The organism is Pedobacter sp. UYP24, from assembly GCF_054057295.1.
The window spans coordinates 173,014-288,356 of the sequence record NZ_JBSRZD010000004.1; the positions used below are offsets into that span (position 1 = coordinate 173,014).

At 38.9% G+C, this 115,343-nt stretch carries 110 protein-coding genes and 3 tRNA genes (2 of these 113 only partly in view); 39 read left to right on the forward strand and 74 right to left on the reverse strand.

What is annotated here, in order from left to right; all coding sequences use genetic code 11:
* Both rho and pssA read left to right on the forward strand, forming a co-directional pair.
* Positions 1-1,434 carry the 3' portion of a transcription termination factor Rho gene (gene rho, locus ACVWYN_RS10415; RefSeq protein ID WP_457288796.1) on the forward strand. 267 nt of this gene lie to the left of the window's left edge, so the window shows 1,434 of its 1,701 coding nt (coding positions 268-1,701); its start codon lies beyond the left edge, outside the window; it ends in the stop codon at positions 1,432-1,434.
* Between the two features lie 3 nt (positions 1,435-1,437).
* Entirely contained in the window at positions 1,438-2,121 is a 684-nt protein-coding gene (gene pssA, locus ACVWYN_RS10420) for a CDP-diacylglycerol--serine O-phosphatidyltransferase (protein WP_457288797.1), read from the forward strand.
* Here pssA and ACVWYN_RS10425 read toward each other — a convergent pair.
* Positions 2,118-2,495, reverse strand: a complete 378-nt coding sequence (locus ACVWYN_RS10425; RefSeq protein WP_457288798.1) for an Hpt domain-containing protein — start codon at positions 2,493-2,495, stop codon at positions 2,118-2,120. The genes pssA and ACVWYN_RS10425 overlap by 4 nt on opposite strands.
* 46 nt (positions 2,496-2,541) lie before the next feature.
* Positions 2,542-3,036 (reverse strand): 2-amino-4-hydroxy-6-hydroxymethyldihydropteridine diphosphokinase, encoded by a 495-nt coding sequence (folK, locus tag ACVWYN_RS10430; RefSeq protein WP_457288799.1) that lies wholly within the window; start codon positions 3,034-3,036, stop codon positions 2,542-2,544.
* Between the two features lie 55 nt (positions 3,037-3,091).
* On the opposite strand from folK, the gene sppA reads away from it, so the two are divergent.
* The 6 genes from sppA (at position 3,092) to ACVWYN_RS10460 (ending at position 9,571) form a co-directional block, all read left to right on the forward strand.
* Positions 3,092-4,864, forward strand: a complete 1,773-nt coding sequence (sppA, locus tag ACVWYN_RS10435) for a signal peptide peptidase SppA (RefSeq protein WP_457288800.1) — start codon at positions 3,092-3,094, stop codon at positions 4,862-4,864.
* A gap of 142 nt (positions 4,865-5,006) precedes the next feature.
* Positions 5,007-5,088, forward strand: a tRNA-Leu gene (locus tag ACVWYN_RS10440).
* Positions 5,089-5,158: 70 nt separating this feature from the next.
* The gene (gene tig / locus ACVWYN_RS10445; RefSeq protein WP_457288801.1) at positions 5,159-6,505 is read left to right on the forward strand and encodes a trigger factor; all 1,347 of its coding nucleotides are present in this window, start codon (positions 5,159-5,161) and stop codon (positions 6,503-6,505) included.
* 166 nt (positions 6,506-6,671) lie between these two features.
* Entirely contained in the window at positions 6,672-7,364 is a 693-nt protein-coding gene (gene clpP / locus ACVWYN_RS10450; protein ID WP_457288802.1) for an ATP-dependent Clp endopeptidase proteolytic subunit ClpP, read from the forward strand.
* A gap of 2 nt (positions 7,365-7,366) precedes the next feature.
* Positions 7,367-8,608, forward strand: coding sequence for an ATP-dependent Clp protease ATP-binding subunit ClpX (gene clpX, locus ACVWYN_RS10455; protein WP_457288803.1), 1,242 nt, complete (start codon positions 7,367-7,369; stop codon positions 8,606-8,608).
* Positions 8,609-8,707: 99 nt separating this feature from the next.
* Positions 8,708-9,571 carry an AMP nucleosidase gene (locus ACVWYN_RS10460; RefSeq protein WP_457288804.1) on the forward strand — a complete coding sequence of 288 codons (864 nt, stop codon included), beginning with the start codon at positions 8,708-8,710 and terminating at the stop codon, positions 9,569-9,571.
* Here ACVWYN_RS10460 and ACVWYN_RS10465 read toward each other — a convergent pair.
* The 17 genes from ACVWYN_RS10465 to ACVWYN_RS10545 all read right to left on the reverse strand — a co-directional run bounded on the left by ACVWYN_RS10465 (position 9,568) and on the right by ACVWYN_RS10545 (position 33,300).
* Positions 9,568-10,068: a SixA phosphatase family protein gene (locus ACVWYN_RS10465; RefSeq protein ID WP_457288805.1), complete on the reverse strand. Its 501-nt coding sequence runs from the start codon at positions 10,066-10,068 to the stop codon at positions 9,568-9,570. The genes ACVWYN_RS10460 and ACVWYN_RS10465 overlap by 4 nt on opposite strands.
* Before the next feature lie 33 nt (positions 10,069-10,101).
* Positions 10,102-11,082, reverse strand: coding sequence for a glycosyltransferase family 9 protein (locus ACVWYN_RS10470; RefSeq protein ID WP_457288806.1), 981 nt, complete (start codon positions 11,080-11,082; stop codon positions 10,102-10,104).
* A 10-nt stretch (positions 11,083-11,092) separates the two neighbouring features.
* Entirely contained in the window at positions 11,093-11,590 is a 498-nt protein-coding gene (gene rfaE2, locus ACVWYN_RS10475) for a D-glycero-beta-D-manno-heptose 1-phosphate adenylyltransferase (RefSeq protein WP_457288807.1), read from the reverse strand.
* Positions 11,591-11,592: 2 nt separating this feature from the next.
* Positions 11,593-12,147 (reverse strand): D-sedoheptulose 7-phosphate isomerase, encoded by a 555-nt coding sequence (locus ACVWYN_RS10480; RefSeq protein WP_457288808.1) that lies wholly within the window; start codon positions 12,145-12,147, stop codon positions 11,593-11,595.
* A 6-nt stretch (positions 12,148-12,153) separates the two neighbouring features.
* Positions 12,154-13,134: a D-glycero-beta-D-manno-heptose-7-phosphate kinase gene (gene rfaE1, locus ACVWYN_RS10485; RefSeq protein ID WP_457288809.1), complete on the reverse strand. Its 981-nt coding sequence runs from the start codon at positions 13,132-13,134 to the stop codon at positions 12,154-12,156.
* A gap of 45 nt (positions 13,135-13,179) precedes the next feature.
* On the reverse strand, positions 13,180-14,865 hold the full coding sequence (locus ACVWYN_RS10490) for a helix-hairpin-helix domain-containing protein (RefSeq protein WP_457288810.1): 1,686 nt from the start codon (positions 14,863-14,865) through the stop codon (positions 13,180-13,182).
* A 64-nt stretch (positions 14,866-14,929) separates the two neighbouring features.
* Entirely contained in the window at positions 14,930-15,319 is a 390-nt protein-coding gene (locus ACVWYN_RS10495; protein WP_457288811.1) for a LiaF transmembrane domain-containing protein, read from the reverse strand.
* A 112-nt stretch (positions 15,320-15,431) separates the two neighbouring features.
* Entirely contained in the window at positions 15,432-16,235 is an 804-nt protein-coding gene (locus ACVWYN_RS10500; RefSeq protein ID WP_457288812.1) for an ABC transporter substrate-binding protein, read from the reverse strand.
* Between the two features lie 67 nt (positions 16,236-16,302).
* Entirely contained in the window at positions 16,303-16,983 is a 681-nt protein-coding gene (locus tag ACVWYN_RS10505) for an ABC transporter ATP-binding protein (RefSeq protein ID WP_457288813.1), read from the reverse strand.
* 20 nt (positions 16,984-17,003) lie between these two features.
* Positions 17,004-19,394: an ABC transporter permease gene (locus ACVWYN_RS10510; protein ID WP_457288814.1), complete on the reverse strand. Its 2,391-nt coding sequence runs from the start codon at positions 19,392-19,394 to the stop codon at positions 17,004-17,006.
* A 23-nt stretch (positions 19,395-19,417) separates the two neighbouring features.
* On the reverse strand, positions 19,418-21,808 hold the full coding sequence (locus ACVWYN_RS10515; RefSeq protein WP_457288815.1) for an ABC transporter permease: 2,391 nt from the start codon (positions 21,806-21,808) through the stop codon (positions 19,418-19,420).
* Between the two features lie 17 nt (positions 21,809-21,825).
* Positions 21,826-24,195: an FtsX-like permease family protein gene (locus ACVWYN_RS10520; RefSeq protein ID WP_457288816.1), complete on the reverse strand. Its 2,370-nt coding sequence runs from the start codon at positions 24,193-24,195 to the stop codon at positions 21,826-21,828.
* Positions 24,196-24,197: 2 nt separating this feature from the next.
* Complete coding sequence (locus tag ACVWYN_RS10525) at positions 24,198-26,579, reverse strand: ABC transporter permease (RefSeq protein WP_457288817.1); 2,382 nt, start codon at positions 26,577-26,579, stop codon at positions 24,198-24,200.
* Positions 26,580-26,581: 2 nt separating this feature from the next.
* Positions 26,582-28,951, reverse strand: coding sequence for an ABC transporter permease (locus ACVWYN_RS10530; RefSeq protein ID WP_457288818.1), 2,370 nt, complete (start codon positions 28,949-28,951; stop codon positions 26,582-26,584).
* A 4-nt stretch (positions 28,952-28,955) separates the two neighbouring features.
* On the reverse strand, positions 28,956-31,328 hold the full coding sequence (locus ACVWYN_RS10535; protein WP_457288819.1) for an ABC transporter permease: 2,373 nt from the start codon (positions 31,326-31,328) through the stop codon (positions 28,956-28,958).
* An 11-nt stretch (positions 31,329-31,339) separates the two neighbouring features.
* Positions 31,340-32,038, reverse strand: a complete 699-nt coding sequence (locus tag ACVWYN_RS10540) for an ABC transporter ATP-binding protein (protein ID WP_457288820.1) — start codon at positions 32,036-32,038, stop codon at positions 31,340-31,342.
* A 17-nt stretch (positions 32,039-32,055) separates the two neighbouring features.
* Entirely contained in the window at positions 32,056-33,300 is a 1,245-nt protein-coding gene (locus ACVWYN_RS10545; protein ID WP_457288821.1) for an efflux RND transporter periplasmic adaptor subunit, read from the reverse strand.
* Positions 33,301-33,697: 397 nt separating this feature from the next.
* On the opposite strand from ACVWYN_RS10545, the gene ACVWYN_RS10550 reads away from it, so the two are divergent.
* From ACVWYN_RS10550 to ACVWYN_RS10570, 5 genes are read left to right on the forward strand one after another with little or no spacing between them, the layout of a single operon-like run.
* Entirely contained in the window at positions 33,698-35,071 is a 1,374-nt protein-coding gene (locus ACVWYN_RS10550; protein ID WP_457288822.1) for a sigma-54-dependent transcriptional regulator, read from the forward strand.
* On the forward strand, positions 35,071-36,432 hold the full coding sequence (locus tag ACVWYN_RS10555) for a sensor histidine kinase (protein WP_457288823.1): 1,362 nt from the start codon (positions 35,071-35,073) through the stop codon (positions 36,430-36,432). Before ACVWYN_RS10550 ends, ACVWYN_RS10555 begins: the two co-directional genes overlap by 1 nt.
* A gap of 55 nt (positions 36,433-36,487) precedes the next feature.
* A complete protein-coding gene (locus ACVWYN_RS10560; RefSeq protein WP_457288824.1) occupies positions 36,488-36,730 on the forward strand; it encodes a DUF6364 family protein in 243 nt (80 codons plus the stop codon).
* Positions 36,720-37,151: a type II toxin-antitoxin system VapC family toxin gene (locus ACVWYN_RS10565; protein WP_457288825.1), complete on the forward strand. Its 432-nt coding sequence runs from the start codon at positions 36,720-36,722 to the stop codon at positions 37,149-37,151. Before ACVWYN_RS10560 ends, ACVWYN_RS10565 begins: the two co-directional genes overlap by 11 nt.
* A gap of 58 nt (positions 37,152-37,209) precedes the next feature.
* Positions 37,210-38,643 carry a S41 family peptidase gene (locus tag ACVWYN_RS10570; RefSeq protein ID WP_457288826.1) on the forward strand — a complete coding sequence of 478 codons (1,434 nt, stop codon included), beginning with the start codon at positions 37,210-37,212 and terminating at the stop codon, positions 38,641-38,643.
* 141 nt (positions 38,644-38,784) lie between these two features.
* Here the strand turns inward: ACVWYN_RS10570 and ACVWYN_RS10575 are convergent, their stop codons facing one another.
* Positions 38,785-39,843 carry a 6-bladed beta-propeller gene (locus ACVWYN_RS10575; protein WP_457288827.1) on the reverse strand — a complete coding sequence of 353 codons (1,059 nt, stop codon included), beginning with the start codon at positions 39,841-39,843 and terminating at the stop codon, positions 38,785-38,787.
* 179 nt (positions 39,844-40,022) lie between these two features.
* Between ACVWYN_RS10575 and ACVWYN_RS10580 the strand changes: the two genes are divergently transcribed.
* Positions 40,023-41,237, forward strand: a complete 1,215-nt coding sequence (locus ACVWYN_RS10580) for a hypothetical protein (protein WP_457288828.1) — start codon at positions 40,023-40,025, stop codon at positions 41,235-41,237.
* A 15-nt stretch (positions 41,238-41,252) separates the two neighbouring features.
* Here the strand turns inward: ACVWYN_RS10580 and ACVWYN_RS10585 are convergent, their stop codons facing one another.
* From ACVWYN_RS10585 to ACVWYN_RS10625, 9 genes are all read right to left on the reverse strand, one after another.
* Positions 41,253-41,882, reverse strand: coding sequence for a hypothetical protein (locus ACVWYN_RS10585; RefSeq protein ID WP_457288829.1), 630 nt, complete (start codon positions 41,880-41,882; stop codon positions 41,253-41,255).
* Positions 41,883-42,021: 139 nt separating this feature from the next.
* The gene (locus tag ACVWYN_RS10590; protein ID WP_457288830.1) at positions 42,022-43,290 is read right to left on the reverse strand and encodes a glucose-1-phosphate adenylyltransferase; all 1,269 of its coding nucleotides are present in this window, start codon (positions 43,288-43,290) and stop codon (positions 42,022-42,024) included.
* A 14-nt stretch (positions 43,291-43,304) separates the two neighbouring features.
* Complete coding sequence (locus ACVWYN_RS10595; protein ID WP_457288831.1) at positions 43,305-44,711, reverse strand: glycogen synthase; 1,407 nt, start codon at positions 44,709-44,711, stop codon at positions 43,305-43,307.
* Between the two features lie 711 nt (positions 44,712-45,422).
* Positions 45,423-46,673: a sulfate adenylyltransferase subunit 1 gene (locus ACVWYN_RS10600; RefSeq protein ID WP_457288832.1), complete on the reverse strand. Its 1,251-nt coding sequence runs from the start codon at positions 46,671-46,673 to the stop codon at positions 45,423-45,425.
* Entirely contained in the window at positions 46,673-47,578 is a 906-nt protein-coding gene (cysD, locus tag ACVWYN_RS10605) for a sulfate adenylyltransferase subunit CysD (RefSeq protein WP_457288833.1), read from the reverse strand. The genes ACVWYN_RS10600 and cysD overlap by 1 nt, the downstream gene beginning before the upstream one ends.
* A 14-nt stretch (positions 47,579-47,592) precedes the next feature.
* Complete coding sequence (locus tag ACVWYN_RS10610) at positions 47,593-48,297, reverse strand: phosphoadenylyl-sulfate reductase (RefSeq protein WP_457288834.1); 705 nt, start codon at positions 48,295-48,297, stop codon at positions 47,593-47,595.
* A gap of 2 nt (positions 48,298-48,299) precedes the next feature.
* Entirely contained in the window at positions 48,300-49,772 is a 1,473-nt protein-coding gene (locus tag ACVWYN_RS10615; RefSeq protein ID WP_457288835.1) for a TSUP family transporter, read from the reverse strand.
* Between the two features lie 5 nt (positions 49,773-49,777).
* Positions 49,778-50,566 (reverse strand): uroporphyrinogen-III C-methyltransferase, encoded by a 789-nt coding sequence (gene cobA, locus ACVWYN_RS10620; RefSeq protein ID WP_457288836.1) that lies wholly within the window; start codon positions 50,564-50,566, stop codon positions 49,778-49,780.
* A gap of 40 nt (positions 50,567-50,606) precedes the next feature.
* On the reverse strand, positions 50,607-52,691 hold the full coding sequence (locus tag ACVWYN_RS10625; protein WP_457288837.1) for a nitrite reductase: 2,085 nt from the start codon (positions 52,689-52,691) through the stop codon (positions 50,607-50,609).
* A 340-nt stretch (positions 52,692-53,031) separates the two neighbouring features.
* On the opposite strand from ACVWYN_RS10625, the gene rpoN reads away from it, so the two are divergent.
* Complete coding sequence (gene rpoN, locus ACVWYN_RS10630) at positions 53,032-54,504, forward strand: RNA polymerase factor sigma-54 (protein WP_457288838.1); 1,473 nt, start codon at positions 53,032-53,034, stop codon at positions 54,502-54,504.
* Between the two features lie 9 nt (positions 54,505-54,513).
* Here rpoN and ACVWYN_RS10635 read toward each other — a convergent pair whose 3' ends face one another.
* The 4 genes from ACVWYN_RS10635 to ACVWYN_RS10650 all read right to left on the reverse strand — a co-directional run bounded on the left by ACVWYN_RS10635 (position 54,514) and on the right by ACVWYN_RS10650 (position 60,152).
* Positions 54,514-55,527, reverse strand: coding sequence for a PorP/SprF family type IX secretion system membrane protein (locus tag ACVWYN_RS10635; RefSeq protein ID WP_457288839.1), 1,014 nt, complete (start codon positions 55,525-55,527; stop codon positions 54,514-54,516).
* Between the two features lies 1 nt (position 55,528).
* Positions 55,529-59,080 (reverse strand): PKD domain-containing protein, encoded by a 3,552-nt coding sequence (locus tag ACVWYN_RS10640; protein ID WP_457288840.1) that lies wholly within the window; start codon positions 59,078-59,080, stop codon positions 55,529-55,531.
* 24 nt (positions 59,081-59,104) lie between these two features.
* Positions 59,105-59,572 carry a response regulator gene (locus ACVWYN_RS10645; RefSeq protein ID WP_457288841.1) on the reverse strand — a complete coding sequence of 156 codons (468 nt, stop codon included), beginning with the start codon at positions 59,570-59,572 and terminating at the stop codon, positions 59,105-59,107.
* Between the two features lie 115 nt (positions 59,573-59,687).
* Positions 59,688-60,152: a response regulator gene (locus tag ACVWYN_RS10650; protein ID WP_457288842.1), complete on the reverse strand. Its 465-nt coding sequence runs from the start codon at positions 60,150-60,152 to the stop codon at positions 59,688-59,690.
* A 117-nt stretch (positions 60,153-60,269) separates the two neighbouring features.
* Here ACVWYN_RS10650 and ACVWYN_RS10655 point away from each other — a divergent pair, with 117 nt between their 5' ends.
* From ACVWYN_RS10655 to ACVWYN_RS10675, 5 genes are read left to right on the forward strand one after another with little or no spacing between them, the layout of a single operon-like run.
* Positions 60,270-62,555: an Rv1355c family protein gene (locus ACVWYN_RS10655; protein ID WP_457288843.1), complete on the forward strand. Its 2,286-nt coding sequence runs from the start codon at positions 60,270-60,272 to the stop codon at positions 62,553-62,555.
* Position 62,556: 1 nt separating this feature from the next.
* Entirely contained in the window at positions 62,557-63,240 is a 684-nt protein-coding gene (locus ACVWYN_RS10660) for a hypothetical protein (protein WP_457288844.1), read from the forward strand.
* Positions 63,241-63,254: 14 nt separating this feature from the next.
* A complete protein-coding gene (locus ACVWYN_RS10665) occupies positions 63,255-65,381 on the forward strand; it encodes a sensor histidine kinase (protein ID WP_457288845.1) in 2,127 nt (708 codons plus the stop codon).
* 11 nt (positions 65,382-65,392) lie between these two features.
* Positions 65,393-66,472: a hybrid sensor histidine kinase/response regulator gene (locus ACVWYN_RS10670; RefSeq protein ID WP_457288846.1), complete on the forward strand. Its 1,080-nt coding sequence runs from the start codon at positions 65,393-65,395 to the stop codon at positions 66,470-66,472.
* Positions 66,462-66,872 (forward strand): response regulator, encoded by a 411-nt coding sequence (locus ACVWYN_RS10675; RefSeq protein ID WP_457288847.1) that lies wholly within the window; start codon positions 66,462-66,464, stop codon positions 66,870-66,872. The genes ACVWYN_RS10670 and ACVWYN_RS10675 overlap by 11 nt, the downstream gene beginning before the upstream one ends.
* Position 66,873: 1 nt before the next feature.
* On the opposite strand, the gene ACVWYN_RS10680 is transcribed toward ACVWYN_RS10675, so the two are convergent.
* On the reverse strand, positions 66,874-67,920 hold the full coding sequence (locus ACVWYN_RS10680; RefSeq protein WP_457288848.1) for a glycoside hydrolase family 43 protein: 1,047 nt from the start codon (positions 67,918-67,920) through the stop codon (positions 66,874-66,876).
* 151 nt (positions 67,921-68,071) lie between these two features.
* Here ACVWYN_RS10680 and ACVWYN_RS10685 point away from each other — a divergent pair, with 151 nt between their 5' ends.
* The 4 genes from ACVWYN_RS10685 (at position 68,072) to ACVWYN_RS10700 (ending at position 71,997) form a co-directional block, all read left to right on the forward strand.
* Positions 68,072-68,491 carry a c-type cytochrome gene (locus tag ACVWYN_RS10685; RefSeq protein ID WP_457288849.1) on the forward strand — a complete coding sequence of 140 codons (420 nt, stop codon included), beginning with the start codon at positions 68,072-68,074 and terminating at the stop codon, positions 68,489-68,491.
* A gap of 152 nt (positions 68,492-68,643) precedes the next feature.
* The gene (locus tag ACVWYN_RS10690; RefSeq protein ID WP_457288850.1) at positions 68,644-69,942 is read left to right on the forward strand and encodes an alpha-L-fucosidase; all 1,299 of its coding nucleotides are present in this window, start codon (positions 68,644-68,646) and stop codon (positions 69,940-69,942) included.
* Positions 69,943-70,378: 436 nt separating this feature from the next.
* On the forward strand, positions 70,379-70,723 hold the full coding sequence (locus ACVWYN_RS10695; RefSeq protein WP_457288851.1) for a helix-turn-helix domain-containing protein: 345 nt from the start codon (positions 70,379-70,381) through the stop codon (positions 70,721-70,723).
* Entirely contained in the window at positions 70,717-71,997 is a 1,281-nt protein-coding gene (locus ACVWYN_RS10700; RefSeq protein ID WP_457288852.1) for a type II toxin-antitoxin system HipA family toxin, read from the forward strand. The genes ACVWYN_RS10695 and ACVWYN_RS10700 overlap by 7 nt, the downstream gene beginning before the upstream one ends.
* Positions 71,998-72,313: 316 nt before the next feature.
* Here the strand turns inward: ACVWYN_RS10700 and ACVWYN_RS10705 are convergent, their stop codons facing one another.
* The 18 genes from ACVWYN_RS10705 to ACVWYN_RS10790 form a co-directional block, all read right to left on the reverse strand.
* Positions 72,314-73,357, reverse strand: a complete 1,044-nt coding sequence (locus ACVWYN_RS10705) for a hypothetical protein (RefSeq protein WP_457288853.1) — start codon at positions 73,355-73,357, stop codon at positions 72,314-72,316.
* Between the two features lie 19 nt (positions 73,358-73,376).
* The gene (locus tag ACVWYN_RS10710) at positions 73,377-73,961 is read right to left on the reverse strand and encodes a hypothetical protein (RefSeq protein ID WP_457288854.1); all 585 of its coding nucleotides are present in this window, start codon (positions 73,959-73,961) and stop codon (positions 73,377-73,379) included.
* Positions 73,962-74,089: 128 nt separating this feature from the next.
* A complete protein-coding gene (locus tag ACVWYN_RS10715) occupies positions 74,090-74,407 on the reverse strand; it encodes an SbcC/MukB-like Walker B domain-containing protein (RefSeq protein ID WP_457288855.1) in 318 nt (105 codons plus the stop codon).
* Positions 74,408-74,623: 216 nt separating this feature from the next.
* Positions 74,624-75,796, reverse strand: coding sequence for an ATP-binding protein (locus tag ACVWYN_RS10720; RefSeq protein WP_457288856.1), 1,173 nt, complete (start codon positions 75,794-75,796; stop codon positions 74,624-74,626).
* Positions 75,797-75,893: 97 nt separating this feature from the next.
* Entirely contained in the window at positions 75,894-76,988 is a 1,095-nt protein-coding gene (locus tag ACVWYN_RS10725) for a sensor histidine kinase (protein WP_457288857.1), read from the reverse strand.
* A gap of 104 nt (positions 76,989-77,092) precedes the next feature.
* Positions 77,093-77,338, reverse strand: a complete 246-nt coding sequence (locus ACVWYN_RS10730) for a DUF2630 family protein (protein WP_457288858.1) — start codon at positions 77,336-77,338, stop codon at positions 77,093-77,095.
* Positions 77,339-77,414: 76 nt separating this feature from the next.
* Positions 77,415-77,708, reverse strand: coding sequence for a hypothetical protein (locus ACVWYN_RS10735; protein ID WP_457288859.1), 294 nt, complete (start codon positions 77,706-77,708; stop codon positions 77,415-77,417).
* A 170-nt stretch (positions 77,709-77,878) separates the two neighbouring features.
* Positions 77,879-78,055, reverse strand: a complete 177-nt coding sequence (locus ACVWYN_RS10740; RefSeq protein WP_457288860.1) for a hypothetical protein — start codon at positions 78,053-78,055, stop codon at positions 77,879-77,881.
* A gap of 62 nt (positions 78,056-78,117) precedes the next feature.
* The gene (locus ACVWYN_RS10745; RefSeq protein ID WP_457288861.1) at positions 78,118-78,762 is read right to left on the reverse strand and encodes a hypothetical protein; all 645 of its coding nucleotides are present in this window, start codon (positions 78,760-78,762) and stop codon (positions 78,118-78,120) included.
* Entirely contained in the window at positions 78,737-79,297 is a 561-nt protein-coding gene (locus ACVWYN_RS10750; RefSeq protein WP_457288862.1) for a hypothetical protein, read from the reverse strand. Before ACVWYN_RS10750 ends, ACVWYN_RS10745 begins: the two co-directional genes overlap by 26 nt.
* A gap of 129 nt (positions 79,298-79,426) precedes the next feature.
* Positions 79,427-79,894, reverse strand: a complete 468-nt coding sequence (locus ACVWYN_RS10755) for a hypothetical protein (protein WP_457288863.1) — start codon at positions 79,892-79,894, stop codon at positions 79,427-79,429.
* A 57-nt stretch (positions 79,895-79,951) separates the two neighbouring features.
* Positions 79,952-80,293: a hypothetical protein gene (locus tag ACVWYN_RS10760; protein ID WP_457288864.1), complete on the reverse strand. Its 342-nt coding sequence runs from the start codon at positions 80,291-80,293 to the stop codon at positions 79,952-79,954.
* Positions 80,294-80,323: 30 nt separating this feature from the next.
* Positions 80,324-80,836, reverse strand: coding sequence for a hypothetical protein (locus ACVWYN_RS10765; protein ID WP_457288865.1), 513 nt, complete (start codon positions 80,834-80,836; stop codon positions 80,324-80,326).
* Between the two features lie 65 nt (positions 80,837-80,901).
* Positions 80,902-81,144, reverse strand: a complete 243-nt coding sequence (locus ACVWYN_RS10770) for an immunity protein Tsi6 family protein (protein ID WP_457288915.1) — start codon at positions 81,142-81,144, stop codon at positions 80,902-80,904.
* Positions 81,145-81,805: 661 nt separating this feature from the next.
* The gene (locus ACVWYN_RS10775; RefSeq protein ID WP_457288866.1) at positions 81,806-82,114 is read right to left on the reverse strand and encodes a hypothetical protein; all 309 of its coding nucleotides are present in this window, start codon (positions 82,112-82,114) and stop codon (positions 81,806-81,808) included.
* 10 nt (positions 82,115-82,124) lie between these two features.
* Positions 82,125-82,388, reverse strand: coding sequence for a hypothetical protein (locus tag ACVWYN_RS10780; RefSeq protein ID WP_457288867.1), 264 nt, complete (start codon positions 82,386-82,388; stop codon positions 82,125-82,127).
* A 277-nt stretch (positions 82,389-82,665) separates the two neighbouring features.
* Entirely contained in the window at positions 82,666-83,928 is a 1,263-nt protein-coding gene (locus tag ACVWYN_RS10785) for a hypothetical protein (RefSeq protein ID WP_457288868.1), read from the reverse strand.
* A gap of 146 nt (positions 83,929-84,074) precedes the next feature.
* Positions 84,075-84,677 (reverse strand): hypothetical protein, encoded by a 603-nt coding sequence (locus tag ACVWYN_RS10790; RefSeq protein ID WP_457288869.1) that lies wholly within the window; start codon positions 84,675-84,677, stop codon positions 84,075-84,077.
* A gap of 421 nt (positions 84,678-85,098) precedes the next feature.
* Here ACVWYN_RS10790 and ACVWYN_RS10795 point away from each other — a divergent pair, with 421 nt between their 5' ends.
* Positions 85,099-85,641 (forward strand): hypothetical protein, encoded by a 543-nt coding sequence (locus ACVWYN_RS10795; protein WP_457288870.1) that lies wholly within the window; start codon positions 85,099-85,101, stop codon positions 85,639-85,641.
* On the opposite strand, the gene ACVWYN_RS10800 is transcribed toward ACVWYN_RS10795, so the two are convergent.
* From ACVWYN_RS10800 to ACVWYN_RS10815, 4 genes are all read right to left on the reverse strand, one after another.
* The gene (locus tag ACVWYN_RS10800) at positions 85,610-86,227 is read right to left on the reverse strand and encodes a hypothetical protein (RefSeq protein WP_457288871.1); all 618 of its coding nucleotides are present in this window, start codon (positions 86,225-86,227) and stop codon (positions 85,610-85,612) included. The genes ACVWYN_RS10795 and ACVWYN_RS10800 overlap by 32 nt on opposite strands.
* Positions 86,228-86,238: 11 nt before the next feature.
* The gene (locus ACVWYN_RS10805; protein WP_457288872.1) at positions 86,239-86,901 is read right to left on the reverse strand and encodes a hypothetical protein; all 663 of its coding nucleotides are present in this window, start codon (positions 86,899-86,901) and stop codon (positions 86,239-86,241) included.
* Positions 86,873-87,754 (reverse strand): hypothetical protein, encoded by an 882-nt coding sequence (locus ACVWYN_RS10810; RefSeq protein ID WP_457288873.1) that lies wholly within the window; start codon positions 87,752-87,754, stop codon positions 86,873-86,875. The genes ACVWYN_RS10805 and ACVWYN_RS10810 overlap by 29 nt, the downstream gene beginning before the upstream one ends.
* Before the next feature lie 124 nt (positions 87,755-87,878).
* Positions 87,879-88,253: a hypothetical protein gene (locus tag ACVWYN_RS10815; protein ID WP_457288874.1), complete on the reverse strand. Its 375-nt coding sequence runs from the start codon at positions 88,251-88,253 to the stop codon at positions 87,879-87,881.
* A gap of 403 nt (positions 88,254-88,656) precedes the next feature.
* Here ACVWYN_RS10815 and ACVWYN_RS10820 point away from each other — a divergent pair, with 403 nt between their 5' ends.
* Entirely contained in the window at positions 88,657-89,397 is a 741-nt protein-coding gene (locus ACVWYN_RS10820) for a hypothetical protein (RefSeq protein ID WP_457288875.1), read from the forward strand.
* A 20-nt stretch (positions 89,398-89,417) separates the two neighbouring features.
* On the forward strand, positions 89,418-89,933 hold the full coding sequence (locus ACVWYN_RS10825; protein ID WP_457132151.1) for a hypothetical protein: 516 nt from the start codon (positions 89,418-89,420) through the stop codon (positions 89,931-89,933).
* Positions 89,934-90,045: 112 nt separating this feature from the next.
* Here ACVWYN_RS10825 and ACVWYN_RS10830 read toward each other — a convergent pair whose 3' ends face one another.
* The 5 genes from ACVWYN_RS10830 to ACVWYN_RS10850 all read right to left on the reverse strand — a co-directional run bounded on the left by ACVWYN_RS10830 (position 90,046) and on the right by ACVWYN_RS10850 (position 94,678).
* Positions 90,046-90,492 carry a hypothetical protein gene (locus tag ACVWYN_RS10830; protein WP_457288876.1) on the reverse strand — a complete coding sequence of 149 codons (447 nt, stop codon included), beginning with the start codon at positions 90,490-90,492 and terminating at the stop codon, positions 90,046-90,048.
* A 4-nt stretch (positions 90,493-90,496) separates the two neighbouring features.
* Positions 90,497-90,886 (reverse strand): hypothetical protein, encoded by a 390-nt coding sequence (locus tag ACVWYN_RS10835; RefSeq protein WP_457288877.1) that lies wholly within the window; start codon positions 90,884-90,886, stop codon positions 90,497-90,499.
* A 246-nt stretch (positions 90,887-91,132) separates the two neighbouring features.
* Positions 91,133-92,041: a hypothetical protein gene (locus ACVWYN_RS10840; RefSeq protein ID WP_457288878.1), complete on the reverse strand. Its 909-nt coding sequence runs from the start codon at positions 92,039-92,041 to the stop codon at positions 91,133-91,135.
* Between the two features lie 155 nt (positions 92,042-92,196).
* The gene (locus tag ACVWYN_RS10845; RefSeq protein WP_457288879.1) at positions 92,197-93,516 is read right to left on the reverse strand and encodes a hypothetical protein; all 1,320 of its coding nucleotides are present in this window, start codon (positions 93,514-93,516) and stop codon (positions 92,197-92,199) included.
* 34 nt (positions 93,517-93,550) lie between these two features.
* Entirely contained in the window at positions 93,551-94,678 is a 1,128-nt protein-coding gene (locus ACVWYN_RS10850) for a hypothetical protein (protein WP_457288880.1), read from the reverse strand.
* 200 nt (positions 94,679-94,878) lie between these two features.
* Between ACVWYN_RS10850 and ACVWYN_RS10855 the strand changes: the two genes are divergently transcribed.
* Positions 94,879-95,250 (forward strand): hypothetical protein, encoded by a 372-nt coding sequence (locus ACVWYN_RS10855; protein WP_457288881.1) that lies wholly within the window; start codon positions 94,879-94,881, stop codon positions 95,248-95,250.
* 15 nt (positions 95,251-95,265) lie between these two features.
* Positions 95,266-95,805 carry a hypothetical protein gene (locus tag ACVWYN_RS10860; protein WP_457288882.1) on the forward strand — a complete coding sequence of 180 codons (540 nt, stop codon included), beginning with the start codon at positions 95,266-95,268 and terminating at the stop codon, positions 95,803-95,805.
* A gap of 99 nt (positions 95,806-95,904) precedes the next feature.
* Here the strand turns inward: ACVWYN_RS10860 and ACVWYN_RS10865 are convergent, their stop codons facing one another.
* Positions 95,905-96,510, reverse strand: a complete 606-nt coding sequence (locus tag ACVWYN_RS10865) for a hypothetical protein (RefSeq protein WP_457288883.1) — start codon at positions 96,508-96,510, stop codon at positions 95,905-95,907.
* A gap of 558 nt (positions 96,511-97,068) precedes the next feature.
* Positions 97,069-97,710 (reverse strand): hypothetical protein, encoded by a 642-nt coding sequence (locus ACVWYN_RS10870; protein ID WP_457288884.1) that lies wholly within the window; start codon positions 97,708-97,710, stop codon positions 97,069-97,071.
* 266 nt (positions 97,711-97,976) lie between these two features.
* Between ACVWYN_RS10870 and ACVWYN_RS10875 the strand changes: the two genes are divergently transcribed.
* Positions 97,977-98,783 (forward strand): hypothetical protein, encoded by an 807-nt coding sequence (locus ACVWYN_RS10875; protein WP_457288885.1) that lies wholly within the window; start codon positions 97,977-97,979, stop codon positions 98,781-98,783.
* A gap of 3 nt (positions 98,784-98,786) precedes the next feature.
* On the opposite strand, the gene ACVWYN_RS10880 is transcribed toward ACVWYN_RS10875, so the two are convergent.
* The 3 genes from ACVWYN_RS10880 to ACVWYN_RS10890 form a co-directional block, all read right to left on the reverse strand.
* Entirely contained in the window at positions 98,787-99,896 is a 1,110-nt protein-coding gene (locus tag ACVWYN_RS10880; protein WP_457288886.1) for a DUF2931 family protein, read from the reverse strand.
* Positions 99,897-99,930: 34 nt separating this feature from the next.
* Positions 99,931-100,494, reverse strand: coding sequence for a hypothetical protein (locus tag ACVWYN_RS10885; RefSeq protein ID WP_457288887.1), 564 nt, complete (start codon positions 100,492-100,494; stop codon positions 99,931-99,933).
* 152 nt (positions 100,495-100,646) lie between these two features.
* A complete protein-coding gene (locus tag ACVWYN_RS10890; protein ID WP_457288888.1) occupies positions 100,647-101,288 on the reverse strand; it encodes a hypothetical protein in 642 nt (213 codons plus the stop codon).
* A 208-nt stretch (positions 101,289-101,496) separates the two neighbouring features.
* Here ACVWYN_RS10890 and ACVWYN_RS10895 point away from each other — a divergent pair, with 208 nt between their 5' ends.
* Together ACVWYN_RS10895 and ACVWYN_RS10900 are read left to right on the forward strand one after the other, a co-directional pair.
* Positions 101,497-102,441: a DUF2931 family protein gene (locus ACVWYN_RS10895; protein ID WP_457288889.1), complete on the forward strand. Its 945-nt coding sequence runs from the start codon at positions 101,497-101,499 to the stop codon at positions 102,439-102,441.
* Positions 102,442-102,832: 391 nt separating this feature from the next.
* Complete coding sequence (locus ACVWYN_RS10900; protein ID WP_457288890.1) at positions 102,833-103,435, forward strand: hypothetical protein; 603 nt, start codon at positions 102,833-102,835, stop codon at positions 103,433-103,435.
* Between the two features lie 89 nt (positions 103,436-103,524).
* On the opposite strand, the gene istB is transcribed toward ACVWYN_RS10900, so the two are convergent.
* The 6 genes from istB to ACVWYN_RS10930 form a co-directional block, all read right to left on the reverse strand.
* On the reverse strand, positions 103,525-104,277 hold the full coding sequence (istB, locus tag ACVWYN_RS10905; protein WP_457288891.1) for an IS21-like element helper ATPase IstB: 753 nt from the start codon (positions 104,275-104,277) through the stop codon (positions 103,525-103,527).
* Positions 104,278-104,325: 48 nt separating this feature from the next.
* A complete protein-coding gene (locus ACVWYN_RS10910; RefSeq protein ID WP_457288892.1) occupies positions 104,326-105,033 on the reverse strand; it encodes a Mu transposase domain-containing protein in 708 nt (235 codons plus the stop codon).
* A complete protein-coding gene (istA, locus tag ACVWYN_RS10915; protein ID WP_457288893.1) occupies positions 105,030-105,875 on the reverse strand; it encodes an IS21 family transposase in 846 nt (281 codons plus the stop codon). The genes ACVWYN_RS10910 and istA overlap by 4 nt, the downstream gene beginning before the upstream one ends.
* Before the next feature lie 131 nt (positions 105,876-106,006).
* Positions 106,007-106,222, reverse strand: coding sequence for a hypothetical protein (locus tag ACVWYN_RS10920; RefSeq protein ID WP_457288894.1), 216 nt, complete (start codon positions 106,220-106,222; stop codon positions 106,007-106,009).
* Between the two features lie 182 nt (positions 106,223-106,404).
* Positions 106,405-106,478: transfer RNA gene (locus ACVWYN_RS10925), tRNA-Ile, on the reverse strand.
* A gap of 74 nt (positions 106,479-106,552) precedes the next feature.
* A tRNA-Ile gene (locus ACVWYN_RS10930) sits at positions 106,553-106,661 on the reverse strand.
* Between the two features lie 52 nt (positions 106,662-106,713).
* Here ACVWYN_RS10930 and ACVWYN_RS10935 point away from each other — a divergent pair.
* Positions 106,714-107,364: an HAD family hydrolase gene (locus ACVWYN_RS10935; RefSeq protein WP_457288895.1), complete on the forward strand. Its 651-nt coding sequence runs from the start codon at positions 106,714-106,716 to the stop codon at positions 107,362-107,364.
* A gap of 16 nt (positions 107,365-107,380) precedes the next feature.
* Here ACVWYN_RS10935 and ACVWYN_RS10940 read toward each other — a convergent pair whose 3' ends face one another.
* Positions 107,381-108,565 carry a proline dehydrogenase family protein gene (locus tag ACVWYN_RS10940; protein WP_457288896.1) on the reverse strand — a complete coding sequence of 395 codons (1,185 nt, stop codon included), beginning with the start codon at positions 108,563-108,565 and terminating at the stop codon, positions 107,381-107,383.
* Positions 108,566-108,652: 87 nt separating this feature from the next.
* Between ACVWYN_RS10940 and ACVWYN_RS10945 the strand changes: the two genes are divergently transcribed.
* The 6 genes from ACVWYN_RS10945 (at position 108,653) to aroC (ending at position 114,643) form a co-directional block, all read left to right on the forward strand.
* Positions 108,653-108,859, forward strand: a complete 207-nt coding sequence (locus ACVWYN_RS10945) for an RNA-binding S4 domain-containing protein (RefSeq protein WP_457288897.1) — start codon at positions 108,653-108,655, stop codon at positions 108,857-108,859.
* Complete coding sequence (gene aroB / locus ACVWYN_RS10950) at positions 108,859-109,932, forward strand: 3-dehydroquinate synthase (protein WP_457288898.1); 1,074 nt, start codon at positions 108,859-108,861, stop codon at positions 109,930-109,932. Before ACVWYN_RS10945 ends, aroB begins: the two co-directional genes overlap by 1 nt.
* A gap of 306 nt (positions 109,933-110,238) precedes the next feature.
* Positions 110,239-111,072: a prephenate dehydratase gene (locus ACVWYN_RS10955; RefSeq protein WP_457288899.1), complete on the forward strand. Its 834-nt coding sequence runs from the start codon at positions 110,239-110,241 to the stop codon at positions 111,070-111,072.
* 47 nt (positions 111,073-111,119) lie between these two features.
* Positions 111,120-112,262: a chorismate mutase gene (locus tag ACVWYN_RS10960; protein WP_457288900.1), complete on the forward strand. Its 1,143-nt coding sequence runs from the start codon at positions 111,120-111,122 to the stop codon at positions 112,260-112,262.
* A 22-nt stretch (positions 112,263-112,284) separates the two neighbouring features.
* The gene (locus ACVWYN_RS10965) at positions 112,285-113,550 is read left to right on the forward strand and encodes a 3-phosphoshikimate 1-carboxyvinyltransferase (protein WP_457288901.1); all 1,266 of its coding nucleotides are present in this window, start codon (positions 112,285-112,287) and stop codon (positions 113,548-113,550) included.
* 1 nt (position 113,551) lies between these two features.
* A complete protein-coding gene (gene aroC, locus ACVWYN_RS10970; RefSeq protein WP_457288902.1) occupies positions 113,552-114,643 on the forward strand; it encodes a chorismate synthase in 1,092 nt (363 codons plus the stop codon).
* 17 nt (positions 114,644-114,660) lie between these two features.
* Here aroC and ACVWYN_RS10975 read toward each other — a convergent pair whose 3' ends face one another.
* Positions 114,661-115,343 carry the final stretch of an alpha-ketoacid dehydrogenase subunit alpha/beta gene (locus tag ACVWYN_RS10975; RefSeq protein ID WP_457288903.1) on the reverse strand. The gene runs 1,741 nt beyond the window's last position, so 683 of the gene's 2,424 nt are visible here — the last part of the coding sequence; the start codon falls outside the window, past its right edge — the gene reads right to left on this strand; it ends in the stop codon at positions 114,661-114,663.

A 115,343-nucleotide genomic window follows, 5' to 3' on the forward strand; every position in this document is an offset into this window, starting at 1 on the left:
ACGCCAGGTACTACGAAACCTTTTAACAGGGCTTCTCTATTTGATGCAGCCCCTGCTTTTGAAGACAGGAACTCTGCTTTTGCAGAAGCGCAGCCTGAAACTGTTGTTGCACCTGTAGCTACTACAGAATTGGTAGAGGCTCCTGCTGCGACAGAAACTGAAACCGTTACTGAGACTGAAACGATTGCCATTCCAGCAGTCACAACTGCGTTTGATCATAAAAAGAACCGGGTACCAAGAGACGATAATCGTCCTCAAAAAGGAAATGTTAGTAATGTTCCTCAAAAGCAAAGTGAGAATAGTTACTCTAATCTTGATTTTGATAATACCATCACAAACGAGGGTGTTTTGGAAATTATGCCTGACGGATATGGGTTTTTAAGATCTGCAGACTACAATTACCTTTCATCTCCTGATGATATTTATGTATCTCAGTCGCAAATTAAATTATTCGGTTTAAAGACTGGTGATACTGTAAAGGGAAGTATACGCCCACCCAAAGAAGGAGAGAAATACTTCCCATTGGTAAGGGTAGAAACCATTAACGGCAGGTTGCCTGCTGATGTGCGAGATAGGGTTCCATTTGACTATCTTACTCCTCTTTTTCCAACTGAGCGCTTAAATCTTTTTACCGAGACCAACAACTACTCAACCCGTATTATAGATTTATTCACTCCAATTGGTAAAGGACAACGTGGTTTGATTGTTGCCCAGCCTAAAACCGGTAAAACCAATTTACTAAAAGAGGTTGCCAATGCAATTGCAAAAAACCATCCTGAAGTATATTTAATCATATTATTGATTGACGAGCGCCCAGAAGAGGTTACAGATATGGCAAGAAGTGTTAGGGCAGAAGTTATTGCCTCTACATTTGATGAGCCGGCAGAAAGACACGTTAAAATTGCTAATATAGTTTTAGAAAAAGCAAAACGCCTTGTTGAATGTGGACATGATGTGGTTATTTTATTAGACTCCATTACCAGGCTGGCTAGGGCTTATAATACAACAGCTCCTGCATCAGGCAAGATCCTGTCTGGTGGTGTGGATGCGAATGCTTTACACAAACCGAAACGTTTCTTTGGTGCCGCCCGTAACATTGAAAAGGGTGGCTCATTGACAATTTTAGCTACTGCATTAACAGATACAGGTTCTAAAATGGATGAAGTAATCTTTGAAGAATTTAAGGGCACAGGTAATATGGAGCTTCAGTTGGATCGTAAATTATCTAACAAACGCATCTTCCCTGCTATAGACATCACTGCATCAAGCACAAGAAGGGATGATCTGTTGCACGACAGAGATACTTTACAGCGCGTATGGATTCTGCGTAATCACCTTGCAGATATGAATTCTCAGGAAGCCATGGAATTTGTACAGTCACAGATTAAAGGAACTAAATCTAACGAGGAGTTCTTAATTTCAATGAATAGCTAATACATGATAAAAAAGCATATTCCAAATGCAATAACTTGTGCAAATCTGTTTTCAGGGTGTATAGGAATTGTTTATGCTTTTAACGGATCACTGGAAATAGCAGCATATTTCGTGCTGCTTTCCGGTATATTCGACTTTTTTGACGGTTTGGCTGCCAGAGCTCTGAATGTAAAATCAACAATTGGTAAAGAACTGGATTCATTGGCAGATATGGTCAGTTTTGGTTTCCTGCCCGGAGCAGTAATGTTCAAACTATTACAGACGAGTGACTACCCAAGCGAATACTTGCCCTATTTAGGCTTTATAATAACTGTATTCTCTGCACTCAGGCTAGCTAAATTTAATGTGGACACCAGACAAACTGAAGAGTTTATTGGTCTAAATACGCCCATGAATACCCTACTTATTGTATCCTTACCTTTTATTAATAGGGATTACCCTGAAATTATCAATTCTACACTTTTCTTGCTGGGACTTATTGCATTATTAAGTTGGTTGCTAGTTAGTGAAATTAGGATTTTCTCGCTAAAGTTGAGTAACTTGGGCTGGAAGGAAAACCAGTTTAAATACCTTTTTCTAATCCTATCTGTTTTCCTGGCCGTTGTATTGAAGTTTGTAGCAGTACCATTTATATTAATACTCTACATCGCATTTTCAATTGTACACTTCAGGAAAATAAAAATTTAAAGTAGCTTTTGCAAATCGGCCTTTGCCCTATCTAACTGTTGATATAGGATTCCAATAAAGAGATTTACTTCATTAAAATCCGTTACGAGTTGTTTCACATTCATTTTCTCACGGGCATTTTGTTCCATTTCCTGCATGTGCTCTTTTGCATCTTCTCTACCAACATATGTAAAGGTTGGTTTGATCTTATGAGCACTTGCAGCTACTTTATCCCACTCTTCAGCCACTATTGCCTTTTCAAGTTCCGCCATGTATAATGGCGTTTGAGACTTAAAAAGATCTATCATTTCAATAATGAACTCGGGACTATCACCAGACATCTCTCTAAGATAAGAAAGATCGAGTGGTTCATCATTTTTGCTTACGTTAATCATTTAAACAAACTTAGATAAAAATGTTTTCAAATACAATCCAGCGCACTTATTTAAATTTTGAAATAACCAAGTTATCTGAGATCTCTGAAAGCATTGTTGCAACTGATTTTTTTGAAATAGGGTGTATTAATTTTGGTGCAATTTCTGCTAAAGGTCCCAATACAAATCTTCGATTTGCCATTTCTGGATGAGGTATCCTTAACCGATCATTGTCAATAATCAGATCGTCGTAAAAAATGATATCAATGTCAATTAACCTAGACCCCCACTTCTCCAGCCTGATCCTTCCCAAATGTTCTTCAATTGCTAATGCTTGCTCTAAAACCGAAAACGGTGGTAAAAATGTATTTAAACCAACCGCCAGATTAAGGAATGATGGTTGTTCAGTATTTCCCCAAGCAGCAGTTTCATAATATGATGAAATGGCAAATACTTTTCCAATCTGAAGTTCAACTTCCCGAGTAGCTTCTCTGAGCAGCGTCATCCTATCCCCCAGATTGCTTCCTAGTAACAAATAAACATTTCCTTTATCCAATATCATATAAAAGCCTATTGCTAATTCTTTACATTTACAAAAATAATTATTTAACCTTCCAATGAGAGATTTTTTTAAGTATGTCTTTGCTACAGTTTTAGGCTTCATCATTTCAACATTTTTACTGTTTCTGCTTTGCATAGGTGTATTAGCGATTCTAATATCTTCTATAGAGAGTGACAAAACAGTTACTGTAAGTGACAATACGGTTCTATATATGAATCTGGATCAGGCAATTTTGGAACGTACACCTGACAATACCTTTTCTAATTTGGCAATTTTAGGTGGTACAGGTGAAAAAAACATTGGATTTAATGATTTGATAAACGCGCTCAAGTTTGCTAAAACAGACGACCATATTAAATGCATATACATAAATGTTAGTTCTCCTAATGCGGGTTTTGCAACTATGAAAGAAATTAGGGATGCACTAATTGATTTTAAAACAAGCGGAAAGAAGGTTATAGCCTATAGCGAAGTTTATACTCAAGGCGCTTATTACCTGGCTTCTGCTGCTGATAAAATTTACCTTAACCCGGAGGGGGCTCTGGAATTTAAGGGATTGAGTTCAAAAGTAATGTTCTTTAAAGGTGCACTAGATAAATTGGGTATAGAGGCTCAGATTATTAGAGTTGGAAATTACAAAAGTGCAGTAGAACCATTTTTTACGGATAAGATGAGTGACAAGAACCGAGAACAGGTAACAGCGTATCTTGGCGGCCTTTACGAAACATTTCTACAAGGAATTTCAAAAAGCAGAAATATCAGTATCAAAGATTTACACCAGTTGGTAGATGACTACAAAATACAGCAGCCTAAGGATGCCTTAAAATATAAGTTGGTGGACGGTCTTAAATACAAGGACGAGATTCTAAATGATTTAAAAGGACTCAGCAACAAAAAAAAGATAAATAACCTGACTACCGTTACCATTAATGAATACGCTAAGAATGTTGCGAATGAAAAAGGAAAAAGTTCTAAAAATAAAATTGCAGTGATTTATGCAAATGGCGATATTATGGGAGGTGAAGGTTCTGATGACCAGATTGGATCAGAGCGCATCTCCAGGGCGATTAGAAAGGCACGGACAGATTCAAATGTAAAAGCTATTGTATTGAGGGTAAATTCTCCGGGAGGTAGTGCACTGGCTTCTGATGTAATTTGGAGAGAGATTATGCTTTCTAAAAAGGTTAAGCCAGTAATTGCTTCTTTTGGTGATGTAGCTGCTTCAGGTGGGTACTATATTGGTTGCGCAGCGGATTCGATATTTGTACAGCCGAACACCATCACAGGCTCAATCGGAGTGTTTGGTGTGATACCAAATTTCCAGAAACTATACAATGATAAATTAGGAATCACTTTCGATGGTGTTAAGACAGGCAAGTATGCTGATATTATGAGTACAGACAGGCCATTAACTGCTGGTGAGCGTTTGATTATACAAAAAGATGTAAACAGAGTTTATGAAGGATTTATAACCCGAGTGGCAGATGGTCGTAAAAAATCAAAACCCTATATTGACAGTATAGCTGGTGGCCGTGTTTGGGTAGGTAGTGATGCGGTAAGGATTGGATTGGCAGATAGAACCGGAAACTTTGAGGATGCTATAATTGCTGCTGCGAAGAAAGCAAAATTAGAAGACTACAAGATTGTAGAGCTTCCTGAAATTATGGATCCTTTTAAATCTTTTATTGAAAACACTACCGACAAAATAAAAATGCATTATGCTAAACAAGAATTAGGAGTGCATTTTTACCTATATGAGCAAATAAAATCGGCAGTTGCTAAATCTGGTGTGCAGACAAGAATGCCTTTTGAGATCAAAGTTGAGTAGCTGTTTGTTGGCTTTTTAAATTTAACTAAAAAAAGATTAACTGGAATACAGCAGGTTAACAATCCGGCTTAAAAATAATTTGAAATGAGTTTTGTCATTTAAAAACATTGGTTATCTTTGCAGTCTTAAATAATTCCTAACTGCGGATGTGGCGTAATTGGTAGCCGCACCAGACTTAGGATCTGGCGCTTCACGGCGTGGGGGTTCGAGTCCCTTCATCCGCACACAAAAATTCCCCCGAAACACGGGGGAATTTTTATATAAAGTAGATTATTAAAATATTGATTCAGAACAATGAATATTACACAGGAAAAAATTAATGACTTAAATGCGCTTGTAAAAATTAAAATAGCCCCTGAAGACTATACTGAAAAGGTAGAAAAAACTATACGAGAACAAGCAAAAAAAGCAAACTTACCTGGCTTTCGTAAGGGAATGGTTCCTGCAGCACACATTAAAAAAATGTATGGCAGAAGCATTCTTGTTGAGGAGATCAACACTTTACTTAGCGAAACATTAAATAAGCACTTAACTGATAATAAGGTTGAAATTCTTGGGCAACCTTTACCGGTAATGGATAATTCTAAAGAATTTAAATGGGATAATACTGACGAATTTGAATTTGATTATGAACTTGGTCTTGCTCCTTCTATCGAAGTTAACATTACCTCAAAAGATATATTTACCGAATATAAGGTGAAGGCAGATGAGGAAACACTTGCATCAAGAATCAAAAATATCCGCAGAAGCTATGGCAAAATGACAAACCCTGAAGTTTCGGCAGATGACGATGTACTTTATGCCGATTTAGCACAACTTTCGCCTGATGGTTCAGTTTTTGAAGGTGGCATTACCTCAACTGGGTCTATTCGTTTAGATCAGGTGAAAGACAAAAAGATATCAAAATCTTTAGTCGGTTTGAAAAAGGATGACATTATTGAATTGGATGTTCAAAAGGCTTTCGATAAAAATGAGGTTACCATTGCAAAGCTTTTAAATATCGCTGAAGAAGATACAAAAGATTTGCAATCAAAATTCCAGGTTACCATTAAAAATGTTAATCGTTTGGAAGAGTCTGATTTAAACCAAGAGTTCTTTGATAAATTATTTGGTGAAGGAACGGTTACTGACGAAGCTGGCTTTACAGAAAAGATTACTGAAGAGGTAGAAAGTATGTTTCAACAAGATGCAGATCGCAAATTGCAAAATGACATATATACTAAGCTGATTGAAGGCATTAAGATTGAGTTGCCTGATGAGTTTTTACGAAAGTGGTTAAAAACTACAAACGAAAAACTTACTGATATTGAGCTAGCCGAAGGATATGATGATTTTGCAAAAAACTTGAAATGGACTTTAATAGAAAATAAGTTAATCCAAGACAATAACATCCAAATTAATTATGAAGATGTTTTCCAGACAGCTAAGCAACGTCTGGATGCGCAATTCAGAATGTATAGCCCTACCCCTATGCCTGAAGATCAGTTGGCGCAATATACAGCGACTTTCTTAAAAGAGAAAGACAATGCAACCCGCATTTTTGATGAAGTAAAAGCTTTAAAAGTTTTTGAGTTCATTAAATCAGCAGCTACATTGGACCAAAAAGACATACCTTATAACAAGTTTATAGAAATGAAATAACCGCTTGAAAAACAGCATAATTTATTGAAATAACGGTAAGGCGGCTTTTTTAAGGCCGCCTTATTTATATAGAATAAACAAATTTTACAATACCACAATAAATCACCAAATTAGTTTAATTAAATTGGTGATTATTGTAACTATAACAATTAGATAATTTATTATTATGAATATAGATAAAGACGAATTCAGAAAATACGCAGTTAAACATCACCGCATTAATGGTTTGAATGTTGATCGCTACATTGGAGCTACCAACAACTCACCAAAAAGCATGACACCATATATTATTGAGGAACGCCAGTTAAATGTTGCTCAGATGGACGTGTTCTCAAGATTAATGATGGACAGAATAATTTTCCTTGGCGACGCTATTTATGATGGAAATGCAAATATCATTCAGGCTCAATTGTTATTCCTTCAGTCTACTGATAACAACAGGGACATTCAGATCTATATCAACTCTCCAGGGGGTTCAGTATACGCTGGCTTAGGTATTTATGATACTATGCAATATATCGGCCCTGATGTAGCTACAATCTGTACTGGTATGGCAGCATCTATGGGCGCAGTATTGTTAGTTGCGGGTACCAAAGGAAAGCGCGCTGCATTACCACATTCCAGGGTGATGATCCACCAACCTTCTGGTGGTGCTCAAGGTGTTGCGTCTGATATGGAAATCAACCTTAGAGAAATGCTTAAATTAAAGAAAGAGCTTTATGATATCATTTCTAATCATTCTGGCCAGAGCTACGAATGGGTTGAGAAAGCATCGGATCGTGATTACTGGATGAAAGCTGATGAAGCGAAGGAATTTGGTATGATTGATGAAGTATTGAGTGCTGGTAAGAAAGATTAATAATGGCTAAACAAAATAAAGAATCCCGTTGCTCTTTTTGCGGTTCAGGCAAGCAAGATACTTTGATGCTTATTGAGGGGCTTGATGCATACATTTGTGATAAATGTGTAACACAGGCAAATCAGTTACTGGTACAAGAACTTGGTAACAAAAAATCAAAGGGTCTGGATACTTCTGTTACACTTTTAAAACCACATGAGATCAAAGCACATATAGATCAGTATGTGATTGGTCAGGATGATGCAAAAAAAGTTTTGTCCGTAGCTGTGTACAACCATTATAAAAGGTTAAGTCAAAAGGTGGATAAAGACGACGAGGTGGAGATTGAAAAGTCAAACATCATGCTGGTTGGTGAAACAGGTACTGGAAAAACTTTACTTGCCAAAACTATCGCCAAGATATTGCACGTTCCTTTCTGTATTTGTGACGCTACTGTATTAACAGAAGCAGGTTATGTTGGTGAGGATGTAGAAAGCATTTTAACCCGATTACTACAAGCCGCTGATTATGATGTGGCTTCTGCAGAACGCGGCATAGTTTACATTGATGAGGTAGATAAAGTTGCGCGTAAAAGCGACAATCCATCTATTACCAGGGATGTATCCGGTGAAGGAGTTCAACAGGCGTTATTAAAGATCCTAGAAGGTACTGTAGTAAATGTGCCGCCTCAGGGTGGACGTAAACATCCTGATCAGAAAATGATACCTGTAAACACGAATAATATCTTGTTTATATGCGGTGGAGCTTTTGATGGCATTGAACGTAAAATAGCAAACAGACTCCGTACGCAAGCCGTGGGTTACAAAGTGAAAAAAGATGATGTAGATCTTGACCTTAAGAATTTGTACAAGTACATTACTCCCCAGGATTTGAAGTCATTTGGTCTGATACCTGAACTAATTGGAAGGGTACCTGTATTAACACACCTTAATCCTTTAGATAAAGACGCTTTAAGAAATATTCTTACAGAACCTAAAAACTCGCTTTTCAAACAGTATGTTAAGCTTTTTGAATATGAAAACGTAGAACTTGTGTTTGAAGATGAAGTACTTGATTTCATAGTAGATAAAGCGATGGAATATAAGCTTGGGGCAAGGGGACTAAGATCAATTTGCGAAGCAATTATGCTGGACGCGATGTTTGATATCCCTTCGGATCCGAGTATAAAGGAACTGCACATCTCGCTCGATTACGCAGTGGAGAAATTTGAGAAAGCCGATTTTAAAAAACTGAAAGCTGCTTAAAAGATTTGATCCCCGGTTGTTGACCGGGGATTTTTTTTAACCTTTCCTTTTTAAAAGAATGGCCAATAAACAACAGAATATTAATTAAATTACAAATATATGAACGAAGAAAAAGACGTCAAAAAAGATGAAGAAATTGTAGCAAAAGCAAAAAAGGTAAAAGAAGTTAATTCTGCCATTAAACCCGGATTGAAATCTAAAGCAGACATTGTTAAGAATTGGTTACCAAGATATACAGGCCGACCACTGGATCAGTTTGGCGAATATATTTTGCTAACTAATTTTAGTAAGTATTTACAAATGTTCTCGGAGTGGAATGACAATGCCCCAATAATGGGTCTGGATAAACCGATGCAAAGTGTAACTGCCAATGGCATTACCATTATTAACTTTGGAATGGGCAGTCCGCTTGCAGCAACTATGATGGATCTTCTAACTGCCATTACTCCTAAAGCAGTTTTGTTTTTAGGGAAATGCGGTGGCTTAAAGAAAAAAAACCAATTGGGCGATCTGATCTTGCCTATTGCAGCAATAAGAGGTGAAGGAACATCTAACGACTACCTGCCGGCTGAAGTACCGGCCCTGCCCTCTTTTGCATTACAGAAAGCAATTTCTACAACCATCCGCGATCATTCCCGAGATTACTGGACAGGAACATGTTATACCACAAATCGCAGGGTTTGGGAGCATGACAAGAATTTTAAAAAATACCTGAAAAGCTTAAGGGCTATGGCAGTGGATATGGAAACCGCTACAATATTTACTACTGGATTTGCTAACAAGATTCCAACAGGAGCATTATTATTGGTATCAGATCAACCGATGATTCCTGAAGGAGTAAAAACAGCAGAAAGTGATAGCACAGTAACCAATACCTATGTAGAAACGCATTTGAAGATTGGAATTGATTCTTTGAAACAGTTAATCAATAACGGACTAACTGTAAAGCACCTACAGTTTTAATCCTCATCGGGGCTCTTCGGATAGTCGAAGTCTATCAAAGTCCCTGTACCATTTCCAATTTCCTGCCAATCGTTTGCGGGAAATTCCAGTAAAACAACACCACAAGTTGGTATATTATGGATATTCGCATTACTCAGGTAATTAGCAAAATCTGTAAACCCTGGGTTGTGGCCAAACATGACCACACTTTGATAAGCATTATCAAAATCATTTACAACCCGAAGAAGATTGGGTACATCAGCTTCGTAGATTGCATCGTTTTGCATGATTGGATGAATTGATCTGTGCCATACTTCCTCAAAATGATGGGCCGTAGTAATTGCTCGATGAGCAGGACTGCTTACAATTAATTGAGGAACCAGTCCCTTTTGCAGAATTCTTGTCGCCATTTCCGGAGCATCCCTATGCCCCCGAGGGTTTAGTGGCCTGTCAAAATCCTGAAGATGGGCATTGCCCCATTCAGATTTACCATGCCTGATTAAAAGAAGATGCTTCATCGAAATAAAGAATTAAGAATTAAGAATTAAGAATTAAGAATTTATAAAATCAACAATTGGAGTTGATGAAATGTTTTTCATACAATTAAAATGACCAAGGGGACACTTTTCCAATCCAAATTTAGAACATGGTCTGCATTCCAATTCTATTTCAGCCATAAAGGAATTGGAGATCTGATATGGATATACACCCAGTAAATCAGCCGTAGTACCTCCCCAAATAGAAGCAAGTGGCTTATCAAAAGCCTCAGATATGTGTGTAAGCCCAGTATCAAAACCAATTACTTTGCTGGCTTTGGAAACCAGAAATACAGATTGATCAAGATTAATTTTACCGCATGTATCGTAAACCTTTTCTCCAACTGCCTGCTTAATCAACCCCGCATTATCTGCCACGTCTTTACCGCCCAGTAATACTATTGGCGCCTGAATACCTTTACAAATCTCTATGATCTGCTTATTGGGCATTCGCTTGGTAAAATGAGTTGCACCGATAATAAACGCTACATAACCATGCTGGTGCGAAACAGGTAGTAGTTGACCCAGCTTATATTCTTTTGACATGAAATAATCAATTGGACGATTATCATTTTCTACGCCAAGGAAAGTCACCGTATCCAGATACCGGTCAACCAAATGCTTTGGAGATATAAACCGTTTAGATTTAAATTTAAGCGCCAGCCATTTATTGATGCGGTCTTTTTTATATGTGGATGAGGGTATACGAAGTATCGACTTAATAATGAATGTGCGTGGGTTATTGTGCAGGTCAATGATCAGATCAAATTCTTCTGCTTTAATTTCTGTAATGGTATCTCTTAATTTAGGCTGTAGTAAGTGAAGCCTGGTGAGGTAAGGATTATGATCGTAAATATATTTGAACTCTTTTTTAGTCAGGAAGTGAATCTCCGCATCAGGAAATTTTTGCTTCAGGCACCTTACTACAGGTGTTGTATAGATGATATCACCCATTGAACTGAACCTGATGACAAGAATTTTTGAAGGTGTTTTCAATATGCGCCCCTTAGCTTTTTCTAATTTTCTCTATAATGGTGGTGGATGAGTAACCAGGCAAAAAGCCTAGTACTTTAACCTCACCACCTTTTTCTAAAACCTCCTTAGCGCCAACAATTGTTTCAATGTTGTAGTCACCGCCTTTCACCAATACATCAGGTTCTACGAGCTCAATGAGTTCAGCCGGTGTTTCGTCGTCAAATAGTACCACGGCATCTATAAAAAACATTGATGCCAAGAGCTGCGACCTGCTAAACTCGTCATTAATAGGGCGGCTCTCCCCTTTCAATTCTTTAACGGAGCGATCTGTATTCAAACCTACAACCAATACGTCTCCATAACTTGCAGCTTCGCCGAGATAAGAAATATGGCCCGGATGAATAATATCAAAACAGCCGTTTGTGAAAACTACTTTCCTGCCTTTATCTTTCCATTCTTTCTTCAACCGCACTAAACCTTCCTTAGAAAGTATTTTTTGAGATAATTCGTATCCGGGGTTCTTTTTCATGATCAGAACAATTGGTCCACAGCTTTACAAAAAATATGACCTATTAAGATGTGCATTTCTTGAATGCTCGCCGTATTGGTTTCCGGAATAACAATATTCAAATCACAAAGCTCATTCATTAAGCCTCCATCTCTCCCAGAAAGTCCAATGGTTTTACAGCCGATGGCTTTGGCAGCATGAAGCGCATTGATTATATTCGGACTACTGCCACTGGTTGATATGGCGATAAATAGGTCTTGAGGCTGCGCAAATGCTTCCAATTGCCTTGCAAACACCCTATCAAAGCCATAATCATTACTGATGGCTGTTAATGCAGAAGTATCAACTGTCAATGCAATAGCTGGTAGTGCTTTTCTCTCTTTAACAAACCTACCAGTCAGCTCTGCGGCAATATGCTGGGCATCGGCGGCGCTTCCCCCGTTTCCGGCAAGCAATACCTTGGCACCCGATGCTACAACGGCCGTAAGAATTTCACAACCCTGTTCTATCTGCGGAACAAGCGTTGCGATAACCTTTTCCAGTGTATGTTGATGAAATTTAAGTTCGTCTAATACCATAAGGCATTAATTATTTTTTAAAGATGAAATAATTTCGGCAGTAGTAGTGGTAGCACTTCCTACATGCTTGATCACTATTGCAGCTGCATAATTGGAAATAACCGCTGCCTCTTGCATAGTAAAACCTAGGGATAAACAGTATGCGATTGTGGCAATAACTGTATCTCCTGCGCCAGTAACATCAAATACTTCGGTAGCTACGACAGGGAAAACTCGACAATCCTCTTTTGTGATAATGGCTATTCCTGCCTCTGATAAGGTAACGATCAGATAGCTTGCATTTGTAGCATCCAATATAATATGAGCAGCCCTTATTAAATCGGCTTCATCGCTAATTCGTTCTGTTTTGGAAGCTTCTAAAAGTTCCTTTCTATTTGGCTTAATTAAATAAGCACCGCTGTATTTGGAATAATCCAATCCCTTTGGATCAACAATAATTCGCTTATTTAATTGCTTACCCAAACCAATGATCTTGAGCGACAAGCTTTGAGTTAGCAGTCCTTTATTGTAATCTGAAAGCACAACAATATCGCATTTACCAATTTCTACAGTGAGTAGCTCAAAGAATGTTTCTTCTAGTGCTACAGAAATATCGTGAATATGCTCCCTATCTATCCTTACAATCTGATGAGTACCTGCAATAATTCGTGTTTTCACGGTTGTTACCCTATCCTCATCTTTAACTATAAGAGAAGTATTGATGTCCTTCTCTATTAAGGCTTTTATGATTTCTGATCCTAAAAGATCATTTCCAATAACACCCGCTAAAGTAACTTTTGCGCCAAGGGCGATGAGGTTACTGGCAACATTTGCTGCACCGCCAATTATTTTAGATTCCCTTTTAACATGTACAATTGGTACCGGTGCTTCAGGCGAAAGCCTATCGGCCGATCCAAAAATATAATGATCCAGCATGATGTCTCCAATCACCAAAACATTTGGAGCAGGATTATTCTGCACATGATCATAGAGTTTTTCGGCCAGCATATTCAGGTATTAAACATCAAATGTAGGTATAATGACTTTTATATATTACAATTTAGCCAATCTATCCTTAAAGAAAGTGGTAATCTCATTTAATGAAAATGCATTTAAACACTGTTTTGCTTGCAATCCGCCTTTCCTGGCTGTCAGTATTCCATACAGCATGTCATTGAAACCTTCTGTCCTGTGCGCATCGGGATTTATGGAAAGTAACACGCCTTTTTCCAGCGCATAGCGATGCCATCTCCAATCCAGGTCAAGTCGCAGTGGATTGGCGTTAATTTCTATCACCACCCCATTTGCAGCACAGGCATCTATTACTTTCTTAAAATCAACCGGGTAGCCCGTTCTGCTAAGCAATAGCCTGCCCGTCGGGTGACCTAATATGGTGGTATATGGGTTTTCGATAGCAGTGATTAATCTGCTGGTCGCCTTCTCTTCCGTCATTTTCAAAATGCTATGTACAGACGCTACCACAAAGTCAAATGTTTTGAGAATCTCATCAGGATAATCCAGTGCGCCATCATATAAAATATCGCTCTCAATTCCTTTAAATATCTTGAAAGGAGCCATTTTGGCATTCAGTTCATCAATTTCCTTGTGTTGCGCATAAATACGTTGTTCATTAAGGCCGTTTGCATAAAAGGCCGACTTAGAGTGGTCGCACATTCCCAGATATTCCAGTTGTAAATGATCCCTGCAATACAAAGCCATTTCCTCTAGGGTATTTACCCCATCACTCCAGGTAGAGTGATTGTGCAAAGTGCCTTTTAAATCACTGTATTCCACAAGGGTCGGCAGGCTACCGTTTTTTGCAAGTTCAACCTCTCCAAGCCCTTCGCGCAGTTCAGGCACTACAAAGGCTAGTCCTGCTTTGGCATAAATTGCTTCTTCATTTTCATAAGACCCCTCGCCAGCCTTAGCAAGCACCTGGTTCACATGATCTGTATTTCCAGTCAGCTTAAACCAGTTAATGTAGAAATCATTACGTGTTACTAAGTATAGTTTAATCTTAAGGCCAAAAGGCGTTAAAGCTATCAGTACATTATCGTTGAAAGATTCAAAAACCAGTGGTTCAAAACTTTCTATTGCAGCTAAAATAACACCAGGATCTTCAGCTCCCAAAACAAGATCAATCTCTTCAATTATTTCCAGACAACGCCTATAGTCGCCCGCAATACCCAGCAAAGGTTCGCCTGGAAATTGATTTAGCCATACTGACAAATCTTCAAAAAGATTGTTAACCAAGGGCTCTGCTTGTGCATAAAGAAATTTACCATGAGCAGCCATCTTAAACTCAATCACTTTTCGAATCTCCTCCTGGGTCTTCAAACCAAAACCTTTTGCTTCTATCAGTCGGTTTTCGTTGCAGGCATAATAGAGTTCACCAACGCTTTCAATGTTCAGATCCTTCCAAATCACATAGATCTTTTTGGGGCCAATCCCCTTAATACCCAGCATTTCTACTATACCTTCTGGCGTATCATTCAGGATTTGCTGAAGTTCTTCCATAGTCCCAGTTTGCAGAAGCTCCCAAACTTTTGCGGATATACTCTTGCCTAAGCCATCAATTTGTGCAATTTCTTCTAGAGATTTTTCACGTATAGGAAAAGGTAGCTTATCTACCTTAAATGCAGCATTGGCTACCGACTTAATTTTAAATGGATTGTGGTTGTGCAGTTCCATTAACTGCGCCAATAATCTAAGGGTACGTGCGATGGCTTTATTTTCCATAGGTTGCTAAAATAACAAAAAAGGCAATCATTTCTGACTGCCTTCATGTATATGATAGGGTTACTTATTTTCCTTCGCTGTGCATGCCCTCAAAATTGAACTTATGTTTTCTGTGACTGTAGTCGCATTCGCCAAATGTGTGTTTAGGTTTAAGGATAACATAAAGTCCTAAGCCGATGAACAGTAATGGTAAACCAACATGACCGAATGTCAAAGGGATAACGCTCTTCATCAAAAAGACTGAACCAACTAACACCATAGCTATCCATCCACCTGGTTTAAAGTTCCTGTTATAACCAATTAACAGACCCATTGCAATTAAAAATGTTTTCCAGCTCAATAACCAGAACGGCACGAATAATCCCAGATTTTTAGCGATGAATATTACGCCGATTCCTACTAGTAAAACACCTATGTTAAAATTGCGGTTTGTTTTTTTGTTTAGAGTTTCCATGACTTTTTTTCTTCAAAACTATGGACTAAACGCGTGTATGCCAACGCTTAAATGGTGTAAATACGATACTTGTCGGTAAACGGCGAATATTTGTCGGCCAAATTCTTACGGCTTAAATCACCGAGATTTCTTTCTGAAATTCGAAGAAGTATTGCACTGCCTTTACCAGTCTGCTGCCGTACCATGAAAACATCTCTCCATCAACCAGGATAACCTTACTTTGCGGAAGGTGTTCTTGTATCTCACTCAGATGCTGTTGCTTAAAAGGATAAGGTTCTGAAGATAAGAATATCAGGTCTGGCTTAAGCAAGGTCAACTCTTTTAAGGGCAATTCGGGGTACCTACTTTGTCTAATCACATTAGTTAAGCCATTAATGGTTAAAAGGTGATCTATAAATGTGTCCCTTCCAGCAAATAAATAAGGATCTTTCCAAATCAGGTATGCAGCAGTTTTGTTAATTCCATACTGAACTGCAAGAGTTTGTAAATCTGTAAAGCCTGCATTGATTAAATGATTTAAATAGGAAGCCTCCGGTTCCTTGTCTACCAAAGTACCTATTTTAGCAATCATATCCATCGCAGCATCCAGATTATTGATATCACTCATCCATACAGGAAATTCCTGCATCAATTCTTCTATATCGCTCTGCTGATTCTCTTCCTTATTGCCGATAATCAGATCGGGCTGCAAACCTCTGATCAGTTCAATGTTGAGTTTTTTAGTCCCACCCACTTTTACACAGCTTACAAACTTCTCTATTGGATGGATGCAGAACTTTGTTAGCCCAACAATCTCTTTATCCACTCCCAGCTCAAACAAAAGTTCTGTCTGTGAAGGAATAAGGGAGACTATTCTTTTTGGTGGGTAATTGACGGAAACTATCCGGCCTAATTGATCCGTAAAACTGCGTTGCATGATGCAAAGATACAACTGCGGATCTCAAATTCTATTCGTATTTCAATGAGTTTTATTCGCCCTTTTATTATGCTACAAGTATATCTTCTTTAATTACCCCATCCAGTAAATGCAAAATCCTGCTGCCATACCCTGCGTTAACTTCAGAGTGAGTAACCTGAATAATCGTAATCCCCTCCTCTTCATTCAGTTTCTTAAAAAGCTCCATGATTTGCAGCGCCTGCGCCGACTGTAAATTACCTGTCGGCTCATCAGCCAGTATTATAGACGGTTGCGCGGCGAGTGCCCTCGCAATGCCTACCAATTGTTGCTGACCGCCAGATAACTGATTAGGAAAAAGATCTTTCTTACCCACCATATTGAAACGATCCAGCATATCCGCAACACGACTTTTACGCTCTGCTCCCGCTATTTTTTTATACATCAGGGGTGCTTCAATATTTTCGGCTACGGTCATCTCGTCAATCAAGTGATATGCCTGAAACACAAAACCAATGTGATTTCTGTACAATTCAATGCGCTTCCTTTCATTCAAAGTGGTGACATCCTCCCCTAAAAACTCATACTTTCCATAAGTAGGTTCTTCCAGCATACCAATTATATTCAGCAAAGTAGATTTACCGGCACCTGAAGGGCCCATTATCGAAACAAATTCTCCTTGATTAATTGTAGTGCTTACATGGCGAAGCACGTAGCTTTTCACCCCTTTATTGGAATAATATTTCTCAATTTCTTTTAATTCTATCATCTTATTCTTGTTAGAAGTTTCTATTCGTATTTTAAAGCATCTATTGGATTCGTTTTGGCTGCCCGGTACGACCGCAGACTTACAGTGATCAATGTGATTACTACGGAAAGGCTCATGGCTAATAAAAATGGCCAAACGTTTAATGGAGCACGGTATTCAAAACTGGTAAGCCATTTTGAGACAAATATGTAAGTGATTGGCCATGCAACTAAGTTGGCGATCAGTACCATCCATAAAAAAGACTTATTAAGCATACTAACTAATTCGGCTGTTGTTGCACCTAATACCTTTCTAATTGCAATCTCACGCGTTCTTTGCGTGGCCACGAAGGAGATTAGTCCAAACAATCCAATAAAGGAAATGAAGATAACCACGCCAGAAAACACCTTAAACAAAACGCCCATTACCTTTTCAGTTTCGTAATAGTTATCGATACGCTCATTCATAAAACTTGATCCATAAACATAATCCGGATACAGTTTATTCCACTCCCTTTCAATCATTTTCATAGTATTCATCATCTGAGCAGACTCCATTTTCACAGCTAGCTGACTGTAACTGGATTTTGAGGAGAAGATCGCGATTGGTGAGATTTTATCCCGCAGAGAGGAGTTATTAAAATCCTTAACAACACCTACTACTGAACCAGCATGCCCATTTAAGCTCATTGTTTTACCAATGGCGTCTTGCGGCTTCAGTACATTTAGTTTTTTTAAGAATGTTTCATTAACTACGTATTCCTTTGTTGTGTCACTCCTGGATAGCTGCCCTCCTGCAATAATTGATAATCCAAATGTTTTGAAATAGTCTTCATCGGCCGCCTTTATATTTACTTGAAAATCTGCATCCTTACTGCCATTATAACTAAAACTAGTTTCATTATTATTAGATGCAGACGGTGCGGTAAAGCAGTAGCTTGCGCTTTTGATGCTGTTATTTTTTAATAGAATATCTTTAAAAGTATTAAATTTCAGCAGACTGATACTGTCAGACGGCATATCTATTAGAGCGATACTCGTGCTGTCAAAACCAAGAGACTTACCACGCACATAACTCATTTGGTTCATTACTACCAAGGTTCCAATAATCAAAATAGCAGTTATAGAAAACTGCACGATCACCAGCGATTTCCTCAGCCCAACCCCACCTGCGTTTGCAGAACTGATCTTGTTTTTAATGGCTAACGCCGGACTAAATCCAGACATTACCATAGCAGGATATAGTCCTGCCAGGAAGCTTACAACTACAATCAGCACTGCCATAAATATGTAGATCTCTGAATGCCCAAAAAGGCTAAAAGTAATCCCTTCACCAAAAAGTGATTCCATTCCAGGTATAGAAAGCTCTGTAATTACACATGCCAATAGTAAAGCTACAATTGTGATCAAAGCAGTTTCACTTAAAAATTGCAATATCAATTGTTTCCTCATACTGCCCATTACTTTACGTACACCAACCTCTTTAGATCTACTGATGGCCTGTGCCGTAGCAAGGTTAATAAAGTTAATACAAGCGGTAAGCAACAAAAAAACACCAATTACTAAAAGTCCGATGATCTCTGACCTGGGCATAATCTTACCAGCAAAATTCCCAAACCTGCCGTCGTAATGGATTTCTTTTAAAGCCTGAAAGTTATGACTCTCTTTTCCGGGACCGTCTCCTTTGTAATATTTTTTAACAAATGCAGCCATGGGTCCACTTAAATTTGCTACATTAATTCCTTCTTTAAGTTTAACGTAGCATTCTTGTCTCGATGATACACTACCCCAGGAACCCACTGGATCATCGAGATCACTCTTGTAAGACATTACAAGTTTAAACGGAAAACTGCTATTCTGTGGCATATCTTCAAATACACCTGTAACCCTAAAATCATCTTTATTGTTAAAACGTAGACTTTTCCCAATCGCATCTTGCCACTTACCAAAATAAACTTCAGCAGTTTTTCTAGATAGCGTAATTGTAAAGGGCTCATTTAAGACCTTATCTGGTATTCCTGCAAGCCATTTGATATTAAAGATCTCGAAAAGCTCAGGCTCAGCATAAAACACAGTCTCACTTTTCTTTACCGCTGCTTTCGTACCATCACCCAGATACCTAACAATCCCACCGCTTTGGCGCAGGCCAGCTACCTTTTCAAACTGTGCAAAATCTTGTCTCACAGCAGGAATTAGTGGTTTTGGTACACCCTGAGAAAAAAAATCGCCATCTATATACTTCCAGGAAGATACCACCCGGTAAATACGATCGCCATTGTCATAACCTATGTCGTACCCAAACTGGAAATTTAAAAATATAAAAATCAGGAGGCAGCCAGCGAGGCCTATCGACAATCCAAGTATATTGATCAACGTATAACCCTTGTATTTCCATAGGTTTCTTAACGCTATTTTAAGGTTCAGTTTAAACATATGCTGTTATTTATAATTATACATTATTCGTATTTTAATGCGTTAACTGCGTTACTTGTAGCAGCTTTGTAAGATCTCAAACTCACGGTTATCAGTGTAATAAACATGGATATTACCATAGCCAATACAAACGGCCAGGCCGTCAGTTCCATTCGATAAGCAAAACCTGCCAGCCATTTGGAAACAAAGAGATAGGCAAGCGGCCATGCCAAAAGATTGGCAATAAATACCATTTGCAGGAAGGAGTTGTTCAGCATGCTGATCAGTTGATAAGTTGTGGCTCCCAATATTTTACGAATAGCAACTTCCCGGGTTCTTTGAGCTGCAACAAAAGAGATCAACCCGAACAGACCGATAAAGGATATGAAAATGATTATGCCGGCGAAAACCTTAAAAAGCGTTCCTACAATCCTTTCACCTTGATAATAACTATTGATTTCATCATCAACAAAACTCATTTCATAAACACCATTTTTAAAGGTCGAGTTCCATAATTTCTGTACTTCCTTCATTCCTGAACTCAGTTGTTCCGGATCCATCTTCAATGCTGCCGAATAGTAATCCTGTTTTCCCTGGAAGATGGCAATGCCTGAAATTTCCTCCTTTAGCGATTTATCATTATAGTCTTTAACCACTCCAACAACAGGCACCAGATTTCCGGATGCATCTAGTATCTTACCGAGAGCGTCCTGCGGATTAGTGATGTGCATTTTCTTTAAAAACGTTTCATTCACAATACATCCATTGGCAGTATCGCTTCGTTTAAACACTTTCCCGGCTATGATTTTTAAGTCAAATACTTTAAAGAAATCAGCATCAGCTCTGGATGTCCTCACCTCAAAATCGTGGTTCTTGACATGATTAAACGTGAAATCTGTAGAATTCACATCTTCTGATAACGGTGAAGTCTGACAATAACTTAGTCCCAATACTCCTGGTAATTGCAACACCCTTTCTTTAAAAACAGACAATTTGGTTCTCGACAAACTATCATTAAAAATGCTAATCATAGCAACTGCGTTGGTATTAAAACCCAATGGCTTTTTGCGCACATACTCCATTTGGCTCCTAATTACCAATGTTCCTATAATTAAAATGATAGTAATTGAAAACTGAACTACCACAAGTACCTTTCTCAAACTTAAACCATTGTTATTCAAACTCACCTTATTGTTAATGGCTAGCACAGGGTTAAATCCAGAGATAATAAGGGCTGGATAAAAACCAGCGAGAAAAGAAACAAGCAAAACCAAAACACCCATAAACAGGAATATCACTGGCTGATTAAAAAGGCTTAAACTCACCTCACCTTTTAATAAGTTGTTCATAAAGGGCAACACCAGCTCGGTTAGCACACAAGCAACGATCAAAGCAATGATAATCAGTGCAAAAGTTTCTGTTAGGAACTGCAAAATTAACTGACTGCGCTCACCTCCAATTACCTTTCTAACACCAACTTCTTTAGAACGGTTTACTGCCTGTGCGGTGCTGAGATTGATAAAGTTGATACAAGCAGTCAGTATCAGGAATACTCCTATAATACCCAATCCGTAAATCTCCCTTTTAGCAATCGTGCTTTCAGCAAAATTGTCGTAAAGCTCACTAAAGTGAATTGCTCTCAGTGGTTGAAAAGCATTAACCTGATTGCCGGACACATGGTTTTCACGGTAATGCCTTTGGTTAAACGCGGCTAGTGACCTATCCAGATCAGCTACTTTTAGTCCGGATTTTAGAAGAACATAGCAAGCCGAGCTGGAATTAACAGCGTCCCAGTTTACCTGATTCTTATTTAAAAAATTCTGATAGCTCATCACTATTTGGAGCGGGAAACTGCTGTTTTTAGGCTGGTCCTGAAAAATACCCGTTACTTTAAAAATTTTACTGGTTCCAGATGTAATACTTCTTCCCAACGCCTTTTCCGGACTTCCAAAAAATTGAATGGCCTTGGCTTCAGACAGTGCAACAGTATTCGGCTCCTTTAAAGCAACTCCTGTTTTACCGTAGCTCCATTTAACATTGATGATATCGAAGAAATCAGGCTCAGCATAAAAAATCTTTTCCTTGTTTTTAAAGATCTCCTTGCCGGCATCGTCATTTATGTGAATAATAGCACCTCGTTTTGCGATGGCACCTACCTTTTCCAGTCCGGCAAATTCTACTCTTGCAGCTGCCGAAAATGGAGCCGGAACTCCTGCTGAGTAATCGTCAAATGCATTGTACTTCCAATTTGTAACTACCCTGAATATTCTGTCCTCATTTTTAAACCCCTCATCAAAACTCAACTGATACTTTATAAAAATAAAAATGAGGATACAGCTTGCCATTCCAATAGACAAACCAGATATATTGATCAATGTATATCCCTTGTATTTCCAAAGGTTTCGCAAAGCGATTTTGAGGTTCAGTTTAAACATCTTGTTTCTATTTTGGACTATTCATATTTTAAGGCTGCTACTGGATTGGCTTTAACTGCCCTTGATGCCTGCAAACTCACTGTAATAATGGTCAGGACGATGGTTAAGGCCCCGCTTACCAGAAAGGGCAGTACGGGAATAGCTACACGATAGGCAAAAGTAGCCAACCAGCTTTTTGTAATCACATAAGCTACAGGCCAGGAGATCAGGTTGGCTAAAACAACCATTATCAAAAAAGAGCGGTTAATCAATTTAAAGATTTGTAAATCACTAGCACCTAAAATTTTACGCATTGCCATTTCCTTGATTCTTCCATTAGTGATATATTTCGCAAAAGCAAATAAACCTAAAATAGCGATGAAAATGGTGAGGATCGCCGCAGCAAAAAATACAGATTGCAACTGTTCTTGTTTTTTGAAAAGTTGACCGTATCGTTCATCAAGGAATTCATAACGAAAATCTTCTCCATCCATAGAATTAATCTGAGACCATTGAGATTTTAAAGCGGCCAATGCATCGGCCATTTTATTCTCTTCAACTTTAAGCATAATTTGTATTTTAAAACTTCCACATGGGTCCTTAATTGTATAAATAGTGGGTTGGACTGCACTCTCAAAACCTTGTGTTTTAAAATCTTTAATTATACCAACTATTTTATAATCTATATTGCAGCCCCTAATCGTTTGTCCTAAAGGATTTTTAAAACCATATTTGGCAGCAGCACTCTCGTTGATTACGGCAGAGTTCGCTGTGTCTGTTTTATGTTCGTGTGAGAAAAACCGCCCTTCTTTTAACCTAATTGCTAAAGTTTCGAAATAGTCAAAATCTACATTGACAAAATCAATATTGGCTTTTACACCATTGGCGGTGTAATTATTCAATCCATTTTCACCCCCAGGTATGAAAGTGGCCACAGTAACCGATTTTATACCTGGGATTTTGAGAACCCTATTTCTTATCGGCTCGAATTTTAAAGGGTTGTTAAAAATTGAAATATTTTTAATGTGAACCACCTGATTTGCAGTAAACCCTAAATCTTCGCTCCGCATATATTTCAATTGAGAATTGATGATTAATACGCCAATAATGAAAACAACAGCACTACTAAATTGAAAAACAAGCAAGCTGTTACGTAACCAATAACTCTTTTTGCTTGTAGAAAAATTACCTTTTAAAACCAATGCTGGGTTAAAACCAGATAAAACCATTGCTGGGTAAAGACCGGAAATAACCGTGATGACACCTAAAACTAGCGGCAACTGCCAAAACAAGTCGTTATTGATATGCCAGATAGATAGGTGAACCTGAAACAGATTATTAAAGTTCGGCAATACCAGTTCTGCGAAAATTAATCCCAAAATAGTAGCAGCAAAACACTGCATAAAAATCTCGACCAGAAACTGAGTCATTAGTTGGAAACGATAAGCGCCCATTACCTTTTTGACACCAACTTCCTTGCCGCGTTTGGTTGCCTGGGCAATACTCAAATTGGTAAAATTGATACAGGCAATTACCAAAATCAAAATCCCCAATACCGAAAGTGCGATTAGTATTTTATAAGGTGAATCGTTACCGGCCTTTGGCCTCAAATGTTGATTCGACAGTGGGTCTAAAAATGTAGAAATACCTTTTATTTCATCAATTTTATTGTTCGTTTTACTTTTTACTAATTCTGATCTGTATAAATTCGTGATTTTATGTTCAAGATCTACCACATTCGTTTCAGGTTTTACCTGTAGGTAAATGGAATAATCGTTCATGTCATAATTATCTCCAATACCTAATTCATTGCCGATAGAAACACCATCGAAGGTAAAGTCCGAATGCATATTATTTTTTATCGAACCAGCAATTGTTCCGGTTATCCCAGAGTTGCTCGCGCCAAAGCCAACCATTTCAGGTTTATTATCCATTTTATTAGGAAAGAGAACATTCATGTTTTCCTCATTCAAATAGGAAAGCCGTTCTATGTCCCCACTCGGTTTCTGTAATCCGCCTTTGGGTTTAATGTTAAGTATCTTTGCTGCATTATAATCTGCCTGAAGAATATTTTTTGCAAAAATGGTATTTTTGCCGTTCCTTATAACCGATTCAAAAGCACTGCCTTTTATAATTCCAGCCAATTCAACTTCTGGGAGATTTTGTTTGATGGCTTTTGCAAATGGAGCAGCCGTATAATTGGTTTTAAATTCTGGATAAACTATTCCAACCACATATATGTTCTCATAGTTGGGGTTATCCTTATCAAAACTGGTCTCGTAAGTCACATACATCATTACCAAAATAAAAGAAGCCAGGGCTATGGCTAGTCCACCAACATTTATTGCGGTAATCCAGCGGTTCTTCCAAAGGTTCCGCAAAGCGATTTTGAGGTTCAGTTTAAACATGGCTATTCGTATTTTAAGGCATCAACAGGATTAGTTTTGGCAACTTTTATCGTCTGAAAACTCACGGTCAACATTGCAATCACCACAGATAATAGCAGGGCCACTATAAATGGCCAGGCAGTTATATCTGTCTTAAAATCATACTTACCGAGCCATTTCGTCAAAATGATAAAAGCAATGGGGATGGCGATTATATTGGAAACGATCACTAGCTTGATAAAATCTCTATTCAATAAAATTAGAATACTCTTAAGGTCAGCACCCAAAACTTTGCGTATGCTGATCTCTTTGCTTCTCTGTTCAGCCATATATAAAGCCAGCCCTAGCAGCCCCAGACAGGAAATGAAAATTGCAAAGCCCCCAAAAACATTAGATAGCACACTTAGTAATCGCTCATTTTTTAATTTTTCCTCCATTCCCGCAGTTATAAAACTGATCTGGGCTGGGAAAGCCGGATTAAGTTCCTGAGAGATTTTCGCTATGGCCTGAACCGACGAACTTAGCGATCGATTTGGATTTAATCGAAGTAAAAGTATCGCGCTCGATTTTATGTTATAATAAAAAATCATTGGTTCAACAGCTTTTCCCGGTTGTTCATTAAAGTAATCGCCTATTACGCCCACAATTTTTAAAGGTTGGTTCTCGCCCCAATGTATTGTTGTGCCTACAGGATTCTTCAGGTTCATTAGCTTCACTGCGGTTTCATTCAATAGAACAGAAGTATTTGTATCGGCGGGAAATTTTGAAGAGAAGTCCCTGCCTTCCAATATTTTAGCACCAATTGTTTTCGCATAGTCAAATCCCGTGCTCCGATAATTAATAATAGAACGATCATCTGCTGCTTTGCCCGGCCAGCTGATATCTCCAGTAATTGAGCCTCCATCAGTGAAATTTCCTGCAAATTCTGAGGCAGAGGTAATCACACCATCCTTCATCAGATTGCTTTTAAAAAGCTCCAGTTTTGAGGAGCCCTTTAACTCGCCTTCCAAATCTAGTTGTACCATATTATTCTGATCGAAACCCATTGGCTTATTTTTAAGGTATTGAATTTGCCGGTACACCACTATTGCCGAAATGATCATACAAATAGAAAGACTGAACTGAAGGATGACAAGCAATCTTCTGATACTAAGGGAACCAGAGCTACCTTTAAAACCCTTCAAAACTTTTATTGGTATGAATGACGACAAATAGAATGCGGGATAACTACCCGCCAATAAGCCTGTAAATAAGGAAAGGCACAGCAATAAACTCCAGAATAAATAAGAGCTGTAATCAATCAGAATATTTATGCTCAGTAGATTATTAAAATATGGAAGGGACGTCTCCAATAAAGCAAAGGCAATGAGCATCGCAAAAGCAGAAAGCAGAACTGACTCTAAAATAAACTGCCCCATTAAGGAACCTCTTCCAGAACCCAAAGCCTTCCTCACACCAACTTCTCTGGCACGCTTTTCAGATCTGGCAGTAGATAAATTCATATAGTTGATACAGGCAATAAGCAATACGCACAAAGCCAGAAACCCAAACAGTTTTACCTGGTCTATTCTGCCTCCAACAAGCTTCCCGTTCTTAAACTCATCATACAAATGGGTTTTAGAAATTGGGAACAAAAAGGGCTCATACACGTAAGATTTTACACTGGGATCCTTCGCGACTATGAAATTCTTCAGCTTTGTATTAATATCATTAAGCGCAACACGAGCGTTCAATTCAAAAATGGTCTGGCAATCTATACTTCCCCATCCTGCATCATCCATACCTGGATTAACCTGGTTGAAAAAACTCCAGGGTTGTAACACCTCAAACTGGATACTTTGATTCTTAGGCAAATCTGCTATTACACCTGAAACCTTTAACTCTTTAAGGTTATCCCATTTGAGCGTTTGCCCAATCACATTTTCAGTTCCAAATAATTTATTTGCGGTAGAAGCCGTCAAAATCACTGATCCGGGTTCATTGAGCGCAGTAGCAGGATTGCCGTATAAAAAGTTATAGCTCAATATCTGTATGAAGGATTTATCTACATAAGCAGATATTAATTTAAACTTGCTTTCATTGTGACTGAAAAGTTTAGCCCCATGATACATTGATATGCGCGCTGCATTTTTCACACCAGGAATTTCTCGAAGCACTGCATCAGCTAGCTTATATGGTACTGCGCCAGTTGTCGCCAATTCTCCATTAAATTTTAGCTTTAACTTTGCAAAGTAAATGTTCTCCAGATTTTTATACTGCTTATCGTAACTCCATTCGTAGTTTACATATAGCATGAGCATGAGACAACAAGCCAAGCCAATAGCCAGTCCGCCAACATTGATCAAAGTAAATCCTTTGTTCTTCCAAAGGTTCCGCAGTGCGATTTTGAGGTTCAGTTTAAACATGGCTATTCGTATTTTAAGGCATCAACAGGATTAGCTTTCGCCACTTTTATAGATTGGATACTAACCGTTAAAATGGCTATGAGTACAGAAAGACTGATGGCGACAATAAAAGGCAGCGCAGAAATTGATATGCGATATTGGTACGCAGAAAGCCATTTGTTAATGGCAATATATGCCAGCGGGAATGCGATCAGATTTGCAATAGCAACCAGCTTTATAAAGTCTTTATTTAAAAGCGTAAGGATATTTGCAGTACTAGCACCTAATACTTTTCTGATGCTGATTTCTTTTTTCCGCTGTTCTGCCATAAAAAGGGCTAAGCCAAGCAAGCCTAAACAAGAAATGAAAATAGCGAAGCCACCAAACCAGTTTGAAAGCGTGCCCAATAGCTTTTCGTTTTGAAATTTAAGTTCGAAGGAGTCGTCAACAAACTTCTTATTCACCGGATAATCAGGTTCCAATTGCTTAACCAACTCATCCAATTTTTCAAGAGAAGAACTGATGTTTTGATCTGGGTTTAGGCGAACAATGATTACCGATGGACCATCCCTGTAACTCGGATAAAAAAACATTGGTGCAACTGGCTGATAAGCACTTTCTACCACAAAATCCTTAACAACACCAACATTAGTAACCTTGGTATCACCCCAAGTAATTATAGCACCAATAGGATTCTTCAATCGCATCATTTTCACCGCAGCCTCGTTTAGCATAATGCTTAAACTGTCATTATGAAACTTATTGGAAAACTCCCTTCCACTAATCAACTCCGTTCCAATAGTCTTAATGAAATCGGTTCCTATACCCCTATGGTTAAACAGTATCGATTCTCCAGGGTTTTTGCCTTCCCAGGATACGCCTGTTGTATTGTTACCATCCTCCGTGATGTCTTTACTAAAGAAAGTCACATCGGAAGCTGCGCCTGATTTTATCATTTCTGCTTTGAGCAAAGCTTGCTTGCTTTCATTGCGCATTTTACCCTGAATTTCTATTTGAACCAGATTCGATTTATCATACCCTATTGGTCTGTTTTGTACATATTTTAGTTGTTGATAAATAACTGAGGTGCACACAATTAAACATGCCGCGAAAACAAACTGAACAACCACTAAAACCTTTCTTACAGATATGGACGAGTCAGATTTGATTTTCAGACCTTTTAGCACAGCTATGGGCTCAAAAGAAGACAGATATAAGGCAGGATAACTTCCGGCTATCAATCCCGTAAAAATCATCAAACCGATCAATATACCCCAGAACTTAAAGCTGGCATAATCAAATTGTAAATCAATACTTAACAGATCGTTAAAGTAAGGCAAACTAACTTCCACCAAAATGAAGGCAACAACAGCAGCCACAAAAGTGATAAATATAGATTCAATGAAAAACTGCCCGATTAGCGATTTACGTGTTGAACCCATTGCTTTACGAATCCCCACCTCTCTAGCCCTGCGCTCAGAACGTGCTGTTGATAAGTTCATAAAGTTCACGCAGGCAATCAGCAGGATACAGAAGGCAAGCAACAGAAATATCTTAAGCTGATCTATCTTACCACCAACAGACTTACCCTTTTCAAAATCACCAAATAAGTGCCATTTAACTAGCGGGTGCAAAAGCGCCTCCGCAGTGTTCTCTTTCTGGTTTCTTTTATAAATACCTTTCATTGAGGCGTTAGATTCAGCAAAAAAGCTATTGTCTTTCAACTGAACAATGGTAAGGCACATGTTATTACCCCAATTGTTGCCTCGTGCCCAGGGTTCTCTTTGTTCAAACAATGCCCAAGGCATCAGGTAGTCAAACTGGATGCTGCTATTGGCCGGTACATCCTCAATTACGGCCTCAACCTTTAGCACATCTTGATTATCAAGCTTTACGGTTTTATTTATTGGATCGTCGTTCCCAAACAGTTTACGGGCAAAAGATTCGGTCAGAACTATGGTATTTACATCTTTCAGTACCTGGTCGGAATTGCCTTTTATGAATTTATAGTCCAGTATTTTGGTAAAGAACTTATCTGCAAAAACTGCTTTGCCTTTCAATTTCTTATCCCCGTCACTAATTAGCTTCGCATTCGGATAGGTGGAATGGGATGCATATTTAACACCTGGTTCTTTTGCGGCGACCTCCTCTGCCATCGCATTTGGTGTCCAGGCCCAGCTAAATGTTTTACCGTTAGCCACAGAGTTTTGATACACAACATAAGTCTTATCATTATCAGTAAATTGCTTATCATAACTCCATTCGTAAGCTACATACAAAAGCAGGATCATACAGCTGGCTAAGCCAATGGCCAATCCACCAACGTTAATGAGGGTAAATCCTTTGTTTTTCCAAAGGTTCCGCAGGGCGATTTTAAAATTCAGTTTAAACATACTCTTATTCGTATTTTAAGGCATCAACAGGATTGGATATAGCGGCTTTATAAGCCTGAAAGCTAACGGTAAGAAAGGCAATCGCTCCCGTTCCAAATATTGCCGTCATAATAATCCACCAGGAAATTGTAGTACGGAACTCGAAATGGCCCAGCCAATTGTTCATCATGTAATAAGCAGTAGGCACACCAATTATCACAGCCACCAATATCATTTTCATAAAAGAAACAGAAAGCAGTTGCATAATGCTAGCTACTGAAGCGCCCAATACCTTCCGTACACCAAATTCTTTGGTACGCTGTTCTGCGCTGTAAGCTGCCAGACCAAATAATCCCAAGCAGGATATAAATATCGCTAGTCCGCCAAATAGATTTGATAAAATACCCAAAACTCTCTCTCCTTGTAGTTTGGTAGCGTATAAATCATTAACAAACTTCAGATCAACGGGATAGGATGGATTTATTCGCTTGGTCACTTCCGTGATCAGTTCAACATTTTTTGTCAGACTGTTATCCGGATTTAAACGCATGGTAATCTGACCACTCCATCCTTTATTAAAGGCAACTACCATAGGCTTATCCGTAAAGTATGGCGAGCCCCAGATGAAGTCTTTGAATACCCCCACTACATTGAAATCATTGCCATGGTACTTTACTTTTGTACCAATGGGATTTTTAAGGCCCATTAACTTCACAGCTGTGCTGCTCAGCATCAGCGAAGCGGAATCTGAAGCGAAGGATTTGGAGAAATCGCGACCGGCAACTAACTGAATCCCATTTGTTTTGGTGAAATCATAGGTAGTGGCAATCTGATTAAAAATAACCTGCTTATCTGCCTCACTCATTCCAGGCCATTCGAAATTCCAGAAACTGGAGCCTGCATTTGACAGGCTTCCGGACGACTGGCACATGGCCGTAACTGCGCCAGATTTCAAAAGTTCTGATTTAAAAGTGTCAAACTTCCTTCCCAGTTCGCCATCCTGCGGCATTTCGGCCAAAAGGTTAATGTCATACCCTACTGGCCTGTCTCTGATAAACTTAACCTGTTTATAAATTACCAGCGTAGCGATGATTAGGATAATGGCAAAACTAAACTGTCCAATAACCAATATTTGCCTTAAGCTAACAGGAATGGCGTTTGTCCTTGCCGTCTTTCTTTTTAGCGTTTGTATCGGATTAAAAGAAGAAAGATATAAGGCAGGATAACTGCCAGCTAACAATCCAGTTAGCAAAATCACACTGGTAATGCCGATTAAATAGCTGGCACTATAATAATGTACACTTAGTTTGATATTGAGTAGGTTATTAAACGTTGGAAGTAAAATCTCGACCAGTATAACGGCAACTAACACACCAATAAATGTTAGTAAGATAGATTCTATAAGGAACTGGGCTATTAACGAAGCTCTGCTTGCACCAATTGTTTTTTTAATACCTACTTCTTTGGCCCTTCTTTCAGATTTGGTTGTCGCCATGTTCATGAAGTTAATACATGCAATCAACAGTATCCCAAAGGCCAAGCCGATAAATAGATAGATCCGCTCAATGTCGCCACCTACACTTTTTCCGTTTTCAAATTTCCCAAACAGGTGCCTGTCAGAAAGTTTATAGATAAATGTTTCCTCCGTTGAATTGGAATAATTCCTTTTTATCATTCCTTTAATCTTTGTATTGATCAGGGGAATGTTTGCTTGGTCATTCAAACGCACTAAAGTATGCCAGTTGTAATTGCCCCAATCGGGTCTTTTCACCCAATCAGCAATCGATTCAAATAAAGACCATGGCATTAAAAAATCAAATGTATTTGAGGTATTTGCCGATAAGTCCTTAATGATACCAGTAACCTTTAAATCTGTATCGTTGTTGTACCTTACAGATTTGTTGAGCGCATCACCATCTTTAAACAAGAGCTTTGCCATTCGTTCTGTTAGAACAACAGACTTTGGTGAACTTAAAGCGGTTTCTGGATTGCCTGCTATAAACTCATAGCCATATATTTTAAGCAGATCAGGATCTGCAAAAGTAGATTCTTTCTTAAAACTATTTTCTCCGTTTGCAATCAACTGCTGGCCATTATTACTAATGCGGCTGATCAATTCAACATCAGGTATTTCTTGTTTTATCACCTGTGCAATTACATTGCTAGTCAGATCAACAGTACCCTGAACGTTGCCTTTAGCATCTTCAAAATTGGTCATTACCTGATATACATGCTCTGAGCCTTTAAATTGCTTATCAAAACTCCATTCATAGGAGACATACAGCAATAATAATAGACAAGATGTTAGGCCAATAGCTAATCCTACAACATTAATTATTGATGAAGTCTTATGTTTCCAGAGGTTTCGCAGTGCGATTTTGAGGTTCAGTTTAAACATGCTATTTCGTATTAAATCAGTTCTTCAGTTCTTCCTTTATTCACTTTTTCAGAGATGACATGTCCATCCTTCAGGTTAATGATCCTGTTAGAAAAACTTGCGTCATGTGATGAGTGGGTAACCATTACTATTGTGGTACCGGTCTCGTTCAATTCGCAAAGCAACTCCATTACTTCATTACCATGAGAACTGTCCAGGTTACCTGTAGGCTCATCCGCCAATACGAGCTTAGGCTTGGTAACCAGTGCTCTGGCAACAGCTACTCGCTGCTGCTGACCGCCAGATAACTGCTGAGGGAAGTGACCGCTCCTATTCACGATATTCATTCGTTCAATGATCTCGTTAACCAGTCTCTTGCGCTCGGCAGAAGGCACCTTGTTATAAATCAGCGGTAGCTCAATGTTCTCAAATACTGTTAATTCATCAATAAGGTTGAAGTTTTGGAATACAAAGCCCATGTTCTGCTTCCTGAAATTTGCGCGTTGCCTGTCATTAAGCCCCAGTAATTCAGTTTCTAAAAACTTATAAGTGCCGCTTTCAGGTTTATCCAAAAGGCCCATCACATTTAGCAAAGTAGATTTCCCGCAGCCCGAAGGGCCCATTATGGACACAAACTCTCCTTGTTTAACATGCATGTTGATACCGTTTAGCGCTGTAGTCTCTATTTCCTCTGTTTTGTAGACTTTCTGCAGATTCTCAATTCTTATCATTGTTATATTTTTTTAGCCTAGTTGTTAACTTCAATTATATCGTACTGGGTAAACTGATCGTATGACGAAGTGATCACCTCCTCACCTTTCTGTAACCCTTCTAAAATTTCATAGTACAGGTAGTTTTTTCTACCAATTTTTACATTGCGTTTGGTTGCTTTGCCGTTCTTCAGGACAAATACCCAGGAGCCTCCGGTGCTTTGGAAAAACTGACCCTGACTAACCAGCAATGATTTGCTATTGTCTGATAGTGTTAGCTTAACCTGCATGGATAAACCCCTCCTCAGTTCATCCGGAGATTTACCTTCAAAGGTCAGCTCTATTTGAAACTGTCCGGCAGTAACCTCAGGTATTACCTTTTTAACACTTAACTTATAGGTCTTTCCGTTAAACTCGCAATTGGCAGACTGTCCTTCTTTAACCCTATTGATATAATACTCGTCCACACCCGCCTGGAGCTTATATCCCTGCAATACGTCAATTTTACCCAGCATTTCATTTGCACTATAAGATTTACCAATGATGGGATCATAAGATGATAATCGGCCCGCAACCGGTGCCTTTATGGTCATGTTTTCTATGTTCTGCCTAATGGTTTCCATGCTTTCATTCATCCTGCCTATAGAAAAATCAATCTGCTGTAATTGCATCATTCTACTTTGATTCTCCTGTCTTACTGCTTGCTTCAGGATCTTTTTCCTGTCCTGGTAATATTCATAATCCTGACTGGAAGCACTAAATTCCTGCAGTGTAATTACTTTTTTTGAATACAAGGTGCTGTCCACTTTATATTTCCTTGTTGCGGTTCTTAAGCTATTCTCAATCTCCATCATATCCTGACTCATAATCCGTTGATTTTGCTCCAAATCCAGTCGCAGTTTACGCAACTGATTGATCTGCTCGGTGATGCTGGTCTCGCTGGAAGTATAGCTGGATAAGGCATTGGGATTGGCAACCCTCAATAACGGAGTACCTTTAACCACACTCGCACCATTCTCTGTAAATATCTCTGCAACAGTACCCCCTTCCGGAGAACTGATGATAACTGAAGTAAGTGGAACCACACTTGCGTTTAGCAATACCACATCTTCAAAATCTCCATAAGCCACTTTACTCACTGTGATCTTATCAGCATCAGCTTTATAAACTTTATTTAAAGACAACTTGTACCCGTAGCCTACAAGCGCTACAAACAGCACACTACCAATAATAATCAGTATTGTTTTTTTATTAAATCTCTTACGTTCAATTTTCTTGTCCATCAATTGTATCAATTACATTCTGGCCTATGCCAACCTTATGCCAACACAAAAAACAATTTTAAAACACTGTAAATCAATGACATAAATTGAATAATAAATTTTAACCGTTCATAATCGGACAGTTCATGTACATCACCGAACACTTTTATTATTTTTGGTCATTGTATTTGTCATTGCAGACCTTATTTGTCATTGCAGACCTTAATTTGTCATTGCAGACCTTATTTGTCATTGCGAGGAACGAAGCAATCCATTTATACAGATTGCTTCGTTCCTCGCAATGACAAATGCAATGCGCAATGACAAATACAATGCACAATAACGAATCCAACGTGCAATGACAGCGAACGTGTTATATTGTTTACCAATATATTGATAATAGCAAAAGAACATTTATATGATAGATGCAACTGTATTGGTTATTGATGACGATGAGGACATACTACTGAGCGCCAAATTGTTTCTAAAACAGCATTTTCAACAGGTGCTTACTTGTAATTCGCCCAAAGAGATTAATGTATTGTTAAGTCATAACGATATCGATATCATCCTGCTGGACATGAACTACCAAAAAGGTGTTAGCGACGGTCGGGAAGGTATTTATTGGCTTAATCACATCTTGTCTATCGACAAGGATTATGTGGTGATCCTGATGACCGCTTATGGCAACGTCGAACTGGCCGTGCAGGCGATTAAAAAAGGAGCTACAGATTTTATTTTGAAGCCCTGGGAAAATGAGAAATTATTCGCTACACTTTCTTCGGCATCTAAACTACGTCAGTCCAATAAAAAAGTAAAGAAGCTGGAAAAGATCCATTCCTCTTTGCAAAAAGACATCAACAGGCAGTTCGAAAACATCATTGGAACTTCTGAGCCTATCAAGCACTTGCAAAATGTAATTGTTAAGGTTGGCCCTACTGATGCCAACGTGCTTATCCTTGGAGAAAACGGCACAGGCAAGCAAGTATTTGCTTACGAGCTTCATAAGCTTTCCCCAAGGAGAAACCAAATATTTATGCACGTAGACCTGGGCTCTTTAAATGAGAACTTGTTTGAAAGTGAACTATTCGGCTACGCTAGAGGTGCATTTACAGATGCAAAGGAAGACAAGCCAGGCAGGTTTGAAATCGCCGAAGGCGGAACTATTTTCCTGGACGAGATTGGCAATCTTTCAATGGGTTTACAATCCAAGCTACTCAGCGTGATCCAAAACAGGACCATAAACCGGCTGGGCGAAAGCAAGGAACGCAAGATCAACGTACGCCTCATTACAGCTACCAATATGCCGTTGAATGAGATGGTTTCCAAAGGAACATTCAGGCAGGATTTACTCTTCCGCATCAACACAGTCGAACTGGTATTGCCCAATCTGGCGCAGCGCGAAGAAGACATTATCTTATTGGCCGATCATTTCTTAAACACCTTCAGTAACAAATACCATAAAAACTTCCTGTCCATCAACAATAAGGCAAAAGATATCTTGCTCAACTATTACTGGCCCGGCAATATCAGGGAACTACAGCATGTAATAGAAAGGGCAGTAATCATGTCAGATGGCACGGAGATTACCCCGGGCGACCTGCAATTGAGTCCGCAGAAATTCGGGAGTGGTTCCCCGGTGCCGCAAGACAATATGGGACTGGAAGAAATGGAGAAAATGATGGTGCAAAAGGCAATTGACAAGCACAAAGGAAATATATCCAGGGCCGCTACCGAACTCGGATTAACACGTGCAGCATTGTATAGACGTATTGAAAAATTTGACCTGTAATGTTCTATAACCGCTTCACCTACCGCTTATTGTTTAGGCTGCTGGTCATCAATCTGCTGGCCATCTTGCTCTATTACCTGATAAAACACACCAACCTCCCCTTTACCACAGCAGGTGTAACAGTTATACTTTTAGGCGCACTAATCAGCCTTTACAACTACATTAACCAAATCAGGGAAGACATCAAACGCTTTATCCTTGCAGTTAAAACGAGAGACAGCACACTAAACTTTAGAAACAAAGTAACCAGCGGCAGCTTTCCAGAGTTGTACGAGTCGTTCAACGACATCATTCAGGTCCACAAAGACATACAATTGGAAAAGGACTCCATGTTCCTGCTCATCAAAACTATACTGGAACAGGTACCCGTTGGGGTGATTGTGATTAAGGAAGGTGGGGCTATAGAAGCTGAGGCGAAAGAAATTGTACTCATAAACCAGGCGGCAGTAGGTGTCTTAAATGTACCTGCCTATAAATATTGGCATCGCCTGGTAAAGCACCTCCCTCAGTTTGCCAGCGAGATTGCTTCCATAAGGCAGGGTGGCAAGAAATTTATAGAAATAAAAATACAAGACAAACTGATCCAGCTTTCTACCGAGATCATCCCCCTCAATCTCTACCAAACCAATTACACCATTATTTCCTTCCAGAACATTAAGGACGAGATAGAACAAAAAGAATCTGAAGCATGGAACCGCCTTATCGGCGTTATCTCTCATGAAATCCTAAATTCTATTACCCCAATCAGCTCGTTATCAGATACGGTGAACAGCATGATCAGCGATAAGACCACACTGACTATGGAAGATCTGGACGACCTTAAGCCTGCAATACAAACCATCAAACGAAGATCGGAAGGATTGCTCGACTTTGTTAAAGACTACAGACTAATTGCCGAATTACCTACTCCTGTTTTAGAATATCATACCATAGGTGAACTGCTTGTCCACATTAAAACCCTTATGCAACCATTTGCACAGGGCAAGAACATTTCCCTTCAGGTAGATCAAACCTCTTCTAAGATCAGCATACCAATAGATTTAAAATTAGTAGAGCAGGCGCTGATTAACCTGGTAACGAATAGCATTTATGCGCTTGAAGATATAGAAAACCCCGCCATAGGGATTAGTTACCGTTTAGAAAACAACAAATTGCATATTGAAGTGACGGATAATGGTAAAGGCATTGAACCGGAGCTTTTAGAAAAGATCTTTGTACCCTTCTTTACCACCAGAAAAAATGGCTCAGGTATTGGCTTAACCATTACAAGAAACATTATGAAAATGCACCATGGTAGTTTGGAGGTTACCTCTGTACCATTTGATCAAACAACATTCGCACTGGTGTTTAAGTATAACTAAGCTAAATCTCCAATATTTTATGCGCATAATAAATATTCGTGCGTATATTTACATCATGAAAACAAGATTAAACCTAACAATAGACGACGCCGTATTGGCACAAGTTAAGTCTTATACAGGAAGCAAAAAGATCAGCATTTCAGAATTAGTTGAACGGTATTTCAAAACCCTTTCCAAACCGGTGAAACGAAAGAATATCCTTGAGATGGTGGACGATCTTAAGTCTCCGAAAATAGACTTGGAGATGGATTTGAAAAAGGCATTTCACGAAGATCAGGCAGGAAAATATGGGTTATAAAGTTTTGTTAGATGCGAATCTATTGCTCGATTTTCTGCTCAAACGAAATAACTTCCTTAATGCAAGAAGCATAATCGCTTCAATAATTGAGGGAAAAATAAGTGGATTCGTAACCCCTTCAATTGTTCATATTGTAGGATATTGGCTCACAAAGGCCTATGGTAGTCAGAAAGCAAAAGATTTACTACTAAACTTGCTAACTGAGATTGAGGTTATAGATACTTCACACGAGATGACAATTATTGCTTTAAATTCGAAAATTAAAGACATCGAAGATGCATTGCAGTACTATGCTGCTTTATCCAATCAATTGGATTATTTAATATCTAGCGACAAGGATTTCCAAAAGGCGGCAATACCATCTTTGCCTGTAATATCTCCAGAATATTTCCTTTCAACTATAATGAATAGCCATTCTTAAGATCTTCGGTATTTTTAATACCTTAGCCGACGCGACCAAATCTCTCATCTAACACGTTATGACACGCATCTTAATCCTTCTAGCAGTTTACCTGCTACCCATGTCCGTTTTCAGCCAGACTACATCTTGCGACTGTCCTGCTAATCTTGCTGAGACCATCAAAAAAACGGAACTGAACTACGCTGGTTATCCAACTAAGGTCAATTCTAAAATAAAATCTACATATAATGCTTTGGTGAAAAGCCTCACCGAAAAAGCTACGCAGGAGACCAATACTAAAAAATGCTTTTACCTGATTAAAGAGTATGTCCGCTTTTTTAAAGACAAACACTTTTCTTTAACCTACCTGAACCCTGAAGATCCAGATCAGGAAACCATTGATCCAAATGCGGTAGTCAAAGAACTCAGCACTGGAAAACTTAATCCTTTGGAAGGAATCTGGACCAACCCCGACAGCACCTTATCGCTTGCCATAAGAGAATTTCCTGACCACACATTTAAAGCAATCATTATCAATGCGAAAGATGAAAAGCTAACCCCAGGGTTGGTCTACTTCACGCTAACCCCAAACGCCAGAGGATATTTGCTTAAACAATATAACGTATTCAATAGCGTGGATTTTTATGCTCAAAAGAAAGGGAATTTATTACAGCTATGGAACTTCGCCTTGTTTGGTAAAGTATCTGGAAATGAAATTACTGCTGCAGAGCGAAAGGAACTTGCTAACTGGAAAAACAACAACAACGGACTCGAATTTAAGCTCCTGGATAGTGAAACAAGCTATATTAAAATCCCAACATTTTTTAATAACGACAACAAAATTGAAAAACTGGTAAACACCAATGACCGTACTATCAGATCAAGTAAATACCTCATCATTGATTTAAGAGGTAATGGCGGAGGCAACTCCGGCTGGAGCTTTTTGCTTCCATACGTCATGACCAATCCCATTAAACAAGATGATCCCTTGCTAAGGGTATCAGCCGATAACATAAAAATTAAGCAGGGCGAATTGGAATATGTTGTAAAAAACCCATTGCCAAAAGAAATGGAGAAATATTATCCCCAAGCCTATTTAAGCAAGTTAAAGCACATATATAATGATCTGCCGGTTACTAAGCAAACGTTTTACTCCATTCCCGGACTAACCATTCCACTGGATAGCACGTTAACGAGTCCAGTTCGCATAGCATTGATTACTGATGGCCTTTGCGGAAGTTCTACAGAATACTTCTTCCATTTAATGGGACAAAGCTCAAAAACTACGCGCTATGGCATCAACACCGTGGGTATGATGGATTTTGAAGGCCCAGCGGCTACAACCCCTCTTCCATCTAAACAATTGATCCTGATGGTGCCTGTATCCAAAATGAGTTGGACAGATAAGAATCCGATCGATCAGCTAGGCTTCAGTCCTGATGTAAAGCTTACTATACCGCATAACGAATGGGTTGATTATATTAGAAAAGATCTCAAAAAGAAGGTTAAATAATCACTGCCAACGACCTACTTTAGAAATATGAAAACTTATCTTTCATTGGAGGTATAGTCAGCTTTTAAAAAAGGCATCTTCCATCATCCACCCCGTCATGATAAAATAGGTAGTTAGTGCAAAGCATGTGATGCAAACCGCCTAGAACTTCTTAAACTTGAAATAAAGCAATACCGGATTACTATTAACTGTCAATTTTTCCTTGATGTTATCAGGTAAATTAGGGTTGTTTGATTGGTGAATTAGATAAGCAAAGTTATCACCATCAGTTCCTATCACCGGTGCTGTTAATTCTAAACTGGCAGCATTATCTAATTTCAGATAAGTGTGTTCTACTACTTTTTGGGTGTGCTTAGAATAAAGTAGTTTTTTCCAGCCCTTTTCTGTTCTGTAGGAGAAATATATAAAATCATCTGTAATGTACAGATGGTCTGTACAAATTATCAATTTACTTGTTTCCATTTCCAACAGAAACTGTCCAAGGTTGGTAAACTTATTTTTTGCCATGAAATTATCCGTAACCTTATAGGCATCGGGAGCATCAAATTCGTAAACAGGTTGTGCGCCTTTTTTAGTCACATTGTATATTTTGTTCTCCAAAAGTGGGATGTAGTATACAGAGTCCTTATAAACCTCTAGAATATGCTGCCTTAAATAATTCATTCCAGCAATAGGATCTGGAATCTTTAAATAAGAATTTATGTATTTAAAATCTTTGTCGAATACCCCTAACCTGTCATTATTACTTCTGGTCCGAATACGCTCGAAAACGTAAAATTCACTGTTAGAAACAAACCTAAACCCAGTAAATTTGAAATCGTTCAACCTCACCTCTTTGATAAACTTTCCTTTTAAATCATAGCTGAATACCTTTGTCACTTTCTTATCTAAAACCTCCAAAACCTTCGTCGTCTTATTAAGAAAAACGTCCGACATATCGAGTATTTTTCCTGCACCAGACCCCATGAGTCTCAATTTCCTCTTTGGCTTCCCATTCAAATCAAACATCAATATTTCTCCCCTCTCCTTTTGTGGTACAATAATCAGACTGTCAATCAGGAAAACTTTCTCAAAGTCATTGATGTGATAACCATTATCGCTGGAAAGAATTTTGACCGATATATGCTCAGCGACTTGTTTCAGTTCGACTGGAACACTCTTCCCCGGATCGAACTTAATCTTTTGTACGTTTACTGTCATTTGAGGTTGTTCACCCTGGCATGATAATAATATGATTGCTATCAGAAGAAGTAAGTTTATTTTTCTCAGCATAAAGCCCGTCGAATTATTGTAAGTAAGTTAAGGAATTATTGTGCCTTACATACATATCAAGATTTAGCTTCGTAAAAAACCTTATCTTAATACCATAAATCAAACGCATGAGCAGACTCGTATTTACCTTTTTAACCGCTCTCCTCTCAATAACAACACTAAACGTAATTGCAAGGCAAGATATTTCGTTAAATGAAGTGGTTAAAATAAACCTAACAATCACTCCTGGAGGGACGTCTTCTGCTGATGACTTTAAAAATTACGAAGTCACATTAGAAAACAATAAATGGAACAGCTATAAATTAAAAAATTCCTTACCCAAAACCTTCATTAAGGAAATAGATCAAAACGAGCTAAATAGGCTTCTACATATCTTAAATACAAAAGATACAAGCATTGAACTCTCAAAGTTCAATTTACAACCTGAAGAAATGGAGGTTGCATTCGACAGTCTAAATAAAACCGACTATTTGAAGTATACTAAAATTAGACCTTATCAAAAAAAGCTATTTTTAGAGACATTCAACGATAAAAAACAAGCTGAAAGGATACTTCGGCAAATACTAGTTCCTTTTGATATGGATGACAAGACAGCATACAAAATTACTATTGAAACGAAATCTGGAAAACAAAAAGTCATTTCTTCTGATTCATTTGCTAATATCTACAACCTACCATGGAGCACAGATGACAAGAAATTATACGATCCGGAGATCAGCAGGATATTTGCTTCATTAACCGGAGACATCCATTTTGACCAGCAATATAAAGGATTTCTATATCAGCGATTATTTCTAAATCTCTTTTGGAAAGAATTTAGGACGTCATTCTCCTGGGCAAATTTAAAAGAAGATTATCCCTCAGCAACTAACAGCTTGGGTAGCACACTTCAGATAAACTATTGTTTCAAAAATGAGACCGGATATGGAATACAGTTTTCTTCCTCATTGTTACCAAAAAATATCGTGATAAAGGGTGGCTTTGTAAGGCCAGACACCATATTGATGAAAATGAAACTATTGGAGCAAAGACTGGTTAGTCTCCAGCAACAAAAACACTACATTTTTAAATTCTTAAAACGTAACCCAGATTTGCAATTCGAGGCAATTGTTAATGAATTTACCGACAATTCAGAGATTGGGCCTATGAACTTGAAGATACTCAAGACCAAATACAAAAAGCTTCTTCCATATACCTATGACCAATTAACTCTCCTCATTTTACACAATAGCGCTATAGCGGATCAAGGGAAATATGCAGAAAAATGGATATTATTGCCAGACGATACGGTAATTGTGATCCCAGATGAGAGAAGTGTTTGATATTCAACATTATAATCATTTAAACTTTAGTGCATAAAGAACTGCGTTATTAGCCGTTATTTCCTTAAAAGCGTCAACCATTTGCTTTTCGTCTTCAAATAGATAAAATATATAAGCATCTGCAAGATACTCTTTATGCAACATCACATAAAAACCAAAATTGTAAGTTTGTGCCCAATCAGCGCCTAAAGGGCCACTACTCATAGTTCCTACATCAGCACCTGCGCTAGTTTTAATGCTTTCAGGTTTGAAGTATTGTATAGAAACTTTTTGCGGACTGATCTTGCCGCCTGAGATCCTACTGTACATCATCGGCGTCAATATCCTATGTATTATATTAGGATTGAGTACCGTATCACCTTCCTTCTTTTGTCTATTTTCATACATTGTAAATATCTCTTTTGAAATTGGACGAACGGCATAGCGAATCTCCACGTTCTTTGCGTTCAATTTAATCGCATAGTCATACCCCACCTTTTCTGTTTTAATAACTGGAATTTCAGTAGCTCCCTCGGGTTTAACAAAGGTCATCTTTGCTTCATCCAGCTTTTTTTGAAACTCGGCTGGCAATGCATTGTTCACCGATTGTGCTATTGAAAATTGATAAAAAAGGCAAAGCATTGTGTAACTTAATAGCTTCTTCATAAAGGGCTTATATTTAATTTCATTAAAAGAGTCTATTTGACGAAAATTAAAAAGGCATTATAAAAAGGATCCCGGATAACGGCTTAACCATTACCCGGGTTCTTTTAAACTAAATCCTTTTAGGTGTAGATAATAATTTTTAAACTACTGTTCCGTCAGGAATAACTGCACCCTTTTTTACGACAACAATTCCATCTTTCACAGTATACAAGTCAAAATCCCCATCTTTCAAATGATCTCCACCAATAATGGTTACATCATTACCAATGCGACTGTTCTTATCTACAATAGCGTTAGTGATCTTACACCTTTCGCCGATTCCTATCATCGGTGTTCCTGCATCTAGATCCTCTTTAATCTCTTCCAGCGTCTGGTATTTATCACTTCCCATAATATAGCAGCTCTGAATATGCGTACCTATACCAATGCGAGACCTAACTCCAATTACCGCATGTTTAATGCTCTCAGCCTGTAAAATACAGCCCTCGGCAATAATTGTCTTATCTAAAGTAGTACCCAATATCTTAGACGGCGGCAACATACGTGCCCTGGTAAATATACTATGGTGATGATCAAACAAGTTGAACTTTGGAATATCGTCAGTTAAGCCCAAATTTGCCTCAAAGAAAGAAGATATATTACCAATATCTGTCCAATAGCCCTCGTATTGAAAGCTCAATACATCGTATGTTCTAAGCATTCTCGGAATAATCTCCTTACCAAAATCCTTTTCTTCTGCATTCTCAGCGAAGATTTTGATCAATAATTCCCTATTAAAGATATAAATACCCATAGAGGCCAGGTAATCCCGACCTTCTGCATGCATTTCCGGACCAGTATCTGATGTCCAGTCCTCTAAACCAGTTTTAGGTTTTTCAATAAACGAGGTGATAATATTCTGCTCGTTAGCTTTTAAAATACCAAACTCAGGAGCATCCTTTGCATTAACCGGTATGGTAGCAAGTGTAACCTGAACACCGCTTTGTATATGCGCATTAACCATATCATTAAAATCCATCTGGTACAACTGATCTCCAGACAAGATCAGCACATACTCAAATTCATGGTTCAATAAATGGTGCATTGTTTGCCTAACCGCATCTGCCGTTCCCTGAAACCAGGTTGGGTTATCAGGAGTTTGCTCTGCAGCCAGAATATCTACAAAGGCCGAGCTAAAATGACTAAAATGGTAAGTGTTTTTAATGTGCTTGTTTAGCGATGCCGAGTTAAACTGGGTCAATACAAACATACGATGTATGCCGGAATTAAGACAATTTGAAATTGGAATATCTACAAGACGGTACTTTCCTCCTATTGGAACCGCTGGTTTTGATCTTGTTTGTGTAAGTGGGGCTAACCTGGAGCCCTGGCCACCGCCAAGGATTACACCTAAAACTTTTTCAGTCATACTTTATTTGTCGTTTATACTTGGTACAGATTAATATATTCTTGCGCAGCTTTATCCCAGGAATGATCGATGTGCATCATAAACTTACGGATTTCTTTTATTTTTTTCTTGTCTTTGTACAATTCCATTGCACGTCCAATTGCATGTCCAACATCCCATGCACTTGTTTGATCGTGACAAACACCAAATCCGCCGTCTCCTATGTCAACAACGGTATCTTTTAACCCCCCAATCCTTCTCACAATCGGTATTGTTCCATAGCGTAATGCATACATTTGGTTAAGTCCGCAAGGCTCAACCCTGCTTGGCATCAATAAAAAGTCTGCACCAGCATAAATTTGGTGCGATAACTGTTCATTGTAGCCTATGTACGCATTATAATTCCCTGGAAAGGCATCCTTTAGCTGTGACAACCTTGCTTCAACCTGTGGATCTCCAGAGCCAAGTACCAGTACATTTATTTCTCCATTGTGCTGCCACAAAGCATTATAAAAAATCTCCGGTAAAAGGTCCGCCCCCTTCTCGCCCACCAGTCTGCCTATAAAAGTAAACAGGGGCTTGCTTGCATCCAGGTTAAAAACACTACATAACGCCTCTTTGTTTGCTTTTTTTCCATTATCAACGGTTCTTACCGCAAATTGCTTCTGCAACATTGCATCAGCTGCCGGATTCCAAACTTCATTGTCTATTCCATTTAGGATTCCCACTGATTTGCCTCTTTCTCTCGCAAACAACTCTTCTAGTCCGTTGGCATGGTAACTGATCTCTTCCAAATAACTGGGCGATACAGTGGTAACCCTCCAGCAGCACTTAATTGCCGAAGCCAATGGATTTATAGCACCCTTCCAGTCTAGCTGTCCGGCTTTCCAAAGATCAAATGGGGGAAGATAATTCAGTTTATCCCAACCAAATTGCCCCTGGTATTGTGCATTGTGGATGGTTAATATGGTAGGCACCTGATTTAGGTGTCTGTATTTATAGCAATGCGCAGTCATAAATGGCACCAGTCCTGTATGATGGTCGTGGCAATGGATCACGTCGGGCTTATGCTCCCATTGTGCCATCCAATCCAGCACACCAATTTGGAAAGCCAGGAAACGCTCTGTATCATCTTCATACCCATACACGTTTGGCCTGTCTGTGAAGCCTGCAATATGTACCAGGTACAAATCGAAACCTAGTTTATTAGTTTTCTCTCTAAATATCCTGACAGAGAAATGCTGGAAACCTAACTTCCCCCAACCATCATAAACGGATTCAAATTCATTCTCTCTAAAGAATTTAGTTTCATAGGCAGGCATAACCACTTTGGCCACATGACCCAGTTTATTCTGATATTTCGGTAAAGCACCAACAACATCTCCTAGTCCGCCTACTTTAGCAATGGGGTAACATTCTGCACTTAAATGTATTATTTCCATAATTGATATTCTTCGCTTTTGTAACTCCGCGAAATTTCACTCAAATTAAGTATTACTGGATACAATGCAAACAAAAAGACAAGAAATAGTAAAAGTCGGAACAAACTCCTATTGATAACTGATAAACAACTAGTAAACACCTAATAAATAACTGTATTAAATTATCGTTCCGTTATGGTTGCAATATCCTTGAAATATCTAATTAGTTATTGAAACGATATTCCAAGGATATCTCAAGGATATTGCAAGGATATTCCAACCTCGTTTTTTATATGTCTTTTATTAGTTGTTTATAGGTTGTTATTGGGACTAAATCCCGTATTCGACCCAAACGCGACCTTAACCACTCTTGATGTTATAAAATGGAATTATAAAGAGGAAATTTTTGACAATAGCGTTCCACTAATCGGTATATCCAACCCGATTACGACATAAACTAGAAACTTAATGTAAATTTACTTTAGCCTAGAATATAGGTGGTGGCTTTTAAAGCGCTGAGGGTACTGAGAGATCTTTTATGGAGCACGTTTTCAAACTTCATGTAAGTTTGCTCATTTTTATTTTAAATGCAAAAAAATCAATTGCTACTAAGAAAGACCTAGGAAGTTTTGCCCTTTTTCAGGGCAAAAGATTCCAGTCTTGATTAGTTAATTGATTTTTTTAAAATTATAACCCAGAAGTTATAACAACGATGTAAATATCAGTAACGCTTTAATCGGCAACAGCCCTAAACATCAGCGCTGCTACAGTTAAATTAGTTCTGCTGTCAATTAATATGGCTGCACCATTGGCTTTATTTTCCGTGTAGAAATCAAACGCCAACTGATCGGCGGTTTTTAAAATAACCCTGCCTATGTCGTTCAGTTTAAAATCATGCGCATCTTGTTTCTCCAAAGTATTGATATCCACTTTGTAAACAATCTCGCGAATCTTACATTTTGTTACCTTGCTATTGTGCTGCAATAAATACGTGATGCTCTCATCAAGTGGTTTCGCATCCATCCAGCAAAGATCAGCCTCTATCAGCTGTGAGCTTTGTGGCAGGTGATCAGAATTAACCAACACATCGCCCCGGCTAATGTCAATGTTGTCTTTTAAATGAAGCGTTACCGACTGACCAGCATAAGCAACCTGAGGTTGCTGATCGAAGATTTCAATACGCTCTATTACGGAGCTGCTGCCAGAAGGCAATACCGTTACCTTATCGTTTACGTTAAATGCACCACTAAGCACGCGACCAGCATAACCACGATAGTCATGAAGCTCATCAGTTTGTGGCCTTACCACCCATTGCACCGGCATACGGGCAAGGTTATAAGAAGGGCCAACTTCCACATCTACTGTCTCCAGGAAATGCAGTAAGCTTCTTCCCTGGTACCAGGTCATGTTTTCAGACTCATTCACTACATTATCGCCTTTAAGTGCGCTAACCGGAATAAAAGTTACCTCACGTAAACCTAAATCAATAGCCAGGGTTTTGTATTTGTCGACAATAGTATTATAAACCTCTTCACTGTAACCTACCATGTCCATTTTGTTTAAACACACCACAACATGTTCAATACCAAGCAATGAAACCAAGTATGAGTGCCTAATGGTTTGCTCCACTACACCATTACGGGCGTCGATTAAGATAATAGCCAGCTTTGCAGTAGAAGCTCCTGTAACCATATTTCTGGTATACTGGATATGACCTGGGGTATCGGCTATGATAAACTTACGGTTCTCGGTTTGGAAGTACTTGTAAGCCACATCTATCGTGATGCCCTGCTCCCGTTCTGCCCTTAGTCCGTCTGTTAAAATAGCCAAATCAATAGAACCATCATCGTTTTTCCTGTTGGATTGTTGCAAAGCTTCCAGCTGATCTGCCAGGATGGAATCTGTATCGTATAACAACCTGCCTATCAATGTGCTTTTGCCATCATCAACACTACCGGCTGTAAAAAATTTTAATATATTCATTAGAAATATCCTCCCTTTTTGCGGTCTTCCATTGCAGCTTCCGATACTTTATCGTCCATGCGGGCACCACGTTCACTAATTTTTGATGCACTAATTTCTGAGATGATGTCATCCAGCAGATAGGCATCCGATTCAACCGCAGCGGTACAACTCATATCGCCTACCGTACGGAACCTTACTTTTTTATGTTCTACCACATCATCAGCATCCATGTTTAAGAATGGAGAAGCAGCCATCAACTGTCCGTTTCTGGTAATTACGTCCCTGTTGTGGGCAAAATAAATAGAAGGCAACGAAATGTTTTCTCTCTTTATGTAGTTCCAAACATCAAGCTCTGTCCAGTTACTAATTGGAAATACCCTAACGTTCTCTCCTTTATGGATTTTGCCGTTATAGATATTCCAAAGCTCCGGGCGCTGGCGCTTAGGATCCCACTGACCGAACTCGTCTCTTACAGAAAAGATACGCTCCTTGGCTCTTGCTTTTTCTTCGTCTCTGCGGGCACCACCAATACAGGCATCAAAGCCGTGCAGGGCAATGGTATCTAGCAAAGTAACCGTTTGCAAAGAATTTCTACTTGCATTTTTGCCCTTTTGCTCTACTACTTTACCCTGGTCTATAGATTCCTGTACGCTACCAACAATCAGTTTCTCGCCAATGCGTTCCACCATCTCATCGCGGTAGGTAATGGTCTCTTCGAAATTGTGACCCGTATCTATGTGTACCAGTGGAAAAGGAAACTTACCTGGTCTGAACGCCTTTTCGGCCAGTCTTACCAATGTAATAGAATCCTTACCGCCCGAAAACAGCAATGCCGGTTTTTCAAATTGCCCAGCCACCTCACGTAAAATGTGGATGGCCTCAGCTTCTAACTCGTCTAAATAATCTAAATTATACTTACTCATTTGTTTTGTTGCAATTACGTTGTGGCATGTAAGCCGCATTCCTTTTTAGACTGATCTTCCCACCACCATCTTCCTGCCCTAAAGTCTTCTCCTTCTCTAACTGCCCTTGTACATGGCGCACAGCCAATACTTGGGAAACCCTTATCATGTAATGTATTGTATACGATGTTGTTTTCTTTGATGTAGGCCTTAACATCATCCAGCGACCAGTAAAATATAGGATGATACTTTAAGATCTGGTTAGCCTCGTCCCATTCCAGGTTACTCATGTCGTGCCTGTTAACTGATTGTTCAGACCTGATGCCGGTTACCCACAAATGGTTACCTGTAATAGCACGTTTTAAGGGCTCCAACTTACGGATATAGCAGCATTGCTTACGGTTATCTACCGATTCGTAAAAGCTGTTAGGTCCTTTAGCGGTAACCAAATCTTCCAGTAAATCTGCATTTGGATGATAGGCTACTATCGGTTTTTTATAGATCTCCAGTGTTCGGCTCCATACATAATAGGTTTCTGGAAACAAGCGACCAGTCTCTAAAGTAAATACCTTAATGGGAATATCATTGGCAAAGATCATATGGGTAATTACCTGATCTTCCCAGCCAAAGCTAGTCGAGAAAACAATCTTACCGGCATGTTCATTAGCGAAGTACTTTAAGGCATCTACAGGATCCAAATCCTTAATGCGTTCTGCTATAGCTTCTATTTGCTCCTTCATGTTTATACCAATTTGAGGATAAAGTTAATAATGCTGCGTAGACTTACCAAAATTACAATTACACCAACAGATAGCATAATGGCTTTTGCAGAGATCTTGTTGGAAACCCTTGCCGCTATAGGTGATGCTAAAGCACTTCCAATAACCAAACCGCCCACTGCTTCCCAGTGCTTACCGTTCAGCATCGTGATGAATGTTAATGAACTCATTAAAGCAATAAAGAACCTGGTAATCTTTACGGTACCTAAGGAGAAGCGTGGGCTTCTGCCACCGGCGATAAGGGTGGACAATACAATAGAGCCCCAGCCACCACCACCTACGGCGTCTATAAATCCGCCAAATGCGCCCAATAAAGAGATCTTTTTGATCTTACTTTTTTTGGCGGAGCCTTTTGCTTTTATTTTTAATGCCTTTGATAAAATTACACCACCCAAAATAAGGGTGTATAAGGATACAAATGGCTTTGTATAGTTGCTGTAATGTTCTAATGATGATAGCAGGTAAGCGCCTGCAACTGCACCCAAAATGCCTGGTATCAGTAACAGCTTAAATAGCTTCCAGTTGATATTACCAAAACGGTAGTGCATCCAACCGGCAATGCCATTGCTCAGGATTTCTGAAAGATGGACCCCCATACTGGCCGATGCGGGTGGTATTCCCATGGCTATAGAAAAAGAGGTAGAGGTTACACCATATGACATCCCTATTGCCCCATCAATCATAGAAAAGATGAACCCACCGATAAGGAACCAGTAAAACAATGTATTTATGTTAGCAACGAAAGTCTGAAACTCTGGTTCTTTATGCCAAAAAACTGTTACAGCAATGGCAAATGAAAACACAATGGCCAGCCATATTAACCATTTAAGATTTGGTCTTGAAATCTCTTTATCGTCTTTTTGCTCAACTAGCGATGAAGTCACTTCATTTAAACGCTTTACTTTGGAGGTAAAATCGCCGTTCAGTGTATTTCTTAATGCCTGCATGTGCTGCAAGGTGTCGTTGAGTTCGTCTGGCAGATTGTCGTTCAGCACTTCTTTTAGTCGCTTGGCAATGGTTGGCGACTTACCATTTGTGGAGATGGCTATCTTCAGATCGCCTTTTTTTACAACTGATCCCAAATAGAAATCGCACAAATCTGGCTTATCAGCAAAGTTGGCCAATAGGTTACGGTTACTAGCTACCGCTCTGATCTCTTCGTTTAACGCTGCGTTATTGGTAGCGGCAACAATTAGGTCTGCACCATCTAAATCTGAAGGTTCAAAAGCTTTTTGAATGACATTAACACCTTCATAAGCATCAGCCAGTTCCTGCAGTTCCTGCAAAATATCAATACCCACCACCTTTATTCTTGCCTGCGGACTGTTATTAAGCATAGCAGTTAACTTTTCCAAGCCTATAGGGCCTGCACCAACAAGCACAGTTTGAATGGTATTCAGCTTAATAAAAACAGGAAATAACTGGTTGCCCTCCATAAAAACTACAACTCTTCTTTTAAGGCCGCGTAAAAATCACGGATTGGCTGGTAAGACGGATGAAGGGAAACTACTTGTCCGAATATCAATATTGCCGGTGCCTGTATGCCTTTTTCTGAAACTACCTCTACAATCGTATCTACTACACCAATGGCAAGTTTCTCATTCGCTGTAGAGCCGCTTTGAATAGCTGCCACAGGCAATAAGCCTTTCCCTTCGTTTTGGAATAACTTTACAATCTCTGCAAGCTTTCCAAGACCCATTAACACCACTACGGTAGCTTTAGACCTGGCTGCTTCATAAAGATCATTAGAAATCTTACCTGAAGAAGTAGTGCCTGTTACTACCCAAAAGCTTTCGCTTAAGCCGCGATGTGTTACAGGTATTTGCTGTAAACCTGGTACTGAAATAGAACTTGACAAGCCTGGTACAACTGCAACAGGGATGCTATATCCTGCAGCGAAATCCAGTTCTTCATATCCCCTGCCGAACACAAAAGGATCACCACCTTTTAACCGGACAACGTGACCAAAGTTAAGGGCGTAATCTATCATCAGTTTATTGATGGCATCCTGTCCGAATGAGTGCTCTCCTGATCTTTTGCCTACGTAAACTTTAATGGCGTCTGGATTGGCATAATCCAGCACACCTTCATTGACTAATGCATCGTACAAAACAACATCGGCAGTTTTTAATGCATTTGCACCCTTCATAGTAATCAAATCAGGATCACCAGGGCCAGCACCTACCAAAGTAATTCTTGGCTCTTTCTTATTTATATTTTGAGTAATCATTATTTTGTTCTCTTCTTTTGTACTGAAATTTGACCGTTTACTATAATGATTTCAATGTTTTAATCTGTGCAATAAAGTCTTTTACCTGCGCCAAATAGCTTGTCGCAAAAGCTTCAGTAGGCTCATTCTTATTGATTTGAAGAACCAACTCATTGAAGGTACCTTGTATGCTGATCTCTCCTGTTTCGATGTAATTAATATCAAACTCTCTAATTACTCCAATTTGAGTACTGCTGCTTACGCCTTTATCTAATAACATGGCTTTAGCACTGCTCACAAAAACAGCATAAGCATGGTAGATGGCATCAGACCAGGCTCCGGCTTTGTAAGAAGCTTCCGCCCATTCCAGTTTCTCAAAACCTTCTAACAGTAAAGTAGCTACAAGATCAATAACAACACCAGCACATTCCCCTACACCAATTGCGGTAACAAAAGTTTCTTCATGGCCCCAATCAACATATTCCTCATCTTTTAGGTTGGTTAAATCAGCCAAAGGCTTTAACAATTGGTAAAAATAATCTTTACCCTGTCTGTCATAATAGGCATGGAAGCTTTCTTTTTCTTCGGCAATGCCTGCGTAATCATTTAATAACGTTCTAAGGACATCAAGGGCACGTTTAGAAGGTGCTTTAATAACACGGTCCGCTACGCGGCCTTCTCCGTTACCAACAGTACCACCGCCAAGCATTACTTGTACAGCGGGAACCACTTTTCCATTTGCTTTTACAGAACTACCATGAAAACCGATATGTGCCAATCCATGCTGTCCGCATGAATTCATACATCCGCTGATCTTAATTTTTAAATCTTTATCGTAGATCAATTCAGGATATTCCTCGTAAATCACGTCTTCTAAAGCAACAGAGAGTGACATGCTGTTGGAAATACCTAAGTTACAAGTATCTGTACCCGGACAAGTGGTTACATCTGCAATGCTATCAAAACCCGGTATTGCAAAGCCAAGTGGTTTCAATGCAGCATATAGGGATGGCAAAGCATCCTCTCTAACAAACTTTAATAATAAGCCCTGGTTTTGAGTGATCCTGATCTCATCAGCTACGAAAGGACTAATGGCAGCAACCAACTCCCTTGCCAGTTCTGTTTTGATATCTCCTTTTGATACTTTGATGTAAACACCAAAGAAACCTTCTTGCTTTTGAGGAACTACATTAGTTGCTCTCCAGTGTTTGTAATCTGATGAATTGACAACCTCATCCAGCACTTCATAACTGAATGCTTCTGGTAGTTGAGGCTGTGGAACAGTATTTCTATCTATTTTAAATGACTTGGATTTATTGGCAATGCGCTCCTCTTCTACTAGTCGCAATACCTCGTCTAATCCTAGCTTTTGAACCAGGTATTTCAAACGCGCTTTGTTCCTATTGGTTCTTTCGCCATAGCGGTCGAACACCCTTAACAAAGATTCTGCATACGGGATGATCTGATCTTCGTGAAGGAAATCAAATATCGGCGCTGCCAGAAAAGGTTGTGCGCCCAATCCGCCGGCCATCATAACTTTAAAGCCACGCTCGCCCTGCTCATTAATTTTTGGAATAAAACCAAGATCGTGAATATAGCTATAGGCCGTATCGCGTTCATCAGAAGAGAAAGAGAATTTTATCTTTCTGCCCATTTCCTGACATATTGGGTTTCTAAGGAAATAGGTAAAAAATGCATGAGCATAAGGAGAAACATCAAATACTTCATTTGGATTGATACCAGAATCAGGAGATGAGGTAACGTTTCTTACGGTATTACCACAAGCTTCTCTTAGCGTAATATCATCACGCTCCAATTCTTCCCAAAGCTGAGGAGTACGGTCTAAACTTACATAGTGAATCTGGATATCTTGTCGGGTAGTTAAGTGTAAGTTACCACTTGCATATTCATCAGAAACATCAGCAATGCGTAACAGTTGTTTAAAGGTAACTTTACCAAAAGGAAGTTTTATACGTACCATTTGTACGCCAGGCTGCCGCTGACCGTAAACGCCACGTGCCAGTCTGAGACTTCTGAATTTCTCTTCATGGATTAAACCTTCGCGAAATTGCCTGATCTTCTTTTCAAGATCGATGATATCTTTTTCGACAATAGGATTCTCTAACTCTGTTCTAAAGCTTTGCATCTAAGTTTGGTCTTGTTTAAAAAGCGGCTATAGTCTGGCGACTTAAGCTACTAAAGTTTTATTGTTAACAGTTTATGGTATCAGTTGCACATACATGACGTATGGTTGGCTGTTTTACTATCAATAACTGGTTTCTGAAAGCAAATATATAAAGTATATAGGTTTGGTAGTACATTTAATTTCAAAATTTATTGATAAATGTTTTTTACTAGACATTTTATAGCGACTATTATATGCCTTTGAATTTCTAGTTTATAGATAAAATAAAGCCTTCTTACATTTATGTAACTGAAAATACTTATTTTTGAAACGGGTATCTTTTATTCCTCTTAACCATCTTATGCTTAAACAACATTTACAACAGAAATTATTACAAAAACTTTCCCCTCAGCAGATACAGTTTATTAAGTTGCTGCAAGTACCAACTGTTGCCCTTGATACGCGTATTAAAGAAGAATTAGAAGAAAACCCAGCGCTGGAAGACCCAAGCTTAATGATAGCTGAAGAGCCAAAGAGCGAGTATGATGATTTAAATGATAAATCGGAAGAATACGATCCAAGCACCAAGGAAGAGAATAATGATGAGTTCAATGTAGATGATTATTTACAGGACGACAATACGAACGATTATAGTACATCTTATAACAACAATGACGACGATGAGGAAAAGAAGGAAACTCCTATAGCTATTGAGAGTACTTTCTTTGAAAGCTTGCAAGAACAACTGGACCTGGTTCCTTTGTCTAACCATGATTTCATTATCGGTAAACAGATTATTGGAAGTTTGGATGACGATGGTTACCTACGCAGGCCCATTACTTCTATGATTGATGATCTTGCATTTTCTCAGAATGTAATGGTGGAAGAAGAAGATGTTTTGGAGATGCTTAAGGTAATCCAAAGCTTTGACCCTCCAGGCATTGCCGCAAGGGATTTACAAGAATGCCTTACGCTACAACTTAAACGCAAAGACCTAACTAATCTTGTAATCCTAAAAGCAATAGAGATTGTTGAGCACCACTTGGATGAGTTTACGCGCAAGCATTACGATAAGCTGGAAAAGGCGCTTGGCCTGAATAGTGAAGACTTGAAAGAGATTATTGCTGAAATATTAAGGCTAAATCCTAAACCTGGTGATTCCAATCAGGTTACTACAAAGCAATTGCAGATTATTCCTGATTTTCATGTGTCTAATAATGACGGGGTATTGATACTAACCCTGAATTCTAAGAATGCTCCTGAATTAAGGGTGAGTCGCTCTTACATTGATATGTTTGATCATTACGATAAGGCAGCTCAAAAGGATAAGAAAATGAAAGAGGCCGTTCAGTTTGTTAAGCAAAAATTGGATTCGGCGAAATGGTTTATTGATGCCATTAAGCAACGTCAGCAGACATTGCTTAAAACCATGAACGCTATTATGCTATATCAATACGAATATCTGCTAACAGGTGATGAGCGTAAGATGCGCCCAATGATCCTGAAGGATATTGCAGATAAAATTGATATGGATATCTCTACGGTATCCAGAGTTGCGAATTCAAAATATGTACAAACTGAATTTGGTACATTTCTACTTAAATCTTTTTTCTCTGAGGCAATCCAAACCGAAAGCGGTGAAGAGGTATCTAATAAAGAAGTAAAGAAAATACTGGAAGATTGTATCGGCAATGAAGATAAGCGTAAGCCATTGGCTGATGAGAAGCTGACAGACATATTAAAAGAGCGGGGTTATAACATTGCGAGACGTACCGTTGCTAAGTACAGGGAGCAAATGAATATCCCGGTAGCCCGTTTGCGCAAAGAGCTTTAATTAAAGCCTTTACCACATTCTCATATTGCTCATTACATGGTATACATTATTCAGTTGTATACCAAGAACAATTTCATGACTGCCATTACTTACAGTATTTAACTGTGAAGTGATAAAATCATAAGAGTAGGTAATATTAAAAGTTTTATTGATGTTGATGCCTGCAAGCGCAGAAAAGGAATCATTTTTTCTATAACTGCCTCCCAACCAAAACCTATCTTTAAACGCAGCTTTTAAGTTGGCGTCAATTGACAAGGGTGTTGGGCTAACCCTTTTAACCATTATCGATGGGGTTAAAGCAATGTCTTCAGCCACGAAGAAACGGTATCCTGTAGTTACAAACAGATGGGGCACTTCCTTACCGGCAGTGTAGTTTGGATCGCTGGTAAAGCTTAATCTTTGGGGAAGAATTTGTTGAACAGATGCACCTGCAAAGAAATTGGCACCATATAGCCAAACGCCTAGACCCAGGTCTGGCTTAATCTGACTAACAATGGTATTCTGTATGGCTGGATCATTCTGAACTTCAAATTCCAAAGCGTTCACGTCCAGTCCTATTCTGGATAATCCTGCTGATATCCCTACCGAGAAGTTCAATGAATTGTTAACCTGTAAATGATACGCATAAGTTAAACTGGCATCCAGTCTGGAAAGCGGACCAACATCATCCAATACTGCTACCACGCCTATTCCATGGTGTGAGGGTGATGAAGTATAATTCTGCATGTAATTTCTGCTCATCGGGTCCTCCCCTTTTTCGGGCATTGATAATGCATTTCTCCATAGGTATTGATCGCCCAGTGCAAGATTGGCAGAAAAGAATGTGGTTTGAGGGGCATCTTTAATACCTGCCCATTGTTTACGGTAACCGAATTTTAAATCTGTATAGTTTTCCATCCCACTTAATGCAGGATTAAGCAGGTAGTTGTTGAAGATATACTGCGTATACTGTGGCCGTTGCTGGGCGCAAAGATCTACAGAAAGTAGTAGAAAAAATGAAACTATATATGCCCGTGCTTTCAATTTATCTGATAATGGTTAGCGAACCTGTAACATTTTTTGTACCTATATTTGGATTGATAATATAGTAATAAGTTCCGACAGGTAAAGGCTCATTCTTATATATTCCGTCAAAGGGCTTTTTATATCCCGTACTGGAGAAAATTTTATTGCCGTATCTGTTAAAAATATCTACACTGACATTTGGGTAAGAATCTATGTACTTAATGCCCCAGGTATCGTTTATACCATCGCCATTGGGACTAAATGCATTAGAGGGCTCTACCACCCTAAGAATTTTTAACAAAATCTTATGTGAAACAAAACAGCCCTGATTAGTGGTTACAGTTAATGTGTACTCTCTGTCATCATCACCCTGCATAATGGGATTTAAGATGTCATCTTTACTGAGACCGATTGAAGGCGACCATTTATAGGTTAACCCATTACCTGTAGCAGATGCAGTTACTTGTTTTTGTCCGCCGATGAGAATAAAAATTTCATTTGCCACAGTTAAAGTAGGCGAAGGATATACAGTGACAGTTTGTGTGATACTTTCATCACATGAGTTTGAAGCTGCATAGGTATAAGTGATGGTATGTATTCCAAGTCCTGCAATAAGTGGATCAAACAGGCCCGATGCATTAACTCCTATACCGGAAAAGCTACCTGAACCAGCAACCCCTAAGGTCTCTTTTGCTTGTTGTGTGAGTTGCACACTTCCCGCAGTTAGACAAGCTGGAGGTATGGCACCAAAAATAAGCATTGGAGAGGGCTTAACTGTAATAACTTGTTTTGTTTCCTGGAAGCATTCTGTGCCTGAAAAGGCGATCATGCGTATGGTAAAGGTCTTATTTAAAGGAGTGGTAAAAGCAGGGTATTTAAACCTGTATTCTTTATCAGCAATTGGATCATCATCCACTATCGATTGCACTGTAGGGTTGTTTATATCATCCATATAGAAAACCAACTTGGTCACTTTACCAATATTTACTTTGGAGGTATTTTTGAGCACAATGTCTTTGTTACTGCACAGATTAGTAGGATCAGCAACAGTAAAAGCAGCGACCACATCAGAGCCATTTAATGTAAAGTCTTTGGTGGTTGTAACACTACAACCATTCGCATTTGTAGCCGTAAGCGAAACACTGTAATTACCTGCCGCTGTGTATTTGTGTGACCCATCTGTAGCTGTAGACGAGTTATTAACCGGGGTTGAACTCGGATCGTTAAAACTCCATAAGTAGGTTAGTCCGCCAGTACCACCATCAGCATCAACTGTTAAATTCTTAAACACTGCCGAAGGATCTTTGATACAGGCATCAGGAAGTTCAAAATCTACTATAGGAAGTTTGTTAATGATCACCTCTTTTGTAATGGGTAAACTTTTACAGCCTTCGGCAGATTCTGCAATGAGCGTGACTTTGAATGTCCCTATAGTTGTGAATTTATGGTTGGGGTTTTGCAATATGGAAGTTGTACCATCTCCAAAATCCCAATTCCATTTAATAATGCTTCCTGCTTCAATTGTGCTTTGATCTGTAAACAACAAATCTGTGTTGATACAACCGGTTGCGTTTACAAGAAATTTAGGTGTCATCTTGGGTTTAACGATAATATCCTCCATGATAACATCAGACATACAACCATCTTCCAGTCCGGCAGAGAATTTCACTGTAAATGGTCCCGATTTAGTATAAATATGTTTTGGGTTTTGTTCAGTAGAGGTAACGCCGTCGCCAAAGTCCCAAAACCACCTATCTACCGCCTTATTGGCAATATGAGAATCGCTGTTATTGTCTGTAAAAATGATTTCAGTATCAGGACATGGGGTTGGATCAACCATCATCTTTGCAGTGGGAATAGGCGTAACTTCAAATGTGAAGTTATAAGGCACATCACTACCTAGACAATTGCCTTGAGTAGGCTTTACCGCAGTGACAACCATGGTATGCGAACCAAGTTCTGGAAAAGTCTTTTGGATATCGTAGACATAGACATAATTAGGCCCATCTGACGTTTGGATCACGGTAGGCTCAGGAGTGTATTCCACATCTCCCCCTTCATCTAGATTCCATTTGATGGAATTTGCCTTAAAAGCGAGTACAATTTTGAAGTTGGACTTCTGACCGATACAGGCATTTGGCGCATCAATATTGGTAACCGTATTGCTAATCAGGAGATAGTTGTTAGCAGCAAGGTTGGTGCCTGCGGAGTAGGCATAGGACTCAAAACTACCAAAGCCATAAGCAATGGCATTAAAACCATCAATAGCAGTTAAGGTAGAGCTGATGTCGGTTATTTCAATTTGGCGGTAGGAATACTCTTCGTTTAGCGGCATGGTGATCCAGCTACTCCCATCCAATGGTTGTTTTCCGTTAATCCTGAAACTGTTGCGCGCAGCTGTTTTCATAAACACGTTGATGAACCTGCTTTCTATAAACTGAAGGGTAGAAGAGAAAAGTGTTACGGACTTGATGTTAAACTCAATTGGGTTAAGCAATACCATTTCAGGATCACCCTCCAGACTAGATGCCAATGCACTTGTGCATGCCTGCGATAAAGAATATTGTGCAACACTGATATTTTTATTGGAAGATATAAACGAAGGTTGATTAAGAATTTGCTCGTTTGCGATTTTGGGGTAATAATCACCCTTTTTAAGTACCGCAACAGTATTTCCATTTACCCTTACTTCAGTATCATCTTCTTTCGCTACAACCCTAAACATATAGGTCCGATCTTTAAAGGGGACCATTCCATAATTTTTACCCCAGCTTGATGGAGGATAAAGCTGCTGAAATAATGGATCTCTGGACAATTGCCCGTTACCGACACCCGGGCAGCCTATTGCTACAGCAGTAGAGCCAGAAAATGCAGCAAATCTTTTGGCACAAGCATCTTCAGAAGCAGGGTCCACCTCTACAAAAGTACCAGTAAGGTCTTCTACCCCATCACCCAAGTATTCGTAAACGTCTCCTGCACTTGGCAAAGTGACATTTAAGGTCTGACTACTATTCGCTTTGTGTATAATCAGTTTGGTATTTGGCTGTACGGCAGTTAGTACCAGGAAATTCTTATTAGTACCTATCCGATTTAAAGTTTGCGTGAAATTCATCGAATAATATTCCTGACCCAGCGATTCATTAGGTAATATTAATGATGCTGCGGAGCGCTGTCCGGCAAAAATGTGCGCATATACGGCCACCTTGGGGTCTCCTTGCTTTACCTGAACGTGAATGCCTCTGTTAATTAGCAACATTCCTCCTTCGGCCTCATTGATGTACGCATCAGATCTAGGAACGATATAACCCATAACAACATTTGGAAGAACAACAGTATCTTTCGGAAAGCCATTGCCACAAGAGATGGTAATGCGAGATGTAACCTTTGCTGTCACATAGATCTTAATACTCGCATCTTTAAATGGGTTTCCAGTTGATCCATCACCAGCAGGATCATGGGTTGGAAATACGGCCCAGAAATCTGTACCCTCGTTTGATATACTTTGCGCTTTCAGTATATTGAAAAATGCATAGGTAAATATCAATAAGAAAACAAGCACACATTTCTTCATAATCCTATTAATATACGAGAAACGTTAGTTAGGAGGATCTTGCCTTAAGAGATATTCTAATTGTTTATTGGCTAAAAGTAAGCGTTCTGTAAGTTCACGATTTTCCTTTCTCAAGGCATAAATTTCATAAGCTTTCTCAATATTGATCCTCAAATCTTCATCCAGCCATGGCTTTTGAATGTATTTATAAACTTGTCCCTTGTTAATAGCATCTATTACTGCATTTATATCGGCGTAGCCGGTGAGAAGAATGCGAATTGGTTCAGGAAAATCAGGAATAATAGATTCAAGGAATTCTATACCGGTGGTAACTGGCATCCGTTGATCAGTTATGATTACCTGTATGTTTTCAGTTTCCAGTATTTTGCGTCCCTCGACGGCAGATTCAGCAACAAATACGTTAAACAATCGCCTAAATCCAGCCTTAAAAGAATTAAGGTTGTGAACTTCGTCATCTACGTATAAAACATTTATTGATGCGTCAGAACTCATAGGGGTAAGAATATTTTTTGTTAAATGTATTGGTTTTATAATTTCAAATGAACTTTCTTAGTGTAAATAGTTATTAAAAAGTAAGTTCACGAATAATTTTGACAAAAGGATTGTTTTAGGAGATTAATTTTTGCCTGAACATAAACTCCAATTGTTGATTTACAATAGTTAGTTGTTCTTGCAGCCTTTTATTTTCTCTACGTAATGCAAACAATTCGAAAGCTTTTTCAAGGCTCAATTTTAGTTCATCGTCCTGCCAGGGTTTGTTAATATACATATAAACCTGCCCTTTATTTATGGCATCGATTACTGCGTTTATATCTGCATAACCGGTAAGAAGGATCCTTACAGGATCAGGATAAACTGCAATAATTGATTGAAAAAATTCGACCCCAGTCATGACAGGCATTCGCTGATCTGAAACAATAATATGAAACGTTTCAGTTTGTAAAATGACCATTGCCTCCTGAGCAGATTCTGCTGTAAAAACGTTGAATGATCTTCTAAAAGCAGCTCTAAACGCAACAAGATTATGTACCTCATCATCAACATATAAGATGTTAATAGTCTGCTTATCCATAGAAAAAATATTATGCAAAATTGGCTTAATCCCTACGATTACACTAATTTATCTGGTAAATATAGTTATTTTTGTAGTAAATGAATGAAACCCCATAGCTAAAAAAACAACTTACAAATGTTGATACTTGAAAATCAGACACCGGCAGATCACGTTTCTGTAGAACCCTTATTCTTTAGAATTTACTTGGCTGACGATAAAAATAAACTTGAAGAATTATTAAAAGAAAAACCTCATATTAAGATTCACGATCAGCTTTCTACACAGCTGGATGACCTAATAAAATCCAAGCATCCTAAGAGAAAACCTGAGCCGCAGGAACTGGAAATACTTAAGGCAAAACACATTGGCAACTTGTCTATGCAAGATTACGGGGTGTGGGTCTACTTTCCATGGTCTGACCGCCTTGTTCATATTCTTGATGAAGAAGAATATATTGAGGTAAGAACCAACAGAAATATTTACAAGATTACTCGTGAAGAGCGCGACCTTTTAGGTAAGCAAAAGATCGGCGTGGTTGGTCTTTCAGTAGGCCAATCGGCCGCAGTTACTATTGCAATGGAAAGGGGATTCGGAGAGATCAGGCTTGCAGATTTCGACTTGCTCGAGCTGACGAACATTAACCGCATCAGAACAGGGATTCAAAACCTAGGCTTACCAAAAGTTGTTATCGTCGCTCGGGAGATCAAAGAAATAGATCCTTTTTTAAAGGTAGTATGCTTCGGAGACGGGTTAACAGAAGAAAACATGGACAGATTCTTCTGTGAAGGCGGCAATCTGAATCTGATAATCGATGAATGTGATGGAATTGATATTAAGATATTATTAAGACATAAAGCAAAGTCACTTCATATCCCAGTGGTAATGGATATGAACGACCGTGGCACTTTGGATGTGGAACGATTCGATCTTGAACCAGAACGCCCGATTTTACACGGTATGATCGATCATTTGGATCACGCTAGAGCTAAGGATATGAAAACCAATGAGGAGAAGATCCCCTATATGCTGGCAATTATTGGAGTAGAGACCTTATCAAACAGACTTCAGGCATCAATGTGCGAAGTTGGGCAAACCATTACCACATGGCCTCAGCTGGCGTCAGGTGTTGCATTAGGGGGTGCTCTATGTGCTGACGTTTCCAGGAGAATTATTCTGGATCAATACCATGAATCGGGCCGGTATTGGGTAGATATGGAAGAACTGGTAGGTGATAAAGCCCCTAAAATTGATAGCACAAACTATGCTGTTGAAGAACTGAATGCTGAAGAGTTAACGGAAGAAGAAATGAAAGCTGCCGTATTTGATATCAGCCTGGATAGTATAACACTCGAACCATCCCAGATTGAACAATTGGTTTCTGCTGCTGTTATGGCTCCTTCGGCAGGAAACAACCAGCCTTGGATTTGGTATGCGTACCACGGAAAGCTTTACCTTTTCCATGATGAACAAAAATCTATTTCCTGGGGAGATTTTGACCAAGTAACTTCGAATATTTCATTTGGTGCCGCCATAGAAAACCTGAAATTAGAATCAGGAAAATTAGGATTAAGTGTTAAACCCGCTTTATTTCCTAATCAGAACAACAAAAGGTTAGTGGCTGCTTTTAGCTTTACCATTACCGATCAGGCCTACATGCCTGATCTTGTTCCAGGCATGTCTCTCAGATTAACCAACAGAAAAAAGGGAAACGGACAAAAAATACCCGAAAATATATTGACGGAGCTTATTGAGAGTGTGAGCTCTGTTGAGTCTGCAAACCTCCTTATTTGTGAAGATGAGGATCAGATCAAAAAAATAGCTGATATTGTCTCAGCAGTTGAAAGAATTCGCTTTCTATATCCTCAGGGGCACCACGACTTTTATACTAAGGAGCTCCGCTGGACCGAAAAAGATGTGCTTGAAACTAAAACAGGTCTTGATGTTCGGAGCATGGAGCTTTCTGAAGCAGATAAGGCAGGATTGATTGTGGCCAAGAATCCAGAGGTTATTAAATTACTAAACCAATGGGGTGGCGGTGCGGCTTTTGAAAAATTATCTAAAGGTTCAATAGTGACTTCTGCAGGAATTGGATTAATTACTATGCCGGCTTATAATGCAGCTGACTTTGTTATCGGCGGACAAGCTGTACAGAATGTATGGTTAAATGCTAACCTAAAGGGAATTGCTTTCCACCCCATTTCAGCTCCGCTCTTTTTGTTTGCCAGGTTAAACCATAGCAATGGTGATGGTTTAGCCAAAGAAATGTCAGAAGAATTAACCAAATTACAGAATGAATTGTATGAGGTATTTCCGATATTGAAAGAAAGACAGGGCATTTTTATATTCCGACTATCTTATGCTGATGAGGCGTCAGTAAGATCTTATAGAAAACCACTTGAAGATATCCTAAAGTTTAATTAGCATGAGGATAACATTTAGGGCTTTTAAAGCCACCCGCGACCCTGATACCTGTGAAAAATATCTCAGAGGTCATATAAGTGTGCTCGAAGATTATGGCATAACCAATATTACATCCAATAACAATCTGTGGATGTTTATGGATTGTGTCTATGGAGTAGTTGCAGAAGATGAGAATGGTGAATTGGTTGGAGGCATTAGGGTGCAGATTGCTGACGGAATAAATCAGTTGCCGGTAGAAAAAGCTGTGGGGTACATGGATCCTTCGCTTTACGAGATCGTAAAGCAATATATACCGGAGGGTGTTGGGGAATTGTGTGGCCTATGGAATGCTAAGACTGTAGCAGGTATGGGAATCAGCATCTTGTTAACACGCGCAGGAATTTCTATTACCAACCAGATAACCTGTAAAACATTACTTGGCATTTGTGCTGGTTACACATTAAAAATGTTTAGCAAAGTTGGTTTTGTTGTAGATAACTCACTAGGTAAAGGAGGGGAATTTGTTTATCCAAATGAAAACTATATTGCATGGGTATTGGGTATTTTAAATGCCAAGGCTCTTGAAACTGCTGAGGTATACGACCGTGAGCGCATGCTTAGTCTGAGAAATAACCCGGTACAAGTTTTTACTGAACCCTCAAAAGATGGTACTGTTGATATTAATTATAACCTATTAATTCCATAAAGCCCTATAATAGCATGAAAATAAAAAAATGGGTCTTATTGATAGTAGTTTTTATAGGTTATTTATCAAATGCATCTGCTAATGAGATTATATTAACGCGAAATAGTCCGCGCATTAGTATTGGTGCAGACTTATATTATTACATTGACAAAACAAAGCAGCTTACTATCCATCAAATTGAGAAAGATACCCGCTTTTTGAAAAGCAGCAGCCCAGTGCCCAACTTTGGGGTAATTAATGATGCAGTTTGGCTTAGGTTTACCCTAATTAACAATAGTGAAGACACTCATTTGAACCTGCAGATAGACCAGCCAGTGCTTGATCACATAGCATTGTATACTAAGCTTAAAAACAATACCTATGCTGTTACTACACTTGGAGAAGCCTATCCTTTCCATAGAAGACTTTACGATAAAGACCCCTCTTTTATTTTTAAGCTTATAATCCCAATAGGGAGCAGAGTCACTTATTTTGTAAAGGTTCAAAGCAGTGATAACATTCAGCTACCCATCTTTGTAGGAAATGAGAAAGTAATATTAGAATCGTCACAAAATAAGTTTCTCATATCAGGACTTTATATAGGGATTATGCTTTCCATGCTGCTTTATAACATATTTATCTATTTCTCAGTAAGGGATAAGAGTTATCTGTATTATGTAGCTTATATCGTAGCTGTAATTCTAATACAGGTTAGTATACAAGGATTTACGTTTCAATTCTTATGGCCTAATTACAACATACTTGCGCTATATAGCCCATTTACTTTTACAATATTGGTCGGTATAACAGGGCTGCAATTTGAAAGAATATTTTTAAAGACAAAAGAATGGATGCCAAAGACCGATAGGTTTTCTATTTTTTTTATTTTACTTTATTTATCAGGATTTGTACTGGCACTCTTTGGTCAGTTTGCTCTTTCTTTCAGACTAATAGAAGTGGCAGCTTCAGCAACCTCCATATTTATGTTTTATATGGCTGTTACTATTAGTAGGAAAGGTTATCGTCCGGCTACGTTCTTTTTAGTGGCTTGGTCAGTGTTCCTTGTGGGTATTATCATATATACCATGAAAGATTTTGGCATACTCCCATATAATAACTTCACTTATTACACGATGCCTTTTGGCTCAGCATTAGAGGTAACATTGCTATCTTTCGCACTTGCTGATAAAATTAATATATTTAAAAAGGAGAAAGAACAATCCCAGGCTGAAGCACTAGAAGCGATTACAGAGAATGAGCGATTGGTGCGTGAACAAAACGTTGTCTTGGAAATTAAAGTGAAAGAGCGGACGGAAGAGTTGGAACTGGCGCTTACTGATTTAAAAGAAGCACAAAGTCAGCTGGTTGATTCAGAGAAGATGGCAGGTTTAGGCCAGCTTACAGCAGGTATCGCTCATGAAATTAATAACCCCATCAACTTTGTTACTTCCAATATTAAACCACTTGAATTGGATATTCTTGATCTGGATACAGTAATCAACATGTACGAGAAGCTTGATTTAACTCAGGATATGGAACCTCAGATTACTAAGATCGAATCGTTTAAGAAGCAGATCGATATTGTATTTGTAAGAGAAGAAATCAAATCGCTATTGTCTGGTATTGGTGAGGGGGCCAGAAGGACCGCAGAAATCATCCGTAGCCTTAAGAACTTTAGCAGGCTTGATGAGAATGACACCAAGCCAGTTGACCTGAATGAAGGCCTTACCTCTACACTTGTGCTGGTTAAGAGCACCTTTCCAGACCACATGAAAGTAATTAAGGAATTTGGCGAACTACCAAATGTAGAGTGCTTACCTGGTAAAATAAACCAGGTTTTCATGAACCTGATTACCAATGCCGTCCATGCTATAAAGTCTAAGGATACCAAAGACCAGGAAGGTGTGCTGACCATTAAGACATGGCAGGATGGTGATTATGTAAAAGTGAGCATCAAGGACTCAGGAACAGGCATGCCTGAAGAAGTTAAACAACGCATTTTCGAACCCTTTTACACCACTAAAGATGTTGGTGAAGGCACCGGACTTGGGTTGTCAATAGTATTTAGGATTATAGAAAACCATCACGGAAATATAGATGTAGTAACAAAAATAAATCAAGGAACAGAATTTATTATTACATTGCCTATTAACTCAAAATAAACACCTTTAATATGGACGCAGCAACGGTACGGGTTCTATATATTGACGATGAAGAGTACAATCTGCATGCCTTTAAAGCTGGCTTTAGGCGTCAGTATGAAATTTATACAGCCAACTCAGCATCTGAAGGTCTGAAGATTTTAGAAAACGTACATATTCATGTAATCATTGCCGATCAAAAAATGCCTCAGACAACGGGTGTTGAATTCTTTAAAAATATTGCTCATACTTTTCCTGATCCCATCAGGATTCTACTAACTGGGTATACTGATATTGAATCTCTGGCAGATGCAATTAACCATGGGGATATTTATCGTTACATTACCAAACCATGGAATGACCTTGAACTGCACAATTCTATTAAAAACGCTTACGATGTTTATAGATCAAAGGTAGAGCTCAAAAATAAGATAGCAGAATTGGAAAAGACAAATGATGAGTTAAACCGCTTCATTTATAGTATCTCTCATGAGCTTAGGGCTCCGCTGGTATCTGCGATGGGGATTGTTAATCTGGTTAAAATGGAGGGTCTATTTGAATCTAGTGGAGAATATTGGTCTTTAATTGAAACCTGTTCTAACAAATTGGATTACTATGTTCAAAAAACCCTTCAGTATTATAAAAACAACAAATCAGTTTCTGAGCAGACAGAAATAGATTTTAAGGCTTTGATACCAGAGTTGATTGATGTTTATTCCTATGCAGATAAACAAACATGTTTTCATACTGAAATTAAACAGGAAATACCATTTTATGGCGATGTTTTCAGGATTGAAGTGATCCTCGGCAACCTTATTTCCAATGCCATCAAATACCAAAAGGAAGACGAACAAAATAAAAAAGTAGAAATACAGGTACATGTTTCAGCCGCAGAAGCCAAAATAACGATAAGTGACAATGGAATGGGCATATTAAACGAACACTTGGAAAAGATATTTACCCAATTCTTTAAGATTAAGACTAACCATGGTAGTGGACTGGGATTATTTATTGTAAAAGAAGCCTTGAATAAAATTAATGGAAAGATATCGGTAAGTTCCAACAGCATAGACGGAACAACATTTAAAATTACTATTCCCAATGTTAAATAGGCAGAGAAAAGTATTGTTAATTGACGACAATGAAGTTGATTTAAAGATCAATTCCAAGATCATCACCATTTCGAAACTGTTTGAAGAAATAGTAACCTGCCAATCAAGTGAAGAGGCACTTGCTTACTTGGCCAAATCTTCTAAAAATCCTGATGACTTACCTGATTTCATTTTATTGGATATTCAAATGCCTGAAATGGATGGATTTGAATTTCTGGAGCATTTTAAGAAATTCCCAAAAGTGATCAAGGAGAAATGCCTCATAGCTATGCTATCTTCAACACTAGACTTTGGCGATATTAAAAAAGCCGAAGCCAATCCCCATGTAATCAAACTTTTAAAGAAACCCTTGTTCCTTAAAGAATTGGATGAGTTACTTAAAAAGCACCTGATCAGCTAAATTACTTAGGCGTAACCAAAACTTCTTTTGTACTTAATGGAATACCAAAATTAGGAGATCCATCTTTATTCCAGGTAAAGCGCTGTGCCCTTGGCGATCTAAAGCCACCACAACCTTCGCCTGGCTTGTCATTTGCATGATATAAGATCCAATCTTCCTTTCCATTAACCGACTTAAAAAATGAATTATGCCCCGGTGCATAAACGCCATTTTCTATGGATTTTGCAAATACTGGCTTGTCTCCCTTTTTCCATGCTTTTGGATCAAGCACATCACCTTTCCCATTAAAAGTTAGCATTCCCAGTGTATATGAATCTGTCCAGCAACCACTGGCAGAATAGAGGAGGAAAATCTTTGACTTGTTCATTAATATTTGAGGGCCCTCATTTACGCTAACATTAGGAGGACTATAAGATCCTTCCTTTTCCCAAGTATAAGTAGGCGTAGATAACAATTGTCTGTCGCCAGATATCGTCCAGGGGTTAGACATTTTAGCGATATAGATATTTTGCTCGGCGTTTATATCTGCTTCCCAACCAGACCAAAGCATATACAATTGCTTTTTATATTCAAATACAGTTCCATCTATTGCCCATCTATCTGTCTTATCAGCTACTTTACCTTTGAATTCCCAGTTTCCCTTCATTGGATCTGGAGAAGTATTTTCTACCACATACATCCTGTGGTGATCATTATTCCCATCATCCGCAGCAAAATACATATACCACTTATCATTAAGAAAATGAAGCTCAGGAGCCCAAATCTCTTTAGAGTAACTGGTATTGGCTGGTGGTCTCCAAATTACTTTTCGCTCTGCTGTTTTAAGGTTTACCAGGTTCTTGGTTTTCCAAATTTCCAATTTATTTACTGAAGTATTGGTATAATAATAGTACCCATCTTTATAAATATTCCATGGATCTGCGCCTGAAGGCAGCAACGGATTACTAAATGTTTTAGGGGTAGGTTCCTGAAATACCTTAGATTTTAATCCCGCACTGAATATAAATAGCACTGCCAAAACCATCAAGAATGGATAAATACGTTTCATAAATTGAATTGATTCCTTAAAGTACCTAAAATATCTTGAATTATCAGCTAAATGGCATCCTATTTTGAATTCTTCTAAATATCAATTAGTTATTGCGAGGAACAACCATTCTGTCCAACAATATTTATATTTATATAAATAACTACTGGACATGAGTTACAAAAAAACCTTTACTCTATCAATATTAGCTTTTACAGTACTCTTGTTAAGTGCGTTTATGCCCAGACAAGATGGCGCACAGCAAGCTCAAGAACACAAATTTAAAAATCTGAAAATACTTCCAAAGAACATCAGTAAAGATGATCTGGATAAGGTGATGGATGGCTTTAAGCTGGGATTGGGTGTTAAATGTAATCATTGCCATACTCCTATGAAAGACAATCCTAAAAAAATGGATTTTGCCAGTGATGAGAAGAAAGAAAAAGAGATTGCAAGAGGAATGATGCGTATGACCGCGAAGATCAATAAAAAATATTTCCATAACATGAAAACAGAGGATGGTAAATTAATTGCCATCTCTTGCATAAGCTGCCACAACGGTAAGACTGAACCTGCAGGTATTAAGATGTAGGACTTGAAAAAGTACAATAATTGTAATCGCTATCTGGAATAAACGGGAATCGCCAATATTGTTTACATAATAGATAAAAGGAGATAAGTTAAGGTATTAGCAAATCGCTAATTTTACTAGAATCAAATATAGTAACCCTTATATAGACTTTTATGAAACGTAATGTTTTGGCCCTTTCCTTGTTGCTTTTTATATTTAAAGCAAATGCCCAACAATCTTCTGGCTATGTTCCCTCTGCTTCCAACCTGAAGGCAAGAGAGAAATTTATGGATATGAAATATGGATTATTTATCCATTGGGGAATATATAGTATTCTGGGAGATGGAGAGTGGGTAATGCATACCAAAAACATCCCTTACCACAACTATAAAAGACTGGCTGATTTCTTTAATCCACAGGGATTTAATGCCAAAGACTGGGTAGCTATGGCAAAAAATGCCGGCATGAAATATATTACAGTCACCTCAAGGCATCATGATGGTTTTAGTATGTTTAAAACAAAAGCTTCAACTTACAATATTGTAGATGCTACGCCATATAAGAGAGACCCCCTGAAAGAGCTAGCAGAGGAATGTGTTAAAGGAGGAATTGAACTTAGATTTTATTATTCTCTATTGGATTGGGGTAGAGAAGATTATGCATTTGGCAGTAAAATAGTTAACGGTAAACCTCAAAATGGAGATTGGGATAGCTACATTAACTTTATGAAGACTCAGCTAACAGAACTGATCACCAATTATCCAAGTATTAAAGGCATTTGGTTTGATGGCGACTGGGAACGTAAAGATGTAGACTGGCATTATGATGAGATTTATGCATTAATCCATAAATTAAATCCTGAAATCATGATTGGTAACAATCATCATGTATCACCAAAACCGGGCGAGGATTTTCAGTTGTTTGAAAAGGATCTGCCAGGTAACAATACTGCAGGATTTAGTGCTGAAGCTAAAATAGGAACCATTCCATTGGAGACTTGCGAAACTATGAACGGAAGCTGGGGTTTCAGTATTAACGATCGTAACTATAAATCTGTGAAACAACTGGTACATTATCTAGTCAATGCAGCAGGTAGAAATGCCAACTTTCTTTTAAATGTTGGTCCAATGCCAAATGGAAAAATTCAACCTGAGTTTATTGACACCCTTCAAAAGATGGGAGCATGGATGAAGATAAATGGCGAAAGCATATATAGTACGAGAGGGAATGTTACAGCCCCGCAACCTTGGGGAGTTGTTACAGCTAAAGAAAAAGTATGGTATGCGCACATTCTTAATTTACCAGAAAACAAAACAGTGACAGTACCTGTGGGAATGAAAAAAGTAAAGGCCGTAACCTTACTGGATGGAAACAGAAAACTAAAGTACAAGCAGGATAAGAATGGATTGACCATAAATCTTGAACTTACATCAGTAGATGGATTAGATACAGTGGTAAAGCTAACCTTCTAAACTGGTGCATCTACATAGGTTGGAACATGGTTGAAACATAGTTGAAACATAGTTGGTACATCCCTGAATGTAGCAACTATGTGCCAACTATGTTTCAATGTTGTCTTATGCAACCAGTATCAGTTACCAAATCAAGGCAAATTTAATAGTGTTGATGTATCTTCAGATAGCGAAATACATTAGTGTGCAGATCCATTTAAACTATTAAAGACTCGATCGTAACATAAAAGATTATGAGCCTTCTACTCTAACCAACTGAGCTATAGGCCCTGTAGTTGTTTATGATCTACATTAGTAATGTTAAATATGTATGAAAATTCATTCATAATAATGGATTAATTCTATTAATGAATGAATTTTCATACATTATTGTATTTAATAAATTTTTCATAAATTTGAATGACATTTCATACTTAAACTACAAAAAACACTAATTATGAGTGATATTTCATACATGAAGGCCAATAGCGACATTTCAATATTGAAACAGATTGGTGAGTTTATCAAAGAAAAGCGAGTTGAACAAAACATCAACCAGGATTCGCTGGCCCGCGATGCAGTCATCAGCCGATCTACATTGAGTCTGATAGAACGAGGTGAAAGTATCTCTTTGCTCAATTTAATCAAAATCTTGCGGATGCTGGATGTACTATACGTATTGGACAGATTTACATTAGAACCGAAAATCAGTCCTATGCTGCTGGCAAAAGAAGAACAGAAAAAACGTAAACGGGCATTCCCGACGAAAGAAAACCCAGAAGCAGAAGAATTAGGATGGTAAGAACTGCATATATTAAGTTATGGGGAGAACTGGTAGGTGCAGTTGCCTGGGATGAAAAGCAACAAATAGCATCTTTCGAATATGACACGAAATTCCTGCAATCTCAATTGGCAATTGCCCCGATTAAAATGCCATTAGTGAAAAGGATCTTTTCTTTCCCGGAGCTTAGGGGCAATTCGACTTTCAAAGGTTTACCAGGGCTATTGGCCGATGTGCTGCCCGACAGATATGGAACTGACCTGATCAATATTTGGTTAGCACAGAACGGAAGACCTGAAGGATCATTGAATCCGGTGGAATTGCTGTGTTTCATTGGAGCAAGAGGTATGGGTGCCTTAGAATTCGAGCCATCAATCGCGCCATCAACAAAACCGCATAAACTGGAAATCTCCAGTTTAATAGAAATTACACAAAGATTGTTGAACAATAAAGAAACTTTCCGAATACACACCGATGATGATATGCGGGACGTATTGCTGGAAGTATTGAAAATGGGAACTTCTGCTGGCGGGGCCCGACCAAAAGCAATCATTGCCTACAATGAAAAAACCGGAGAAATAAGATCAGGCCAAACATTGGCTAAAGGCTTTGAACACTGGTTACTGAAGTTTGACGGCGTGAATGACACACAATTTGGCGCAAGTCATGGCTATGGAAGAGTAGAGATGGCTTATTACGGGATGGCAACCTTAGCCGGAATAGATATGATGGAGTCGAGGCTTATCGAAGAAGAAGGCCGTGCCCACTTTATGACAAAGCGCTTCGACAGAATCGGCGGCAACAAAAAATTGCACACACAGACTTTATGTGCAATAGTCCACTACGACTTTAATCAGATACTGAGCTATAGCTATGAGCAATTGTTTCAGACCATGCGTCAGTTAAAACTAACCTATGCAGCAGCTGAACAGATGTTCCGTAGAATGGTATTCAATGTACTGGCAAAAAACTGTGACGATCACACCAAAAACTTTGCATTCCTGATGCATCCCGACGGCAAATGGACTTTAGCGCCGGCGTATGACATCTGCTACGCTTACCGGCCAGATAGTGATTGGGTAAGCCAGCACAACCTGAGCATAAATGGGAAGCGGGCAAACATAACTAAGGAAGATCTTCTGGAAATCGCCAAACAGAACTCAATTAGTAAACCCGAACAGATAATCGATGAGGTTCAAACCTCAATAAAGAACTGGCCTCAGTATGCAGCTCAATACAAAGTAGAGGAAAAACTGGCAGCAGCAATTGATAAGACATTGATTAAAAGTTTATAGGATATCATATTAATGAAAGTCCTCGAAGAGGCAAGACACAAAAAAAGCCTAATCAACTAAGATTAAGCTTTTTAAGCAGTGGGCCATGATGGGCTCGAACCATCGACCAAAAGATTATGAGTGGTCGAGTTAGTTCGGAATATCTTGAGCAAAAACTTCGTTTTTGGCTTGCTTAGGGCTAATTTACGACTATATTTTTGTTCTTGCAAATAATTCCATGACGGAATGGTGACGGTTTTTCGTTAAATTCATCAACAAATGCTGCTATTATTTTTTTAGCGAGTAAAAGTCGTTTGTTCTAAACAAAAATGTTTGACTACTTATCGCCACTTGCTCTTAGTTCCGCGTCAATTAACGGCTGGTGCCATGCCCACAATTCTTCAAGGGTTTGGAAATTTTGAGGAACTGGGTTATTGCTGCGAAAAGCTTCGTCTATTGTCAATGCCTGATAGTGGTTGAAATAGCTCTCACAGGTTCGGCGCGGATTAGCTGCGAGTGATGATCCAAAATAAGAGTTACTAATATCATAATGATGACTATTAATAAAACCACTCCAGCGTTTCCGCAATTCGATTTCAGCAACAATATCAATGATCTCAAACTGCTCCATCACTCTTTCATCTGGAGAACCCCAAGCGTCGTTCAACAACTTCATTGCTTCACTATCTGAGGGAGGAGCTCCATAACCAAATACAGTCATACGAATTGACCTGTTATCTTTTGGTAGTGTGTATTTAAGAGAGTCCCATGCATCAATGATAAATTCATTATCATTATAATTCTTTTCATGAACTGGATATAACAAAGGCACGGGCTCAAACATACCGCCATCTTCGCGACATTGATATCCAATCGGCCCGGAACGTTTATCTTCCTTACTATACCCTAATGCAACCGTGCCATGCAGAAAGGACATAAACGGCAGATTTTTGGTAAACTTTCGGGCACGGCAAAACGCCTGGTATAAAAAGGGGTCCCAGTTAAACGTAGCGATATGATCCTTTGAACGTAAAGACAGCATTAAATAATCATAGATGGTTGGCTCATCCGGCAATTGCATACTACCAAAGTAATATTGGATACGTTCCTGTATTTCTTCCAACAATGGAGAACCTTGATCACTCGCATATAAATTAGCATAAAGTGTTTCAAAATTTTCGTTTCTTAATTCCACCGGAATCTCTGCGACAATATCTTGCAGACCTACAACCTCAATAAGATTTTTCATACAGGGTAAGATCTTCCCGTTACGTTCCACATTTCTTTGTGTTGCAGCGATACTTGCGCCAGCGCCAAGAATGACGATGTGCCTGCCACCCATCACCTGGTTAATTCCTTGTTCTATTGTTAATCCCGGCATAGTTTAATTTTTATATCGCTCAGACATTTCCTTCAGTTAAAATATCCAGTTGCCGCGTTTCTGGGTCTGCTATGAGATAAATTTCGTTGGGCCTGATCGTGCTGTCTATCTTTTCTTCGGGTTTATCTTGCTGGCAATCCTGATATAATACTTCAAGCAGGTGGAATATGCTCTCTAGCATGTCACTCATTTCTTCACTTTTTACTTTTTCGCTGACTAGTACGTTGACCAATAACTTTGTATGCAACCGCGCTTTTAAGGATATGGACAATGATTGGTCATACGTTTTTGATAGTTTATCCGGAGAAGAGGTTGCGGCGATTAATTTAGTTTTAGATTCACGACGATTAATGATATATTCCTTCAGTCGCGATTTTACCAATTTATAAATATCCTTGCTCGCCTCTTCAAAAAAAGATTTAAAAAACAGATTGGTGACAGCGACAACAAAAGTTGTTGGGATAATCCATTCATTGGCAGCCCATAGTTCAGTTTCCGTCCGAACACCTTTTATGACCATATCATTGGTACTAAGGTCAATGATCTCGTTTGCGTCAATATCGTCAATGTCATTCGGCCAACTAATTGTTATTGCTTCCTCCATGCTATAATTATTCAAATGATTTATTTTTCATATTAAAACAAAGTCAACGCCAGGATTGGTACAGCGTTTTTTTGAAGGCACCCCGTTTCCGCCAGCCACGCCTGTACCTTGGTGGCAAGCCCGGTGACTTATATTCCCGCTACTGAAATTTTACTTTTTCCATTGGCCAGTTTACGTACTTTAATTTGGGTTGGTATGCGCTCTGTCATTTCCTGAACGTGGGATATTACTCCTACTTTTCGACCCTGATTGTGTAATTGCTCTAACGCGTCCATAGCGATATTTAAAGTTACAGGATCAAGTGAACCAAAACCCTCATCTATAAATAAGGATTCAACTTTTATCCGGTTGGAAGACAGTGACGCGAGTCCTAATGCCAGCGCCAGTGATACAAGAAAAGATTCGCCACCAGACAAGGAAAAAACGGTTCGGATTTCATCACCCATATCCCTGTCTAGCCTACTTCGTTTTCCACGTCATTTCACTGCCATGTATGAGCATATGATCGTGTTGTACGTTTTGGCGGTGCCGGTAGAAGATGTGCCAGCGGCAATGATATGTTGGGGTTCGGCTACTGGCATGGTAAGAGTTGGTTTAGCAGAAGATTCAAACTAAATAGAAAAGAAATCTAATTTAGGCTTAATTTTTTGTAAGTCAGAAAGTTAATAATCAGACGAAATATCCTTTGGCAGTATAAACCAAAATGTAGCGCCTTTTCCTACCCCGGTATCGACACCGATTTCACCGCCGTGTTTGCGGATGATCTCCGCTGAAATGTATAAGCCAAGACCTAAACCGGAACCTTGATTGCGATTCTCATCGACACAATAATACCTGTCAAATAAATAGGGCACAAATTCAGCAGAAATGCCTTGACCTTTGTCAATAACAGAAACCTTAACTTTATCGGTTAAATCCTCAACATCAATGGTTATTAAATTTGAATCAGGCGCGTACTTCACTGCGTTGTTGACCAAATTAACCAGCACCTGATCAATCCGGTGCTTATCGGCGAATATTTCTAAAGAAAGGTCACCGGTATGTATAATCTCATGCCTGCCATTTAAACGTACGTGGTTGCAACAGCATTCAATAAGTTCCTTTAAAGACAATCTTTTTTTGTTTAAGTTTAATTGTCCTTCACCTATCCTGGTAGAGTTTAATAAGTCTTCCACCAAATGGTTTAGTTTTTCAACATATCGCTCCGCATCACGTGCAAGTTCCATCACTTTATCATTGACCAAAGTGTCTTTTTTTATAATTCTGTTAAACAATTGCACTACCGCTTTCAAAGCGGTTAACGGAGTTTTTAATTCATGGCTAGCGACATTAATAAATTCATCCTTATGTAATCTGATTTCGCGTTTAGTGGTAATGTTTTCAATAATGGTAAAACCTAAGGTCTCATTATTATCCTCGAATAATATTGAATTTACATTACACCAGATCAGCGTTCCGTCTTTTTTTCGCAAACAGGTTTCGAGATTGAATGATGGTGATGCTCTTTTCCAGAGATTCTCCTGTAAAGATTTCCAATGCTGATGGTGTTCTTCAGGGGAATAATCAAGTATCCTGGTACCAATGAGCTCTTCTTTTCGGTCATAACCTAATAAAGATAATAGTGCCGGATTAACTTCCAGAATTCTCAGGTCGGGAGCAATAATTTTATTGCCCAGGCGCGATGACTCAAATACGGTATGGAAGCGAACTTGAGAAACCTGATACGCTGACTGTTCGTCACTTTTAACAGCAGCTGAACGTTGTGAGCTTTTTAATTTTAGATTTTCCTCTTTTAAAGATAGGATTTCTTTTTTGAGACTTTCAATAGTTTCCATAGGATTATACGAGTATATTCCTTGGACTCCGCAACTACAAGAAATTAGGGAAGGGGACGATTGCTCATTTATATAAGCAATAAAACAAGACTTTGTTTTAAAATATACTATGAGATTGTAGTGCTGGTAAGTAAACTTGAAATTCAGAACCTTTCCCCAAATCACTTTTCAGCAATATTTTGCCACCGGAATTTGTTACGATCTCATTTACCAGATACAAACCGATACCCGAGCCTTCGACCGTTTGTCCAATACGGCTATATTTTGAAAATACCTCTTTGTGTTTGCCTTCATCTATTCCAATGCCATTATCCTTGACGGTTATCACGACATATTTTTTTTCCTTTTTTGTTTTTATCAAAATCTTGGGAACCGTATCAGGAGAATGAAACTTAATGGCATTATTTACCAGGTTATATATTATATTTCGCAATTTTCTTCTTGAGTATAATAGTTGGGATATCTTGATATCGGTTTTGATTACTGCCCCGGATTCCATAATGGTTCCAGCCAGCGTAAGACGTACATCTTCAAGGATATCTTCAAAATCCAGGAGCTCTTCTTCTACTTTATATTTATGACTGAGCTTGCCGGCATCGGTTAATTCTGTTATGATGACCTGCATCTTTTTAATGGAGCTTTCTAAAATTCCGAAAAACATCAAAAATGCTTTAGACTTATCAGTAGAAATCTTTTTTAGTTGCTTAATGGTTAATAGCAAACTGGTTAGTGGCCCTTTTATATCATGGGAAATGGTATCTAATAACGTTTCATGATCGGCAATGAGCATCTCCTGATTAACTAAATCTTTAATCCGTGCTGTTATGTCCACAAATGTTATAATTACGCCATTCGTTTTTTTACTTTTTATAACAACATAGGGTATGATGTTCATCTGATACCACCTTAAATCCGTTGTTTGAATTTCCTTTTCAAGGATTTCATTGCAATTAATGACCTGCTCTATATTTTCTACAATGGTAGGAAAGCGAAAATTGTCTTGAATGTCCTCGATATTTTTGCCAACATCCTCAGGCTTTAAAGAAAATTCCTTCATTGCCGGAGGCGTAAATTTTCGTAAAATCAGGTTTCTGTCGACAAATAATTGCGGAATTATTGTATTTCTGAAATAATTCTCCAACTCATCGTTTAATTTGATGAGTTTTTTCATTTTCTTTTCCTGATCGGGCATGCTATATGTCTAATTACCTACAAAAAAGGATTTATGATATTTTGTATAGACTGCTAAGTTAAACTATATTTTACCACAGGCAAAAACCATAAATAATTTACTTCTTATTCTTTATAATGCTTAATAGTATCACTCGAACGCATTTGAGCCCTGTTCGGGTCGTCTCCAACCTCACGAAATGCACGCCGCTGACGAAGCAGATCCCAGTATTGGTCAAGTTCAGATTTGACAGTATGAAGATCCTTAACATCCTGATCAGTTAAATCTGTTTTACCATATAAAAATTCTTCTTTTTCAGTAAGTTGTTTAATATGTGTGAGGACTGAGTAGTCTTCTTTATTCTCGTTCATGACGGTATATATTAGTAAAATGTTTTAAGTACAAGTCGTACTATATTTAGTTTTAGTTATAAATAGAGACTACATCCTAACTGCATTTCACTTGCAGAAAATCAACAAGATGCTGTTCAAGTAGGTCGGTATTATATTCCGTATCGTCACCATTATTTGTTAACTCAATTTCATTGTCATTAACGACGATAGTAAATACTGTCCCCTCTATAATTTCCGGGAAGGAAATATTAATCACGTCATAAACGTGCGCAAATTCTATACTCAGGCTCGAGTTCAGTTTGGAATTGATCTCATTGGTGAAATCATTTTTTAAAATATGGTAAAGTTCCTCAGGACTTAGAGGATGTACATTTTTAATAGTTATCATCGTTATAAATTAATTTTAAAGAAAGAATATGAGTAAAAGGCATTAAGCCTATTTCAAAATGAGCCGGATAAGTGGGTGAAGAGTCTTAAGCGATTCGCTAATTGATAGGAGTTACTTTATATAACAATTAATAGACGATTTGTTTTACCGATATTTTTTTATAAAAAAATTCAAAATTCTGATAAGGGTTTAACTCGAAAGCTGCTGTTATCTGTGTACGCAATAACACCGGCATCCGACACGAACTTAATGCGCCAGCCCAGTTGTTTTATAGTTTCAAATGCAATAACCAGGCGCTGCTTTTTGGTCAGGCCTTCGAGTGATAGCGTATGTACAGGTTCTTCCATGTATTAATTATTAAATACTTGATTTAAAATAATTGTGATATCTAACTCATGCTGCTATGTAGTTAGATCATACGGTCAAGGTCTTCATTTTCAGCGGACTGAGTCCAGTTTTTTAACTGCGTGCGAATCAAAATACAAAAGAAGGCATACATAAACAAGGGAACCATTAACCAAAACCAGCGGCCATAAGTTTGGCCCCTTATTGTAGCGTTAGCAGATAGTACCCTTTTACCATTAATATTCAATCCATAAATTTTGATGCTGGACGATTCCTGTGGCCAGTCAATATTGGGTTGTATCAAATATTCAGTTGGTTTTTGTAGGTTTGGCTCTTCAACCGTCATGATCCAAAATGAGGCTTGATCGCCCTTCTTAAAGTCGTTCTCATCAAACTGCCAGTTTTCAAATACGCTGGCATCCTCTAACTCGAAATTACGTTTATAACCCGCGATTTGAAGATGATAGTAAGTGCTTCGTCCGCTATACTTACCGCCGACACTGCCCCCTTTACTACCTATTTTAATATCCGTTATTATACCACTGATCGGTTTAGTTGAAAGTTGCCTGCGCAACTGATCGTCACTCCAAACAAATAAGGTTAATATTATAACCACTGCACCAATACTTTGGGCATACATCCGGGGATAAGACATCGGGACTAGAAAGAACAGTACTTTATCCTTAAACGTGTAGTTGATCTCTGTCATTAGTTTTGCTATTGATTATGGTGACTACTTCTTTTTTATCTGCCATACTAAAAGGCGCTGAAAGTAACCGTACCGACTGTCCGTCCTTTAGCTGTATACTTACAAAATCGCCCCACCACTTATCTACTTTATATTCTGCACAGGTAATATCGCTGTAAGGAATAAACTTTAGCCTTTCTTTTAAAAAGAACATATTAAATATAGGCTTATATTTAGCGTGGGCACTTTCCGCAAAGGGCATATAGTAAACGCCTGTTTCCTCCAGCTTTAACCGTAATATCTTGCGGGCATTTATCAGATAGAGCATACCTGAAATGATCATGACCAGGAAAATTATTACCAATATAATTTCAGGAAATCTGAAAAATCCCTGTACAAAAAACACAATACCTGCTGTTACGGAATGATCTATAAGCATTACGCCGTAAATGGGAGACAACCCTATCAAAAGCAGAAGTATCCCGGTAATGATCGCTCTTACGGTCGGAAAATAATAGGCTTTGGTCATGGTAAGCTTAACAACAAAATAGCGCAAATGTTATGGGGTTTTAGAGTCGGTTAAAACATTGCCTATGAATAAGGTGATGGTTATAATTACACGAATAACTATCCTTGCGACGATAATAGGCGATATGGTACAATGATTATCACAGGCAAAGCTTTCTTATTGGTCATCAGTTTCCTTTCCTAGCAACGAATAAGCCAGTGCCTTATACAACTTTACGAGTTCCATTATTTCATTTGGACTTTTATTTAATCCGTCTAAATGAATTTTCCGGTTCCCGCCAGGCGATTCAAACCAAAGGAACCAGGTTGGCTTGATCGAGCCCAGCGGTATTAATTTTTCATTGCTGATTGTTTGCCATGGATGAAATTCATCATCACTGGTTTGAATGCCTTTAGTACTGATGATCAGTTGTGGTTTATTAAGTTCCAGCAGGTTCCTGTATTCTGCATAAACCAAGCCTGATCCTATTATTATGCTTACGATCGCCAAAATATATTTCGGGATACTGCCGCCCTGAATTAATGAAGCAATGCCGCCAATTGCCACCATAAACATGGCTATAAGCCAAACGATCTTCCATTTGGATAACTTGATAATGGTTTCAAGCGGAATCGATTGATTCATTATTCTACGTGTAATAATTTTGTATTTAAACCTTTTTTTAAAAGATATTGGACGGTGTTATAAAGCGCAAATATCCGCTGTAATTCTTTCGATCTCGTCGTCGCTATACCCATAACGAAAATCCTGATTTTTGTTCAAGGGTAAAGATGGCAGCACGATCCTGTCATAATGGATTTTGCGATCATCAGTTTTGCAAACCATTACACCATCCGAAAGATCCAGATGATGGGTAGAAAAGAAAAGCAAATATTCATCCCCGTTTTTTGAAATCAAAATTCTAAAACCTGACGAGCTTTCCACTTCTTCAGGAAGGAATTTAAAAACGTAGCCATTATGTTCGAGTTTTGATCTTGCCAGGCGTTCAAATGCTGTTAAGTAATCTTGTTTTATTTTATTCATAGTAGACTTCATTATAGATAGGAAAATTTCTTAAGCTACGTTGATTCTGAATCTGTCCGTTAATTGCCTTTTCGTTAACTGATCAGTATACGTTATCACAAGATAACCGTCTTCTGCAACTTCCGCCCAGCTTATTACTCCTTTATTGAAATTTACGTGAACCGGCTTTCCGCTTGTTGTATTGAATAATACAATTTCATCGGTGTAAACCACTATCAAAGTTTCGTTAAAGAAGGAGTTGCCAATAAACTTAACGGTTGATAAGTCTTTGTACGGTTGGCTAACCTTTTTTAAAGTTATAGTATCGATCAGGAACCCACCGGACTCAGCAGGGATATAAACAAATTTCCCGTCAATTGAGTCTATGGTAACCCTATCTAATTGTTCGTTAAGCCTGTTCCAATCATCAAAATAAGTAGCGTTTGCTATTTGGCCATTAATTAGCAAATTGGCCGTGTGCAGCATTCGTCCGTTAGTAGGCTCATCCCAACCGGTAAGTTCTATAACTATATTGTGTAATGTGGATTTTAATACTGTGCTCATTATTTTTTTTGGGGGGGGCTTATTGTTAATTAAGCAACTGTGCCGTTATGGTATAGAACAGCCGATCACTCTTCAGAGAACCTTTCAAAATCACCATAAAGGTTGATCAACATGGTTCGATATGGCTCATCATCTTCATCAAAGTTTTTAATGGCAATTACTCCAAAGGTAACCGGCTCAACCTCATCTTCTGTTGGTTTTCTATTTTCATCTACCACTATTGATTTTACATAGCGTAATTGCGTTAAAATAGATTTATAAAGCGATATTTCGGGCAGTTGCTTAATATAGTCTTCCGTTAAACTTATTGCGTTTTATAATATATCAATATATTCATTGTTTGACTCTTTAAAATTGTACATGCAGATTTGCTTCAAGAATTTAATTAGTATGTTGTGATCATAATTTAGTAGCCCTGTCCTTAGCCGGTTTATCCCAAAGCCTAACAATTGAAATTTGATAATTAAAAATAGAGGGACGTTATTTCTTCATTATTTTTATCAGCCCATAGCGAAAATTTCCTATCACCTAAATAAGCGAAGTAAATATTCAACCCATATTTCAAGCTATCTGTATCTTGTATCAATTGGATGTGCTGGTTGTTTTTAAAGTATTTTATTGTCAATGGCATCGCTAACTCACAGTAATTAATTGTAATTATTCCGCTGTATTCGTTGTCTGGCATATTGGGGTCTTTAAAATCAGCTTCACATTTTTTTAAAATCAGCTCCGCTTGCTGTATTTTATTATTTAACCCCCAAAATCTAATACCTATATCATCAATAACGTATAAACTAATTCCCTTTTGTAATTTAACCTGGCGGTATTTCCGGCCGATTTCGTGTAAAAAATCTTCTACAGGAAGCGTTTGCCAACTTATTTCAACATCATTATAAGTTGTGTTTGTGTTAGTAAGATCAAGATATTCATACGATCAAAATGGACAGTCAAAGCAGGTTTTAAGATTTATTATTCTGTAGGCAATTTGTAGTACTCTGATGCTGCCCCAAATAAGTCTTCCAATTTACGTGCGTACAATTCAGTTTCTGAGTTGAAATTTTTCGAGATCATTCCCCCTAAATTATACCGCTCATCCGTTTCGTCTTCATCGAGCTCTTTTTTTTCTACTATTATTGTCTTTTTTATGTCCTGTAACTGATCGAAAATACTTTTATATATTCCTATTTGTGGAAACCTAACAATTAAACTACCCGTCTCAGTTAACATGTATTCCATCAGATCCCGATACTCTTTTTTTGTTTTTACCTCTTTATACATAACGGTTTTTTTATTGATCATACATCACGTAATCGTGCTTTGTTAAAACATATATCAGTTTCAAATCGTTTCGGTCATCCAAAAAAATAAATGCATCTTCATCCTGAAAAACCATATAAGTATAGCAGATGACCCAAGCATCTGTCACCAATTTGCTATCCAGAAATTGGAAATTTAGCTCTTCCCGCGGAGCGTCCACCGAAATATGCTTGATCCTGTTTTTTTCAAGTATTGCACGTGCTACCTGGAGTGCTTGTTCGCTACTGTGTACCATAGTTATAATTACTTAATCTCTCTTTCTGTGGGCATGAATAAATTGTAAGTTAATGTAAAAGCATTACGTAGTCTATATCATCCGATGTGCCATATCATATGGATTGTAAAGACTTTCTCTTAGCCCACTATCATCAATCCCCCTTATTTAACAAAGCAGCTGATTCAAAGCTTCAGTAACCATCGTAACATTATGATTTAGCTTTAATGTGCGCTGCCATAACTTTTATTTTCGGTATTTTGGCCAGTAGCGTAATGGAAGCAAGATAACGTTTCTTTTAAGGATGTTTGATAATTAATAACGCACTTACTGCTGTTACCGTGCTGCTCATCGCTTGGTTATGGCCGTTCTTCCAAAGCATGGTGCTGCGCTCATCAGATCCATCCAGCAAGCTATATGCTAAGTACGTATCCTTTCCGCTTAGGGCGATAAATACATTGCTCTTCAAATCTAGCGGGGCATGCGTTAACGAAATTGGCCGGCCGTTTTTCCAATATTTTGCTACTGTGTTTGTTGATGCCAAGGTATCTTGCGCACCTGCTACGTAAATATCCTTCCCGCTAACTGCTATAGCGTGCGCACTTGATACAATTATATCATCCACTTGCCCGGGTTGGCCTTTAGCCCTGTTAACTAACCTAACAGGGATGCCATTTTTCCAATATGCAGCCAGACCGGATTCTGTGCCGGCTATGTAAACGTTGTCGCCATCCACAAAAACAGCGTTCGCCTCAGAGTAATCTGAGCCATGATTTAAATTTTTATCTATTTTCAGGTTTATTTGTTTACCATTCATCCAACAACGCGCTTCTCTTAAATGGTTCGGCCCTAATTCTTCGTAACCAACGGCAAATACATTTGTATTCGTTACCGCTATAGCCGTAGCCTTGGCCGGGTTTGAGCCATTGGTTAATACTACGGGAACACCATTTTTCCAATATTTTGCTACGGCATTTTTCAAGTCGTCTGACCCGGGCGAGGCCTTTCGCCCGTTACATTCATAGCCTGCTATATAAATATCTTTACCCGAAATTGCAATCGCAGAAGCATCTGCATTCACCGCACCATCCGTTATCTTTACAAATGTTTTATTTTTCCAATAACCCGCTATAGTACCACTTCTCGGGAGATTAACGCTGCCCGGTGTTACAACCACTGTATTTGGAGAAGTGCTGTTATTAGCAGCAGAGTCTTTATTATTTGTTTGATAGCCGGAAACATAAACGTCATTAACAGATATGGCTATTCCAGATGCATGTGAAAAGTTGTCTGGATTAGTAAGATGAACAGCTTTCCCGTTTTTCCAGTAAGTCGCCGTATTGTTTTCATCACCTGCAACATATACATCAGCATCTTTGGTGAAAATTTGAGGATCGTCTTGCTTAGGTTGCTGCCCTTCGCAAGCGGAGAAAAGCAGTACACAGAAAAAGATGGAAACAAGTATCGGGTAATTTATCATCTGCTTTTTCCAAAAGCAGTTCTCAGAAACATTTAACCTGCTTCTAGCGCGTATTATTTTATTCAATGTTGCTATCGTCATCAGGTGCTGTGGTTATTTTGATATATATCACTAACGTTTGCCAATGAAGCTCCTTTATTACTCTTTCTGTGATAGATACTGTTGCCTTTTCTTTTACTAACTCAAAAATGTAGGGTTGTTTGCTGTTGTGTACCATAATAGGAAGGTTAGTTGCTAAAAGCAACACCCATATCGCTTAAAATATGAGGTGCCAAAAACCCACCCACTAACCCGCCAATAATGCAGAACGCCGAAATGGTAAACAAGGGAATGGCGGCAATAATATAGTAAACAGGTCGGCTTTCCCGCACTTGGATGAAGTACTGGGTATAATTTAAATTCTTGGCAGGAAAATGTTTTGAAAACAATTTTTCGAACAAAGACGCGCTGGTTCCTTCAATAACCTTCAGCTTGTAGGTGCCGCTATCAGCCGAAAAACGGTTCATCTCCATACGCGCGGTATCCATTCCATTTAAATGGGGACTAAAAAAAGATTTCGGTAAGGCCACTTCTTCTCCCGAAGGTTCTCTGGTCAGCTCCAATTTGAACTTATCTACAGGCGTACGCTGGAATAGTTGCCCTTTTTGCCAAATAGCATACACACCAGGCTTAATAATCTTAAATACAGTTTCCTTTTGCGTAAATGAAAATTCTGCTAAAACCTCCCCGCTAAAAACACCTTTAAGCAGGCGTATAGTTTTAACCAAAACAAATATCCCTATAGGTACCAGGCAAAAAAAAGCGATCCTAAACAAAATTAAACTCATCATTATTGTTTTTAAGCCGACAAGGGCATGTACCCGCTGGTAACTATGCCGGCTGCATTTGTAAAATTAATAAACACCCAACTGTAAATAGATCTGGTAAATAAGAAGATAGCAATAATATCCTTCATACTACTAATAACAATTCAAAACCGTTTTGTTTAAGTCGGGTTGTAGTTAAGTACATGTCTACCTACCAAAAATCCGAATTAATATCAGTAGATGAAGCCGTAGCTAAAGGCCGCAGTATGCTTTTGCTTCCCCGGATACTGATGATAGCCGGATTGTTTTTCTTTCTGTTCCCGATCGCATTACTAATTATGGCATTAATGGATGGCCCCGCATTTACAAAAAATAGCTGGCTTATATCAGGCGGTTGATTCGGGTTTATCGCGGCAGGTTTAATTCGGGTAGTTAATTATCAAATATGGAACAAGAAACTAAAAATTATTACCTTCCACCGTGGCGGTCAATCACCATCGGGGTGATCTTAATGATCATTGGTTTGGGTATTACCTTCGGGGGGATTGATTTAGACAGCTCTCTGTGGGAAAATTTACAAAGGGTATTCATTAGCTTTGAAGGGGTATTTGAATTTTTCACTTCTATACTTTTCCTTTTATTTAAAGCCGGCTTTATAGCGGGTGGTTACTTATACCTGAAATATGCTGACGGCGTGGAACGTGCAAAGCTGGATAATGAAGGATTTTACTATCGCGAAATTCCCAAAGGAAGTAAATACAGTAAAGTTGCTATGGATACAGGCCCATTAACGTTCAGGCCTTATTCGGCTATCAGAGATATAACTTACAAAAAAAGTTTTTGGATGGGCGGGCAACTGTTTTTAACCCTGGAGTCGGGTATAGTTCCATTAGTTGCATTGGGTGTGCTAAATGACCAGGAAAAGTTGGAAATTATAGATCTTATAAAAATGCAGATCAGAACAAACCCGATAAAACTGCAGCCATAACCGCCAACAGTATCGCAAAAGAAATAACAAAGCCCTTGGTAAAAAACCAAAAGCGATGTGCTGCTGCGCCTGAATTGGCGAGTTGTTCTTTAAAAACTTTTACCTGTACTTCATTCTCGGCCATTTCCTTTTGCACTACCGCTTTGTTTTTAAACTTTACGTTATCCTGCGATGTGACCGGATAAACGATCCACAACTTGCTGCCTGAACGCAGGTAAATCAAATTAACGCCGGTAAATAACCACTTAAACTGGTATTGGTCTACATCTATGCGTTTATCATCAATGATCAGCCCGTTATCCCAAACGAGCCTCTTACGGCCGTAAGCGAAATACATTAATGTGCCCAATATAATAACCGGCCCGGTCATCATCGCTTTGGGTTGGCTAAAAAATTTGATAATGGCCTCAGCAGGTATAGATAAATGAGGTGTGGCGCTATACGCCGCGAAATGGCAAACAAAGATTAGTATGAAAAGCCAAAACACCAGGCTCAGGGCCAAAAAACCAGTACGCAGGTTGCCACATTTTAAATGTACAACCGGGTTGCTTTCGCCGGGGATGTAAGTAGATTTAAGATAGTTCAATTGATCACTGTTTATCTTTTTTCAAACCAATCTAAAGACATTAAACTGACCCAAGCTTTACCAGATTGCTCCGAACGCTTTAAAGCAATCAGTTGCGTTCTAATCTGAACATTGTGTCCATTGCATATCAAAAAGTAAGTGATCCCAGTTTGCTTATTTAACCAAATCCGATAAGCGTAATTATCATCCGGTTTAGGTTTAACCATATTACCCTTTTCGTCCAGATCATAATCCCCGTCCTGCGCACCAACCTTTTGGAAGATGGGTTTACCGTAGTGCTTTTCTAATTGGCTGATCAGAGCATTCGTTTGTGGCTTAGTGTAAACATTCAGTTCATAAAAAGCGAGGCTGTCGCTGCTCTCATAATAATGAAACAACACGTAATTTCTGTCTTTACCGGTTTGGCCGGAAAAATCTTCCCCGCCAAAGTGCATGGCTTTAGGATCACTGGTTTTAAAAACTTCCAGTCCAAACAGCGTTTTATCCAAAGAATCCTTCGTTTCCCGTTTAACGCCTTGGGAAGTCATCATACCTAATGTGTTTTCCGTTAACAGTAGTTTGGAAAGATCAATTGGCCCAGTGTTTTTAATAATGGCCTTTTGCGGGCTTTGGCCGCAGGCTGTTATCAATAGAAGCAATGTTAGGCTAATCAACGTATTTTTTAGTAATCCCATTGTTATTTGCTGGTTTAAATAAGTTTAAAATTTCTGCGGGTGAAGGATCTATTTTCCGGAACATGCCCAAATCGTGTTTTGTAAAACTGGATGATAGATCTGTTTCTCGGTTTTTGCCGGTTTCCAATATATGCTTCTGACAGTTTATTAATGACCGATCGTTTGGATTGTAGCTGATCGTTCTATCGGTTACTTGCCGGTCTTCTATATTAAGGTAGGTTTTAATAACAGCGACATTAGCCCCTTTATACAAGATTTTTTTACTAAAGCGGATCAATTCCCCATCAACTGCGCTGACCGCAATAGGCTTGTGGCTTTTATTATACCGGTAAGTACAAACCCATGTATCCACCATGTCTGCTTGACTACGTTGCGTCACAACTTTAGCTTTTAGTATATGTTTATCAAGTTGCGGAGTATATCCTAATAAAGGAAGCGCGTCTTCGATCGGATAGTCGCCGATCCCATCCTCCAATAAACCCAATAAGGCTATTACGGAATGTTTGGATGCGACTACCTCTTTAAATCTGGTGTAATAAGTTGGATAGAGGCTATAGCTATCGTGTTTGTTGATCAACACAATATGCTCTTTGTCTTTAAAATCAATCCGTAAACTATCAGGGGTTAACTGGGTGGAAAGTTTTGGTCGCGAATAAAAGTAAAGGCCGTCATTTCCAGCCTGTATACTGTAAGCAGTTCCCACGGCAACTATTCCGCCCCGAACTGTGTAGGCAGAAAGAAGACTGCCGGATTTATTACGGCAATAAAGCAACTTGGTGGTGTCGCGCGACGAGCCGTCGTTGGTAATTTTGGTAATAACCATGCCATAATAAGTATCTTTAGTTTGGGCCACGCTTACGCTGTTTAGGCAGATTAGGAGGAATAAACTATAGCAGGTTTTGATCATGGTTGTCATTATAACCATCTTTACACTTATTAGTTTTACCGCACCGCTTCAAACAAATAACCCTTGTATTTCAGATCTGCGTTCTTGCTGCCTCTACCGCGCCCCTGATGACATCTAAGCAGCGTATCTTTTCGCTTTCAGACAGCATCAGAATGATCCGGTGCGTTTCTGATAAGGTCTGAATAGTAACGACCCCATTCGTGAAAAATTCCTGTTTCATGTTCATGTCCTTAATATCATGGTAGTTTATGCTGCGATAAGTGTCAGAAAATAACACCCCGCCGCGTACGCCGCCACTCAGATAGCGCAGGCTCGAGCGGCCGATTTCTAACTGTATCTTTTTATAAAAGTCCTTCCGTATCCAATAATAAGCGAAAACCGCGAGTGCGATCGCTCCGACTAAGGCCCCAACATTAACTCCGCCGTTTGGCTCCAATGCTGCCAAAAGTCTGCGGGCCGCTCCTTGTATAAATTCACGACAATAGATAGGAGCTCATAAAACGCTAAGGCGAATAACAACCCGAAAAATAAATAGCGCCATAAAGCGATGTAAACAACAGTCGTACCGTCAGCTCTTTTTTCGATCAAATCACTCATAGGGTATGACGGTGTAGTTTGTGAAGTTGAATAGCCATAACAGATGGTACTGCGCATTGTTCATAAAAGCCGCGTGTGAAATTTTAAATAAAAGAGCTGCTGATATTAGCGGTCTTTTCCCTAGCGAGGTGGCCGCCCGGTATCGGCTGTTTAGTTTGTACGTCGTACAAACCTTCCAAACTATAATACCTTTCATTGGTTATAGAAATACTTATAACAAATGATCGACCTTAAAAATCTATTACTTAACGATGCGTAAAGCAATTTTGTTCTTAATAAGCCTGGCCGTGCTAAACGCTTGCACCAGCAACGGTAAGCATTCGGGCAGTAATAAGGATACCACCGCCGTGCTCGCCAGTGTTCCAGCCCCGGACAAAGCAGCCGATACAGTAAGCAGACCATGCGAAGCCGGGCAAACACTGGTATACGAAGAGCCTGATGTTTTTAGCACCTACACAGAGGATAAGATGCGCGGATCCGGGATTGTCTCCTTCCAATTCGAAATAAATGACCGGCTTGATATTTTCTATCCCGATCTGTCAACCTTTGGCTTCCTGTTATATAATGAGGACGGAAGTTATTATACTATGGATATGCCAAAAAAATTACTGGCCCGCCGTGTGGTGCCTCAAGCTGATTTCGCTCAGTTTGACTTTGATGCGGAGGCTATTGATACCGATAAAGATTACTTGATTATATACGCTAATAAAAAAAAACTGATGGTAAAAAAAGCTGGTATCAAGTATACTTATCAAAAATGGGACGATTATGTTCGCTCCCAAACCATCGAGCTAAAAGACTGCAATTTACTGAACGGGTCAGCGCAGTATAAGGATATGGCATTTGATGTTACCCAAGTGGATGGCGACCGAATCAAGATAAAATCTAATAAAGACTGCGATGGGCCAGACGGTAAATTCACGCCAGCGGAGGGATGGGTGACGTGGAAGAAAGATGGAAACTTGCTGATTGATTTCGGCACCTGCGATTAAATAAATGATAAATGCACACAATGCGAAAAAGATCAGTTAAAATTTATGCGGCAATTGCATTGCTATCTTTAATTTATAGTTGTAACCCAAAAGCAGGCTTGGTTATACAACCCATCGATGAAGAGTTTAATCATGAATATATCACCGGTAAAGGGTTGAATACAAAATTTTTCAGCACGAACGATGTGATGCAGTACTATCAGATATCAAACTATGATGATTTAGCAGATAATGAGCTGCTAACAAAGTTGGACAGCTTTGCAACGTCCAGTTTTTCAACACGCAGTATAGATCATATCCAAAATCTTACTTATCTGTTTTATGAAAAAAAGATGTTTGTCAATTACAGGGATCATTTGTATGAGTCCGCCAGAGAGGAAGAAAACAGGCATCTTATAGATTATAACGACGAGTTATTAGCCACTATAATCTTTGAACGGATAAAGGAAGACCCGAAAAAAATGTCGGTAAGGAAACTGCTATACACTAAGAATGGGCTTAAGCTGAAGACAACCGATACCATCATCGTGCGGTAATTTAAGTCTTCGGGTTAATTAAAAACAGAATGCTCTATCGAAAGTTGAGACCCTTTATTGACAATTTCGATCTTATTTTTGTTAGGCTGTTAAGGCGCTAATCTATTGCCTCCTATGCTGTTGTTAGTGGGTCACCGAGCCAAATGCCATAGAGCATTAGTGCAGAACCTAAGAACCAGATCACCGTAGCAAACTGCTTTAACCGGATTTGATGATCAATGAAGAATTTAATTGGTTGCCTGCCCACATTGGCGGCATTATTTTTTTGATGAAAGTTTATTATTGCATCTACCATATAAAAAGAGAACTGGTTGGCAAAGTTGATCATAGAAATGACGATTAGTGACATCATAGCCGAAATTAATCGCTCACTAGTAACGTACTTCATGGGAATATGCAGCAACTTGACCACCAAGCCCAATCCCAAGAATAAAATGATGATCACGGGTATTAAGGCCGGAAAAGCTTTCAGCAGGAACGGACGTTCATATTTCTTTGACGCGAAAAACAATAAATATCCGTTTAAGCAGATCAATATCAACAAGATTAAATACCTCATTTACTTAGTTTTGCTGTTTAAAGACCACCGCCTTTTTCATTTTTCCATCCCAATAAACCGCGCTGATCTGCAAGGGGTACTCCGGCCCATTTAAATTTTTCAGGAGCATCCAAGATCCTTTGTTGTCCTTTAATCTACCGCCTCCCTTAACAAAACTCAATTGCAGGTTACCTTGGTTATCAGGCTCATTAGCTTGAGGTGAAAAAACCTGATCGCCAAATTTTGAATGAATAGTTACTTTACTGGCAAGCAGATAGCCATCTGCTAATTGCAAGGTCGTTTTGTTGCCATATACGGAAGCTTGGTATTTAATGAGGTCATAGGCTTTCTGCGCACTTGCCGGATTTAGGTAGCCAAGCGTAAACAAAAAGGTAACTAAGGTAAAAGTCTTCATGCTGAATGTATTGTCAAATTTACGGTCTGCCCGCTGATGCACAACAAGCCGGCACAACTAAAGTTGTAAGGAAATGGAGAAAGGGGTGTTTTAACGGTCGATTACCGATTGTGGGCAGCTGACCCTAAGGATTAAACACGTCGGAAATCCTTCGGAAGGATTCAAATGCCTGCGTCTTTCTGGGGTTGTCGCGGCAAATGGCATAGCCGGATGTGGTCGTTTTTCTTTATTTTTTAATCCTATGATTTAGCGCGTGGCCGCGTTAAAGCGTCCTTTATAAACCCGGATCAATCTTTCCAGCCGGCCTTTACTGATATCGAAATCGCTGATATCAATATTGACGAGTCCACCCGGATGCTGAAAGCTCAAGGTATATTTTACGCCTCTTTTACCCTGGTCTGTCCTTGTCACCTGCTCGTTAAAGATCAGGTCCCAATTTAGGAAACCGGTCTGCGCTGTGGTAATTCCCTGATTATGAAACACCAGTTCGGGATCTTTTTTAAACATCCTTTTAAGTGCTATGAAAATCATGTAAAGCGGAGCAATAGCTATTACTATTGCTATAAGTTTCAAACTTAATTCTGCATTATTTTTTATAGCGAAGTAACCAATTACACAACCAATGGCAACGAATAGTAACCCAAACAGGATATTAATGATCATATGCAATTTAGAATAGAATATTTGGGTAATAGCTGGGATATTAGGATCATCTTTAAAATCCGCCCGAAAACTAAAACGGTCTTGCAATGCTCGCCATTGCTCGCGTTCTTCTCGTGACTGGATCTGCAATTTATCCATTATGTTGCCATAAACGGGGCACAAATGGGCTTGTGCGGCCATAATCCTCAGCTCGTGTACATCGTCAACATTGTCAAAGGCCCATAACTTCCAGCGCGTTGTTGTTTTGCTCCAATATAAGAATGGCAGATAAAAGCACACCAATAAGCAAAATAATATTGCGCCAGCGCAGACCAGCCAGGCATTTGTAGTAAAAGGCGGCCCTTCAACTATTGCTATGCCGATCATTGCTAAAAAGAACATGCCGAAAAACAGACCCGCCATCATCAGGATGCGTGGTAGAAAGAGCATCTTCCGTCCTATAGAAAGGGCTTCATCAACGGAAATCAGGCTGGTTTTTTGATAGGTTGTCATAGCTGACCATATAACTCGTGTTAGACAAAACTGTTTGATTGAAAAGACCGCAATAAAAAGTTAGTTGATAGCAAATCCCTGCAATGTTTTCACCATCAGCAAGTCCATTTGCCTGTTTTTGCTTTGGGATGGAACGTTGGTTTTCTGCACTCCCATTATCTGATCAGCGTTAAAGGTTCAGCATTACTCTTTTTAAAAAAGAGCAGGGGTATCTGGTAGTCTTCGCCTTCTTTGGCATTCATCGCATGTAAAGCGGGTTCAAAGTTTGGTTGCACCAGAGCAACGATCTTTCCATTGCCATAAGTACGTAATTGGGCGGTTCTGGTATCAAACTTTAAGGCTGTACCGGGCCGGGAAAGATACAACACGATATTCTGGTACTCTTTATGCGAATCAGCCGCCGTAGTGTAGGTCGCCTTTTCTATCTCACGTAACTTCAAGGCCATTGACTGCTCGAAAGCGCTAAAATTCTTCTTTTGCAGCTGGCTCATAACACGCTGATAAGCAGAAATTACTTCCGATGCAGGTAGGTGGCTCAGGTCGGCACCCTTTTGCCACCCTGCCAGGGTATAAGGCACTTGGGCATTAAACGTAAATTTTTGGCTGTTTTTTACAGCAGGAAAACTGGCGATGGGAACTCCTGTTTCGTCGGGCGCATCGTCAAACATTCTGGTGACCTTGAGTTGTAAGGAAGCCGCCGGGCTTAGTTTGGTTTGGCCTTTAAGGGGTAACAACATCGCGCTTAATGTTTGTGGGCCGCTGTGTAAAATCAGATGGTTGATAGGTACCTCGCTGTCCGCATCTCCTTTGTCGGTATGGCTGAACGCCGGTACATCATTAACGAGTATCACAAACCGGCAGGCCTTACTGCTGAAAGCCACATGGTAGTCCGGTTGTAAATGGCTGACTGAGGCTTTAGGCTTTGAAATTTTTACCGGCTCATCGTTGCCTGTAATAAAGTGGTAGACTCGGGTAATATCCGCATCGGCGAAAGCGGTGAAGGCTTTGATAGCGCCGACCTGGATCAAGGAAAAGATTTCTTTTTTGCCGCTATGCGATTGTTCGCCGGACATAAATTTGATAAATAGCGTAGGCGAGATCCAGTAATAAGCGCGGGTATTACCATCGTCGCGCATTTTTTTGGTTGGCGCTTTATAGGTGGCAAGCAGGTAATTGAGCACTTTGTTGGTTGTCACGGTGTTGTCGATTGCGATATCGTAATAAGCGATGATATCATTTTGAGCACCTATTTCTACACTATGGTCAATTACGGCTCCGGCAATTGTAACTTTACCGGGGTTGGTGATCCGGTAACTGATCAGGCCTTTTCCTTCGCTGTTTTTTTCGGCGGCAATTCCTTTTAAAAAAGAACTGGCGTGTTCGGTGAATTTAATGTTCGCCAGATCGGGTTTCTGGGCGCAGGCGGCTTGGGCAATCAACAAAAGTAAGAAAGAATAAGCTTTTAACAGGTTCATAGGCTTTAGCATTGATCTGTAATTAACAACAGCGTTAATGAGAACCTGTTTGGTTTTTAATTTTAACGAGGCTGATATATTTTTCGGAGCAGTCGCCCAGCGCCACATAATAATTCATTGAATTACCATAATTCTGGATAGTAATGGTATCACCGCTCAGTTGGCCACCCAGGCCTATTCTCTTTTTGTCCCCGTCAGATTCGGCATAAGTAATGCCCCCGAACAAGATATCGCTTACTTTACCCGCGCTTTGATCGAGCGAGAACTTGTCTTTATAGGTATGTTCAGGTGTGGTTAATTGGTATTGGTAACCTGCGCCTTTTTTAGTAATTATGACCACTATGCCGCAACCTTCTGTTTCTTCATAAGTTCCAGAAATATCCGCGACTGGTGCGGTTTTTTCGTAGCGTAGAAACCGGCCGATGACACTATTTTGCGGCTTACTTATGGCCATGTTAAATTTGCCGCCTGATCTTTGAAGCAAACCAATCGCTGTAAAAGTGTTTCCTAAAGGCGATTCGACCATCGAATCGATGTGGCTGTAAATTGCATGTTCTTTTTTTGCGCTGTCTGCAGCCGGTCCTGTAATGCTCACAGCTAAAAGCGGCACCCGGTCTTCAGCTCCCAGGCGGATCATGATCTGTTTGTTTTTATCTTCGAACGTGCACAGGTAACCCGAAACCATAATGAATTGCCCGATATGGTTTTCCAGCTTTTGTTTGGTAATGTCTTCAAGATCTAACGGTGTGATCAGCGCCTGCTTACCGTGTTCCCAATATTCACGCATCTTAATGGCTGTGGCGCTGTAAGAAATCTTCTGGGTCTCGATAGATTCGATTTTCCAGTCTTTCGTAGTTTGTGTTAGCCTTGCTATTTGCCAAATCTCCGTTCCGTCATTTAAAATGATTTTATAGCTGATAGGGCCGCCGCCGTTATTTTCAATGACGGAATATTTCCATCCCTGCCCGTTAAAAAGCGCAGCATTGTCTTGCCGAATGATGGCGATCTGCTCACGGATCTGCGGTGACACCAGTTTTTCTGCATTGTCGTACTGCCGGGACTGGAGCGCATTAAGAAAATTTGTGGTCAACCTTTTCGGGGCAGGCGAGCATGCAGCGAATAAGATCGCAAAGAGAGGATAAATGATAATTGACTTTTTCATAGTTTTGTATATACTTGGCTGATCAGTAAGCTGCTGCCCTCTTATAAAACCATGCCAGCCTGCTTTTTTGATATTGAAGGGAGTTAGTTGGTCGGGCGATGGAATGGAACGCTGCTTTGCTTTTGTATGTGTATAGGACAAAATTTCAAGTGTTATTATAACCAACAATTTTAATGGCTGCTGGTTTTGAAAAGGGGTAAGTGACACTTAACTACAAAAAATACTTTGTAATTGAATTTATTACTGGCAGTGCTACTGACTCATATATATATTCGGAATTTATAAAAGAGATTAATAAGGGTGAGCATATTACCGCATCGGTAAATTCAAAAGAACTTGCAGATGCCAGTTATGGTACGGCGCAAAAGCCGGTGCCAATTTTCAGTTTCAGCAGGAATGATCTTCAGCATCATAAAACATATATTACCTTTTTAAGTAGTGATGGAGTTTATCCAGATAATCATGTCAAAATGGAAAAAGATTTACGTGGTTCAATTGGCATTTATTTGACGCATGTAAAAAGCAACGCTGATTTTGAAAAGATGTTTGGAAAGCAAACTAAAAGCGATTAACTCAGTTGATTAATAATGGGCGGATTTGCAAAAACTTTAGGCTGGAAAATATTTATAATCATTATTTTTTTATTGTTTCTCACAAATAGTAGTTTTAATTCGGCAGAAGCAGCAGATAGTAATGTCGTTTACGCCACTAAAAATAGGAATCTCACAAAACGCTATAATGAGCGCAAAAATGTGGAAGGTTATTATGTATCTGAACCAATGGACGGCGAAACAGAAAACTGCGCTCTTTCTGTGAAAATTAAAAATGTGAAAGGCCAATATTTTTATGCTTTTAATATTACTGGGGAAATCGTCCATGGAAAAGTAAAGATCACTAAAGCAGATGACCCTAAGGAACTTGGAATTGTTTTTAAAGGTGTTAAATGGGCCGAAAATAATGGCTATGTTTCTCGAAATGCCCAGAATGAAAAATTTAAATTACCCAATGCGATTGAGGGCGTATGGTCGGAATCTGGAATTATGATCCAGAATTACGGTAATTCCATGAACAACTACCTTCTGTTTGCCAGTTGCGGGCAAAAATATATAAACCTGGTAAAAAAATAGTTTTTAATAAATTGGCTGATTTTGTTAATGCGGTCGAACTTTTTGCAGGAATGACAGTTCAAAAAGTCCGGGACGGAGTCCGTTATTAATGTTAATGTTTTACTTGATCAATTTGCTTTTAAGTTTATCGGCGATGTATTCCATTTGCCCTTTATTTTCGTAAAGAAAAGGCAAATAGATAGAATCATAAGTGGTGCGGATAATAATTGAATTGCCAAAATACAAAGACTTGTCAATTTCAATACTTCGCATATTTACATACTCGAGAAAAATGAATTTTTGTTTAAGGAGCAAAAAAAATGTACGCTTTTTGCTCGGAAACCAGTCTACAGCAAGATATCTAATCCCATCTTTTTCGAATTGTAATTGAATTAGGTTATTCCGTTTTAAAAATAACCGTATCCCATAAATTCCAATACCTGAAGTAATTATAAATAATCCGAAAAATATATAGGTAATACTATCACGGAAACCGGGTGATAAAGATTGGAATGATGAAATTATAACATAAACAAAAAAAGCCCCTACACCTATCATTGCTAAACTAATTATATTAATTCTCAGCGGTGATAATAAAATCGTTTCTGTATCAGGAGCCGACTGATTAAAGCTGGTTTTCAGTTTTCGGTTTTTAAAAAAAAGGGAATAGACCGCAGCGCCTAAAACAGCCAGCAATAACATGGGTATTAAAAGTATCTTAATCATGATTATATAAAATATTTATATCTTTTAAATGCAGACCATTGAATATAACCACGGTGTCTTTGTGCGAAGAATTTGAATAGTTTATGAATATCCATTCCTTATCCTGCAAAATAAAATAGCATAGCAACACCGATTACCAGTACCAGCAACAAAACTATAGCCGATTTTTTAACGGTATAAAAAATTTTGCCCTTCAATGTATCCATAATAAATATTTTAGGGTTATCCTTATTGTATAGAATATTAATTTCGTCACCCACCTGGTTTACGCCTCTTATAGTTGACGAAGCCCCGCCATAGCTGCTGGTTCGTTATAAATAGTACCTTTTAAATCGTTGAAAGTGACAATTGGGGTGTAAACACTTGTACGGAGTCCTGGCGTTTGCTTAATGCTTACAATCTTCGCCTTGGTCTTGATAGCATTTGCTATGAATCTCCTAGTCACGAAAAGATAAAATAGTAATTCCACAAAATACGCTGAACCTAAAATTAAAAAACCACCAGTAAGAAAATTGATATGCATAGTTTTTAAATTTTGAAAGTTAATTCAACATAAATTTAATCAAGATTAGTCTTTCCGGTTCTGATGAACCTGTCGGCCTGCCCATATTTATTAGTGAGCCCGGCAAAAACCGGGATACCAGTAAAAACATATGCCAGCGTAGGTGGAAAATGGAAATATCCTGCAACGAACGTTATCGCTAATATGGTTAAGGTTACCGCGAAACAGTATTTAAGTGTAAAGATGTCATTCAATTTATAAAATACGAAATAGGGAGCCAAACCTGGACCAATTGCAAAAGATGGTAACACAAATATCATGGCCGTGGTTGTATCTGGCAAATTTGATGCACAAGCCCCGGCGATACCTAACGATATAAATATACAAACCAGCGATGCGATGCGTAAACGAATGATCTTACTATTGCTGCTGATCAGATCAATATCCGGCACGGTAAATCTTTTATAATATTCTCTAAAGGAGAAAACCATTAAATAATACCCACCTATAAAAACGCAAAGTAATGCTGAGAAGAAAAGGATATCAGAATGTTGAAGTGAGATATCGTACGGCGTTGAAAAAGAATCCAGTTTCTTTTCATAATTGATCACCCAAAAATTGGTAAACCAAAAAGCAGCACCGAAGGAAATTAGTTCTGCCAGTCGCGCCAATATAAAAGGCCATTTAATTTTCGTCATTGTAATAATAACTAAAACAGGTGGCAATTGTTATTAATGTGGACCAAACCATTAAGCATTAAAAAATATTGGATGTTATGATGCCGATAAATAAAAGAAGGTTTTGATGCAAATTTGTGTTATCAAAACAGTCATTGGTGTTAGATGATAACAATATTTTGATTGATGAGGTTTAAGTAATATTGAATGGTGATAAGCAGGCCGCTATAGCAAACATAAACTGCTTATAAAAAGTTATTTCATTAACATTTATTATTTTCAAGTTTATGGGACAACGTACCTATCTGACTTATTCTTCGGCATCAAACTCCGTGGAACTTTTTGAAGCTAATAACGTCCTTCCCTTCTTTTGGGTGGCGTTGATCCGGGATCATGATTTGCAGGTAAAGATACCGGAAATGAAAAAAGCCTGTCAGCTTTTGAATAGCGACGAACCTAATGAAAAAGACCAGCATGACAACCATAATAGCGCTAATATTACTATTTTAAAAGCCGACGCATTAACTAACGCCAGGTCAGTGTTCCCATTCATTACAACCCATTTCCCAGAAACCAGTGCGCTTTACAATGATTTCATCGCTTACCTGGATCTGAAATTAAACGAAAAGGATGTTATTAAAATCGATCTGTTATCACTTACTGCATTTTTGGATATTGATTCGCTGATCGAAAATATCTTGCGAGAGCTTAGAGCGATAAAAGAAAATAACCCCGAAAGCGTAAACGGCTATTTTTACGGGGATATTAATTATAGTTTAGTTGGCTCCGACGAATTTTGTGGTAACGAATTTAAAAATCACTCACCCGCCTATAGCAGTGCCAGCCACATCATAAATCGATCTGACAATATATCAGTTCATGAAAATATTTCACTTGATTCCGGGCAACTCAAAAAGCGTAGAGCTAAGGCAAGCTTTTTAATGATTTGTGGTCTGGTATTCCTTTATATCACAGCAGTGGGCTTCCAAAAAGAGGGAGTTAGCCTTGCAACTGTAGGATGCTTTATCATAGGCATCGCCTTGGCGTGGATCGCTATCGGTAAATTTAAGAACGGCAAAACGCTTCAGAAGTAATAGCTATTTGTTTTTTATGGGGTCATAGAAAATTTCGCCTTTTTGTTTAAGTAGTTCTACTTGCTTATTACCCGATTTTAAAAAGACCCGGTAGCCTGCCACGCTTTGCTTCCGGTAATTTTTACTGATCAGCACCTGCAACTCACCTGCCTGGTATGGGTTATCGCCATAAACCTCTTTATAGGCTTTAAATATTTCAACTTCATCAAAATTAATGTCAAGAGAATAGCCATCAGATTTGTTGGCTATCGAATCCGTCCACACTACCCGCATCTCTTTTATACGGGCGCTTTGTGCAAAGTTTATCTTTTTCAATCTGTCTTCCATCAGTACATCTTTTTCTCCATTATAAAATTCAAAAGATATATTGGCTGTTTTAATAGTAGCGGGCTGCTCATATACAGGCAGCGCTTTTAGGGTAAAGCGTTCCCGGTACTTATCCCATAGTCCAAATGGTATCCCATTTTTGGCCACGTTATCGGTCACTTCTTTTTTTCTGGATAATGCTTGTTTAACATAGTCATCTTTACTCATTTTGATATCGTCCCGGTCAAGAAAATCAGCCATATTTACCGTGGTGGGCTGGGCCTGATAACGCCCTACTTCGGTTTGGAAGCCCGACCCACTCAACCAAACCACCACCACTCCGCCGGGAGCTACACCGGTAATTATCTTGTCATAAGTCTGATGTACGAAGGATCGCTTGTCTTTTTCATTCCACTGATAATCATCAAAGCCTACCTTAAACAGATGAAAGATCTGCTGATAAGGGAGCTTAAAATAACCACGGTAAAATTTATTTTCGGTAAATGATAACCAGGTAATATCAAGGGCCACCGGCACCGGTTCTAACGCTTCTCCTACCGCAGATATGCCCGATTCGTCACCCCACTTGGTAGCAATCTCGTCGGCTACCGGTCCGGTGCCAGTGCTATCGGCAAAAATATAATGGCAGCGATAAATCTCCATTGGATAAAGAAACGTGGCACCAACGCCTGGTGTCCATCCAAATTTCTGCTGCATCTGGCTGTTAATTTCCTTCTTCTGCGGGCTTTGACATGATACCGCAATAATGCACATAAAAGATATGACCAAGGTTAATAGATTTTTCATATTTGTTTGTTTAAGCAGGTAGGCTTTTGTTCAATTAAAAAAAGCGTAACGTTTTGATCAATTTATCATATACCTCATCATCCAGCGCTATCCCATCAGTTGTAAAACACAATGTAATTCTGCCATTAGAAAGATATATTGTCTCACAACCGTCTACCAAGGTAGAATCGACCTGCCCGTTAGCTTCCTTTGAACTTACCCTACAGGGGCTGATCCTTTTTACGCCGGTAAAAACTTTACGTTTTATTTTTTCCGCTTTGGTAATACCTTCCAACGGCGCATTAAAGAAATAGTTCCCCATATTATCTTGATGAAATTCACTTTCAATGGCCGGGGCAAGTGCCGTTCTGATCACCCTTAAATTGAACACTATGCCGTTATAATCCTTATAAGTTTCCTTGTCGGCCTTTTTTAATGGGATACAGTTATAATCGTCCCCGTTTCCGCTATCTACTATTTTCCATTCAATGGGTATCTCAAACGAAAAATGATCGTGTTGGTTCTTATACAACTTAAAACGGTAAGCAGACTGTGCAAAACCATAACCGCAAAACAAAAGAAACACGAATACACTTATGAGCGATTTTCTTAAGATCATAATCAAAATTTAAATGAGTTGATAAGGATATGATAAAGCTGATCGCTCAAGGCAATACCATATTGCACCGCCACGATGAGAAATAACAGCTTCGTTATTGTTAAAAAGAGACTTCTTTTCATATGCTGTATTAAGCTGTTAGTGTCAGTAAATTATTCAAAGGCATATTCGGTATCTTTCAGAAAAACCGCTTTTCCGGTATTACAGTCTATCCTGATATTTTTAACAATTTCTCCGCGTCCATTGCCCATTGCACGATGCGTATTCCAACTGATCGTCCAATAAGTTCCGGTTTGATCTTGGGCGCGATAAATCCGGGTTGCGTAATCAATCACCGGGATGTGATGAGTAGTCATATAAGCCAGCACTTTCTCCCAGGGGAATTTCTGGTAAGGCGCATCATGATCTTCGGTCTTCGTTAGCTTTCCATTCCCATCATAATATTTCCAGGTGCCGGCATTAAAGTTACCACCACCATGAAAATACGCCGCTTCCATTTTTAGACGGCCCTTCGAATCATAATCATTTCGTTTTTCGAAATAGGAATTCTCGTTGGTGATCTCCTCCCAATACTCGGCGCCCTCTTTTCTAACAGTAACATTATTTCCATGCCGGTCGTTATAATTCCATTCATTATGAGTTTGATGTTTCTTAAATGCAGCTGTATTCAGCATTTTTAATTCTTGAGCATGTAAACCTAAGGCACCAAATAGACAAAGAGAAAAAAAAATATTTCTCATGCGCTTATCGAAGACTTTAGCATTACGATATTTGGAATTAGATGATGCATTCATAGCTAATAGATTCAGTTGATAGTTAAAGAACAAGTGGAGCACAAAGCTGTTTATATTATTTACAAACGATTTTTAATTAATGAAAAGAACTTTATATAGTTATTGTCCACATTATTGTTTTTGTAAAAAAAAAGGTTTGATATCCTGCCTTACAATTGCTGTGCTGCTGTTAGTAAGTATCGTTAGTTGTCAATCTCCCCCACCTTCTATGAAAAAATTTGAATGGCTGCCTACCGAATGTGCACCAGAGTTATACCCCACTATTATAGCCAGTGCTTCGTTTATTTTTCCCGATGGCCAAAGAGCCCCTATAATGGGCACCGACCCGATAAAAAATGGTTGGGGCGAAGATGGCACTACATCAGTTATTGGTGATGACCAAAAACCGGTGCCCGTTAAATTAGAGATCACTTGGTTGTCATATACTGAAAGCAAATTTTATTCAGGGCTTCTTGACTTGCCGGTCGATAAGATCACAAAACTATTTGAAAAGGGTTACACCCACCCTTACACCTTAAAGCATACCACATACAAAGGTATGGTTGTTGGTATGGCTCCAGGTGGTGTCGTGGTGGTATGGTTGCAAGGCATTAACAACCAGGTTGAGGTTGCGCGTTATCTGGCACAGCCTTCAAAGATCACCGTAGAGCAATTTATCGCAGTAAAAGGCTATTCGAGCGATATGACGCATGATCTGGGCGCCATTGTCGAATCTATAATGAAAGACGAACCCGAAGCGACCGCAAACCTAAAAGCCAAAGGTTTGCAATTGGGCTTGTGGGATACCTATCGCGAGCGATTTAATATAAGGCCGTTAGTTGTATTTGATCAGGCCCATCAGGCCAAAACAACCGATATATCCCTGAAGTTTTTTAATGGCGAGCAGGATGATCTGGTACTTGAGCGGTTACAAACAAATGAGTTTGCTTCGAGAGCAAGAATTAAAAGCTTAACAATAAAATGGAAAGATGGTTGGGCAGGTAAAACTCAAAAATACTTACTTGAGTTAAAGATGGATGAAGGAGAAGTATTTAGGGCTTACAAAGATATTTACGGCAATAATACTAATCAGCAGACAGAGCTATCAATACAAGTAAATCCGGGTAACAATAAATACAGGGTCTTTTTGAAAAGTAAAACCAAACACTTGTAAATGGAAGCGGAGAGATTTATTTAGATAATTAACGGTTACCTGAAATTTAAATAATCTTTTGCCGGAAATAAACTTTAGACTGTTTTCGGAATGAAATTATAACAATCATAGGTGCGTGCATAGCTTTTGTTAATTCGGCATTGAATACGCATTAAAAGTCGCTAAGATGGGTAGTAAGCTGATTATTTAATGATAGGTAAGTTGGACCGTATCGAGCTCCTCGGCATAGGTGGTAAAAGGAAACCGGAAGAGCAATACGAAGTACTTCATAAGCTTATATGTAGTTATATTTAATTCAGTTTGTTTGCGATGGTAGACTAAAACTAATAGATGTAAATATAATTATTAGTTTGCACCAGCAAGATTAAACTAAAACACCAGTCAAAATACAATGGGCAACGAAAAAATATTTGAACTACACGATATCGGCCTAGTGCAGGCGGGCAAATCTATTATGTTCACTTTTGGCTTATTTGCTTTTGGATTATTAGGCAGCATGGTCTACTCACTCTTCGTTAGTCATAGCCACGAAGGTTTATTTTTTCACCTCAGGAATGGCACCATCTTCTTCGCCATTGTATATGGCATAAGACAATTATTTAGCAGGAAGAAAACTAAAGATATTGCACATCAACTATTGATAAAAATTTCAAACGATACAATTACGATAGAAATAGACCGTGAAACAGCCTTTAGTGGAAGCCTGAAGGATTTGAAGTCCATCAGAACTCTCGATCCGGCTAACCCAAAAGCTGATGTGCAGGGCCAAATCTATATCGGGAATCAAATTTTTAACCTGGCATCCAGCCTGAACAGACAAAACAAACTTGAATTTGACAGTTTCGTGCTTTTTTGCAAAAACGCGCTGAAAATGCAAATTAAATCTGTGCCATTTTCTGTTTTTACGAGCAATTTTCAAGGTGTAAAATATATTGAATATTTCAATCCTAAAAACCCGCTCACAGTGTATATTACGGAGAAGTTGACCATGTGATTCCGTGCCAAACTGACCATTGATTTAGGTGCCGGACGGATGCAGCAAATGCTGTAAAAAGGTTATCAAAAGTAGTTATTTAAAGTGTATTATTTATAGGTGTTCTCTGGCTGTTCTTGTTTACGTTTTTTTCGCATGGATTCTCCTTTCAATTCTACACGGTGTGCATCATGAACGATGCGGTCTAGAATAGCATCAGCAATTGTTTTTTCTCCAATCACTTCATACCATTTATTTACAGGAAGCTGCGAGGTAATAATAAGAGATGTCTTTCCATGCCTGTCTTCAATTATCTCCATTAGCGCGGCCCTGCTTTGTGCATCGAAAGGCTGTATACCAAAGTCATCAAGTATAAGTAGTTGCTGACGTTCAATTTTAGCGATCTCTTTGATATATGAGCCATCAGCTTTAGCCATTTTAAGTTTAGCAAACAGTTTTGGTGTACTGGCGTACAATACTTTATATCCCAATATACCAGCCTGGTATCCAATAGCCGAGGCTACGTAGCTTTTACCTATGCCTGTACTTCCGGTTATAAGCAGGTTCTCATTACGGTGAATAAATGTACAATCTGCCAGCCTCATGATCTGGTTGCGGTCAATGCTTCTGTCGGCATGATAATGCACATCTTCAATAGAAGCTTTATACCGGAAACGGGCATAAAGTATCTGCCGGTCAACACGTCTATTCTGGCGATCGTCCCATTCTGCATCTATTAACTGGGCCAATAACTCGTCAGCAGTATAATCATTTGTTTTACCTGTTTCCAAGCTACTTTTAAAGGCATGGAACATGCCAAAGAACTTTAGTTTTCTTAGTTTGTCTAGTGTGTCAGTATTCATATTATCATTGTTTAATGGTTTATTTATCGGTTATTTATAAAAGTGCAACTATTGGTAATAATCTTCTCCGCGGATATTATCGTGGCTTGGCATAGGTAATTCATCTGCGAACAGACTTTCCTCATAGTTGTCCATGTTGTTTTCCAGAATAGATTGTATGGTTTTATAATTATAAATGCCATACCCTAATGCCCTTCTGCAGGCAATCGCAAGCCTGTCATTACCGGCCTTTTTTGCAAAGCTTAGAATGCCTAAACAGGATTTATAGGCTTGTTCAGGATGTTGTTTTCGGTCAAGGATCTTTAAGATATATAACCTTACATCTTCATGGATTGAATTTGCCCATTCCAGGAATTTATCAGGGGTCCAGTCTGTCATAAAACGGTGGGTACTGGCCATGTGATCTTTATCGGTGGTGTAATTATACGGGATCTTCACACGCTGATGTAGTGCAATTCTTTCGTAATTGGAATATATCTCTACGATAGATCTTGAAAAAAGCAGTTTTACACGTTTCCCAATAAACCGGTAAGGGACACTATAATAATGCTTGTCTATGCTCAAACTTACATGCCCGTTCTTCATCACCTTGGCATGGGACTGTCGCTTGAACTCATAGCGCAGTACAGGCAAAGGGGCCAATACCCCACGTTCGATTTCCTCAAACTGTAACCTGCGGCTATAATTGCGCCCTTTCAACAATAAACTGTTATGTAGCTCAAGCTCTCTATGGATAGCAGCATTAAGTTCGCTCAAGGAATGATAGACGGCTCTTTTACTGGTATATAAATACGGCTGTAAATGATTTTTACAGCACCTTCAACCAGTGCTTTATCACGTGGGCGATAGGCCCTTGCCGGTAATATTGTGGTCCCATAATGATCTGCAAAGTCCGCAAATGTCTCATTAAGTTTAGGCTCATAGCGGTTACTCTTAGTGACAGCGGCTTTCAGATTATCGGGGACAATGGCACCAGGTACACCTCCAATGTAGTAAAGTGTATTCTCACAGGCACTAATAAAGTCCTCTTTTTGCTGACTGCATACTGCTTCTACATAGGTTAGCTGACTAGCCCCAAGAATTGCTACAAACACTTCAGTAGCAATGACCTCGCCGGTTTCCTTATCTACAAAGCTTAGTTTTTCCCCCGCAAAATCTACATAGAGCTTGTCCCCAAACTTGTGTTCCATATGCATCACCGGGTTTACCCTGGCTTTCCATTGGGTATAATAAAAGCAAAATTGACTATACTGGTAACCTTCGGGAAATTCTTTAAGATAAGCTTCCCATAATATTTGACGGGTCATTCCAGTACGCTTAAGCTCTTTGTCTACCTGGGGAAAACAACGTTGCATAGCCTGCATACGGCTATTAGGAGTATGTTCTTTACTTTTACCAAAGAAATCCTCCAGTTCCTTATCATTTAAAGCATTGACTTCTTCAAAGCTGAAACCACTGCTTTTAAAGGAGGAAACATACTTCTTTACTGTATTTCGAGAGGCATCAGTTTGAACAGCAATAAACATTATGCTGCGCTGCTGATGGTACATCCTGAGGATCTGTCTTATCTTACTCATGCTGATCGTAATGTTAGCCATGCTTTTGAAGGTTTTATTCCTCCAAATGTATGGTGGCTTCTACAACATATTCTGCATCTCAGGGGTGGTCAGTTTGACCCGGAATACACCGGTCAATTTCCACCGGAATCGATGGTCAGCTTAAAACGGAATCACATGGTCAAATTCAACAGAATCTCCAGGTCATCGATCAGATCGATTACAAAATTGTCTTTGATCTTCAGTTTTGCCGTTAATTGTTTCTTGACCACATAGTGATTAGTGTCAATAAACTTTCTTTGGTCTTTGTGATGGACACAGATTTTTACGTTGTAAGTACCATCTGCTTTCTTGTGGTGTTCATAAACTTTCGCGCTTACAGTTGCCATAATTTCCTTTTTAGCACGCAAAAATTTCCGTTACGTATTTGTTACGGTTTTGCGTAGAGTTTAACAAAAAATTATGTAAAACCTGCTTTAAAGGGTGTTCCTCAAAGCATGATTGCTGACGGTAATCAGCATCAGAAAAACAAAAAACCGCCTCCGAATTTCTTCGTTAGACGGTTTTTTAGTGGGCCCAGCTGGGCTCGAACCAGCGACCAAGAGATTATGAGTCTCCTACTCTAACCAACTGAGCTATAGGCCCTTACGCATTTTTTTGCTGTCTGCGTGAGACAAATTTAGACAAATTTTTCGTGCTTTTACATCTTTTTCTTTCTTTGGAGGACCCCCAAAGATTTTCAAAAATACCCAGCTTAAAAAGCTTGTTTTCAATTCTTTAGCTCAATGATTATGAGTCTTCTACTCTAACCAGCTGAGCTAATGGCCCTGAAAAATCTATTAGATTTTGCGAGTGCAATGTTACATATTTGTATTCAATTATGGAAACAGTTTTAGCACAAAAAATAAAAAACATTATTTTCGATTATGGCAATGTTATCTTCGAAATAAACTTTAAAAAGACGCAAGATGCACTTGCACAACTAGGTATACCTAATATAGAATCGTTTTTTGGTCATAAAGGTCATGATGAATTATTTTCAAAATTAGAGACTGGCTCCATCACTCCTGTCGAATTTAGAACGGGCATTAGGAAAGCCGCAAGTAATGAATCATTAACAGATGAACAAATTGATAACGCATGGAACAGCATATTTGTAAGTATACCCAAAAATGTGAATGAAACACTACTAGAAGCAAAGGGTAAATACCGCACCTTCCTATTGAGTAACACCAACGAAATTCACTACAACTATTTTACCGACTATATAAAGAAGGAATTTGGTATGGAAAGCAATGATGAACTGTTTGAAAAGGTTTACTATTCTCAACAGATGTTAATGAGGAAGCCTGATATAGAGATCTTTAAAAAGGTAATTGATGAAAATAACCTGATACCGCAGGAAACTTTATTTATAGACGATAGTCCGCAGCACCTAGTCGGTGCCCAAAAGGCAGGATTAAATGTTTTATTAATGGACAGACACCCTAAAGAGCTGAAAGCCTTCTTGGTGGATCATGGATTACTATAATCGATAAAAAATATTATTATATCCGCCTGCGGCGTTTTTCCTTTATGATTAAACCTAACTCCCGACTGGTTTGTCCGGCTATCGAGGTATTCTCCTGCGCTCTCCTGAATAAGTATGGCATTACCGCTTTAATAGGCCCATACGGAACATATTTGGCTACATTGTAACCAGCATCAGACAAGTTAAAGCTTAGGTTATCACTCATGCCCAACAATTGTGCAAAATACACATGGGGATGATTATGAGGTACATTATTGGCATCCAACAGTTCAGCCAATAGCTTACTGCTGGTTTCATTATGGGTGCCACATACAAAAGCTATTTCATTAATATTTGACATGCAATACCTTAATGACGCATCATAATCATCGTCTGAAGCTTGTTTGGTAGGTTGTATTGGCGATGGATATCCCATTTCGGCGGCACGCTTGCGTTCCTTTTCCATATATGCGCCTCTAACCATTTTTACGCCGAGGATAAAACCTTCGGCTTTGGAAATTAGGTGATCAGATTTCAGATCAGCTAATTTATCATGCCTATACATTTGATAAGTATTGTAAACAATAATACCTTCTTTATTAAATTTACGCATCATTTCAAGCGCAAGCTGATCAATGGTATTCTGAATCCATGTTTCTTCGGCATCAATCATAATGGGCACTTTGTTGTCAAATGCTTTAAGGCAAATCGCCGCACACCTGGCTTTTACTTTTTCAAACTCTACAAGCTCTGCAACAGTCGCTTCCTTCTTTGTATCCAATTTTTCAAACAAGCCAAAGCGCCCTATCCCGGTAATTTTAAATACAGTGATCGGTATTCTCTTATCGTCGGCAGCACGCTCAATGGTCCTAATAATCTCTTGACAAGTAAAATCGAATACAGCTTCCTCATCTTCGCCCTCTACAGAATAATCCAGAATGGTACCCACTTTCCCAGAATCTAGTTGTGCAATGGTATGCTCGCACTCTCCTATTGTTTCTCCCCCACAAAAATGCTTAAATATGGTAGCTTTAATTAAGCCTTTTATCGGTAAACCAATGTTGAGGAAGAAATTGGTAACCGGCGGACCAACCTTTGTCAGGAAATTGCTGCTAATGATCTTAAACAACCAGAATGCGGCACTAAGTTCTCCATCAGACTTGTTTTTGAAGGCAATTTCTGTATTATCAAAGTTTAATTCTTTCCCTGGCGACACTTTCATCAATAGAGTTTTTTATTTAGCAAAAATAGGCAATCCGTAGTCATCCATGGTAAAACACTTTATAAATAATTGTAAGTTTGCCATAAGATGATAGAATTTAAATTAGAAGGCGAATTTATTCCTCTAATCCAGCTACTAAAAGCTACCGGATCAGTTCAAAGTGGTGGAGAAGCCCAAACCGTTGTAGAGGACGGATTAGTCAAATACAATGGAAAAGTAGATTACCGCAAGCGCTTAAAGGTACGTGTAGGTGACATTATTGATTTTATGGGGCAAAAAATAAAGGTTATTTAATGGAGACAATTAATAGTGCCGGCCATAATATTTACTTCGAAACAGGATTAAGCGCACTAGCAGAAACTATAAATGAAGATAAGTACAGCAAGATCTTTGTATTTGTAGACCGCAATACCGCAGAATTTTGTTTGCCGCTTTTTCAGCAAATGCTGGAAGATTATAATGGGTTTGACCTGATAGAAACCGATCCTGGAGAAGAAAATAAGAACATCGATTTTTGCATCGGAATATGGAAGACCCTGCTCGATTTTGAAGCCGATAGGAAATGTTTAATGATTAATCTTGGTGGCGGTGTTATTACTGACATGGGTGGCTTTGTGGCTTCAACCTATAAAAGAGGAATTGATTTTATTAACATTCCTACCACACTTTTATCGCAGGTGGATGCCTCTGTAGGTGGGAAAACGGGTATAGACATAGATAATGTAAAAAACATGATAGGTACCTTTACCCTACCAAAGGCTGTATACATTGAAACAGAATTTTTGAAATCGCTCTCTTCAAGAGAACTGTTATCCGGCTTTGCCGAAATGATAAAACATGGTTTAATTGTTGATAAATCCTATTTCGATCAATTGCAAGAAGGCGATTACAGGCATATTGATGCCGCATTAATTTATCGGTCAGTAGCAATTAAAAACGAAGTAGTCACAGAAGATCCTTATGAAAGAGGTTTAAGAAAAATCTTGAACTATGGCCATACCATCGGCCATGCCGTAGAAACCTATTCTTTAATCAACGATAAAAAACCACTAAATCACGGAGAAGCAATTGCTATTGGAATGGTATGCGAAGCCTATTTATCAACGACCAACAACACGTTGACTGAGGCCGAGCTTAAAGAAATAACCACCTATTTACTTAAGCTTTATCCAAACTATCACATTAAAGAAAAAAGTTATAAAAAACTGTTAGCTTTTATGCAGAGCGACAAAAAGAACGAAGACGGACAAATCATGTTTTCTTTACTTAATAAAATTGGCTCCTGCGCCTACAACTGCAGAGTAACAGAGACGGCAATATTGGAAAGTCTTGATTACTTTAATTCACAGGCAATACAGGGTTATTAATCATTGGATTTTACCAATGTATCTGTGGATGTACAAAAACCCCCTAAAAGCCAAATTGCAAGTATAACAGTGCTACCAACAAACAATAAAATATTTTTTTAAATTAACTATTGACAAATTAAATTTTGTTAGTACATTTGTAAAAACGAAAAAAGAAAACATTGAAGAACGTTACAACATATTGGACTGGTTACTTTTATTACTACAGTAAGAGCCGGGGCTAGTGTGTAACATCATCAAATAAGATAAATGTATACGAAAGCCCCGGCCTAAAGCCGGGGCTTTTTTCGTTTAAAGCGTTATAACATGAAAAAAGAATTACGAGTAGCAATCCAGGGTATAAAAGCATCATTTCATGAAGAAGCTGCATTTAAGTTTTTTGGGACTGACATAAATACTATTGAATGCAACTCTTTTAAACAAACTTGCGATCGATTGCAAGCTAAGGAGGCCGATTATGTGATCATGGCTATTGAAAATTCTATAGCTGGAAGTCTGCTACCGAATTATACTTTAATCCGTGAATATAACTTTGCAGTTGTTGGAGAGGTTTACCTACCCATTCAATTACACTTAATGGCGTTACCGGGTGTAAAGTTTGAAGACATTAAATATGCTACCTCTCATCCTATTGCAATTCGCCAGTGTATTGATTTCTTTGATGCATTTCCTCAGATACAAGTAATTGAAGGAAGCGATACTGCTGCTTGTGCTAAAAAAATAAGAGATGAGCAGCTTAATGACACCGTAGCAATTGCTAATACGCTTGCTGCAGAAATCTATGGGTTAAACATCATTGAACGACGTATTGAATCCAATAAAAAAAATTATACCCGTTTTCTTATCCTTAAAGAAGAAAAAACAGAGGAAATTGAAGCAATTAACAAAGCGTCTATTGTATTCCAGGTAGGCAACCATGTTGGCGCGCTTTCTAAGGTGCTCAATATTTTTGCAGAACAACAAGTTAACCTAACTAAAATACAAAGCATGCCTGTTCTTGGTAAAAGAAGTGAATACTATTTCTATGTAGACATGGAATGGTCTAATACTGAAGGATACGACAAGGCCGTAAGACAAGCACTTAAATACACCGTAAACTTTAACATCATGGGTGAGTATCAGAAGAACGATAAGGTTTAACTGAGAATCCCGCTAATTAAAATATTAACAAGACAAACCCCAAAACAATGAAATTACAATTAAACATTCAGCCGTTAAACACCTGGCTAGACATCAAAAATGAACCTTTGATCATCTCTGGACCGTGCAGTGCTGAAACAGAAGAGCAATTATTAACTACAGCTCATCTTTTGGCTGCAACTGGCAAAGTATCTGTGCTAAGAGCAGGTATCTGGAAACCACGTACCCGTCCGGGAGAGTTTGAAGGCATTGGAAGTATTGGCTTAGAGTGGTTGAAGAGGGCAAAAGCAGAAACAGGATTGCCTACTGCTGTTGAGGTTGCCAATGCGAAACATGTGGAAGAGGCTTTAGCTGCAGGTGTTGATATCCTTTGGATAGGCGCACGCTCTACAGTTAATCCGTTTACAGTTCAGGAAATTGCTGATGCTTTAAAAGGTGTTGATATTCCTGTATTGGTTAAAAACCCTGTAAATCCTGATTTGCAACTTTGGATTGGTGCTTTAGAGCGTATTAACGGAGCTGGTATTACTAAATTAGGTGCTATACACAGAGGCTTCTCTTCTTTCGAGAAAAGCTCTTTCCGTAATGAACCAATGTGGGAACTAGCTATCCAATTGAAAACTTTATGTCCGGAATTGCCTATCATTAATGATCCAAGTCATATATGTGGTAACAGGGAACTAATTCCTTATATCTCTCAAAAGGCACTTGATCTAGATATGCAAGGTTTGATGATTGAATCTCATGTTGATCCTTCAGTAGCATGGACTGATGCCAAACAACAGCTTACTCCTGCTGCCCTTTCAGAATTGGCAGATCGTTTAACCATTCGTGAGCCAGAGTCTGCCAACCCGGCGTTTACTGATCAATTGGCTGATTTGCGTAAGCAAATTGATAAAATTGACGATGTATTACTTCAAAAGTTAGGTGAGCGTATGGCTATCGTGAGTAAAATAGGCGAATTTAAACGTGATAACCAGGTAACTATCCTTCAAGTAAACCGTTGGGATGCTATCATACAAAAAGGTACTGCATTTGCAAAAGCTTTAAAATTGGATTTAAACTTTACTGAGAAATTTCTAGAATTGGTTCATGGTGAGTCTATCCGTAAACAAACAGAAATCATGAATGCCGGTAAGGCTGAAAAAGGAATTGCCGCTGAAGCACATGCTGAAGTAGTTAAACCATAATCTGAAAGCTTACAATATAAATATGAAGAATGCCCTTGTTTCCTTTAATGGCAACAAAGAAATTAATACGGAAATAACCCTAACAGGTTCAAAGAGCGAATGCAACAGGGCGCTAATTATTAGCGCATTAAGCAAAAAATCGGTAAAGCTAGACAACTTATCTGCAGCTGCCGATACCGTAACTTTAAACCGGATATTAAATGAGATCACGCAAAATAACCCACATCAGCAAACAGTTGATGTGGGGCCTGCGGGAACAGCCATGCGTTTTTTGACCGCATATTTATCCGCACAGCCTGGTAGTTTTTTATTAACAGGATCTGAAAGAATGAAACTACGCCCTATTGGTATTTTAGCAGAAGCGCTAAAAGCAATTGGAGCTGAATTGAGTTATGCCGGGCAGGAAGGCTATCCACCTCTTTTAATTACTGGACCATTGAAGCAATCAGCAGCATCGGTTAAAATTAAGGGAGATGTAAGCAGTCAGTATATTTCTGCTTTGTTAATGATAGCACCTACATTAGAACACGGACTTACCCTAGAAATAGAAGGTGAATTAACTTCGATCCCCTATGTAACCATGACACTGGATATGCTTGCGGAAGCAGGAATAAAGCACCAGTGGAATGGGGATAGCATTACTATTGCTGCGCAAGACTTTGATACTGCAACACTGGCAGTAGAGCCAGACTGGAGTGCAGCATCTTACTGGTATAGCATAGCTGCTTTAGCTATTAATGCGCGCATTGATCTTCATTATTTAAAGGAAAAAAGCTTGCAGGGCGATAGCAGGATTAGAGAAATTATGGTTGCTTTTGGCGTACAAACTTCAAAAACTGATAATGGAATTGCTTTACAGAGCGTAAATAAGCACTTTAGTAATGAGGTAATGAACTTGAAGGATTGTCCGGATTTAGCACAAACCATTATAGTTTGTGCAGCGGCATTGGGCAAAAATCTAAGTTTTACCGGTTTGGAAACGTTAAAAATAAAGGAGACAGATAGGATCCTGGCCTTACAAAATGAGCTGGCTAAGATTGGTGTTAAACTAACTGAAGATAACCTGATTTACACATTGAATTGTGATTCTTTAAAGTTCCCGGATCATGTTTCTTTTAAAACGTATGATGACCATAGAATGGCAATGGCATTTGCTCCACTTGCTTTAGTTATTAAAGAAGTTGAACTGGAAGAAATGGATGTAGTTGAAAAATCATATCCTGATTTCTGGAAAGATCTAATCATTGCAGGCTTTACAGTTACAGAACATTTACAAACAACAAATTAACATGGCAGGAAACTCATTTGGTCAATTATTTCGCATCAGTACCTTTGGCGAGTCGCACGGCATAGCCATAGGTGTTATACTAGATGGTTGTCCAGCCCAATTGCCAATCGACCTGGATTTTATCCAGTCCGAATTGGACAAACGCAAACCCGGACAATCCAAAATCACTACCCAGCGTAAGGAAAGCGATACTGTACAAATACTTTCGGGCGTATTTGAAGGCAAGTCAACAGGTACACCAATTGCCATGCTTATCCCTAATGAAGACCAGAGAAGTAAGGATTATAGTCACAATACCGATGTCTACCGTCCATCGCATGCAGACTATACTTATGATGCAAAATACGGAATACGCGATCATAGAGGCGGCGGCAGATCTTCTGCCCGTGAAACTGCGGCGAGGGTAGCTGCTGGTGCAATAGCAAAACTGTTATTAAAGTATCATGGTGTTGAAGTTTTTGCACATGTGTCTTCAGTAGGAAAAATCCAAGCCCCTAACCTAGCTAATGATACCATAGAAAACCTCTTAACTATAAGAGAAGAAAACATTGTTCGCTGTGCAGACCCTGCAACAGCAAACCAGATGATAGATTTTATAGACGGCATTAGAAAAGATGGAGATACAGTTGGTGGCAAAATCAGTTGCATCATCAGGAACTGTCCTGTAGGATTAGGTGAACCCGTATTTGATAAGCTACATGCTGATCTTGGCAAAGCAATGCTGAGTATTAATGCTGTGCATGGCTTTGAATATGGCTCTGGCTTTGGCGGCAGCGAAATGCTGGGGTCAGCTCATAATGATATATTCTTAGCTGGGGGAGATCAGCCAAAAACGCTGACAAATTTCTCTGGTGGTATACAAGGTGGTATTTCTAACGGCATGGAAATTAATTTCACTGTGGCCTTTAAACCTGTTGCCACAATTATGCACAACCAACAAACCATCAATGCTGCTGGAGAAGCTGCAGAAATAAAAGGTAAAGGAAGACATGATCCATGTGTGGTACCAAGAGCAGTAGTTATTGTAGAGGCAATGGCTGCACTGGTTTTGGCAGATCACCTTTTAAGAAACAAGACAAGCAGGTTGGGTTAATCCAAACTGCTTTTTTGCTAAAATATTGAAGGAAACTTAGCTGCATTGTGATCATGCATCATTTTGTAAACTGCTTCCACCACATCATCAACAGAAGGCTTGCTAAAATAATCACCATCAGAACCATAAGGAGTTCTGTGAGCCTTACCAGTTAACGTTCTAGGCTGACCATCCAAGTGATAATAACCATCCTGCTCTTCCAGAATATGCTGCATAATAAATGCCGCACCGCCACCTGGAACATCCTCATCAACCACCAGTAATTTATTTGTTTTCTTTAGCGACGAAGCACAGATTCTACCATTGTCGAATGGCAATAAGGTTTGAGGATCTATGATTTCAACAGAAATACCAAAGCTCAGTAACTCTGCTGCAGCCTCTTCCACAATCCTTAATGTAGAGCCGTAGGATACTACTGTGATGTCTGTTCCTTCACGTATTATCTCAGCCTGACCCAGTGGCACAATATATTCGCCTACGTTTTCTGGAAGCTTTTCTTTTAATCTATATCCATTTAAGCATTCTATAAGCAATGCGGGTTCGTCTGATCTGAATAAAGTGTTGTACATACCTGCAGCCTGTGTCATGTTACGAGGTACACAAATATGAAGACCCCTTAAGGAGCCCAATATCATGGACATAGGTGAGCCGGAATGCCATACCCCTTCTAATCTGTGTCCACGTGTCCTGATGATCAGGG

Coding starts and splice junctions, on each gene's coding strand:
- pssA (WP_457288797.1), top strand. CDS start 1,438: ATGATAAAAAAGCATATTCCAAATGCAATAACTTGTGCAAATCTGTTT.
- ACVWYN_RS10425 (WP_457288798.1), bottom strand. CDS start 2,495: ATGATTAACGTAAGCAAAAATGATGAACCACTCGATCTTTCTTATCTT.
- folK (WP_457288799.1), bottom strand. CDS start 3,036: ATGATATTGGATAAAGGAAATGTTTATTTGTTACTAGGAAGCAATCTG.
- sppA (WP_457288800.1), top strand. CDS start 3,092: ATGAGAGATTTTTTTAAGTATGTCTTTGCTACAGTTTTAGGCTTCATC.
- tig (WP_457288801.1), top strand. CDS start 5,159: ATGAATATTACACAGGAAAAAATTAATGACTTAAATGCGCTTGTAAAA.
- clpP (WP_457288802.1), top strand. CDS start 6,672: ATGAATATAGATAAAGACGAATTCAGAAAATACGCAGTTAAACATCAC.
- clpX (WP_457288803.1), top strand. CDS start 7,367: ATGGCTAAACAAAATAAAGAATCCCGTTGCTCTTTTTGCGGTTCAGGC.
- ACVWYN_RS10460 (WP_457288804.1), top strand. CDS start 8,708: ATGAACGAAGAAAAAGACGTCAAAAAAGATGAAGAAATTGTAGCAAAA.
- ACVWYN_RS10465 (WP_457288805.1), bottom strand. CDS start 10,068: ATGAAGCATCTTCTTTTAATCAGGCATGGTAAATCTGAATGGGGCAAT.
- rfaE2 (WP_457288807.1), bottom strand. CDS start 11,590: ATGAAAAAGAACCCCGGATACGAATTATCTCAAAAAATACTTTCTAAG.
- ACVWYN_RS10480 (WP_457288808.1), bottom strand. CDS start 12,147: ATGGTATTAGACGAACTTAAATTTCATCAACATACACTGGAAAAGGTT.
- rfaE1 (WP_457288809.1), bottom strand. CDS start 13,134: ATGCTGGCCGAAAAACTCTATGATCATGTGCAGAATAATCCTGCTCCA.
- ACVWYN_RS10490 (WP_457288810.1), bottom strand. CDS start 14,865: ATGGAAAATAAAGCCATCGCACGTACCCTTAGATTATTGGCGCAGTTA.
- ACVWYN_RS10495 (WP_457288811.1), bottom strand. CDS start 15,319: ATGGAAACTCTAAACAAAAAAACAAACCGCAATTTTAACATAGGTGTT.
- ACVWYN_RS10500 (WP_457288812.1), bottom strand. CDS start 16,235: ATGCAACGCAGTTTTACGGATCAATTAGGCCGGATAGTTTCCGTCAAT.
- ACVWYN_RS10505 (WP_457288813.1), bottom strand. CDS start 16,983: ATGATAGAATTAAAAGAAATTGAGAAATATTATTCCAATAAAGGGGTG.
- ACVWYN_RS10510 (WP_457288814.1), bottom strand. CDS start 19,394: ATGTTTAAACTGAACCTTAAAATAGCGTTAAGAAACCTATGGAAATAC.
- ACVWYN_RS10515 (WP_457288815.1), bottom strand. CDS start 21,808: ATGTTTAAACTGAACCTCAAAATCGCTTTGCGAAACCTTTGGAAATAC.
- ACVWYN_RS10520 (WP_457288816.1), bottom strand. CDS start 24,195: ATGTTTAAACTGAACCTCAAAATCGCTTTGCGGAACCTTTGGAAGAAC.
- ACVWYN_RS10525 (WP_457288817.1), bottom strand. CDS start 26,579: ATGTTTAAACTGAACCTCAAAATCGCACTGCGGAACCTTTGGAAGAAC.
- ACVWYN_RS10530 (WP_457288818.1), bottom strand. CDS start 28,951: ATGTTTAAACTGAATTTTAAAATCGCCCTGCGGAACCTTTGGAAAAAC.
- ACVWYN_RS10535 (WP_457288819.1), bottom strand. CDS start 31,328: ATGTTTAAACTGAACCTCAAAATCGCACTGCGAAACCTCTGGAAACAT.
- ACVWYN_RS10540 (WP_457288820.1), bottom strand. CDS start 32,038: ATGATAAGAATTGAGAATCTGCAGAAAGTCTACAAAACAGAGGAAATA.
- ACVWYN_RS10545 (WP_457288821.1), bottom strand. CDS start 33,300: ATGGACAAGAAAATTGAACGTAAGAGATTTAATAAAAAAACAATACTG.
- ACVWYN_RS10550 (WP_457288822.1), top strand. CDS start 33,698: ATGATAGATGCAACTGTATTGGTTATTGATGACGATGAGGACATACTA.
- ACVWYN_RS10555 (WP_457288823.1), top strand. CDS start 35,071: ATGTTCTATAACCGCTTCACCTACCGCTTATTGTTTAGGCTGCTGGTC.
- ACVWYN_RS10560 (WP_457288824.1), top strand. CDS start 36,488: ATGAAAACAAGATTAAACCTAACAATAGACGACGCCGTATTGGCACAA.
- ACVWYN_RS10565 (WP_457288825.1), top strand. CDS start 36,720: ATGGGTTATAAAGTTTTGTTAGATGCGAATCTATTGCTCGATTTTCTG.
- ACVWYN_RS10570 (WP_457288826.1), top strand. CDS start 37,210: ATGACACGCATCTTAATCCTTCTAGCAGTTTACCTGCTACCCATGTCC.
- ACVWYN_RS10575 (WP_457288827.1), bottom strand. CDS start 39,843: ATGACAGTAAACGTACAAAAGATTAAGTTCGATCCGGGGAAGAGTGTT.
- ACVWYN_RS10580 (WP_457288828.1), top strand. CDS start 40,023: ATGAGCAGACTCGTATTTACCTTTTTAACCGCTCTCCTCTCAATAACA.
- ACVWYN_RS10585 (WP_457288829.1), bottom strand. CDS start 41,882: ATGAAGAAGCTATTAAGTTACACAATGCTTTGCCTTTTTTATCAATTT.
- ACVWYN_RS10590 (WP_457288830.1), bottom strand. CDS start 43,290: ATGACTGAAAAAGTTTTAGGTGTAATCCTTGGCGGTGGCCAGGGCTCC.
- ACVWYN_RS10595 (WP_457288831.1), bottom strand. CDS start 44,711: ATGGAAATAATACATTTAAGTGCAGAATGTTACCCCATTGCTAAAGTA.
- ACVWYN_RS10600 (WP_457288832.1), bottom strand. CDS start 46,673: ATGAATATATTAAAATTTTTTACAGCCGGTAGTGTTGATGATGGCAAA.
- cysD (WP_457288833.1), bottom strand. CDS start 47,578: ATGAGTAAGTATAATTTAGATTATTTAGACGAGTTAGAAGCTGAGGCC.
- ACVWYN_RS10610 (WP_457288834.1), bottom strand. CDS start 48,297: ATGAAGGAGCAAATAGAAGCTATAGCAGAACGCATTAAGGATTTGGAT.
- ACVWYN_RS10615 (WP_457288835.1), bottom strand. CDS start 49,772: ATGGAGGGCAACCAGTTATTTCCTGTTTTTATTAAGCTGAATACCATT.
- cobA (WP_457288836.1), bottom strand. CDS start 50,566: ATGATTACTCAAAATATAAATAAGAAAGAGCCAAGAATTACTTTGGTA.
- ACVWYN_RS10625 (WP_457288837.1), bottom strand. CDS start 52,691: ATGCAAAGCTTTAGAACAGAGTTAGAGAATCCTATTGTCGAAAAAGAT.
- rpoN (WP_457288838.1), top strand. CDS start 53,032: ATGCTTAAACAACATTTACAACAGAAATTATTACAAAAACTTTCCCCT.
- ACVWYN_RS10640 (WP_457288840.1), bottom strand. CDS start 59,080: ATGAAGAAATGTGTGCTTGTTTTCTTATTGATATTTACCTATGCATTT.
- ACVWYN_RS10645 (WP_457288841.1), bottom strand. CDS start 59,572: ATGAGTTCTGACGCATCAATAAATGTTTTATACGTAGATGACGAAGTT.
- ACVWYN_RS10650 (WP_457288842.1), bottom strand. CDS start 60,152: ATGGATAAGCAGACTATTAACATCTTATATGTTGATGATGAGGTACAT.
- ACVWYN_RS10655 (WP_457288843.1), top strand. CDS start 60,270: ATGTTGATACTTGAAAATCAGACACCGGCAGATCACGTTTCTGTAGAA.
- ACVWYN_RS10660 (WP_457288844.1), top strand. CDS start 62,557: ATGAGGATAACATTTAGGGCTTTTAAAGCCACCCGCGACCCTGATACC.
- ACVWYN_RS10665 (WP_457288845.1), top strand. CDS start 63,255: ATGAAAATAAAAAAATGGGTCTTATTGATAGTAGTTTTTATAGGTTAT.
- ACVWYN_RS10670 (WP_457288846.1), top strand. CDS start 65,393: ATGGACGCAGCAACGGTACGGGTTCTATATATTGACGATGAAGAGTAC.
- ACVWYN_RS10675 (WP_457288847.1), top strand. CDS start 66,462: ATGTTAAATAGGCAGAGAAAAGTATTGTTAATTGACGACAATGAAGTT.
- ACVWYN_RS10680 (WP_457288848.1), bottom strand. CDS start 67,920: ATGAAACGTATTTATCCATTCTTGATGGTTTTGGCAGTGCTATTTATA.
- ACVWYN_RS10685 (WP_457288849.1), top strand. CDS start 68,072: ATGAGTTACAAAAAAACCTTTACTCTATCAATATTAGCTTTTACAGTA.
- ACVWYN_RS10690 (WP_457288850.1), top strand. CDS start 68,644: ATGAAACGTAATGTTTTGGCCCTTTCCTTGTTGCTTTTTATATTTAAA.
- ACVWYN_RS10695 (WP_457288851.1), top strand. CDS start 70,379: ATGAGTGATATTTCATACATGAAGGCCAATAGCGACATTTCAATATTG.
- ACVWYN_RS10700 (WP_457288852.1), top strand. CDS start 70,717: ATGGTAAGAACTGCATATATTAAGTTATGGGGAGAACTGGTAGGTGCA.
- ACVWYN_RS10705 (WP_457288853.1), bottom strand. CDS start 73,357: ATGCCGGGATTAACAATAGAACAAGGAATTAACCAGGTGATGGGTGGC.
- ACVWYN_RS10710 (WP_457288854.1), bottom strand. CDS start 73,961: ATGGAGGAAGCAATAACAATTAGTTGGCCGAATGACATTGACGATATT.
- ACVWYN_RS10715 (WP_457288855.1), bottom strand. CDS start 74,407: ATGGGTGATGAAATCCGAACCGTTTTTTCCTTGTCTGGTGGCGAATCT.
- ACVWYN_RS10720 (WP_457288856.1), bottom strand. CDS start 75,796: ATGGAAACTATTGAAAGTCTCAAAAAAGAAATCCTATCTTTAAAAGAG.
- ACVWYN_RS10725 (WP_457288857.1), bottom strand. CDS start 76,988: ATGCCCGATCAGGAAAAGAAAATGAAAAAACTCATCAAATTAAACGAT.
- ACVWYN_RS10730 (WP_457288858.1), bottom strand. CDS start 77,338: ATGAACGAGAATAAAGAAGACTACTCAGTCCTCACACATATTAAACAA.
- ACVWYN_RS10735 (WP_457288859.1), bottom strand. CDS start 77,708: ATGATAACTATTAAAAATGTACATCCTCTAAGTCCTGAGGAACTTTAC.
- ACVWYN_RS10740 (WP_457288860.1), bottom strand. CDS start 78,055: ATGGAAGAACCTGTACATACGCTATCACTCGAAGGCCTGACCAAAAAG.
- ACVWYN_RS10745 (WP_457288861.1), bottom strand. CDS start 78,762: ATGACAGAGATCAACTACACGTTTAAGGATAAAGTACTGTTCTTTCTA.
- ACVWYN_RS10755 (WP_457288863.1), bottom strand. CDS start 79,894: ATGAATCAATCGATTCCGCTTGAAACCATTATCAAGTTATCCAAATGG.
- ACVWYN_RS10760 (WP_457288864.1), bottom strand. CDS start 80,293: ATGAATAAAATAAAACAAGATTACTTAACAGCATTTGAACGCCTGGCA.
- ACVWYN_RS10765 (WP_457288865.1), bottom strand. CDS start 80,836: ATGAGCACAGTATTAAAATCCACATTACACAATATAGTTATAGAACTT.
- ACVWYN_RS10775 (WP_457288866.1), bottom strand. CDS start 82,114: ATGTATAAAGAGGTAAAAACAAAAAAAGAGTATCGGGATCTGATGGAA.
- ACVWYN_RS10780 (WP_457288867.1), bottom strand. CDS start 82,388: ATGGTACACAGTAGCGAACAAGCACTCCAGGTAGCACGTGCAATACTT.
- ACVWYN_RS10785 (WP_457288868.1), bottom strand. CDS start 83,928: ATGACGATAGCAACATTGAATAAAATAATACGCGCTAGAAGCAGGTTA.
- ACVWYN_RS10790 (WP_457288869.1), bottom strand. CDS start 84,677: ATGATGAGTTTAATTTTGTTTAGGATCGCTTTTTTTTGCCTGGTACCT.
- ACVWYN_RS10795 (WP_457288870.1), top strand. CDS start 85,099: ATGGAACAAGAAACTAAAAATTATTACCTTCCACCGTGGCGGTCAATC.
- ACVWYN_RS10805 (WP_457288872.1), bottom strand. CDS start 86,901: ATGGGATTACTAAAAAATACGTTGATTAGCCTAACATTGCTTCTATTG.
- ACVWYN_RS10820 (WP_457288875.1), top strand. CDS start 88,657: ATGCGTAAAGCAATTTTGTTCTTAATAAGCCTGGCCGTGCTAAACGCT.
- ACVWYN_RS10825 (WP_457132151.1), top strand. CDS start 89,418: ATGCGAAAAAGATCAGTTAAAATTTATGCGGCAATTGCATTGCTATCT.
- ACVWYN_RS10830 (WP_457288876.1), bottom strand. CDS start 90,492: ATGAGGTATTTAATCTTGTTGATATTGATCTGCTTAAACGGATATTTA.
- ACVWYN_RS10835 (WP_457288877.1), bottom strand. CDS start 90,886: ATGAAGACTTTTACCTTAGTTACCTTTTTGTTTACGCTTGGCTACCTA.
- ACVWYN_RS10840 (WP_457288878.1), bottom strand. CDS start 92,041: ATGACAACCTATCAAAAAACCAGCCTGATTTCCGTTGATGAAGCCCTT.
- ACVWYN_RS10845 (WP_457288879.1), bottom strand. CDS start 93,516: ATGAACCTGTTAAAAGCTTATTCTTTCTTACTTTTGTTGATTGCCCAA.
- ACVWYN_RS10850 (WP_457288880.1), bottom strand. CDS start 94,678: ATGAAAAAGTCAATTATCATTTATCCTCTCTTTGCGATCTTATTCGCT.
- ACVWYN_RS10860 (WP_457288882.1), top strand. CDS start 95,266: ATGGGCGGATTTGCAAAAACTTTAGGCTGGAAAATATTTATAATCATT.
- ACVWYN_RS10865 (WP_457288883.1), bottom strand. CDS start 96,510: ATGATTAAGATACTTTTAATACCCATGTTATTGCTGGCTGTTTTAGGC.
- ACVWYN_RS10870 (WP_457288884.1), bottom strand. CDS start 97,710: ATGACGAAAATTAAATGGCCTTTTATATTGGCGCGACTGGCAGAACTA.
- ACVWYN_RS10875 (WP_457288885.1), top strand. CDS start 97,977: ATGGGACAACGTACCTATCTGACTTATTCTTCGGCATCAAACTCCGTG.
- ACVWYN_RS10880 (WP_457288886.1), bottom strand. CDS start 99,896: ATGAAAAATCTATTAACCTTGGTCATATCTTTTATGTGCATTATTGCG.
- ACVWYN_RS10885 (WP_457288887.1), bottom strand. CDS start 100,494: ATGATCTTAAGAAAATCGCTCATAAGTGTATTCGTGTTTCTTTTGTTT.
- ACVWYN_RS10890 (WP_457288888.1), bottom strand. CDS start 101,288: ATGAATGCATCATCTAATTCCAAATATCGTAATGCTAAAGTCTTCGAT.
- ACVWYN_RS10895 (WP_457288889.1), top strand. CDS start 101,497: ATGAAAAAATTTGAATGGCTGCCTACCGAATGTGCACCAGAGTTATAC.
- ACVWYN_RS10900 (WP_457288890.1), top strand. CDS start 102,833: ATGGGCAACGAAAAAATATTTGAACTACACGATATCGGCCTAGTGCAG.
- istB (WP_457288891.1), bottom strand. CDS start 104,277: ATGAATACTGACACACTAGACAAACTAAGAAAACTAAAGTTCTTTGGC.
- istA (WP_457288893.1), bottom strand. CDS start 105,875: ATGGCTAACATTACGATCAGCATGAGTAAGATAAGACAGATCCTCAGG.
- ACVWYN_RS10920 (WP_457288894.1), bottom strand. CDS start 106,222: ATGGCAACTGTAAGCGCGAAAGTTTATGAACACCACAAGAAAGCAGAT.
- ACVWYN_RS10935 (WP_457288895.1), top strand. CDS start 106,714: ATGGAAACAGTTTTAGCACAAAAAATAAAAAACATTATTTTCGATTAT.
- ACVWYN_RS10940 (WP_457288896.1), bottom strand. CDS start 108,565: ATGAAAGTGTCGCCAGGGAAAGAATTAAACTTTGATAATACAGAAATT.
- ACVWYN_RS10945 (WP_457288897.1), top strand. CDS start 108,653: ATGATAGAATTTAAATTAGAAGGCGAATTTATTCCTCTAATCCAGCTA.
- aroB (WP_457288898.1), top strand. CDS start 108,859: ATGGAGACAATTAATAGTGCCGGCCATAATATTTACTTCGAAACAGGA.
- ACVWYN_RS10955 (WP_457288899.1), top strand. CDS start 110,239: ATGAAAAAAGAATTACGAGTAGCAATCCAGGGTATAAAAGCATCATTT.
- ACVWYN_RS10960 (WP_457288900.1), top strand. CDS start 111,120: ATGAAATTACAATTAAACATTCAGCCGTTAAACACCTGGCTAGACATC.
- ACVWYN_RS10965 (WP_457288901.1), top strand. CDS start 112,285: ATGAAGAATGCCCTTGTTTCCTTTAATGGCAACAAAGAAATTAATACG.
- aroC (WP_457288902.1), top strand. CDS start 113,552: ATGGCAGGAAACTCATTTGGTCAATTATTTCGCATCAGTACCTTTGGC.